The sequence below is a fragment of the Klebsiella sp. K-Nf6 genome (genome assembly GCF_002806655.1).
Taxonomy (GTDB): Bacteria; Pseudomonadota; Gammaproteobacteria; order Enterobacterales; family Enterobacteriaceae; genus Klebsiella; species Klebsiella variicola.
In genome coordinates, this window is the sequence record NZ_PIBN01000006.1 from 226,320 (window position 1) to 330,908 (window position 104,589).

The 104,589-nt window shown below is 58.9% G+C and carries 101 protein-coding genes and 2 tRNA genes (1 of these 103 cut by a window edge); 60 read left to right on the top strand and 43 right to left on the bottom strand.

All coding sequences use genetic code 11. The features are described 5' to 3' along the window. The 4 genes from relA to eno form a co-directional block, all read left to right on the top strand. A protein-coding gene (gene relA, locus CWM61_RS12825; protein WP_061153497.1) for a GTP diphosphokinase crosses the window boundary here: on the top strand, positions 1–1,335 show its 3' portion. It extends 903 nt beyond the left edge of the window; 1,335 of the gene's 2,238 nt are visible here — the last part of the coding sequence; the start codon falls outside the window, past its left edge; its stop codon occupies positions 1,333–1,335. A 111-nt stretch (positions 1,336–1,446) separates the two neighbouring features. After that, positions 1,447–2,238: a nucleoside triphosphate pyrophosphohydrolase gene (mazG, locus tag CWM61_RS12830; RefSeq protein ID WP_074387735.1), complete on the top strand. Its 792-nt coding sequence runs from the start codon at positions 1,447–1,449 to the stop codon at positions 2,236–2,238. Between the two features lie 279 nt (positions 2,239–2,517). Next, a complete protein-coding gene (pyrG, locus tag CWM61_RS12835; protein ID WP_061153499.1) occupies positions 2,518–4,155 on the top strand; it encodes a glutamine hydrolyzing CTP synthase in 1,638 nt (545 codons plus the stop codon). An 80-nt stretch (positions 4,156–4,235) separates the two neighbouring features. After that, positions 4,236–5,534 (top strand): phosphopyruvate hydratase, encoded by a 1,299-nt coding sequence (gene eno / locus CWM61_RS12840; protein WP_100631343.1) that lies wholly within the window; start codon positions 4,236–4,238, stop codon positions 5,532–5,534. A 63-nt stretch (positions 5,535–5,597) separates the two neighbouring features. Here eno and CWM61_RS12845 read toward each other — a convergent pair whose 3' ends face one another. Further along, the gene (locus tag CWM61_RS12845; protein WP_074387736.1) at positions 5,598–6,707 is read right to left on the bottom strand and encodes an SDR family oxidoreductase; all 1,110 of its coding nucleotides are present in this window, start codon (positions 6,705–6,707) and stop codon (positions 5,598–5,600) included. A 475-nt stretch (positions 6,708–7,182) separates the two neighbouring features. Here CWM61_RS12845 and queE point away from each other — a divergent pair, with 475 nt between their 5' ends. Beyond that, the gene (queE, locus tag CWM61_RS12850; RefSeq protein WP_008806241.1) at positions 7,183–7,854 is read left to right on the top strand and encodes a 7-carboxy-7-deazaguanine synthase QueE; all 672 of its coding nucleotides are present in this window, start codon (positions 7,183–7,185) and stop codon (positions 7,852–7,854) included. Positions 7,855–7,892: 38 nt separating this feature from the next. Here the strand turns inward: queE and queD are convergent, their stop codons facing one another. Then, the gene (gene queD, locus CWM61_RS12855; protein WP_004174641.1) at positions 7,893–8,258 is read right to left on the bottom strand and encodes a 6-carboxytetrahydropterin synthase QueD; all 366 of its coding nucleotides are present in this window, start codon (positions 8,256–8,258) and stop codon (positions 7,893–7,895) included. Between the two features lie 316 nt (positions 8,259–8,574). Between queD and cysJ the strand changes: the two genes are divergently transcribed. The 3 genes from cysJ (at position 8,575) to cysH (ending at position 12,918) form a co-directional block, all read left to right on the top strand. Beyond that, positions 8,575–10,374: an NADPH-dependent assimilatory sulfite reductase flavoprotein subunit gene (gene cysJ / locus CWM61_RS12860; protein ID WP_100631344.1), complete on the top strand. Its 1,800-nt coding sequence runs from the start codon at positions 8,575–8,577 to the stop codon at positions 10,372–10,374. Continuing rightward, the gene (gene cysI / locus CWM61_RS12865; protein ID WP_061153512.1) at positions 10,374–12,086 is read left to right on the top strand and encodes an assimilatory sulfite reductase (NADPH) hemoprotein subunit; all 1,713 of its coding nucleotides are present in this window, start codon (positions 10,374–10,376) and stop codon (positions 12,084–12,086) included. The genes cysJ and cysI overlap by 1 nt, the downstream gene beginning before the upstream one ends. 97 nt (positions 12,087–12,183) lie before the next feature. Further along, entirely contained in the window at positions 12,184–12,918 is a 735-nt protein-coding gene (cysH, locus tag CWM61_RS12870; RefSeq protein WP_008806238.1) for a phosphoadenosine phosphosulfate reductase, read from the top strand. A gap of 72 nt (positions 12,919–12,990) precedes the next feature. Here cysH and CWM61_RS12875 read toward each other — a convergent pair whose 3' ends face one another. Continuing rightward, positions 12,991–14,037, bottom strand: coding sequence for an aminopeptidase (locus tag CWM61_RS12875; RefSeq protein ID WP_100631345.1), 1,047 nt, complete (start codon positions 14,035–14,037; stop codon positions 12,991–12,993). Between the two features lie 246 nt (positions 14,038–14,283). On the opposite strand from CWM61_RS12875, the gene cysG reads away from it, so the two are divergent. The 13 genes from cysG to rpoS all read left to right on the top strand — a co-directional run bounded on the left by cysG (position 14,284) and on the right by rpoS (position 25,508). Then, complete coding sequence (cysG, locus tag CWM61_RS12880; RefSeq protein WP_162678252.1) at positions 14,284–15,690, top strand: siroheme synthase CysG; 1,407 nt, start codon at positions 14,284–14,286, stop codon at positions 15,688–15,690. Positions 15,691–15,699: 9 nt separating this feature from the next. Continuing rightward, positions 15,700–16,608 (top strand): sulfate adenylyltransferase subunit CysD, encoded by a 909-nt coding sequence (gene cysD, locus CWM61_RS12885; RefSeq protein ID WP_061153518.1) that lies wholly within the window; start codon positions 15,700–15,702, stop codon positions 16,606–16,608. Positions 16,609–16,617: 9 nt separating this feature from the next. Then, complete coding sequence (gene cysN / locus CWM61_RS12890; protein ID WP_074387740.1) at positions 16,618–18,045, top strand: sulfate adenylyltransferase subunit CysN; 1,428 nt, start codon at positions 16,618–16,620, stop codon at positions 18,043–18,045. Beyond that, on the top strand, positions 18,045–18,650 hold the full coding sequence (cysC, locus tag CWM61_RS12895) for an adenylyl-sulfate kinase (RefSeq protein ID WP_002915158.1): 606 nt from the start codon (positions 18,045–18,047) through the stop codon (positions 18,648–18,650). The genes cysN and cysC overlap by 1 nt, the downstream gene beginning before the upstream one ends. Positions 18,651–18,700: 50 nt before the next feature. Beyond that, positions 18,701–19,027, top strand: coding sequence for a DUF3561 family protein (locus CWM61_RS12900; protein ID WP_008806224.1), 327 nt, complete (start codon positions 18,701–18,703; stop codon positions 19,025–19,027). A 140-nt stretch (positions 19,028–19,167) separates the two neighbouring features. Beyond that, positions 19,168–19,485, top strand: coding sequence for a cell division protein FtsB (gene ftsB, locus CWM61_RS12905; protein ID WP_002915156.1), 318 nt, complete (start codon positions 19,168–19,170; stop codon positions 19,483–19,485). Positions 19,486–19,504: 19 nt separating this feature from the next. Then, on the top strand, positions 19,505–20,215 hold the full coding sequence (gene ispD, locus CWM61_RS12910; protein ID WP_074387742.1) for a 2-C-methyl-D-erythritol 4-phosphate cytidylyltransferase: 711 nt from the start codon (positions 19,505–19,507) through the stop codon (positions 20,213–20,215). After that, positions 20,215–20,694 (top strand): 2-C-methyl-D-erythritol 2,4-cyclodiphosphate synthase, encoded by a 480-nt coding sequence (gene ispF / locus CWM61_RS12915; protein WP_008806222.1) that lies wholly within the window; start codon positions 20,215–20,217, stop codon positions 20,692–20,694. Before ispD ends, ispF begins: the two co-directional genes overlap by 1 nt. Further along, positions 20,691–21,740: a tRNA pseudouridine(13) synthase TruD gene (gene truD, locus CWM61_RS12920; protein WP_008806221.1), complete on the top strand. Its 1,050-nt coding sequence runs from the start codon at positions 20,691–20,693 to the stop codon at positions 21,738–21,740. Before ispF ends, truD begins: the two co-directional genes overlap by 4 nt. Continuing rightward, positions 21,721–22,482 carry a 5'/3'-nucleotidase SurE gene (gene surE / locus CWM61_RS12925; protein ID WP_012540737.1) on the top strand — a complete coding sequence of 254 codons (762 nt, stop codon included), beginning with the start codon at positions 21,721–21,723 and terminating at the stop codon, positions 22,480–22,482. The genes truD and surE overlap by 20 nt, the downstream gene beginning before the upstream one ends. Beyond that, positions 22,476–23,102 (top strand): protein-L-isoaspartate(D-aspartate) O-methyltransferase, encoded by a 627-nt coding sequence (locus tag CWM61_RS12930; RefSeq protein ID WP_012540738.1) that lies wholly within the window; start codon positions 22,476–22,478, stop codon positions 23,100–23,102. The genes surE and CWM61_RS12930 overlap by 7 nt, the downstream gene beginning before the upstream one ends. A 125-nt stretch (positions 23,103–23,227) precedes the next feature. Then, positions 23,228–24,358: a murein hydrolase activator NlpD gene (gene nlpD / locus CWM61_RS12935; RefSeq protein ID WP_074387744.1), complete on the top strand. Its 1,131-nt coding sequence runs from the start codon at positions 23,228–23,230 to the stop codon at positions 24,356–24,358. Between the two features lie 157 nt (positions 24,359–24,515). Then, positions 24,516–25,508 carry an RNA polymerase sigma factor RpoS gene (rpoS, locus tag CWM61_RS12940; protein WP_002915106.1) on the top strand — a complete coding sequence of 331 codons (993 nt, stop codon included), beginning with the start codon at positions 24,516–24,518 and terminating at the stop codon, positions 25,506–25,508. Between the two features lie 52 nt (positions 25,509–25,560). On the opposite strand, the gene CWM61_RS12945 is transcribed toward rpoS, so the two are convergent. Both CWM61_RS12945 and CWM61_RS12950 read right to left on the bottom strand, forming a co-directional pair. Beyond that, the gene (locus tag CWM61_RS12945) at positions 25,561–25,938 is read right to left on the bottom strand and encodes a DUF4440 domain-containing protein (RefSeq protein ID WP_100631347.1); all 378 of its coding nucleotides are present in this window, start codon (positions 25,936–25,938) and stop codon (positions 25,561–25,563) included. After that, positions 25,935–27,137 (bottom strand): MFS transporter, encoded by a 1,203-nt coding sequence (locus tag CWM61_RS12950; RefSeq protein WP_100631348.1) that lies wholly within the window; start codon positions 27,135–27,137, stop codon positions 25,935–25,937. Before CWM61_RS12950 ends, CWM61_RS12945 begins: the two co-directional genes overlap by 4 nt. A 108-nt stretch (positions 27,138–27,245) precedes the next feature. Here CWM61_RS12950 and CWM61_RS12955 point away from each other — a divergent pair, with 108 nt between their 5' ends. Beyond that, on the top strand, positions 27,246–28,133 hold the full coding sequence (locus CWM61_RS12955; protein ID WP_074387747.1) for a LysR family transcriptional regulator: 888 nt from the start codon (positions 27,246–27,248) through the stop codon (positions 28,131–28,133). 8 nt (positions 28,134–28,141) lie between these two features. Here CWM61_RS12955 and CWM61_RS12960 read toward each other — a convergent pair whose 3' ends face one another. Beyond that, positions 28,142–28,549, bottom strand: a complete 408-nt coding sequence (locus CWM61_RS12960; RefSeq protein WP_061153525.1) for a MarR family winged helix-turn-helix transcriptional regulator — start codon at positions 28,547–28,549, stop codon at positions 28,142–28,144. A gap of 174 nt (positions 28,550–28,723) precedes the next feature. Between CWM61_RS12960 and CWM61_RS12965 the strand changes: the two genes are divergently transcribed. The 4 genes from CWM61_RS12965 (at position 28,724) to CWM61_RS12985 (ending at position 31,482) form a co-directional block, all read left to right on the top strand. Next, complete coding sequence (locus CWM61_RS12965) at positions 28,724–29,317, top strand: non-oxidative hydroxyarylic acid decarboxylases subunit B (RefSeq protein WP_074387748.1); 594 nt, start codon at positions 28,724–28,726, stop codon at positions 29,315–29,317. Next, complete coding sequence (locus tag CWM61_RS12970) at positions 29,317–30,744, top strand: non-oxidative hydroxyarylic acid decarboxylases subunit C (RefSeq protein ID WP_100631349.1); 1,428 nt, start codon at positions 29,317–29,319, stop codon at positions 30,742–30,744. The genes CWM61_RS12965 and CWM61_RS12970 overlap by 1 nt, the downstream gene beginning before the upstream one ends. 10 nt (positions 30,745–30,754) lie before the next feature. Then, the gene (locus CWM61_RS12975) at positions 30,755–30,991 is read left to right on the top strand and encodes a non-oxidative hydroxyarylic acid decarboxylases subunit D (protein ID WP_061153527.1); all 237 of its coding nucleotides are present in this window, start codon (positions 30,755–30,757) and stop codon (positions 30,989–30,991) included. A 338-nt stretch (positions 30,992–31,329) separates the two neighbouring features. Further along, positions 31,330–31,482 (top strand): Hok/Gef family protein, encoded by a 153-nt coding sequence (locus CWM61_RS12985; RefSeq protein WP_002915097.1) that lies wholly within the window; start codon positions 31,330–31,332, stop codon positions 31,480–31,482. A 118-nt stretch (positions 31,483–31,600) separates the two neighbouring features. On the opposite strand, the gene mutS is transcribed toward CWM61_RS12985, so the two are convergent. The 9 genes from mutS to CWM61_RS13030 form a co-directional block, all read right to left on the bottom strand. Continuing rightward, positions 31,601–34,162 carry a DNA mismatch repair protein MutS gene (gene mutS / locus CWM61_RS12990; protein WP_012967342.1) on the bottom strand — a complete coding sequence of 854 codons (2,562 nt, stop codon included), beginning with the start codon at positions 34,160–34,162 and terminating at the stop codon, positions 31,601–31,603. Positions 34,163–34,431: 269 nt separating this feature from the next. After that, entirely contained in the window at positions 34,432–34,779 is a 348-nt protein-coding gene (locus CWM61_RS12995; RefSeq protein WP_008806210.1) for a DUF1493 family protein, read from the bottom strand. Continuing rightward, positions 34,764–35,213: an STM2901 family protein gene (locus CWM61_RS13000; protein WP_004188736.1), complete on the bottom strand. Its 450-nt coding sequence runs from the start codon at positions 35,211–35,213 to the stop codon at positions 34,764–34,766. Before CWM61_RS13000 ends, CWM61_RS12995 begins: the two co-directional genes overlap by 16 nt. Before the next feature lie 11 nt (positions 35,214–35,224). Further along, on the bottom strand, positions 35,225–35,707 hold the full coding sequence (locus tag CWM61_RS13005; protein WP_100631350.1) for an Hcp family type VI secretion system effector: 483 nt from the start codon (positions 35,705–35,707) through the stop codon (positions 35,225–35,227). A gap of 278 nt (positions 35,708–35,985) precedes the next feature. Continuing rightward, the gene (locus CWM61_RS13010) at positions 35,986–36,765 is read right to left on the bottom strand and encodes a heme ABC transporter ATP-binding protein (protein WP_100631351.1); all 780 of its coding nucleotides are present in this window, start codon (positions 36,763–36,765) and stop codon (positions 35,986–35,988) included. Then, the gene (locus CWM61_RS13015; protein ID WP_100631352.1) at positions 36,762–37,751 is read right to left on the bottom strand and encodes a FecCD family ABC transporter permease; all 990 of its coding nucleotides are present in this window, start codon (positions 37,749–37,751) and stop codon (positions 36,762–36,764) included. The genes CWM61_RS13010 and CWM61_RS13015 overlap by 4 nt, the downstream gene beginning before the upstream one ends. After that, positions 37,751–38,569: a heme/hemin ABC transporter substrate-binding protein gene (locus tag CWM61_RS13020; RefSeq protein WP_100631353.1), complete on the bottom strand. Its 819-nt coding sequence runs from the start codon at positions 38,567–38,569 to the stop codon at positions 37,751–37,753. Before CWM61_RS13020 ends, CWM61_RS13015 begins: the two co-directional genes overlap by 1 nt. Then, entirely contained in the window at positions 38,566–39,597 is a 1,032-nt protein-coding gene (locus tag CWM61_RS13025; protein ID WP_100631354.1) for a hemin-degrading factor, read from the bottom strand. Before CWM61_RS13025 ends, CWM61_RS13020 begins: the two co-directional genes overlap by 4 nt. Before the next feature lie 71 nt (positions 39,598–39,668). Beyond that, complete coding sequence (locus CWM61_RS13030) at positions 39,669–42,032, bottom strand: TonB-dependent receptor domain-containing protein (RefSeq protein ID WP_100631355.1); 2,364 nt, start codon at positions 42,030–42,032, stop codon at positions 39,669–39,671. Between the two features lie 215 nt (positions 42,033–42,247). Here CWM61_RS13030 and CWM61_RS13035 point away from each other — a divergent pair, with 215 nt between their 5' ends. After that, complete coding sequence (locus CWM61_RS13035) at positions 42,248–42,541, top strand: SelT/SelW/SelH family protein (protein WP_100631356.1); 294 nt, start codon at positions 42,248–42,250, stop codon at positions 42,539–42,541. Between the two features lie 77 nt (positions 42,542–42,618). After that, positions 42,619–42,963: a nitrous oxide-stimulated promoter family protein gene (locus CWM61_RS13040; RefSeq protein ID WP_168432539.1), complete on the top strand. Its 345-nt coding sequence runs from the start codon at positions 42,619–42,621 to the stop codon at positions 42,961–42,963. 70 nt (positions 42,964–43,033) lie between these two features. Here the strand turns inward: CWM61_RS13040 and CWM61_RS13045 are convergent, their stop codons facing one another. The 9 genes from CWM61_RS13045 to CWM61_RS13085 all read right to left on the bottom strand — a co-directional run bounded on the left by CWM61_RS13045 (position 43,034) and on the right by CWM61_RS13085 (position 50,612). Next, positions 43,034–43,888 carry a metal ABC transporter permease gene (locus CWM61_RS13045; RefSeq protein ID WP_100631358.1) on the bottom strand — a complete coding sequence of 285 codons (855 nt, stop codon included), beginning with the start codon at positions 43,886–43,888 and terminating at the stop codon, positions 43,034–43,036. Further along, complete coding sequence (gene sitC / locus CWM61_RS13050; protein ID WP_023319000.1) at positions 43,882–44,730, bottom strand: iron/manganese ABC transporter permease subunit SitC; 849 nt, start codon at positions 44,728–44,730, stop codon at positions 43,882–43,884. The genes CWM61_RS13045 and sitC overlap by 7 nt, the downstream gene beginning before the upstream one ends. Then, positions 44,727–45,548: a manganese/iron ABC transporter ATP-binding protein gene (locus tag CWM61_RS13055; protein ID WP_100631359.1), complete on the bottom strand. Its 822-nt coding sequence runs from the start codon at positions 45,546–45,548 to the stop codon at positions 44,727–44,729. Before CWM61_RS13055 ends, sitC begins: the two co-directional genes overlap by 4 nt. Then, positions 45,545–46,462: a metal ABC transporter substrate-binding protein gene (locus tag CWM61_RS13060; RefSeq protein ID WP_100631360.1), complete on the bottom strand. Its 918-nt coding sequence runs from the start codon at positions 46,460–46,462 to the stop codon at positions 45,545–45,547. The genes CWM61_RS13055 and CWM61_RS13060 overlap by 4 nt, the downstream gene beginning before the upstream one ends. A 181-nt stretch (positions 46,463–46,643) precedes the next feature. Next, a complete protein-coding gene (locus CWM61_RS13065; RefSeq protein WP_002915031.1) occupies positions 46,644–47,606 on the bottom strand; it encodes a LacI family DNA-binding transcriptional regulator in 963 nt (320 codons plus the stop codon). 56 nt (positions 47,607–47,662) lie between these two features. Then, positions 47,663–48,577: an ROK family protein gene (locus CWM61_RS13070; RefSeq protein WP_012540756.1), complete on the bottom strand. Its 915-nt coding sequence runs from the start codon at positions 48,575–48,577 to the stop codon at positions 47,663–47,665. 50 nt (positions 48,578–48,627) lie between these two features. Continuing rightward, on the bottom strand, positions 48,628–48,942 hold the full coding sequence (locus CWM61_RS13075) for a PTS lactose/cellobiose transporter subunit IIA (RefSeq protein WP_100631361.1): 315 nt from the start codon (positions 48,940–48,942) through the stop codon (positions 48,628–48,630). 23 nt (positions 48,943–48,965) lie between these two features. After that, positions 48,966–50,288, bottom strand: a complete 1,323-nt coding sequence (locus CWM61_RS13080) for a PTS sugar transporter subunit IIC (protein ID WP_100631362.1) — start codon at positions 50,286–50,288, stop codon at positions 48,966–48,968. Between the two features lie 9 nt (positions 50,289–50,297). Next, complete coding sequence (locus tag CWM61_RS13085; RefSeq protein ID WP_002914979.1) at positions 50,298–50,612, bottom strand: PTS sugar transporter subunit IIB; 315 nt, start codon at positions 50,610–50,612, stop codon at positions 50,298–50,300. A 177-nt stretch (positions 50,613–50,789) separates the two neighbouring features. On the opposite strand from CWM61_RS13085, the gene CWM61_RS13090 reads away from it, so the two are divergent. From CWM61_RS13090 to CWM61_RS13110, 4 genes are all read left to right on the top strand, one after another. Further along, positions 50,790–52,061, top strand: a complete 1,272-nt coding sequence (locus CWM61_RS13090; protein ID WP_004151052.1) for a PTS sugar transporter subunit IIC — start codon at positions 50,790–50,792, stop codon at positions 52,059–52,061. Positions 52,062–52,323: 262 nt separating this feature from the next. Next, on the top strand, positions 52,324–53,661 hold the full coding sequence (locus CWM61_RS13100; RefSeq protein ID WP_008806192.1) for a maltoporin: 1,338 nt from the start codon (positions 52,324–52,326) through the stop codon (positions 53,659–53,661). A 12-nt stretch (positions 53,662–53,673) separates the two neighbouring features. Then, the gene (locus tag CWM61_RS13105; RefSeq protein ID WP_100631363.1) at positions 53,674–55,872 is read left to right on the top strand and encodes a CBM35 domain-containing protein; all 2,199 of its coding nucleotides are present in this window, start codon (positions 53,674–53,676) and stop codon (positions 55,870–55,872) included. A gap of 50 nt (positions 55,873–55,922) precedes the next feature. Beyond that, positions 55,923–57,323 (top strand): glycoside hydrolase family 1 protein, encoded by a 1,401-nt coding sequence (locus tag CWM61_RS13110; protein WP_016161704.1) that lies wholly within the window; start codon positions 55,923–55,925, stop codon positions 57,321–57,323. Between the two features lie 53 nt (positions 57,324–57,376). Here CWM61_RS13110 and flhA read toward each other — a convergent pair whose 3' ends face one another. The 6 genes from flhA to hypA all read right to left on the bottom strand — a co-directional run bounded on the left by flhA (position 57,377) and on the right by hypA (position 63,242). Next, a complete protein-coding gene (flhA, locus tag CWM61_RS13115) occupies positions 57,377–59,449 on the bottom strand; it encodes a formate hydrogenlyase transcriptional activator FlhA (protein WP_061153546.1) in 2,073 nt (690 codons plus the stop codon). Between the two features lie 181 nt (positions 59,450–59,630). After that, complete coding sequence (gene hypE / locus CWM61_RS13120; RefSeq protein WP_100631364.1) at positions 59,631–60,641, bottom strand: hydrogenase expression/formation protein HypE; 1,011 nt, start codon at positions 60,639–60,641, stop codon at positions 59,631–59,633. Beyond that, complete coding sequence (gene hypD, locus CWM61_RS13125; protein ID WP_074387762.1) at positions 60,638–61,759, bottom strand: hydrogenase formation protein HypD; 1,122 nt, start codon at positions 61,757–61,759, stop codon at positions 60,638–60,640. Before hypD ends, hypE begins: the two co-directional genes overlap by 4 nt. After that, complete coding sequence (locus tag CWM61_RS13130; RefSeq protein WP_100631365.1) at positions 61,759–62,031, bottom strand: HypC/HybG/HupF family hydrogenase formation chaperone; 273 nt, start codon at positions 62,029–62,031, stop codon at positions 61,759–61,761. Before CWM61_RS13130 ends, hypD begins: the two co-directional genes overlap by 1 nt. Then, the gene (gene hypB, locus CWM61_RS13135) at positions 62,022–62,894 is read right to left on the bottom strand and encodes a hydrogenase nickel incorporation protein HypB (RefSeq protein ID WP_100631366.1); all 873 of its coding nucleotides are present in this window, start codon (positions 62,892–62,894) and stop codon (positions 62,022–62,024) included. Before hypB ends, CWM61_RS13130 begins: the two co-directional genes overlap by 10 nt. Positions 62,895–62,897: 3 nt before the next feature. Beyond that, positions 62,898–63,242 carry a hydrogenase maturation nickel metallochaperone HypA gene (hypA, locus tag CWM61_RS13140; protein ID WP_012540763.1) on the bottom strand — a complete coding sequence of 115 codons (345 nt, stop codon included), beginning with the start codon at positions 63,240–63,242 and terminating at the stop codon, positions 62,898–62,900. Between the two features lie 209 nt (positions 63,243–63,451). On the opposite strand from hypA, the gene hycA reads away from it, so the two are divergent. The 9 genes from hycA (at position 63,452) to hycI (ending at position 71,256) form a co-directional block, all read left to right on the top strand. Next, positions 63,452–63,901, top strand: coding sequence for a formate hydrogenlyase regulator HycA (gene hycA / locus CWM61_RS13145; RefSeq protein WP_004205645.1), 450 nt, complete (start codon positions 63,452–63,454; stop codon positions 63,899–63,901). An 82-nt stretch (positions 63,902–63,983) separates the two neighbouring features. After that, positions 63,984–64,592, top strand: coding sequence for a 4Fe-4S dicluster domain-containing protein (locus tag CWM61_RS13155; protein WP_100631367.1), 609 nt, complete (start codon positions 63,984–63,986; stop codon positions 64,590–64,592). After that, positions 64,589–66,415, top strand: a complete 1,827-nt coding sequence (gene hycC, locus CWM61_RS13160; RefSeq protein ID WP_100631368.1) for a formate hydrogenlyase subunit 3 — start codon at positions 64,589–64,591, stop codon at positions 66,413–66,415. The genes CWM61_RS13155 and hycC overlap by 4 nt, the downstream gene beginning before the upstream one ends. Before the next feature lie 2 nt (positions 66,416–66,417). Next, complete coding sequence (locus CWM61_RS13165; protein WP_046882467.1) at positions 66,418–67,341, top strand: respiratory chain complex I subunit 1 family protein; 924 nt, start codon at positions 66,418–66,420, stop codon at positions 67,339–67,341. Positions 67,342–67,357: 16 nt separating this feature from the next. Further along, entirely contained in the window at positions 67,358–69,067 is a 1,710-nt protein-coding gene (gene hycE / locus CWM61_RS13170; RefSeq protein WP_004151044.1) for a formate hydrogenlyase subunit HycE, read from the top strand. Between the two features lie 9 nt (positions 69,068–69,076). Continuing rightward, complete coding sequence (locus CWM61_RS13175) at positions 69,077–69,619, top strand: formate hydrogenlyase complex iron-sulfur subunit (protein WP_023290793.1); 543 nt, start codon at positions 69,077–69,079, stop codon at positions 69,617–69,619. Then, positions 69,619–70,386: an NADH-quinone oxidoreductase subunit B family protein gene (locus CWM61_RS13180; RefSeq protein ID WP_002914891.1), complete on the top strand. Its 768-nt coding sequence runs from the start codon at positions 69,619–69,621 to the stop codon at positions 70,384–70,386. Before CWM61_RS13175 ends, CWM61_RS13180 begins: the two co-directional genes overlap by 1 nt. Next, on the top strand, positions 70,383–70,793 hold the full coding sequence (locus CWM61_RS13185) for a formate hydrogenlyase maturation HycH family protein (protein WP_100631369.1): 411 nt from the start codon (positions 70,383–70,385) through the stop codon (positions 70,791–70,793). The genes CWM61_RS13180 and CWM61_RS13185 overlap by 4 nt, the downstream gene beginning before the upstream one ends. Beyond that, positions 70,786–71,256 carry a hydrogenase maturation peptidase HycI gene (gene hycI / locus CWM61_RS13190; RefSeq protein ID WP_100631370.1) on the top strand — a complete coding sequence of 157 codons (471 nt, stop codon included), beginning with the start codon at positions 70,786–70,788 and terminating at the stop codon, positions 71,254–71,256. Before CWM61_RS13185 ends, hycI begins: the two co-directional genes overlap by 8 nt. Here hycI and CWM61_RS13195 read toward each other — a convergent pair. The 3 genes from CWM61_RS13195 to ascF form a co-directional block, all read right to left on the bottom strand. Continuing rightward, the gene (locus CWM61_RS13195; protein WP_074387766.1) at positions 71,253–71,561 is read right to left on the bottom strand and encodes a SymE family type I addiction module toxin; all 309 of its coding nucleotides are present in this window, start codon (positions 71,559–71,561) and stop codon (positions 71,253–71,255) included. The two genes, hycI and CWM61_RS13195, sit on opposite strands and share 4 nt — an antisense overlap. Before the next feature lie 180 nt (positions 71,562–71,741). After that, entirely contained in the window at positions 71,742–73,166 is a 1,425-nt protein-coding gene (locus tag CWM61_RS13200; RefSeq protein ID WP_100631371.1) for a 6-phospho-beta-glucosidase, read from the bottom strand. Positions 73,167–73,192: 26 nt separating this feature from the next. Further along, positions 73,193–74,635, bottom strand: coding sequence for a PTS cellobiose/arbutin/salicin transporter subunit IIBC (gene ascF / locus CWM61_RS13205; RefSeq protein ID WP_100631372.1), 1,443 nt, complete (start codon positions 74,633–74,635; stop codon positions 73,193–73,195). Between the two features lie 267 nt (positions 74,636–74,902). Here ascF and CWM61_RS13215 point away from each other — a divergent pair, with 267 nt between their 5' ends. From CWM61_RS13215 to CWM61_RS13235, 5 genes are all read left to right on the top strand, one after another. Further along, complete coding sequence (locus CWM61_RS13215) at positions 74,903–75,916, top strand: LacI family DNA-binding transcriptional regulator (protein ID WP_016161695.1); 1,014 nt, start codon at positions 74,903–74,905, stop codon at positions 75,914–75,916. A gap of 135 nt (positions 75,917–76,051) precedes the next feature. After that, complete coding sequence (gene hydN / locus CWM61_RS13220; protein ID WP_008806174.1) at positions 76,052–76,579, top strand: electron transport protein HydN; 528 nt, start codon at positions 76,052–76,054, stop codon at positions 76,577–76,579. 8 nt (positions 76,580–76,587) lie between these two features. After that, on the top strand, positions 76,588–78,822 hold the full coding sequence (hypF, locus tag CWM61_RS13225) for a carbamoyltransferase HypF (RefSeq protein ID WP_100631374.1): 2,235 nt from the start codon (positions 76,588–76,590) through the stop codon (positions 78,820–78,822). After that, a complete protein-coding gene (locus tag CWM61_RS13230; protein WP_008806172.1) occupies positions 78,819–79,832 on the top strand; it encodes a HoxN/HupN/NixA family nickel/cobalt transporter in 1,014 nt (337 codons plus the stop codon). The genes hypF and CWM61_RS13230 overlap by 4 nt, the downstream gene beginning before the upstream one ends. Before the next feature lie 510 nt (positions 79,833–80,342). Next, complete coding sequence (locus CWM61_RS13235) at positions 80,343–81,677, top strand: MFS transporter (protein ID WP_074387770.1); 1,335 nt, start codon at positions 80,343–80,345, stop codon at positions 81,675–81,677. Positions 81,678–81,716: 39 nt separating this feature from the next. Here CWM61_RS13235 and CWM61_RS13240 read toward each other — a convergent pair whose 3' ends face one another. Beyond that, positions 81,717–82,433, bottom strand: coding sequence for an IclR family transcriptional regulator (locus CWM61_RS13240; RefSeq protein ID WP_012540776.1), 717 nt, complete (start codon positions 82,431–82,433; stop codon positions 81,717–81,719). 166 nt (positions 82,434–82,599) lie between these two features. Here CWM61_RS13240 and CWM61_RS13245 point away from each other — a divergent pair, with 166 nt between their 5' ends. Beyond that, a complete protein-coding gene (locus CWM61_RS13245; RefSeq protein WP_074387771.1) occupies positions 82,600–83,295 on the top strand; it encodes a methyltransferase in 696 nt (231 codons plus the stop codon). Continuing rightward, the gene (locus CWM61_RS13250) at positions 83,292–84,239 is read left to right on the top strand and encodes a hydroxyacid dehydrogenase (RefSeq protein ID WP_100631375.1); all 948 of its coding nucleotides are present in this window, start codon (positions 83,292–83,294) and stop codon (positions 84,237–84,239) included. The genes CWM61_RS13245 and CWM61_RS13250 overlap by 4 nt, the downstream gene beginning before the upstream one ends. Before the next feature lie 190 nt (positions 84,240–84,429). Here the strand turns inward: CWM61_RS13250 and norW are convergent, their stop codons facing one another. Both norW and norV read right to left on the bottom strand, forming a co-directional pair. Beyond that, entirely contained in the window at positions 84,430–85,563 is a 1,134-nt protein-coding gene (gene norW, locus CWM61_RS13255; protein ID WP_100631376.1) for an NADH:flavorubredoxin reductase NorW, read from the bottom strand. After that, the gene (gene norV / locus CWM61_RS13260) at positions 85,560–86,999 is read right to left on the bottom strand and encodes an anaerobic nitric oxide reductase flavorubredoxin (protein WP_100631377.1); all 1,440 of its coding nucleotides are present in this window, start codon (positions 86,997–86,999) and stop codon (positions 85,560–85,562) included. The genes norW and norV overlap by 4 nt, the downstream gene beginning before the upstream one ends. Before the next feature lie 187 nt (positions 87,000–87,186). Between norV and norR the strand changes: the two genes are divergently transcribed. Beyond that, positions 87,187–88,737 carry a nitric oxide reductase transcriptional regulator NorR gene (norR, locus tag CWM61_RS13270; protein ID WP_100631379.1) on the top strand — a complete coding sequence of 517 codons (1,551 nt, stop codon included), beginning with the start codon at positions 87,187–87,189 and terminating at the stop codon, positions 88,735–88,737. On the opposite strand, the gene gutQ is transcribed toward norR, so the two are convergent. The 7 genes from gutQ to CWM61_RS13305 all read right to left on the bottom strand — a co-directional run bounded on the left by gutQ (position 88,700) and on the right by CWM61_RS13305 (position 93,683). After that, positions 88,700–89,665, bottom strand: coding sequence for an arabinose-5-phosphate isomerase GutQ (gene gutQ, locus CWM61_RS13275; RefSeq protein ID WP_047079014.1), 966 nt, complete (start codon positions 89,663–89,665; stop codon positions 88,700–88,702). The two genes, norR and gutQ, sit on opposite strands and share 38 nt — an antisense overlap. Continuing rightward, positions 89,658–90,431 (bottom strand): glucitol operon DNA-binding transcriptional repressor SrlR, encoded by a 774-nt coding sequence (srlR, locus tag CWM61_RS13280; RefSeq protein ID WP_008806163.1) that lies wholly within the window; start codon positions 90,429–90,431, stop codon positions 89,658–89,660. The genes gutQ and srlR overlap by 8 nt, the downstream gene beginning before the upstream one ends. 67 nt (positions 90,432–90,498) lie before the next feature. Further along, the gene (gene gutM, locus CWM61_RS13285) at positions 90,499–90,858 is read right to left on the bottom strand and encodes a transcriptional regulator GutM (RefSeq protein WP_074387776.1); all 360 of its coding nucleotides are present in this window, start codon (positions 90,856–90,858) and stop codon (positions 90,499–90,501) included. Positions 90,859–90,983: 125 nt separating this feature from the next. After that, on the bottom strand, positions 90,984–91,763 hold the full coding sequence (srlD, locus tag CWM61_RS13290; RefSeq protein ID WP_008806161.1) for a sorbitol-6-phosphate dehydrogenase: 780 nt from the start codon (positions 91,761–91,763) through the stop codon (positions 90,984–90,986). A 12-nt stretch (positions 91,764–91,775) separates the two neighbouring features. Beyond that, positions 91,776–92,138 carry a PTS glucitol/sorbitol transporter subunit IIA gene (gene srlB, locus CWM61_RS13295; protein WP_074387777.1) on the bottom strand — a complete coding sequence of 121 codons (363 nt, stop codon included), beginning with the start codon at positions 92,136–92,138 and terminating at the stop codon, positions 91,776–91,778. 13 nt (positions 92,139–92,151) lie between these two features. Further along, positions 92,152–93,123 (bottom strand): PTS glucitol/sorbitol transporter subunit IIB, encoded by a 972-nt coding sequence (locus CWM61_RS13300; RefSeq protein WP_074387778.1) that lies wholly within the window; start codon positions 93,121–93,123, stop codon positions 92,152–92,154. Next, positions 93,120–93,683 (bottom strand): PTS glucitol/sorbitol transporter subunit IIC, encoded by a 564-nt coding sequence (locus CWM61_RS13305; RefSeq protein WP_061153569.1) that lies wholly within the window; start codon positions 93,681–93,683, stop codon positions 93,120–93,122. Before CWM61_RS13305 ends, CWM61_RS13300 begins: the two co-directional genes overlap by 4 nt. A 277-nt stretch (positions 93,684–93,960) precedes the next feature. Here CWM61_RS13305 and mltB point away from each other — a divergent pair, with 277 nt between their 5' ends. The 11 genes from mltB (at position 93,961) to CWM61_RS13375 (ending at position 104,259) form a co-directional block, all read left to right on the top strand. Next, positions 93,961–95,040 (top strand): lytic murein transglycosylase B, encoded by a 1,080-nt coding sequence (gene mltB / locus CWM61_RS13310; RefSeq protein WP_074387779.1) that lies wholly within the window; start codon positions 93,961–93,963, stop codon positions 95,038–95,040. 479 nt (positions 95,041–95,519) lie between these two features. Then, complete coding sequence (locus tag CWM61_RS13325) at positions 95,520–96,230, top strand: metal ABC transporter ATP-binding protein (RefSeq protein WP_162677017.1); 711 nt, start codon at positions 95,520–95,522, stop codon at positions 96,228–96,230. Continuing rightward, entirely contained in the window at positions 96,227–97,090 is an 864-nt protein-coding gene (locus CWM61_RS13330) for a metal ABC transporter permease (RefSeq protein ID WP_100631381.1), read from the top strand. The genes CWM61_RS13325 and CWM61_RS13330 overlap by 4 nt, the downstream gene beginning before the upstream one ends. Positions 97,091–97,097: 7 nt before the next feature. Then, entirely contained in the window at positions 97,098–97,976 is an 879-nt protein-coding gene (locus tag CWM61_RS13335) for a metal ABC transporter substrate-binding protein (protein ID WP_074387781.1), read from the top strand. A 138-nt stretch (positions 97,977–98,114) separates the two neighbouring features. After that, positions 98,115–98,612: a nicotinamide-nucleotide amidase gene (pncC, locus tag CWM61_RS13340; RefSeq protein ID WP_061153572.1), complete on the top strand. Its 498-nt coding sequence runs from the start codon at positions 98,115–98,117 to the stop codon at positions 98,610–98,612. 90 nt (positions 98,613–98,702) lie between these two features. Continuing rightward, a complete protein-coding gene (gene recA, locus CWM61_RS13345) occupies positions 98,703–99,761 on the top strand; it encodes a recombinase RecA (protein ID WP_004205686.1) in 1,059 nt (352 codons plus the stop codon). A gap of 70 nt (positions 99,762–99,831) precedes the next feature. Then, complete coding sequence (recX, locus tag CWM61_RS13350; protein WP_074387782.1) at positions 99,832–100,332, top strand: recombination regulator RecX; 501 nt, start codon at positions 99,832–99,834, stop codon at positions 100,330–100,332. Positions 100,333–100,583: 251 nt separating this feature from the next. Continuing rightward, positions 100,584–103,211, top strand: a complete 2,628-nt coding sequence (gene alaS / locus CWM61_RS13355) for an alanine--tRNA ligase (RefSeq protein WP_074387783.1) — start codon at positions 100,584–100,586, stop codon at positions 103,209–103,211. 363 nt (positions 103,212–103,574) lie between these two features. Further along, positions 103,575–103,760: a carbon storage regulator CsrA gene (gene csrA, locus CWM61_RS13365; protein WP_000906486.1), complete on the top strand. Its 186-nt coding sequence runs from the start codon at positions 103,575–103,577 to the stop codon at positions 103,758–103,760. 325 nt (positions 103,761–104,085) lie between these two features. Further along, positions 104,086–104,178, top strand: a tRNA-Ser gene (locus CWM61_RS13370). 4 nt (positions 104,179–104,182) lie between these two features. Next, positions 104,183–104,259 (top strand) — tRNA-Arg (locus CWM61_RS13375). The last annotated feature ends 330 nt before the right edge of the window (positions 104,260–104,589 follow it).

Consider the following 104,589-nt stretch of genomic DNA (forward strand, 5'->3'; position numbering starts at 1 on the left):
CACCTGCCGGATGAATTCGATGACTACGTGGCCAACCCGAAACCCAACGGCTATCAGTCTATTCATACAGTGGTGCTGGGCCCGAGCGGCAAGACGGTGGAGATTCAAATTCGCACCCGGCAGATGCATGAAGATGCTGAGCTTGGCGTGGCCGCGCACTGGAAGTACAAAGAGGGCGCAGGAGCGGGCACTGGCGGTGGCCGTGGCTATGAGGATCGCATCGCCTGGCTGCGTAAGCTGATTGCCTGGCAGGAAGAGATGGCCGACTCTGGCGAAATGCTCGACGAAGTGCGCAGTCAGGTCTTCGACGATCGTGTCTATGTCTTTACACCGAAAGGCGACGTGGTGGACCTGCCGGCGGGGTCGACGCCGCTCGACTTTGCCTACCATATCCACAGCGACGTCGGCCATCGTTGCATCGGCGCCAAAATTGGCGGCCGCATCGTGCCGTTCACCTATCAGCTGCAGATGGGCGATCAGATTGAAATTATTACTCAGAAGCAGCCGAACCCGAGCCGTGACTGGCTGAATCCTAACCTCGGTTACGTGACCACCAGCCGCGGACGCTCCAAGATCCACGCCTGGTTCCGTAAGCAGGACCGCGACAAGAACATTCTCGCCGGGCGGCAGATCCTCGACGACGAACTGGAGCATCTGGGCATCGGCCTTAAGGATGCGGAAAAACACCTGCTGCCGCGCTACAACTTCAATGAGCTCGATGAACTGCTGGCCGCCATTGGCGGCGGCGATATCCGTCTCAACCAGATGGTCAATTTCCTGCAGGCGCAGTTCAATAAACCGAGCGCCGCTGAGCAGGATGCGGCCGCGCTGAAGCAGCTGCAGCAGAAAACCTACGCCCCACAGAACCGCACCAAGGACAATGGCCGAGTGGTGGTGGAAGGGGTTGGCAACCTGATGCACCATATTGCCCGCTGCTGCCAGCCGATTCCGGGCGATGAGATCGTCGGCTTTATCACCCAGGGGCGCGGGATTTCCGTGCATCGCGCCGACTGCGATCAGCTGGCTGAACTGCAGTCGCATGCCCCGGAGCGCATCGTCGATGCGGTATGGGGTGAAAGCTACTCGGCGGGCTACTCGCTGGTGGTCAGGGTGGAGGCGAACGATCGCAGCGGGTTACTGCGCGATATCACCACCATCCTCGCCAATGAGAAGGTGAACGTGCTGGGGGTCGCCAGCCGGAGCGATACCCGTCAGCAGCTGGCAACCATCGATATGACCATTGAGATTTACAACCTGCAGGTGCTGGGCCGGGTGCTCGGTAAGCTGAACCAGGTGCCCGATGTCATTGACGCGCGCCGTCTGCACGGCGGTTAAGTCGTCTCCAGGCCGGATAAGGCGAAACCGCCATCCGGCAATTTCGCAACGCCGGATAAGGTCTAAACGCCTTATCCGGTCGACTATTTTTTACATTTCCAGGATTGTCACATGACTCAAATTGACCGCTTGCTCGGCATCATGCGCCGCCTGCGCGACCCGGAAAACGGCTGCCCGTGGGATAAAGAGCAGACCTTTGCCACTATCGCCCCTTACACCCTTGAGGAGACCTACGAGGTCCTCGATGCTATCCAGCGGGAAGATTTTGACGACCTGCGCGGTGAGCTGGGCGATCTGCTGTTCCAGGTGGTGTTCTATGCACAAATGGCGCAGGAAGAGGGACGCTTTAACTTTGACGATATCTGCGCCGCCATCAGCGACAAGCTGGAGCGCCGCCATCCCCATATTTTCGCTGATGCTACTGCAGGAAACAGCAGCGAAGTCCTGGCCCGCTGGGAGCAGATCAAAAGCGCGGAGCGGGCGGAAAAAGCCCAGCATTCGGCGCTGGACGACATTCCCCATAGCCTGCCGGCGCTGATGCGCGCGCATAAAATCCAGCGCCGCTGCTCGGCAGTGGGTTTCGACTGGACCTCGCTGGGCCCGGTGCTCGACAAGGTGCATGAAGAAATTGATGAAGTGATGCATGAAGCGCAGCAGGCGGTAGTGGATGAAGCGAAACTGGAAGAGGAAGTCGGTGACCTGCTGTTCGCCACGGTGAATTTATCCCGTCATTTGGGCGTCAAAGCCGAGGTGGCTCTGCAGAAAGCGAACCTCAAATTTGAGCGTCGCTTCCGTGAAGTCGAGCGCATTGTCGCCGCCCGCGGCCTCGAAATGACCGGTGTCGACCTCGATACCATGGAAGAAGTGTGGCAGGAAGTAAAGCGCCAGGAAACTGATCTCTAACGAGTTTTCGTGATCAAGCGCGATTTGTGTGATTTTATAAATAACAAGCGCTTGATTTACGTCAAAAACATTTCGCCAAAAGCGTCTATTTTCTCTTTCCGTTATGTCGTTGAAACACCATGTAGCCTGCCTCTTCGAGTTGTTCGAGTCGCAACACAGGTGCAACTTGAAGAACGAAGGGGAGGGGAGAATGAAAGTTTGTGGCGTCACGCATGTTCGGGTATACTACTTTCCCGTCCTGGTTATTCCATCGTTTTACCCTAACTTCTCAGGTTCAGCATGACAACGAACTATATTTTTGTGACCGGCGGGGTCGTATCCTCTCTGGGTAAAGGCATTGCCGCAGCCTCCCTGGCAGCCATTCTTGAAGCCCGTGGTCTCAACGTGACCATCATGAAACTGGATCCGTACATCAACGTCGATCCGGGTACCATGAGCCCAATCCAGCATGGGGAAGTGTTCGTTACTGAAGACGGCGCAGAAACCGATCTGGACCTGGGCCACTATGAGCGTTTCATCCGCACCAAGATGACGCGTCGCAACAACTTCACCACCGGCCGTATCTACTCCGACGTACTGCGTAAAGAGCGCCGTGGTGACTATCTGGGCGCGACCGTTCAGGTTATCCCGCACATCACCAACGCTATCAAAGAGCGCGTACTGGCGGGTGGCGAAGGCCATGACGTGGTGCTGGTGGAAATCGGCGGTACTGTAGGCGATATCGAATCCCTGCCGTTCCTCGAAGCCATTCGTCAGATGGCGGTAGAAATCGGCCGCGAGCATACCCTGTTTATGCACCTGACCCTGGTGCCGTACATGGCCGCCGCGGGCGAAGTCAAAACCAAGCCGACCCAGCACTCCGTGAAAGAGCTGCTCTCCATCGGTATTCAGCCAGATATCCTGATCTGCCGCTCAGACCGCGCAGTTCCGGCCAACGAACGTGCGAAAATTGCTTTGTTCTGTAACGTTCCGGAAAAGGCTGTGATTTCTCTGAAAGACGTCGATTCCATTTATAAAATTCCGGGCCTGTTGAAATCTCAGGGGCTGGACGATTATATTTGTAAACGATTCAGCTTAACTTGTCCGGAAGCAAACCTGGCCGAATGGGAACAGGTAATCTATGAAGAAGCCAATCCGGCAGGCGAAGTCACCATCGGTATGGTCGGTAAGTACATTGAACTGCCGGATGCCTACAAGTCGGTGATTGAAGCGCTGAAACACGGTGGTCTGAAAAACCGCGTGACCGTCAACATCAAGCTGATCGATTCGCAGGATGTGGAAACGCGCGGCGTCGAAATCCTTAAGAATTTGGACGCGATCCTTATCCCGGGCGGCTTCGGCTACCGCGGTGTAGAAGGTAAGATCGCCACCGCGCGCTATGCGCGTGAGAATAATATTCCTTATCTGGGCATCTGCCTGGGTATGCAGGTTGCGCTGATTGAATTCGCGCGCAACGTAGCGGGCATGGAAAACGCCAACTCTACGGAATTTGTGCCAGACTGTAAGTACCCGGTGGTGGCGCTGATTACCGAATGGCGTGACGAAGAAGGCAACGTTGAGGTTCGTTCTGAGAAGAGCGATCTTGGCGGCACCATGCGCCTGGGTGCGCAGCAGTGCCAGCTGGATGATGATTCTCTGGTTCGTCAGCTGTATGGCGAGCCGACTATCACCGAGCGCCATCGTCACCGCTACGAAGTCAACAACATGTTGTTGAAACCGATTGAAGCTGCTGGTCTGCGCGTTGCGGGCCGTTCCGGGGATGATCAGTTGGTCGAGATCATCGAAGTGCCGAACCATCCGTGGTTTGTTGCCTGCCAGTTCCACCCGGAGTTTACTTCGACGCCGCGTGACGGCCACCCGCTGTTTGCCGGCTTTGTGAAAGCCGCGAGCGAGTACCAGAAGCGTCAGGCGAAGTAAAAGAGTTAGAACGGCAATGCACCCAACTGGGTGCATTGTTTGTCTGGAGTTTTAGTTTAACTTGTACTGAGGAAAACCTAATGTCCAAAATCGTTAAAGTCATCGGTCGTGAAATCATCGACTCCCGTGGTAACCCGACTGTTGAAGCCGAAGTACACCTGGAAGGTGGTTTCGTCGGTATGGCAGCTGCTCCGTCAGGTGCTTCTACTGGTTCCCGCGAAGCGCTGGAACTGCGCGATGGCGACAAATCCCGTTTCCTGGGTAAAGGCGTAACCAAAGCTGTTGCTGCGGTAAACGGCCCGATCGCTCAGGCAATCCTGGGCAAAGATGCTAAAGATCAGGCTGGCATCGACAAGAACATGATCGACCTGGACGGTACTGAAAACAAATCTAACTTCGGTGCGAACGCTATCCTGGCTGTTTCTCTGGCAAACGCCAAAGCAGCTGCAGCGTCCAAAGGCCTGCCGCTGTACGCGCACATCGCGGAACTGAACGGCACTCCGGGCAAATACTCCATGCCGGTTCCGATGATGAACATCATCAACGGTGGTGAGCACGCTGACAACAACGTCGACATCCAGGAATTCATGATTCAGCCGGTTGGCGCGCCGACCCTGAAAGAAGCCGTACGCATGGGTTCTGAAGTGTTCCATCACCTGGCGAAAGTGCTGAAGTCCAAAGGCATGAACACTGCCGTTGGTGACGAAGGCGGCTACGCGCCGAACCTGGGTTCTAACGCCGAAGCACTGGCTGTTATCGCTGAAGCGGTTAAAGCAGCTGGCTACGAGCTGGGCAAAGATATCACCCTGGCGATGGACTGCGCAGCATCTGAATTCTACAAAGATGGTAAATACGTTCTGGCTGGCGAAGGCAACAAAGCGTTCACCTCTGAAGAGTTCACTCACTTCCTGGAAGATCTGACCAAACAGTACCCGATCGTCTCCATCGAAGATGGCCTGGACGAATCTGACTGGGACGGTTTCGCATACCAGACCAAAGTACTGGGCGACAAAATCCAGCTGGTTGGTGACGACCTGTTCGTAACCAACACCAAGATCCTGAAAGAAGGTATCGATAAAGGCATCGCTAACTCCATCCTGATCAAATTCAACCAGATCGGTTCTCTGACCGAAACTCTGGCTGCAATCAAGATGGCGAAAGACGCTGGCTACACCGCTGTCATCTCTCACCGTTCTGGTGAAACTGAAGACGCGACCATCGCTGACCTGGCTGTCGGTACCGCTGCAGGCCAGATCAAAACCGGTTCTATGAGCCGTTCTGACCGCGTTGCTAAATACAACCAGCTGATTCGTATCGAAGAAGCGCTGGGTGAGCAAGCGCCGTTCAACGGTCGTAAAGAGATCAAAGGCCAGGCTTAATCCTGTCTTTGTGAAATAAAAATGCCAGCCTCAGGGCTGGCATTTTTTTTACGCCGTCAGCCATCATTTAAAATCGACGGCCATTTGCTGGGGGATCGACAGCCCGCGGGTGGTCTCCACGCAGCGGTCGATGTAATCCGTAAAGCGCGGTGGTTTTGGCATTCCCATGCTCAACAGCTTGTCGTTGCTAAAGCGCACGTTCAGCGTGGCGAAGGCGCCATATAAACGCATGGCTTTCAGCATCAGACGTTCATTGCATGGCCCAAAGATCCCTTTCAGTTCACGACGCATTTTGACCAGCGTTTCATAGCTGACCTGGGCGTACTTATCCCCTACCGGGGCCTGCTCCAGGGCCTGGGCCATCGCCCGGTCGATTTCAGCAAACTTCACGCTATTCTCCTCCCCGGCAGAGATGTGCACCACCTCGCCGTGGGCCAGCGGCTGGTTAAGTAGCATCAGCAAGGCATCAGCACAGTAGTCCACCGGGATGACATCGATTCGGTCTTCCATGGAACATAAAAATTTCTGCAGCATCAGCCCCATGCTGAACACCCAGAAAATACTGCTGGAAGGCCGGCAGCCGTGATGAGTATGACCCACCACGATAGAGGGGCGGGCAATGACCAGCGGCAGCGTAGGGCAATGCTGCTGCATCAACTGCTCGATGGTCGATTTCGAATGGGTGTATTCCACCAGGTGCTCAGCGCGTTCCCGAAACTCCGCGCTTTCGGCGACCAGTGAATCCGGCTCAGGTGAGCAGGACATGGCTGTGCCGACGTGCAGAAAGCGCTGTAGACCCTCAACCTGCGCCATCCGTTGCGCCAGGCGCAGCGTACCCTCAACGTTAACCTTCCAGATGAGCGGGTTGCTGCCAAACGAGGCGACAGCGGCGCAGTTGAGGACATGCGTCACCTGATCGAGGCGCGGATCGTTAAGAAAATGCTCCGGAGAGGCGAGATCGCCCAGCAGGATATGCTGCGGGTGAAGCATCGCCAGCTTCTCCTCGGCAATATTGAACTTACGCATGTTCTCTTTGACACGTTCGAGGCCAGCCTCGGGGCTATCAGCACGCACCAGCAGCAGCAGGTCTAACCGGGTTTCCTGATGGAGTATTTTCTCTAACGCGGCACCGCCCAGAAAACCCGTAACGCCGGTAATTAATAATGTGGTCATAAACGCTATCTCATTATGGTTGGTCTGCGGGATTCTAGGTGGGCAAAAGTAAACGACGATTAAATAAAAAAGGGGCCCGATCAGGGCTTTATTAAGACCAGTTTAAGGTTATTATCACCGGCGGATTGAATTAGACTCTCAGATCAGATAGATAATTCACTCTTTCATGTATCTGTTTGTACATTGCTGTATTTTAAGGTTTTTTGTTTTTATCTCTGGACCTTTTATTTTATCCGGAAGGACAGGGATAACATTTTCTGTTACATATTTTCCGCCCACGCGTCAGAATGCTATTTATTTTAATTCTTATCATGCTAATAAACTAAGCCAAAAGAAAAGATTGCTTTTTTAATCAATAATATTATTCCCGACACGGATATTGACGGAGGGGTAAAAAAGGGATCGCAGCGCAGGACAAGACCTGTGCGCTGAAATCTGCGATAATGGACGTTTATGACCCTAAACAGAGATGACTATGCAGTACCCGATTAACGAGATGTTCCAGACCCTGCAAGGCGAGGGTTACTTCACCGGCGTGCCTGCCATTTTTATTCGTCTGCAGGGATGCCCGGTAGGATGCGCGTGGTGTGACACCAAGCATACTTGGGACAAGCTGGCCGATCGGGAAGTGTCGTTGTTCAGCATTCTGGCGAAAACTAAAGAGAGTGATAAATGGGGTCCGGCAAGCAGCGAGGATCTGCTGGCGATTATTGGACGTCAGGGGTGGACTGCCCGCCACGTGGTCATTACCGGCGGTGAACCCTGCATTCATGATTTAACGCCGTTAACCTCGCTTCTGGAACAAAACGGCTTTAGCTGTCAGATTGAAACCAGCGGCACCCATGAAGTGCGCTGCAGCCACAACACCTGGGTGACGGTATCCCCTAAGGTCAATATGCGTGGCGGGTATGATGTGCTGTCTCAGGCTCTGCAGCGGGCGGATGAGATCAAGCATCCGGTAGGGCGCGTCCGCGACATCGAAGCGCTGGACGAACTGCTGGAAACGCTGAGCGATGACAAACCGCGGATCATCGCCCTGCAGCCGATCAGTCAGAAAGAAGACGCGACGCGCCTGTGTATCGACACCTGCATCGCCCGCAACTGGCGCCTGTCCATGCAGACACACAAGTATTTGAATATTGCCTGAAAAAAGCCCGGCAGCGTACTGACCGGGCTTTTTTTCGCTTACTCGCCGCGATAGACGCAGCCAGCGGTGCAGGTCTCTTTGACCATCACGGCGCTCAGCAGCGGTACCCGCGGTTTCATCTCATCCCAGATCCATTTCGCCAGCACTTCGCTGGTGGGGTTTTCCAGACCGGGGATATCGTTCAGATAATAGTGGTCCAGGCGATCGTATGTCGGCTTGAAGGCGGCCTTCAGCTCGGCAAAATCCATGATCCACCCGGTATGGGGATCGACTTCACCGGTGATCTCCAGACGCACCATAAAGGAGTGGCCATGCAGGCGACCGCATTTGTGCCCTTCCGGGACGTGCGGCAGGTGGTGGGCGGCTTCGAAGGTGAAATCTTTAAACAGCGTGGTGGACATCATTGACTCTCAACAGGACGAAAAAAACCGCCGTAGGGTACCGGAAAGCACATTTTTTCGCATTAACTAAAACGGCCCTGAACAGAAAATGGACACATTTATCTGGGTTATTTGAATTAAATGGTTATATTTCATGTGGTTATTTAATCGATTTTGTTGTTAATAACTACAACTAAAACAGGTTAGTCCATTTGGTTATTTATTATTTCCATCCCTTCTTTAATTGTTACTATCAGCACCGTTACCCTTCTATTCTCTTCTGTTTTTGTCGCGCTGACAGGGTGCGAATAACAGCTTTGCTTACTGGAACAAACGACGCATGACGACACAGGCCACACCTTCCAACTTGCTGCCGCTCAACCCGGAGCAACTGGCGCGCCTTCAGGCGGCCACCACTGACTTCACGCCTACCCAGCTTGCCTGGGTATCTGGCTATTTCTGGGGCGTGCTGAATCAGCAGTCCGGCGCGGCTGTGGCCGTTCCTGCCCAGGCCGCTGAGGTGCCCTCGATCACGCTGATTTCCGCCTCGCAAACCGGCAACGCCCGCCGCGTCGCCGAAGCGCTGCGCGACGATCTGCTGGCAGCGAAGCTGAACGTGAAGCTGGTGAATGCAGGCGATTATAAATTCAAACAAATTGCTGCGGAAAAACTGCTGGTGGTCGTGACGTCCACCCAGGGGGAAGGTGAGCCGCCGGAAGAAGCGGTCGCATTGCATAAGTTCCTGTTCTCGAAAAAAGCGCCGAAGCTGGACGGGACCGCGTTCGCTGTCTTTGGCCTCGGCGATACTTCTTATGAATTCTTCTGCCAGTCCGGCAAAGATTTCGACAGCAAGCTGGCCGAGCTCGGTGCGGAACGCCTGCTCGATCGCGTCGATGCCGACGTCGAATATCAGACCGCAGCTGCGGAATGGCGCGCACGCGTTGTTGAGGTGCTGAAGGCCCGTGCGCCAGTTGCCGCGCCCGCTCAGCTGGCCACCAGCGGCGGGGTGAACGACATCCATACCAGTCCGTACACCAAAGAGGCTCCGCTGTCGGCGACCCTGTCGGTCAACCAGAAAATCACTGGCCGCGATTCCGAAAAAGATGTGCGCCATATTGAAATTGACCTCGGTGATTCCGGTCTGCGCTATCAGCCGGGCGACGCGCTGGGCGTCTGGTATCAAAACGATCCTCAGCTGGTCAAAGAGCTGGTGGAGCTGCTGTGGCTGAAAGGTGACGAGCCGGTAACCGTTGATGGCAAAACTCTGCCGCTGGCTGAAGCGCTGGAGTGGCATTTTGAACTGACGGTTAACACCGCGACTATCGTCGAAAACTACGCCACCCTGACCCGCAGCGAATCGCTGCTGCCGCTGGTGGGAGATAAAGCTCAGCTGCAGCAGTATGCTGCTGCGACGCCGATCGTCGATATGGTCCGTTTCTCCCCGGCACAGCTGGACGCCGAGGCGTTAATCGGTCTGCTGCGTCCGCTGACGCCGCGCCTGTACTCGATTGCCTCCTCGCAGGCGGAAGCTGAAAGCGAAGTGCATGTCACCGTAGGCGTAGTGCGCTATGAAATTGAAGGTCGCGCCCGCGCTGGCGGTGCCTCCAGCTTCCTCGCCGACCGCGTGGAAGAAGATGGCGAAGTCCGCGTCTTTATTGAACACAACGACAACTTCCGTCTGCCGGCTAACCCGGAGACGCCGGTGATCATGATTGGCCCGGGCACCGGTATTGCGCCGTTCCGCGCCTTTATGCAGCAGCGCGCAGCGGACGGGGCACAAGGCAAGAACTGGTTATTCTTCGGCAACCCGCACTTCACTGAAGATTTCCTCTATCAGGTGGAGTGGCAGAGCTATGTGAAGGAAGGTCTGCTGACCCGTATCGATCTGGCCTGGTCCCGCGATCAACAACAAAAAATCTACGTGCAGGACAAACTGCGCGAGCAGGGAGCCGAGCTGTGGCGCTGGATCAATGATGGCGCCCACATTTATGTCTGCGGCGACGCCAATCGTATGGCGAAAGACGTGGAACATACTTTACTGGAAGTGATTGCCGAATACGGCGCGATGGACGCCGAAGCGGCGGACGAATTTTTAAGTGAGCTGCGCGTTGAGCGCCGTTATCAGCGAGATGTCTACTAATGAGCGAAAAACATCCGGGGCCTTTAGTGGTCGAAGGTAAACTGACCGATGCCGAGCGCATGAAGCTTGAGAGCAACTACCTGCGCGGCACCATTGCGGAAGATTTAAACGACGGTCTGACCGGCGGTTTTAAAGGTGATAACTTCCTGCTGATCCGTTTCCACGGCATGTACCAGCAGGACGATCGCGATATCCGCGCGGAACGCGCCGCCCAGAAGCTGGAGCCGCGTCATGCGATGCTGCTGCGCTGCCGTCTGCCGGGCGGGGTGATCACCACTACCCAGTGGAAGGCGATCGATAAGTTTGCCGCTGACAACACCATTTACGGCAGTATTCGCCTGACCAACCGGCAGACTTTCCAGTTCCACGGTATTCTGAAAAAGAACGTGAAGCCGGTGCATCAGATGCTGCACTCGGTGGGGCTGGACGCGCTGGCCACCGCCAACGATATGAACCGTAACGTGCTGTGCACCTCCAACCCGCATGAGTCGCAGCTGCACGCTGAGGCCTACGAGTGGGCGAAAAAGATCTCCGAGCATCTTCTGCCGCGCACTCGCGCTTATGCCGAGATCTGGCTGGATCAGAAAAAGGTCGCGACTACCGACGAAGAGCCGATCCTCGGTCAAACCTATCTGCCGCGTAAGTTTAAAACGACGGTGGTGATCCCGCCGCAGAACGATATCGATCTGCACGCTAATGACATGAACTTCGTGGCGATCGCCGAAAACGGCAAGCTGGTGGGCTTTAACCTGCTGGTGGGCGGCGGTCTCTCTATCGAACACGGCAACAAGAAAACCTACGCCCGCACGGCGAGCGAATTCGGCTATCTGCCTCTGGAGCATACTCTGGCGGTGGCGGAAGCGGTCGTGACTACCCAGCGCGACTGGGGCAACCGTACCGACCGTAAGAATGCGAAAACCAAGTACACCCTTGAGCGCGTTGGCGTCGAAACCTTCAAGGCGGAAGTGGAGCGCCGGGCCGGCATTAAGTTTGAGCCGATCCGTCCGTACGAATTCACCGGCCGCGGCGACCGCATCGGCTGGGTGAAAGGGATTGATGACAAATGGCACCTGACGCTGTTTATTGAAAACGGCCGCATTCTCGATTATCCGGGACGCCCGCTGAAGACTGGCCTGCTGGAGATTGCTAAGATCCATAAAGGCGAATTCCGCATCACTGCCAACCAGAACCTGATCATCGCCAGCGTACCGGAAGATCAGAAGGCGCGGATCGAGAAGCTGGCGCGGGATCATGGTCTGATGAATGCCGTTACTCCGCAGCGTGAAAACTCGATGGCCTGCGTCTCCTTCCCGACCTGCCCGCTGGCGATGGCGGAAGCCGAACGTTTCCTGCCGTCGTTTATCGACAAGGTGGAAGGGGTGATGAACAAGCACGGCGTGAGCGATGAGCATATCGTCACCCGCGTCACCGGCTGCCCGAACGGCTGTGGTCGCGCGATGCTGGCGGAAGTGGGGCTGGTGGGCAAAGCGCCAGGTCGCTACAACCTGCACCTTGGCGGTAACCGCAGCGGCACCCGTATCCCGCGGATGTACCGTGAGAATATCACCGAGTCGGAAATTCTCGACTCGCTAGACGAACTGGTAGGGCGCTGGGCGAAAGAGCGTGAAGCGGGTGAAGGCTTCGGCGACTTTACGGTGCGTGCGGGCATCATTCGCCCGGTGCTCGACCCAGCCCGCGATTTCTGGGAATAACATCCTGGTGCCCGGTGGCGCGTAGCGTCCGGGCTTACAAAACCCGTAGGCCGGGCAAACGCAGTGCCGCCCGGCATAACAGGCAAACGAGGTTTATATGTCCGTACTCGATCTAAACGCGCTTAATGCATTGCCGAAAGTGGAACGTATCCTGGCGCTGGCGGAGACCAATGCGAAGCTGGAGAAGCTCAGCGCCGAAGAACGCGTAGCGTGGGCGCTGGAAAATCTGCCTGGCGAGTATGCTTTGTCTTCCAGCTTTGGCATTCAGGCGGCGGTGAGTCTGCACCTGGTCAACCAGCTGCGCCCGGATATTCCGGTGATCCTCACGGATACCGGCTATCTGTTTCCGGAAACCTATCAGTTTATCGATGAGTTAACCGACAAGCTCAAGCTGAACCTGAAGGTCTATCGGGCGCAGGAGAGCGCCGCCTGGCAGGAGGCGCGCTACGGTAAGCTGTGGGAGCAGGGCGTTGAGGGCATTGAGAAATACAATGAGATCAACAAAGTGGAGCCAATGAACCGGGCGCTGAAAGAGCTTAACACCCAGACCTGGTTCGCTGGTCTGCGCCGCGAGCAGTCCGGTAGCCGGGCGACCTTACCGGTGCTGGCTATCCAGCGCGGGGTGTTCAAGGTGCTGCCGATTATCGACTGGGATAACCGGACGGTATATCAGTACCTGCAAAAGCACGGGCTGAAATACCACCCGCTGTGGGATCAGGGCTATCTGTCGGTAGGCGATACCCACACCACCCGCAAATGGGAGCCAGGCATGGCAGAAGAAGAGACCCGGTTCTTCGGGCTTAAACGCGAGTGCGGATTGCACGAGGGTTAAGCTGTTAGCGCTTTCTTCGGGTGATAATTCAAGAAGAACACGCGGGTGATACCGCGCGTTCTTTTGTGCGTATCAGCTTTTCTTCTCCACCTTCGCCAGCTCTTTCACCAGCGGCAGCATCACTTTCACTATCTCGCGGCTGCGGCGTTCTATGCGTCCCGGCAGCGCGTGGTCGAGATACTGCTGATTATCAATCTGCACGCTATGCCAGCTGGTGCCGTCCGGGAAGGCGCGGGATTTCTGGCGCTGCTGATAGCCATCCTTTTTGCCAAGTGACCAGTTGGTTGCCTCTACCGACAGCACCGGGATCCCCGCGCTGTCGAAGACGCTGGCATCGTTACAGCAGGCAGTGCCTTTCGGGAATTCTGGGTTCAGTCCTGGATTGGTCGCTGCGACAATCCCTTTACTGCGGGCGATAGCCAGCGCGCGGTCGCGGGTAAGCTTGCGCACCGAGGCCGGCGTGCGGCGGCCACTGTTGAAGTAAAGCTTATCGCCCACCACCAGATTATCGAGGTTGATCACCAGCAGGGTATTTTTCTTTTCCGCCTCACTCATGCGCTGCAGCAGATTTTGCGCCCCGAGACGACCTTCCTCTTCACCGCTGGTGGCGATAAAGCGAATGCCATAGCGGGTGGGGATATTCTTTAAATGATCCGCCAGCTCCAGCATCACGCCGAGCCCCATCGCGTTGTCGTCGATTCCCTGCAGCGTCAGGCCGCCAAGGTTGTTCTCCACGTCTTTATCGCTCTGCGGCGCGTAGGTATCGAGGTGCGCCATAATAATGATTTGCTGGCGGGACTGGCCTTCATGGGCGGCGATCACCGTACTGCCGGTGGCGTTATGCCAGTTCTTACGCTGATTGTTATCGGTATAGATGTAGCGGGTATTGAAGCTGCGCACGTCGCTCTGATAACCCATCTGGGCGAACTGCTGGCGGAGGTACTCGGCTGACAACATCTCGGCTGGCGTTCCGGTCATTCGTCCCGGGAAGACGGTGGCGATATGACGGGCCTGGCTACTGGCGGTGTCGCCCAGCGCGCTGAATGCGGGGGCGGCGGCGAAAACAAAACCGGTGCCGAGCGCCAGAGGAAGCAGACGGCGGCACAACGCGGAAAACATAAGGGGTCCTTACACGAACAAGACAATTTGACGCGTACAGTATGAAACTGTGACCGCGGTTAAACAATTTCAATTGCTCTTAAATAGCGGAAAAATAGCGCGTTAAGCACTTTTTGATATTTGTATTTCCACAGCGTTATTCCTTTGCGTCACAACTCATTCCATTTCGTAATTTCATTTGCTCTCAGGCGCACCCTATAGTCGCAGTATCGCTGATTGTAAGAGAGTTGTTGCGCCGTGGATTACTTGCCCCTTTTTGCCGAACTGAAACAAAGGCCCGTGCTGGTGATCGGCGGCGGTGAGATTGCTGAACGCAAGATTAAATTCCTGCTGCGCGCCCAGGCGCAGGTGCAGGTGGTCGCCGGGACGCTCTCTCCGGCGCTGGCCGATCTGGCGGCGCGCCAGGCGCTTAGCTGGCGGGCGACGGAATTTAGCGAGTCGCTGGTGGATGATGTCTTTCTGGTGATTGCGGCCACGGAGGACGAGGCGCTTAACCAGCGGGTGTTTGCGGCGGCTAACGCGCGCTACCGGTTGGTCAATGTGGTGGATAACCAGGCGCTGTGCTCGTTTGTCTTCCCTTCTATCGTCGACCGTTCGCCGCTGCTGGTGGCGATCTCCTCCAGCGGCAAAGCGCCAGTGCTGTCGCGCATTCTGCGCGAGAAAATTGAAGCGCTGCTGCCGACGAACCTCGGGCGGCTGGCGGAATCGGCGAGCTACTGGCGTAACCATCTGAAAACCCGTCTGACGACCACCGAAGCGCGTCGCCGCTTCTGGGAACGCGTCTTTACCGGCCGCTTTGCCAGCCTGATGGTGGCGGGCAATCATGCGGAGGCGGAAAAGGCGCTGCAGGATGAGCTGGATAAGCCCGAACGCGAGACGGGAGAAATTATTCTGGTGGGCGCCGGGCCGGGCGATGCCGGGCTGCTGACCCTTCGTGGTCTGCAGGCGATCCAGCAGGCGGACGTGGTTTTCCACGACCATCTGGTGACCCAGCCGGTTCTCGAGCTGGTGCGCCGCGATGCCGAGTTAATCTGTGTCGGCAAACGCGCCGGTGAGCACTCGGTGCCGCAGCATGAAACCAATCAGCTGCTGGTGGAGGCGGCGAAGGCGGGGAAAACCGTCGTGCGTCTGAAGGGCGGGGATCCGTTTATTTTTGGCCGCGGCGCAGAAGAGCTGCAGGCTGCCGCCGAAGCGGGGATCCCGTTCCAGGTGGTGCCTGGCGTCACTGCCGCCGCCGGGGCGACGGCCTACGCCGGTATTCCGCTGACCCATCGCGATTATGCGCAAAGCGCCGTCTTTGTCACCGGCCACTATAAGCCGGACAGCGCCCCCTTCGACTGGTCGCTGTTGGCGAAGAGCCAACAAACGCTGGCGATCTACATGGGCACCATGAAGGCGGCAGAAATCAGCGCTCAGCTGATCGCCCACGGTCGCGACAGCACTACGCCGGTCGCGGTGATTTCCCGCGGTACCCGCGACGATCAGCAGACGATAACCGGCACATTGCAACAACTCGAACACCTGGCGAAAGACGCCCCGATGCCCGCCCTGCTGGTGGTGGGCGAAGTGGTGCAGCTGCATCAGCAGCTCGCCTGGTTTCAACATACATCATCCGCCGAGGGGTTTAACTCTTCGGTGGTCAATCTGGCTTAAGGAACGGTTATGGACCAAAAACGACTCACTCACCTGCGGCAACTGGAGGCGGAAAGCATCCATATTATTCGTGAGGTGGCCGCCGAATTTTCTAACCCGGTGATGATGTACTCCATCGGGAAAGATTCCAGCGTAATGCTGCATCTGGCGCGCAAAGCGTTTTATCCGGGAACCTTGCCGTTCCCGCTGCTGCACGTCGATACCGGCTGGAAATTCCGTGAGATGTATGAGTTCCGTGACCATACCGCCAAAGCCTACGGCTGTGAGCTGCTGGTGCATAAAAACCCGGAAGGGGTGGCGATGGGCATCAACCCGTTCGTCCACGGCAGCGCTAAGCATACCGATATCATGAAAACGGAAGGTCTGAAGCAGGCGCTGAACAAATACGGCTTTGACGCCGCGTTCGGCGGCGCGCGTCGCGATGAAGAGAAATCCCGCGCGAAAGAGCGCATCTACTCCTTCCGCGACCGCTTCCACCGCTGGGACCCGAAAAATCAGCGTCCGGAGCTGTGGCACAACTACAACGGCCAGATTAACAAAGGCGAAAGCATCCGCGTCTTCCCGCTCTCCAACTGGACCGAGCTGGATATCTGGCAGTACATCTATCTGGAAAATATTGAAATCGTGCCGCTGTATCTGGCCGCTGAGCGCCCGGTGCTGGAGCGCGACGGTATGCTGATGATGATCGATGATGACCGTATCGATCTGCAGCCGGGCGAAGTGATTGAAAAACGGATGGTGCGTTTCCGTACCCTTGGCTGCTGGCCGCTGACCGGCGCAGTGGAGTCTGAAGCGCAGACGCTGCCGGAAATTATTGAAGAGATGCTGGTATCAACCACCAGTGAACGTCAGGGCCGCGTGATTGACCGCGACCAGGCCGGCTCGATGGAGCTGAAGAAACGTCAGGGGTATTTCTAAGGAGCCGCCATGAACACGACAATTGCCCAACAAATTGCTAATGAAGGCGGCGTAGAAGCTTACCTGCACGCGCAACAGCACAAGAGCCTGCTGCGTTTTCTGACCTGCGGCAGCGTAGATGACGGCAAAAGCACCTTAATTGGCCGTTTGCTGCACGATACGCGCCAGATCTATGAAGACCAGCTGTCGTCTCTGCACAACGACAGCAAGCGTCACGGTACCCAGGGCGAAAAGCTGGACCTGGCGCTGCTGGTGGACGGCCTGCAGGCTGAGCGTGAGCAGGGCATCACCATCGATGTCGCCTATCGCTACTTCTCGACCGAAAAACGCAAATTTATCATCGCCGACACCCCGGGGCACGAGCAGTACACGCGGAATATGGCCACCGGCGCGTCAACCTGCGACCTGGCGATCCTGCTGATCGATGCGCGCAAAGGCGTGCTCGACCAGACCCGCCGTCACAGCTTTATTTCTACGCTGCTGGGCATTAAACACCTGGTGGTGGCGGTCAACAAAATGGATCTCGTCGAGTTTAGCGAAGCGCGCTTCAACGAAATCCGTGAAGATTATCTGACCTTCGCCGAGCAGCTGCCGGGCAACCTGGATATCCGTTTTGTGCCGCTGTCGGCGCTGGAAGGCGATAACGTCGCCAGCCAGAGCGCGAACATACCGTGGTACAGCGGTCCGACCTTGCTGGAAGTCCTCGAAACCGTGGAGATCCAGCGGGTGGTCGAGAGCCAGCCGCTGCGCTTCCCGGTGCAGTATGTTAACCGTCCGAACCTCGATTTCCGCGGCTTCTCCGGCACGGTCGCCTCCGGTACGGTTACCGTTGGCCAGCGTCTGAAGGTGCTGCCGTCGGGCGTCGAATCGAGCGTGGCGCGTATCGTCACCTTCGACGGCGACCTGCAGGAAGCTGCCGCCGGCGAAGCCGTTACCATTGTGCTGAAAGATGAAATCGACATCAGCCGCGGCGACCTGCTGGTTGACGCGCAAGCCTCGCTGCCGGCGGTGCAAAGCGCCAGCATCGACGTGGTGTGGATGGCCGAGCAGCCGCTGACCCCGGGGCAGAGCTACGACATTAAAATCGCCGGGAAGAAGACCCGCGCTCGCGTCGACGCTATCCGCTACCAGGTCGATATTAACAACCTGACCCAACGTGAAGTCGAGTCTCTACCGCTGAACGGCATTGGGCTGGTGGAGCTGACCTTTGACGAACCTTTAGTGCTGGATCCGTATCAGCAAAACCCGGTGACCGGCGGGCTTATCTTTATCGATCGCCTGACCAACGTCACCGTGGGCGCCGGGATGGTCAACGAGCCGCACCTGCAGGCGTCGACCTCGGCATCGCAGTACAGCGCCTTTGAGCTGGAGCTGAACCAGCTGATCCGTAAACACTTCCCGCACTGGGACGCCCGCGACCTGCTGGGAGGCAAATAATGGCCCAGCATGACGAAAACGTCGTCTGGCATGCCCATCCTGTGACCCAGCAGCAGCGGGAACAGCATCACGGCCATCGCGGCGTGGTGCTGTGGTTTACCGGCCTTTCGGGGTCGGGTAAATCCACTGTCGCCGGGGCGCTGGAGGAGGCGCTGCATGAGCGCGGCGTCAGCACCTATCTGTTGGACGGCGACAATGTGCGCCATGGCCTGTGCAGCGATCTGGGATTCAGTGATGAGGATCGCAAAGAGAACATTCGCCGCGTCGGCGAAGTGGCCAGGCTGATGGTCGATGCCGGTCTGGTGGTATTGACGGCATTTATATCACCACACCGCGCGGAACGGCAGATGGTGCGCGAGCGCCTGGGGGAGGGACGCTTCATCGAAGTGTTCGTCGATACCCCGCTGGCCATCTGCGAGGCGCGGGATCCGAAAGGATTGTACAAGAAGGCGCGGGCAGGGGAATTACGCAATTTCACCGGCATAGACTCGGTCTATGAGGCACCGGAAAAGGCGGAAATTCATCTGGATGGTGAACAATTGGTAACAAATTTGGTGCACCAACTATTAGACCTGCTGCAACAGAGCGATATTATCAGATCCTGAAACGGCAGCGGCATCGAGGGGTGCCGGTTGCCCGGTCTACAGGATTCGATATGCGCAATACCCAGAACCTCAGTATTATTCGTTCAGAACCGCCTCCGGCGATCGGCGACGAGACCACCTGGTCTCTGTCGGGCGCTGCCGTGGGCTTTATTTCATGGCTGCTGGCGCTGGGTATTCCCTTCCTTCTCTATGGCAGTAATACGCTCTTCTTCCTCCTTTACACCTGGCCGTTCTTCCTGGCGTTGATGCCGGTGGCGGTAGTGGTCGGTATTGCGCTGCACTCTCTGCTCAATGGCAAGCTGCTCTATAGCGCCAGCGCGACCATCCTGACCGTCGGGCTGATGTTTGCGCTACTCTTCCTCTGGCTGTTGGGATAACCCGTTTCTGGTATGAATCAAGCATGGGTATCGGCAGCAAAAATATGGTACAGTCCCCGCGTTACGCGGCATCGTCCGCGCGCCCTGGTAGCGTACCCGGGCGAGTTTTGGGATGATGATGCCGTTTGTCAGGGGGCAGGATGGGTAAATTAACGCTGCTATTATTAGCTTTGCTGGTCTGGCTACAGTATTCGCTGTGGTTCGGTAAAAACGGCCTGCACGACTACACGCGGGTTAACGACGACGTCACCGCCCAGCAGGCGACTAACGCCAAATTAAAAGCACGCAACGATCAGCTATTTGCCGAAATTGACGACCTCAACGGCGGGCAGGAAGCGATCGAGGAGCGCGCGCGCAATGAACTCAGTATGACCCGCCCGGGCGAAACCTTCTATCGTCTGGTACCGGATGCGTCTAAACGCAACCAGGCATCGGGGCAACAGCAGAACAATCGATAACCAGGCCCAGGATAACAACATGGCAGCCACTTTTCCGGGCGTTTGCGCCGTGGTGCCGGCAGCCGGTTTTGGCCGCCGCATGCAAACGGAATGCCCGAAACAATATCTCTCAATCGGTAACAAAACGATTCTCGAACATGCGGTCGCTGCGCTGCTGGCGGATGCGCGCGTCCAGCGCGTGGTGATTGCCGTCAGCCCCGGCGATCGGCGCTTCAGCCAGCTACCGCTGGCGCAGCACCCGCAAATTACCGTCGTGGATGGCGGCGCCGAGCGCGCCGATTCCGTGCTCGCGGGCCTGAAGGCGTTGCCGGAGGCGCAGTGGGTGCTGGTGCATGACGCCGCGCGCCCCTGCCTGCATCAGGACGACCTCAGCCGCCTGCTGGCGCTCAGCGAAACCAGCCGTGTCGGGGGGATCCTCGCGGCGCCGGTGCGCGACACCATGAAGCGCGCCGAGCCGGGCAAAACCGCTATCGCCCATACCGTCGATCGCAATGACCTGTGGCATGCGCTGACCCCGCAATTTTTCCCTCGCGAGCTGCTGGTGGATTGCCTCACCCGGGCGCTGAACGAGGGGGCGACCATCACGGATGAAGCCTCGGCGCTGGAGTACTGCGGCTTCCATCCGCAGCTGGTCGCCGGTCGCGCGGATAATATTAAAGTGACGCGCCCGGAAGACCTGGCGCTGGCTGAATTTTACCTCACCCGTTCCCGACACCAGGAGAAAGCTTAATGCGAATTGGACATGGTTTTGACGTACACGCTTTTGGCGGTGAAGGCCCAATCATTATTGGCGGGGTACGCATTCCTTATGAAAAAGGGCTGCTGGCCCACTCCGACGGCGACGTCGCGCTGCATGCGCTGACCGACGCGCTGCTGGGCGCCGCGGCGCTCGGCGATATCGGCAAACTGTTCCCCGATACCGATCCGGCGTTTAAAGGCGCCGATAGCCGCGAACTGCTGCGCGAAGCGTGGCGTCGTATTCAGGCCAAAGGCTATACGCTCGGCAACGTCGACGTCACCATTATCGCCCAGGCGCCGAAGATGCTGCCGCATATTCCGCAGATGCGCGTCTTTATCGCTGAAGATCTCGGCTGCCATATGGACGACGTCAACGTGAAAGCGACCACCACCGAGAAGCTGGGCTTCACCGGCCGTGGGGAAGGGATCGCCTGCGAAGCGGTCGCGCTGCTGCGTAAGGCCGAAAAATGATCGCCTTTGACCAACTGACCTGGCTGCACGGCAAGCCGCAGAGCAGCGGACTGCTGAAAGCCAATCCGGAAGACTTTCTGGTGGTGGAAGACCTGGGCTTTGCGCCGGACGGCGAAGGCGAACATGTGCTGGTGCGGATCCTGAAAAACGGCTGCAATACGCGCTTTGTCGCCGACGCGCTGGCGAAATTCCTCAAGATCCACGCCCGTGAAGTGAGCTTCGCCGGGCAAAAGGATAAGCACGCCGTCACCGAGCAGTGGCTGTGCGCGCGGGTGCCCGGCAAAGAGATGCCGGACCTGAGCAAATTTCAGCTCGAGGGCTGCCAGGTACTGGAATATGCCCGCCATAAGCGTAAGCTGCGTTTAGGCGCGCTGAAAGGCAACCAGTTTACCGTGATCCTGCGTGAGATTAGCGATCGCCAGGACGTGGAGACGCGTCTGCAGGCCATCGCTGAACGGGGCGTACCGAACTATTTCGGCGCGCAGCGCTTTGGCATTGGCGGCAGTAATCTGCAGGGCGCGTTGCGCTGGGCGGAAAGCGACGCGCCGGTGCGCGATCGCAATAAGCGCAGTTTTTGGTTGTCGGCGGCCCGCAGTGCGTTGTTTAATCAGCAAGTCAGTATTAGATTAAAAAAAACGGAATTTAATCAGGTTGTTGATGGCGATGCGCTACAATTAGCGGGGCGTGGGAGCTGGTTTGTCGTCACACCGGAAGAACTCGAGGTTTCGCAGGCGCGGGTGCACAACCGCGAACTGATGATCACGGCTGCGCTGCCGGGCAGCGGCGACTGGGGAAGCCAGCGCGACGCTCTGGCCGCCGAGCAGGCCGCCATCGCCGAAGAAACTTCGCTGCAGGCGCTGTTGGTGCGGGAGAAAGTCGAGGCGGCGCGCCGGGCGATGCTTCTCTATCCGCAGCAGCTTAGCTGGAACTGGTGGGATGACGTAACCGTTGAACTGCGTTTCTGGCTGCCGGCGGGCAGCTTCGCCACCAGCGTGGTCAGGGAGCTTATCAATACAACGGGTGACTATGCGAATATTGCTGAGTAACGATGACGGGATCCATGCGCCGGGGATACAGACCCTGGCGAAGGCCTTAAGGGAGTTTGCCGAGGTCCAGGTTGTTGCACCCGATCGTAACCGCAGCGGAGCCTCGAATTCGCTGACGCTGGAATCATCCCTGCGTACGTTTACCTTTGAAAATGGCGACATCGCCGTCCAGATGGGCACCCCGACCGACTGTGTCTATCTCGGCGTGAACGCGCTGATGCGCCCACGTCCGGACATCGTTGTTTCCGGCATTAACGCGGGTCCCAACCTGGGCGATGACGTCATCTATTCCGGCACCGTGGCCGCAGCGATGGAAGGCCGTCATCTGGGGTTCCCCGCGCTGGCTGTGTCGCTGAACGGCTATCAACATTACGATACCGCCGCGGCGGTAACCTGCACCATTCTGCGCGCCTTAAGCCGCGAGCCGCTGCGTACCGGGCGGATCCTTAACATCAACGTGCCGGATCTCCCGCTTGATCAAATCAAGGGCATTCGCGTGACCCGCTGCGGCAACCGCCATCCTGCCGACCAGGTGATCCCGCAAAAAGATCCGCGCGGCAACACCCTGTACTGGATTGGCCCGCCGGGCGATAAGCGCGATGCCGGGCCGGGCACCGATTTTGCGGCAGTGGATGAAGGCTATGTTTCCGTGACGCCATTGCACGTCGATTTAACCGCCCATCAGGCGCATGAGGTAGTCAGCGATTGGTTGGAACGTGTCGGGGTTGACGGGCAATGGTAAGTAAACGTGTTGAAAGTTTGTTGAATCAACTGCGCACGCAGGGCATCGTCGATGAGCGTGTCCTCGAGGCGATCGCGCTGGTCCCGCGCGAAAAATTTGTTGATGAAGCCTTTGAACATAAAGCGTGGGAAAACACCGCGCTGCCGATTGGCCAGGGGCAGACCATCTCCCAGCCTTACATGGTGGCGCGGATGACCGAGCTGCTGACGCTGACGCCGGAGTCGCGCGTGCTGGAGATCGGCACTGGTTCCGGCTACCAGACGGCCATCCTGGCGCACCTGGTGCATCACGTTTGCTCGGTGGAGCGGATTAAGAGTTTACAGTGGCAGGCGCGTCGTCGCCTGAAACAACTTGATTTACATAATGTTTCAACCCGTCATGGCGATGGGTGGCAAGGTTGGCAGGCACGGGCGCCGTTTGATGCCATTATTGTGACGGCGGCGCCGCCGGAGATTCCAACCGCGCTGCTGGCGCAGCTGGATGACGAAGGCGTGCTGGTGCTGCCGGTTGGCGAAGAGCATCAGTTTCTCAAACGGATCCGTCGCCGGGGCAACGAATTTATCATTGATACCGTCGAGGCCGTTCGCTTTGTTCCCCTGGTGAAGGGGGAGCTGGCCTGAGACCCGGATTATTCCAGGTTTTTTTTGCCTGACTTTAGGCGTAGGGTGGACACATTTTTCAGTGTCCTGGCCGGGCGCCGCCCGGTAAGCAAGATATTGGCAGTTAACATATTCCTGGGGGATAAATGAGCGCGGGAAGCACCAAATTTACCGTCAGCCGTATTGCGGCTCTTTCACTGGTTTCACTCTGGCTGGCCGGGTGTACCAACACCAATAATCCGCCAGCGCCGGTTAGCTCTGCCGGCGGTGCCGCCTCTTCCAGCACCAACTCCGGCATGCTGATTACGCCGCCATCCTCCGGCGTCAAGTCTGCTCCTCAGGCGCAGCCGATCCAGCCGGTACAGACCCAAACCATTCAGCCGACGCCGATGGCGCAGGAGCCGGTGCAGACGGTGAACGGTAAGATCGTTTACAACCGCAAATATGGCGATATTCCGAAAGGTAGCTATACCGGCGGCAGTACCTATACGGTAAGACGGGGAGACACGCTGTTCTATATCGCGTGGGTCACCGGCAACGATTTCCGCGACCTGGCGCAACGCAACAATGTCCCGGCCCCTTACGCGCTGAACGTGGGTCAGGTGCTGCAGGTCGGCAACGCCTCAGGCCAGCCGATCACCGGTGAAAACGCCGTTTCTCAGGCCAGCGCAAGGGCGAGCGGCGGTGCGACAGCCACCACAACTTCTGCACAAAAATCGACCGCGGTGGTTGCTTCACAACCGACTATTACGTATTCTGAATCTTCAGGTGAACAGAGTGCTACCAAGATGTTGCCTAATAATAAACCCGCGACCACGACCACAACGGTTGTCGCGCCGGTGACGGCACCAACAACGGTGAGCACAACCCAGCCGACTGCAAGCAGTACGTCAACCAGTTCGCCGATCTCATCATGGCGCTGGCCGACTGATGGCAAGGTTATCGAGAACTTTAGCGGCGCGGAAGGCGGCAATAAAGGTATCGACATTGCAGGCAGTAAGGGACAGGCTATTGTCGCGACCGCCGATGGGCGCGTCGTCTATGCCGGTAACGCACTGCGCGGCTACGGTAATCTTATTATCATCAAACACAACGATGATTACCTGAGTGCCTACGCTCATAACGATACCATGCTGGTTCGGGAGCAACAGGAAGTCAAAGCGGGGCAGAAAATCGCTACCATGGGTAGCACCGGAACCAGCTCAACAAGATTACATTTTGAAATTCGTTACAAGGGGAAATCCGTCAACCCGCTGCAGTACTTACCGCAGCGATAATTTGGCAAAGTACGGATAAGCGAAGCATCAGCTAACAGGCGCCAGGGCGGTGTCTACGCTACTCTCGCAGAGAGGGCAGGGGAAATCGTCCAGGCGTCGTTTGTTGATGTGCCGTGGAAGGTGCTTTGCTCAGGGATCACGGGTAGGAGCCACCTTTATGAGTCAGAATACGCTGAAAGTTCATGATTTAAATGAAGACGCGGAATTTGATGAGAACGGAATTGAGGTTTTCGACGAGAAGGCCTTAGTAGAAGAGGAACCCAGTGATAGCGATCTGGCTGAGGAAGAGCTACTGTCGCAAGGCGCAACACAACGCGTACTTGACGCCACTCAGCTTTATCTTGGAGAGATTGGTTATTCCCCACTGCTGACCGCGGAAGAGGAAGTCTATTTCGCGCGTCGCGCACTGCGTGGTGATGTCGCTTCACGCCGTCGCATGATTGAAAGCAACCTGCGTCTGGTGGTGAAGATTGCCCGTCGTTACAGCAATCGTGGTCTGGCGCTGCTGGATCTGATTGAAGAAGGTAACCTCGGCCTGATCCGCGCCGTTGAGAAGTTTGACCCGGAACGTGGGTTCCGTTTTTCGACTTATGCGACCTGGTGGATCCGCCAGACCATTGAACGGGCGATCATGAACCAAACCCGTACGATCCGTTTGCCGATCCACATTGTTAAAGAGCTGAACGTCTATCTGCGTACCGCGCGCGAGTTGTCCCATAAGCTGGACCACGAGCCGAGTGCGGAAGAGATTGCCGAACAGCTGGACAAACCGGTCGATGACGTCAGCCGTATGCTGCGTCTGAACGAGCGCATCACCTCCGTGGATACTCCGCTGGGTGGCGATTCAGAAAAAGCGCTGCTGGATATTCTGGCCGATGAGAAAGAGAACGGCCCGGAAGACACCACGCAGGACGATGATATGAAGCAAAGCATCGTCAAATGGCTGTTCGAACTGAACGCCAAGCAGCGTGAAGTTCTGGCGCGTCGTTTCGGTCTGCTGGGTTATGAAGCAGCCACGCTGGAAGATGTGGGCCGTGAAATTGGCCTCACCCGCGAGCGTGTGCGGCAGATCCAGGTGGAAGGTCTGCGTCGCCTGCGGGAAATTCTGCAGGGGCAGGGGCTGAATATCGAAGCGCTCTTCCGCGAATAAGATCTTTTCTCTCAAAAAGGCCCCCTCGACAGTCGGGGCCTTTTTCTTTGCGCTAGCCGAGGCGGGTTTCCTGCAGATGACGCCAGATAATTTTCCCTTCCGCTTGCTGAAAAATCGCCGTCGACCAGCGTACGTTCTCACTGCCATCCGCCAGCGTTTGGCTTTCACGGTATAGCACTGCGGCGCCGTCGTGCCACTCGCTAATGATTTTCGCCTGGTCCACCACGATGTGTAATCCCGGACGGGTTGCGCCCGCATGGTGGAAAAAACGGCTCACCGCCGGGTAGTCCATCTTCTCGCCGCCCGGAGGGATCATGGTGAATTCGGCGGCAAAACGTGTCATCAGTGCCTCAGCGCTTCCTTCCCCCTGGCTTAACCAGCGTTCGATAAGGACATGGGCGTCGAGGACTTCCTGCAGATAAGGGTTCATGACTTCTCCAGAGTGGTGTGCAGGCGATGGATAATCGCCTGATTATTCAGCCGCAGGCAAAACAGCAGCGGCAACAGGGTGATGGCGGCGGCGCTAATAAACACGATTTGCCAGGCGTAGGCCGGCGGAAATCCCCTCAGCAGCAGGGCGAGCAGCGCGCTGCCGGCAAAGAAGCTGAGCTGGCGGTTCAGATTCCACAGCGCGCTGGCGTCAGGCATCTCTTCGGCAGGCGTATGCAGGAAGGCGCTGCTTTGCGCGGTGCTGCTGCATAAGCTGCCTCCGCCGCCCATCAGCGTAAAGGCCAGAATCAACAGCGCCAGCGGGCTGTGCGCATCGATCTTCAGCAGCAGCAGGATCCCCGCCGCCTGTAGCAAGCAGCCAACCATCACCAGCGGTCGTGGCCCGAAGCGGTTGAAATACCTGCCGGTAAACGTGATGGCGGCGAACGAGGCCAGCGACCAGGGCACCATCAGGGCACCGATGGCCCCCGGCGCCATCCCGGTGACGCGTTGCAGGTAGAACATCCCGACCACGTTGACGCCAATAAACATCCCCGGTACGCAGAGGTAGATCAGCATCGCGAAGCGCAGCAGAGGATCGGCCAGCAACGACAGCGGAAGAAAGCGAGTTGGGCGAACCGGGCCGGGGCTGTCGTTCAGCCATCGCACCGCCAGCACAAAGGTTAGCAGAGCCACAGGCAGGCTGGCGAAAAAGACCCAGCGCCAGCTGAAGGCCTGGACTAACAGGCCGCCGATTGCCGGCGAGCAGGCTGGTGCCAGCAGGCCGACCAGCATCACCGCCGCCGACAGTTTCGCCCGCTCATGCGGCTGAAACAGCGGCCACGTCAATGCCTGGCCAAGGGGGATTAACAGCCCGCCGCCCATCCCCTGCAGCGTCCGCCAGAAAATCAGCTCGCCGAGACTGCTGGCAAGCCCTGCCGCCAGCGCGCCGAGGCTGAACAGCCCCAGCGAGAGTAAAAACAGTCGTTTCGCCCCCCAGCGCTGACTAAGCCAGGCACTGAACGGTACGACGACCGTCAGACCGAGAATATAAGCATTGCTGACCCACGCCAGCTGAGAGACGGAAACCGTCAGCGCGCGGCTGATGGCCGGGAAGGCGATGCTGGCGATAAACATATTGATTAAATCGAGAAAAAAGCCGAACAGAAAAACGGTGGCAACGCGGTGGCGATAGGTCATGGTTCACTCCCTCAGACAGGCGGCTACTGTAAACCCGGTTCTGCGGGGGATAAATGGGGTGAATCGGGATATACTGTCTGAATATTTTTGACAATCATCCGGACGACAATGCTTAATCTTCAGCGTGTGACCATGTTTATCGCCGTGGTGGATGCCGGCAGCTTCACCCTGGCCGCTGCGGCGCTGGGGCAGACCAAGGCGGTGGTCAGTTTTAACGTACGGCAGCTGGAAAATGAACTGGGGGTGACCCTGCTGCTGCGCTCAACGCGTCGTCTGCGCCTCACCGACGCCGGGGCGCTGTTCTATCAGCGCGGGGTGGCGCTGCTGAAAGCGGCGGAAAATCTGCAGGATGAGGTGCGGGCCAGCCATACCGGCTTAAGTGGAGAGCTGCGGATCACCACCACGCCGGAGTATGGCGCGCAGGTCATCATTCCGGCGCTGGCCGCGTTTGCCCGTCGTCACCCGGCGCTGCGGGTGCGCCACGTTTCGTCCTCCCATCATGCGGACCTCATTTCAGAACGATTTGATGTGGCGATACGCCTCGGTACGCTGGCCGATTCCCGCTACCGGGCGACGCGGATAGCCAGTTTCGCGATCCTGCCCGTCGCCTCTCCGGCCTGGCTGGCAAGCCATCCGGTGCAGACGCTGTCCGATCTGGCGCAAGCCGACTGGATTATTCATGAGCGTCTGTCGGCGCCGCTGCGCTGGCAGCTGCGAACGGATCAACAGACAGAGGTGGATTTCGCCATTGCCAGCGCGCCGCGCTTTTCAGCCGACAGCGCTACGGCGCTGATGAGCTTTGCTCTGGCCGGGTGCGGCATCGCCTTGCTGCCGGCATGGCTGGTAGCCAAAAAAGTGGCGCAGCGGGAGCTGGTGCCGCTCCTGCCGGAATACCATTTCCCACAGCAAGGCGTGTATGCCCTTTATCCCGATGCGCAGCATATGCCGACCCGGGTGCGGGCGTTTATCGATTTCCTGCGTGAGAAGGTCGTTTAATTGACCGCTCAGGGCGCCATCATTTTGCGCACCAGCCGGGAGAACTGTTCGCGTTCGTCATCGCTCAGGCGGCCGAGAAACTCGTCATCGATCTCATTGCCCTGCGGAATCGAACGATTAAGCAACGCCTCGCCTTGTTCGGTCAGATAGACAAAACGGCGGCGTTTATCGGCGGGATCGTGCTCACGGCGCACCAGGCCGCGCGCCTCCATCCGGCTGAGCATCTCCGCCAGCGTGGCCTTGGTACTGACCGCCGCTTCAATCAGCACGACCTGCTCGATACCCGGCTGCTCCGCTACCGAGCGCATCACCGCGTACTGAGGTTTAGTCAGATCCGGTAACGCTTGCTGCCAGCGGGCGGTATGTTGTTGAAAAAGCTGGCGCAGCAGGTGAAATGCTTCGTTTCGTAACTCCATGAATACTCCGTAACAAAACTGTCACCTCTATGATAGCCGTTCGTACGCCATTTTATACCCTTTCTGCGTTTTTGATTAAAAATGCGCACGTATACGAACGATCTTGTCATCGCCGTCCGGAGAGGGTAATTTAAATATAAAGTTCGTGTACGAACAAAATGAATGAGGTCTGGAATGAAACTGATTATTGGGATGACGGGGGCCACCGGGGCTCCGCTTGGGGTGGCATTGCTGCAGGCGCTACGTGATATGCCGGAGGTGGAAACCCACCTGGTGATGTCGAAGTGGGCCAAAACCACCATCGAGCTGGAAACGCCCTGGACAGCGCGCGAAGTGGCCGCGCTGGCGGACTTTTCCCACAGCCCGGCTGACCAGGCCGCCACCATTTCATCCGGTTCATTTCGTACCGACGGCATGATCGTTATTCCCTGCAGTATGAAAACGCTGGCAGGCATTCGCGCGGGCTATGCCGAAGGGCTGGTGGGCCGCGCGGCGGACGTGGTGCTCAAAGAGGGGCGCAAGCTGGTGCTGGTCCCGCGGGAAATGCCGCTCAGCACGATCCATCTGGAGAACATGCTGGCGCTGTCGCGCATGGGCGTGGCGATGGTGCCGCCGATGCCAGCTTACTACAACCACCCGGAGACGGTTGACGATATCACCAATCATATTGTGACTCGGGTGCTGGATCAGTTTGGCCTCGACTATCACAAAGCGCGCCGCTGGAGCGGCTTACGCACGGCAGAACAATTTGCACAGGAGATCGAATAATGGCTTTTGATGATTTGCGCAGCTTTTTGCAGGCGCTGGATGACCAGGGACAACTGCTAAAAATCAGTGAAGAGGTAAACGCCGAGCCCGATCTGGCGGCGGCCGCCAATGCTACCGGACGCATCGGCGACGGCGCCCCGGCACTGTGGTTCGATAATATTCGTGGCTTTACTGACGCCCGCGTGACGATGAACACCATCGGTTCGTGGCAGAACCATGCCATCTCGCTGGGCCTGCCGCCTAACACGCCGGTGAAAAAGCAGATTGATGAATTCATTCGCCGCTGGGATAAATTCCCGGTGACGCCAGAGCGCCGCGCCAACCCGGCGTGGGCGGAAAACACCGTTGATGGCGACGATATCAACCTGTTCGATATTCTGCCGCTGTTCCGCCTCAACGATGGTGACGGCGGTTTCTACCTCGACAAAGCCTGTGTCGTATCACGCGACCCGCTTGATCCTGACAACTTCGGTAAGCAAAACGTCGGTATCTACCGCATGGAAGTGAAAGGTAAGCGCAAGCTCGGCCTGCAGCCGGTGCCGATGCATGATATCGCGCTGCATCTGCATAAAGCGGAAGAGCGTGGGGAAGATCTGCCGATTGCCATCACCCTCGGTAACGACCCGATTATTACCCTGATGGGCGCCACGCCGCTGAAATACGATCAGTCGGAATATGAAATGGCTGGCGCGCTGCGCGAGAGCCCGTATCCCATCGCCACCGCGCCGCTGACCGGCTTTGATGTACCCTGGGGGTCGGAAGTGATCCTCGAAGGGGTCATTGAAGGGCGTAAGCGTGAGATCGAGGGGCCGTTCGGTGAGTTTACCGGTCACTACTCCGGTGGTCGTAACATGACGGTAGTGCGTATCGACAAAGTCTCGTATCGCAGCAAACCGATTTTTGAATCGCTCTATCTCGGTATGCCGTGGACCGAAATTGACTATCTGATGGGGCCGGCGACCTGTGTGCCGCTGTATCAGCAGCTGAAGGCCGAGTTTCCGGAAGTGCAGGCGGTCAACGCCATGTACACCCATGGTCTGCTGGCGATCATCTCCACCAAAAAACGCTATGGCGGTTTTGCCCGCGCGGTGGGCCTGCGGGCGATGACCACTCCGCACGGCCTCGGCTATGTGAAGATGGTGATCATGGTTGATGAAGACGTTGACCCGTTCAACCTGCCGCAGGTGATGTGGGCGCTCTCCTCGAAGGTTAACCCGGCGGGTGACCTGGTGCAGTTGCCGAACATGTCGGTCCTTGAACTTGACCCAGGCTCCAGCCCGGCGGGCATCACCGACAAACTGATTATCGACGCCACCACCCCGGTTGCGCCGGACCTTCGCGGCCACTACAGCCAGCCGGTGCAGGATCTGCCGGAAACCAAAGCCTGGGCTGAAAAACTGACCGCTATGCTGGCCAACCGTAAATAAGGAGAAAAAGATGATTTGTCCACGTTGCGCCGATGAAAAGATTGAAGTGATGGCGACGTCGCCGGTGAAAGGGGTCTGGACCGTGTATCAGTGCCAGCACTGTCTTTACACCTGGCGAAATACCGAGCCGCTGCGCCGCACCAGCCGCGAACACTATCCGGAAGCGTTCCGGATGACGCAGAAAGATATTGATGAGGCGCCGCAGGTACCACACGTACCGCCGTTATTGCCGGAAGATAAGCGTTAATAAAACGGGCCCGCTAAGTCGGGCCTTTTTTATATTTAGTACAATTATGAAAGCTATTTTTTCATTAAATTAAAAAATTACGTGAAGGGTTAATATGCTGGGATGACTTTGCGAGCCTGCTTCCAGATTATTATAAAATCCGTCTGATTAATGCCTTGCAGATAAATTTCACGCCCTGACGAGTATAGAATAGCGGCGGGTGCTTGAGGCTGTCTGGCCTTGAGCATGACCAGGACCCCAGACAGACGAAAGCCCCAGGAGATATTTCTATCAACTGAGGCTAGCGAATGAACACAGACAATTCAGATGTTAGTCTCTTCTTTGCAGGGAGGCAAGATATGCTGACAAAATATGCCCTTGTGGCAATCATCGTACTCTGTATTACGGTACTGGGATTTACGCTGTTGGTGCACAGCTCACTATGCGAGCTGAGTATTAAAGAGCGTAATATTGAGTTTAAAGCTGTTCTCGCTTACGAATCGAAGAAGTAGCATCCGCGCGGGGGTAACCCCGCGTATGGGTTGTCAGGACGCATCCTCTTGCACCCATTTTTTGTTTGCTAAAACGGCAGCGCTGAGCGGCGCTGCCGTTTTTCACCTTAATGGGTGGCTAAACCAGGCTTTTCAGACGGTAGATCCACTCCAGCGCCTGACGCGGGGTCAGGGAGTCCGGATCAAGATTCTCCAGCGCCTCAACCGCAGGCGAGGTCTCTTCCGGGGCGGCGAGCAGCGACATCTGCGTGCCGTCGACCTGGGTCGCCGCCGCGTTGGGCGAGATGCTCTCCAGCTCGCGCAGTTTCTGCCGCGCGCGCTTGATCACCTCTTTCGGCACCCCGGCCAGCGCGGCGACCGCCAGGCCATAGCTCTTGCTGGCCGCGCCATCCTGCACGCTGTGCATAAAGGCGATGGTATCGCCGTGCTCCAGCGCGTCGAGGTGGACGTTGGCGACGCCTTCCATTTTCTCCGGCAGCTGAGTGAGCTCGAAGTAGTGGGTGGCGAACAGCGTCAGCGCCTTGATTTTGTTGGCCAGATTTTCCGCACAGGCCCACGCCAGCGATAGCCCGTCGTAGGTGGACGTGCCGCGGCCAATCTCATCCATCAGCACCAGGCTGTGTTCGGTGGCGTTGTGCAGAATATTGGCGGTTTCCGTCATCTCCACCATAAAGGTCGAGCGGCCGCTGGCCAGGTCATCCGCCGCGCCGACGCGGGTAAAGATGCGATCGATGGGTCCGATCTCCACCTTCTGCGCCGGGACGTAGCTGCCGATATAGGCCAGCAGCGCAATCAGCGCGGTCTGGCGCATATAGGTACTTTTACCGCCCATGTTTGGCCCGGTGATGATCAGCATCCGCCGCTGCGGCGCTAGCTGCAGCGGGTTGGCGATAAACGGCTCTTTCAGCACCTGCTCGACCACCGGATGGCGGCCTTCGCTGATGCGAATACCTGGCTTATCGCTAAAGGTCGGGCAGCAGTAGTTCAGGGTTTCCGCGCGCTCCGCCAGGTTGACCAGCACGTCCAGCTCGGCCAGCGCGCTGGCGCTGGTTTGCAGGTCGGCGAGATGCGGCAGCAGCAGGTCGAACAGTTCGTCATAAAGCTGTTTTTCCAGTGCCAGCGCTTTGCCCTTGGAGGTCAGCACCTTATCTTCGTATTCCTTCAGCTCAGGAATAATGTAGCGTTCGGCGTTCTTCAGCGTCTGGCGGCGCACGTAGTGGATCGGCGCGAGGTGGCTCTGGCCGCGGCTGATCTGGATGTAGTAGCCGTGGACGGCGTTGTAGCCGACTTTCAGGGTATCGAGGCCCAGCCGCTCGCGCTCGCGGATCTCCAGTTTATCGAGATAATCGGTGGCGCCATCGGCCAGCGCACGCCACTCGTCCAGCTCTTCGCTATAGCCCGGGGCGATGACTCCGCCGTCACGGACCAGCACCGGCGGCGCGTCAATCACCGCGCGCTCCAGCAGTTCGCGCAGTTCGGTGAACTCGCCCATTTTCTCGCGCAATTTTTGCACCGGCTGACGGTCAACGTCGGCCAGCAGCTCACGCAGCAGCGGCAACTGCTGCAGGGCATGACGCATGCGGGCTAAATCGCGTGGACGGGCGGTACGCAGCGCCAGACGCGCCAGAATACGTTCCAGATCGCCGACCTGGCGCAGCACCGGCTGCAGCTCGGTATAGCGCTCCTGCAGTGCGCCGATGGTCTGCTGGCGCTCCACCAGCACGGCGGTATCGCGGACCGGCATATGCAGCCAGCGCTTGAGCATCCGGCTGCCCATCGGCGTCACCGTACAGTCGAGTACCGAGGCCAGGGTGTTGTCGGTGCCGCCGGCCAGATTCTGGGTGATCTCGAGGTTACGGCGGGTGGCGGCATCCATAATGATGCTGTCCTGCTGGCGTTCCATGGTGATGGAACGGATGTGCGGCAGCGAGGTGCGCTGAGTGTCTTTGACATACTGCAGCAGGCAGCCGGCGGCGCACAGGCCGCGTGGGGCGTTTTCCACGCCGAAGCCGACCAGATCGCGGGTGCCGAACTGCAGGTTAAGCTGCTGGCGCGCGGTGTCGATTTCAAATTCCCACAGCGGGCGACGGCGCAGACCGCGGCGGCCCTCGATCAGCGACGATTCGGCAAAATCTTCCGCATACAGCAGTTCCGCCGGATTAGTACGCTGCAGCTCTGCCGCCATGGTTTCACGGTCGGCCGGTTCACTCAGGCGAAAGCGCCCGGAGCTGATATCCAGCGTCGCGTAGCCAAAGCCTTTGCTGTCCTGCCAGATAGCGGCCAGCAGGTTGTCCTGGCGCTCCTGCAGCAGCGCTTCATCGCTGATGGTGCCCGGCGTAACGATACGCACCACTTTACGCTCGACCGGTCCCTTGGTGGTGGCCGGGTCGCCAATCTGCTCGCAAATGGCCACCGACTCGCCCTGATTGACCAGTTTGGCGAGGTAGTTCTCCACGGCGTGGTGGGGGATGCCGGCCATCGGAATAGGTTCGCCCGCGGAGGCACCGCGCTTGGTCAGCGAGATATCGAGCAGCTGTGACGCGCGTTTCGCATCGTCATAAAATAGCTCGTAAAAATCCCCCATCCGGTAAAACAGTAGAATGTCAGGATGTTGCGCCTTCAGCTTGAGATACTGCTGCATCATGGGCGTGTGGGCGTCGAGATTGTCAATTGTGCTCATGGGGTGTTATCCAGATCCCTGATTTGAAATGGCTGCGATTTTGTAGTTGTCGTCGTTATCACATGGATGAGACATAATAACGGAGATGGGCAGGTGAGGGAAACCGACGAAAGCGCGCGGCGCGATCCGGATTCCAGTTGCAGAGGGGGCGGGGTACCGTCACAGTAATTGAACCGCCGCCACGCGATCGTCTTCATACATTACGTTCGCCGTCGATGTTGTTCTGCCTTCTGGCCGCAGACCTCGTTACGACCAACGGCTTGTGGTTGCTAGTCGTAAAGCCATTTACCTGCTTTTGCTGATTCGGCAAACATTTTGATAGTTAAAGGTTTACGCGTTTTTTCTACATCTTCTCGTTTTACTTTAAACCACCGAGTTAGCATTGGAGTATTCTCCCAAGGGAAATAACACGACCATTTAACACTGGAAAGATCAACATTAAATTTTTGTTCAAATTTATTTAAAGCGTCATGCAGATCGTCGCCGGGAGCATCAAATAAGTCATAATCAAGTTCCAATGGGATTTCTTTCCAATTTTTATCTAAACGGGTTGAGATCTCATCTTTAAACAAGTCTAAAACCTGATCTTGAATGCTTTTCATTAAAAGGATGTCCATTGTATACGGTCTTTGGGGCGAGCTATTAGGTTGTATTTTTCCTGAGTTTTTCTTGAAACTTGATAAATTGAGTTTACAAGTCCTATCCAACCTAACCACGGAACATAACGGGCGATAACAGCAGCAAGACTATTCGTTTTTCTCATTCTTACACCAACGGGTGTAGGAACCCTAATACCAAATGGAGTTTTTGCATTTCTCAGAAGCATCCTTCCATATTTAGAAACAACACTTGTTCCTTTTATTGCCTCTCCTGGCTTTGTTCTGGTTTTTAGCCAAGGTTGCCCGGCGAGGATAGCGGCACCAGATTCAATACCAATGCCAAGTTCGTCACAAAATTGTTCAAGAAAAATGACATCAAAAAGTTCACCAGCCGAAAGATTGGATTGTCCGTGATAGAAATAGGTTCCATTTAGTTCTTCTGTCGTATCCATTTGCTCATCTATTATGCTGTTTGTCTTTCATTCCAGGCATCGGTGAAAATTATATTTCCGTCACAATGTTTCCAGGTGATCTTCTCATATCTAAGTTCGACAGATTCAAGATGGTTGTTGTTCTTGTCTTCTGGGGAAGCCATTGTAGGAGATATTGATACGATTCGGACGCCTTCAAGTAGCATATTGAAGTATTCCACTTCTTGACCTGCATCGCTGATTTTATACCATTTGATTTCAGCAGATTTCAGGTTCTGACCAGTAGCTACTGCTTTGTAGAGGTATGGACTGGAATAGTCGAATTCTTTAACGATGATCATTGGTGAGTGCTGACGAGTGCCGGTAGGCTTGCCAGTGGCATTATCAGTGGGAATGGAGAGATTGTGATGAAACCCTTTAAATTCGATGCTGAACTCCCTGTCTGCAACATCACAACCACCTTTGATTAGTGCCCCACCGTCGTCGTATATCCGCATATTACCTGGAATAGCCATGCTTCTTCTTCCCTCTATTATCATTAGTAAGAAAACAGTGTATCGAGTTGATTAAGCGCAGTAAATAATCAATGTGTCGTTTTTGGATTAATACGGGAAATATCTTCTCTGTAATGATGGTTTATATTTAAAAATAGCTGTCGTAAATATTTCATTGGGTTATTACGCCATTGGTATAGATTTTAAATATAAATGACCCTCAATAATATAATGCAGGCAATTATTGCCAGAAAGCGTAAGCGCGGCGCGATCCGGATTCCAGTTGCGCCGCGCGGGGATTACGGCGCCAGATAAACCTGGGGGGCCGCGTTGTCCGGATGATGGCCGAGGCGGACATCCGCCCCGTACCAGCGATGGATAACCGGCTGCTGGATCACCTCCTGCGGCGTGCCTTGGGCGACGAGATTTCCCTGGTGGAGCAGCAGAATGCGGTCGGCCCACAGGGCGGCGAGGTTAAGGTCATGCAGCACCACGCAGACGTGCAGTTGCCCGCCGGCGGTGAGCCGTTTGAGCAAACGCAGCAGGTGCTGCTGATAGTAAAGATCCAGCGCCGAGGTAGGCTCATCGAGAAACAGCCAGCCCTGCGGCGCGCCGTCGCGCCACAGCTGCGCCAGACAGCGGGCCAGCTGCACCCGCTGCTGCTCGCCACCGGAGAGGCCGGGATAGCGGCGACCGGCAAGGCCATCGCAGCCGGTGACGGCCATCACCGCCGCCAGCACCGCCGGATCCGCCGTCGCGCCCCACGGTGAGCGTCCCATGGCAATGACCGTTTCCACCGTCCAGTCGGCCTGCAGGGCCGTTCGCTGCAGCATGACCGCCCGCCGGCGCGACAGCGCCTCGGGGGACCAGGCCTCCAGCGGCTTGCCTGCAAGGCGGCGGGTGCCGCTGTCCGGGGTCAGATAGCCGGTCAACAGCCGCAGCAGAGTGGATTTCCCGGCGCCGTTCGGCCCGATAAGCGCCATCATCTCGCCGCCGCGCAGTGTGACGGAGACGTTGTCGATGATCTGCCGCTGGCCGAGGCGAAGCGCCAGCCCCTGCGCGCAGTATTCGTTATTCATGCCTGGTTCTCCCGACAAAAGACCAGCCACAGAAACCAGGGGGCGCCCAGCAGGCTGGTGAGCAGACCGACCGGTATCTCCGCCGGCGCCGCCACGGTGCGGGCCAGGGTGTCGGCCAGCAGAAGCAGGATCGCGCCGGCCAGCAGCGAGCCGGGGATCAGTCCGCGATGGTCCGGTCCCAGCCACAGGCGCATCAGGTGCGGCACCACCAGGCCGATAAAGCCGATGACTCCGCTGATGGCCACCGCGGCGGCCACCAGCACCGCGCTGCACAGCAGCAGCCAGCGCTGTAGCGCCTGCACGTTGACCCCGAGATAGTGTGCCTCTTCATCGCCAAGCTGCAGCAGATTGAGGCGGGACGCCATCCACCACACCGCCAGCGCCGCCGGGATAATCAAGGTTGCGACCACCAGCAGCGTCGGCCATTCGGCCTGCCCCAGACTGCCCATTCCCCACAGCGACAGCTGGCGCAGCTGGGCGTCATTGCTCAGCCAGGACAGGACGCCGACCAGCGCGCCGCACAGCGCGTTGATGGCGATCCCCACCAGCAGCAGGCGCGACAGCGAACCCTCCTCCGCCCGGCTGAGGATGAAAATCACCACCATCACCGCCAGGCTGCCAATAAACGCCGCCAGCATCGGCATGTACAGGGCGATCAGCCCCGTAGCGGAGAACGGAAGCACCAGCCAGCTGGCCACCGCCAGCGCGGCGCCGCTGCTGATGCCCAGCAGGCCCGGGTCGGCAAGCGGGTTGCGAAACAGCCCCTGCATCACGCAACCGGAGAGGGCCAGCGCCGCGCCCACCAGCAGGGCCAGCAGCACCCGCGGCAGACGGATACTCAGCCAGATGTGGCGCAGCATCTCATCCCCGGAAGGCAGCAGGTTGACCAGCGGCAAGCGCATAGCGCCGAGGGTGGTGGCAAACAGCGTCAGGGAGACCAGCAGCAGCGTCATCAACAGCAAACGGCGGGCGAGGGCAGGGCGCATCAGGGCAACTGCTCCGCTTTGTTTCGCAGCGCGATTATCGCCTGCGGTGTGCGCGGCCCGAAGCCGAGCAGGGCCATATCGTCGATCGTCAGCAGCTGTTTATGACGCCCCGCCGGGGTCTGTGCCAGGCCGGGCAGTTTCCACAGCCCGGCTTCACCGCCCATCCCTTTGAGACCATCGGCGGAGATCACCACCAGATCCGCCTGGCTGGCGGCGACGCCTTCCTGCGACATGGCGCGATAGTGGTCGAAGCCCTGCATCGCGTTCTGCAGCCCGGCGGCGCGAATGGCGCCATCGGCCGCGGTGTGCTGTCCGGCCACCAGGGTATTCATTCCGCCATGGCTGAGAATAAACAGCACCCGCTTAGCAACCGGCTGCGTTGGAATGGCGGCGATCTGCTGCTGAAGCTGCTGGCGCAGCGCGTCGCCCGCCGTCGTTTTGCCTAACGCTTCGGCAATGACGGCCACTTTGTTATCGATCGCGGACAGACTTTCGCCGCCCGGTACGTTAACCACCTTTACCCCGCTCTCCTGTACTTTGTGTAAGACCAGCGAGGGCTGCGCCTGGGCGCTCGCTAACACCAGCTGCGGGCGTAACGCGAGGATCCCCTCGGCGTTCAGCTGCCGCAGGTAGCCGACGTCCGGCAGCTTTTGCGCCGCCGGGGGCCAGCTGCTGGTGCTGTCCCGCGCCACCAGGCTCTGTTCCGCGTCAAGGGCATAGACGATCTCAGTGACATCTCCGCCGAGGGTGACGAGCCGCTCAACGGCAGCGTGGCTCAGCAGCGGGAAAGCGATGAAGAGCAGTAACCAGCGCATCATGCGGGCAGTCCTTCATGGGTCAGACGATCTACCTGCTGGCGCCATTGCGCCTGCTCGGGGTGGCCCTCGCTGCGCTGGCCATAGAGCTGGGCAATCTGGGTGCCGTCTTTGGCGAACAGTTCGACGCTGGTGACGTGTCCGTCCGAGGTCGGCTTGCGGGTCACCCACACTTCATCGAGGCTCTCTTCGCGCAGATGCAGGGTAAAAGTGGTATTGAAGATATTTAGCCAGCCGCGCATGGGGGCCAGCTTTTCCAGGGCGCCGGTGAAGATCTGCACGCAGCCGCGATTGCCGACGAAGATCATGATTTCATTGCCCTCCTGGCGCACCGTCTCCAGCAGCGACGGTAGCGCATGGCGATCCACGCGGCAGGCGAGGTCGTCGCTCACCAGATGGAAGGCCTGCTGGCGGGAAAGCTGATATTTACGCAGCAGACCAAAGAACTGGTGAACGTCGGTCATCGCGCGCCAGTCGTTCTCCAGCGCGGCACCGTCGGCGGTGTCGGCATATTTCACCGGCTCCAGCGGGCGCAGGGCCAGCGGTGCCGGCGCCGCCACCCGATGTTCCTCGATCAGGGTGTCCCAGGCCGCCATGTCGGTCTGCGTGGTCGCATAGACTTTCAGCAGGGCGTCGCCATGGTGGTCGAAAAACTGGATGCTCTGACGACCATTATCGTTCAGATGGAAGGCGCTGGCCCACTGGCTGAGGAACAGGCGCAGATCGAGCGCGCGCGGGTTCAGCACCAGCCCGGCGTGGCCGCTGAGGTGCTGGTGCGTGAACTGGCCCACCTGCTCATGCACGGCATACTCGTTGCGGCAGATGCATTTGGTTTCGCCGACGCGCTCCAGGGCGGCAATCAGCGCCCGGGCGTCATCGCTCAGGCGCACGGCATCGTGGCCGAGGCGGGCGGCGGTCAGCTCGGCTTCGCTGATCCCCATTTCCGCGGCGATATCGCGGGCATATTTAGCGGTACTGCCCGCTTTGGTGGCCTGGTAGCGCTGCCACAGGTCGGGGTGTGCATTTGGCATAATCATATCCTTCTCGACGATGAATATCCCCGGCCGGTGGGCCGGGGGCAGGTGCGTTATTATTCGGGCAATCAGAAGTCGACGTTGACGCCCAGCTGCCAGGTGCGGCCCGGCATCACCGCCAGCGCTTTATCGTTGGCGTCCTGGTTGGTGCCGGTCTCGATATTGCGGCTGCTCAGGTAATCCCAGTATTTACGATCGGTGAGGTTGTAGACCCCGCCATTGAGGCGCACGTTTTTTGCCACCTGCCAGTACGCGGTCCAGTCCAGCATGCCGTAGCCCGGCACGCGCATATAGTCGCTGCTGGCATCGGTGATGGCGGACCCGCTGTTGCTGTAGCTTTCGCGGTTGGTGGTGGTCGCCTGTTTCCCTTTGACAAAGGTCGCCGTCAGGGCGGTGCCGTAGCGTTTCGCCGGATCGTCCCATGCCACGCCGACGATGGCTTTCATCGGCGCCACGCTGTCGAGGTCGACGTATTTATCACCGCTGTAGCTGGATTTCGATTTCCCTTCGCTATAGCCGAGGGCGAGGGTGGTGCTCAGGCCGTTCACCTGCTCAAACCAGGTGCCAAAGTTAAATTTGGTGCTGATCTCACCGCCGTAGATATAGGCTTTATCGCGGTTTTCCGCCTGATAAATGGTGTAGATGTTCGACGGCACATTCGTGAACTGGCCCGGATTATTGGCGCGGGTATAGCGGGTATAGGCGATAAAGTTCTTATAGCTGTTGTAGAACAGCGCCGTGCGCACGGTGATGCCTTCGGTGACTTCGCCCTTCAGCCCCCACTCGAGATTATCGCTGGTTTCCGTCTTCAGATCGGTATTGCCGATCAGGGCATACTGTTGGCTACCGGCGTAGCTGGAGCCGAGGTTCCAGGAGCCATACAGCTGGCTGGCGTTGGGGAACTGCGCGCCGCGCTGGTACTGCAGGTAGGTCATCAGGCGTGGGGTGAGGTCGTACTGGAAGGTCAATGATGGCAGGACCTGGGTATCGCTGTTTTTGCCGTACAGATTCGCCACCGACGATTCGCTCAGCACGCTGCTGTTGGCGGCAAGGTCGGACAGATTTTCCGGCTTAGTCGATTGATGCACCACGCGCACGCCGGGAATAATGGCGAAGTTGTGGCTATCAAGGTCGAAGTTGATCTTATCCTGGACAAAGCCGCCGAGAGTGTAGCTGCGGCTGTCTGCCTCCGGCTGCATGATCTCGCTGTAAACGCTGGGGATCGGCGACTGGCTAAACGGCCGCTGAGTTTTGGTCGTGCTGGCGTTGAAGCCGGCGCTCAGATCGTGGCGGCCCAGGGTTTTCGCCAGCGCGGTCTGCAGGCCCCAGGTGTCGGTGTCATAGTTGGAGTTCACCGTCTGCATTCTGCGGGTGACGCTGTCCGGCATATAAGTCCAGTCATGGGCTTCGGTATGCTGGTAGTAGATTTTCGTGGAGACGCTGTCGAGGTAGTCGTTCATCGGCGTCCAGTCATCCTTCAGGCTCAGGCCCCAGCGCCGGGTCTGGCTGGTCTGGTTGGCGGTGCCGATGGTGCTGTTGCCGCTGGAGTCCCAGGTATCGTAGTGGGTGTGGTTGGTTTTATGGTAATAGTCGAAGGTGCTGGTCAGTTTGTGTTCATCGTTAGGCTGCCAGATCCCGGAGGCCAGAAAAGCATCGGAGTGCCAGTTCGCCGGGTAGGCGTCGACGGTGCCGCTGTTGTTTTCGGTTTCCTGACCGTCACGGCGGCTGTAGACCAAAATGCCGCGCAGGAACTCATCGCCGCCGGCGACGGTCACCCCGTTGTGCCAGCTGCGATCCGCAGAGTCGTAACCGCTGCGGTAGCCGAAGGCGCTGGTCTTGCCCGGGCGCAGGTAATCATCCGCCGATTTCGGGCGGAAGGAGACATTCCCCCCGATAGCGCTGTTGGCCGTTTCCGTCGAGGTGGCGCCGGACTGGATATCCACGCTGCCGTACATATACGGGTCGATATAATCGCGGCCGATGCCGAAGGTGTTGAGCCCGGCGCGGCCGACGTAGCCGCGGCCGGTGGCGTTGGGTTGGGCTATACCGTCCACGTCGATGCCGACGCGGTTGCTCTCCATGCCGCGGATGTTGTAGCCGGTGTAGCCTCCGCGGTCGAAGCCGCTTTTGCCGTTGCCGGAGCCGCCGCTGGCCCCGGTGGCGCTGATGAGCGGCTCATAGCGCATGATAGAGCCAAAATCGTTAGCGCCTTTATCCTCCAGCTCCTGGGCGCTGATGCTGTGTTCGCTACCGGCTTTCTGCACCGGTGCGGGGGCGGTGACGGTCATTTGTTCCGAGGTGTCATCCACCGCCTCGCCGCTAACGGCGGAAGTGTCTGCTGCGATGGCAGAAGTCTGATAAATTGCTGCAAGCAAAGAGGTCACCAGCAGGCGTTTTTTACACCATGCTGCTGACGGAGTCGATTTGTACATAGTCGCCACGCCTTGATCGTTATTAGTATCGGCTCACGCGTTACTTCCAGAGTTGCAGGTTGCTCCGTCTTTTCCGTTGCGGATGGGGTCTTACTCCATTTGTTGATTGCGAATGGTAATGATAGGTATTATCGTTTGCAACAAAATAATCATGTGTTTTTCATTTAAACTGCACTTTGTTTACAATTTGCCCTTTCAGACTTAGCGAGACGACGATGAACTCAAAAGCGGCCATCACCATCATCTACTGTTCCCAGTGCAACTGGATGCTGCGCGCCAGCTGGATGGCGCAGGAGCTGTTACATACCTTCAGCACCGATATCGCCTCGGTGACGCTGGTGCCGGGGACCGGCGGGATCTTCACGATCGATATCGACGGCCAGCAGATCTGGGAGCGCAAGCAGGATGGCGGTTTTCCGGATGCGGCCGAGCTGAAACGCCGGGTGCGCGATGTCTGCTTCCCGGATAAAGCGTTGGGGCATGTGGATAAACCAGCTAACCCGACATAATCGCCAGGGGAAATGAGCTGCGAGGTCTTATTTAAAGGTGTATTATTTATGCATCTTTTTTTGTGGGAAGGAATTTGATAGTGGGTAAACGCATCGAACGGGAAAAACTGACGATTCAGCGGATGATTGCCCTCTACCAGCGGCGCTGTCCCGAGGCGCTGGCCAATAATGATCACTATCAGGCGCTGAACGTCTACGCCGACAAGCGCCTTGATAAGTGTGTGTTTGGCGAGAATAAACCGGCCTGCAAGCAGTGTCCGGTGCACTGCTACCAGCCGGCGAAGCGCGAAGAGATGAAGCAGATTATGCGCTGGGCCGGGCCGCGGATGCTCTGGCGCCACCCGATCCTCACTATTCGCCATCTGCTGGACGACAGGCGGCCGGTGCCGGCGCTACCGGAAAAATATCGACCGAAAAAATAGCGGCCTTTCCCTGGTCAGCGCGGCGCGCAGCCGGGCGACAAGTCGTGCTTTTGTAGCCCCGGTAAGGCGGTTAGCCGCCACCGGGGATGGTTGCGGAAGCCCTCTGTTTCCGACTATCCCGGATCGTGCTTGCCACAAAGGCGACCACAAACAGCGCGGAAAACAGCACCACGATAGTCGGCGCCGGCGCGCTATCGAGATAAAACGCCAGCCACACCCCTCCCGCCGAGCAGCCGATGGCCACCGCTACCGCCAGCAGCAGGGCGTGGATAAAGCGCCGCACCAGCAGGAGCGCGATCGCCCCTGGAGCAATCAGCAGCGAAATCGACAGAATAATCCCCACCGACTGCAGCGTCGCGACGATGGTCAGGGCGATCATACACAGCAGGCCGTAGTGCAACAGTCCGCCGCGCAGGCCGCTGGCTTTGGCCTGCGTCGGGTCAAAGGCGTGCAGCAAAAAATCCCGCCATTTGAGACCGATAATCAGCGCAATCACCAGCGCAATAGCCGCCGTCTGACCAATATCGCGAAGGGATATTCCCAGCATATCGCCGAACAGGATATGGTCGAGATGAACATCGGACTGGATCGCCACGTACAGCACCAGTCCGGCGCCAAACATGCCGGAGAAGACAATCCCCATGATGGTATCGCGCTTGAGTCGGCTGTTATCGTCGAGAAAACCGGTCGTCACGGCGCACAGCAGCCCGGCGATAAACGCGCCGATGGCGAAGGGGATGCCGATAATGTAGGCCAGCACCACGCCCGGAAAGACCGCGTGGCTCATGGCGTCGCCCATCAGCGCCCAGCCTTTGAGCACCAGAAACACCGACAGTAGCGCGCAGGGCACGGCCACGATGATCGATACCGCTATCGCATTGACCATAAAAGGAAACTGGAACGGGGCCAGGAACAGGTTCAGCATGCGGCCTCCCTGGCGCGGCGGCGGTTAGCCAGCAGGCCGTGCTTCGGCGCGAAGATAAAGGTGATAAGGAACAACAGCGTTTGCGCGACCACGATAATGCCGCCGGTGGCACCGTCGAGATAGTAGCTGAGCCAGGCGCCGAAGAAACTGGTCAGGCTGCCGATAGCCACGGCGATGGCCAGCAGGCGCGGAAAGCGGTCGGTTAACAGCCACGCAGTGGCCCCGGGAGTCACCACCAGGCAGATGACCAGAAAGGCGCCGACGGTCTGCAGCGCCGCCACGGTGCAGGCGGCCAGCAGGGTAAAGAACAGCAGCTTCAGGCCGCGGGTGTTCAGGCCAATCGAGCGGGCGTGGTTTTCATCGAAGAAGGTCACCATCAGATCTTTCCACTTCAGCAGCAGGATCGCCATTGAGATAAAGCCGATCGCCGCCAGCTGGATAATATCCTCCGGGGCGATGGCCAGAATATTGCCGAGAATAATAGTCTGAATATTCACCGACGTCGGATTCAGCGACACCATAAACAGCCCGATCCCGAAGAAGGAGGAGAAGATCAGGCCGATAATGGCATCCTCTTTCAGCCGCGAGCGCTGCTGCAAAAACAGCATGCTGCCCGCCGCCAGGCCGCCGGAGAGAAACGCGCCGAGCGCGAAAGGCAGGCCGAGCATATAGGCCCCGGCGACGCCGGGCACAATCGAGTGGGAGAGGGCGTCGCCAATCAACGACCAGCCCTTCAGCATCAGGTAGCAGGAGAGAAACGCGCAGACGCCGCCCACCAGCGCCGACACCCACATCGCATTGAGCATATAGTGATAGCCAAACGGCTCCAGCAGCCAGCTCATCGTGGGCCTCCCGCCGCGCGCCGGCTGATAAACGGCCGCTCGTCATCGGTGATAATCTGCGCTTCCCCGCCGGTCAGCGCGACGTGGCGCAGCACGCCGCTGAAAGCCCGCTCCAGATTCTCGGCGGTGAAGGTGGTTTCTGTCGGGCCGCTGGCCAGCACGGTGCCTTTCACCATCACCGTGTAATCACAAAATTCGCTCACTGACCCGAGGTTGTGGGTGGAGACCAGCATGGTACAGCCCTCATCGCGGAGTTCGCGCAGCAGGCTGATGATCCGCGCTTCGGTCTGCACATCGACGCCGGTGAAAGGCTCATCCAGCAGGATCACCTGGCCCTGCTGAGCGATAGCGCGGGCAAGGAAGACGCGCTTTTTCTGCCCGCCGGAGAGCTCGCCAATCTGCCGATGGCGGAACTCGCTCATGCCCACGCGGGCCAGCGCGGCATCGACAATGTCGCGATCGCGCGGCTTTGCCCGCCGCAGCCAGCCCATATGGCCGTAACGGCCCATCATCACCACATCCTCTACCAGCACCGGGAAGGACCAGTCCACCTCTTCCGACTGCGGGACATAAGCGACCAGGTTCTGGCGCAGCGCGCGGTTGACCGGCTGGCCGAGTATGGCGATCTCGCCGTGGCCGACGCGCACAAAGCCCATCAGCGCTTTAAACAGTGTGGATTTACCCGAGCCGTTAACGCCCACCAGTGCGGCAATGGAGCCGCGTGGTACGCTGAACGAGGCGTCGCGCAGGGCGGTGTGGCCGTTGCGCCAGGTGACGGTGAGCTGGTCGACATACAGTCCCGCTTGCGCTGCATTCATGGCTGCTTCCTCATCCCGTCCTGGATACCGTTGACGATGGTTTCGGTGGTGACGCGCAGCAGGTCGAGCCAGGTCGGCACCGGGCCGTCGGCGGCGCTCAGCGAATCGACATAGAGTACGCCGCCGTAGTGGGCCCCGGCTTCGCGCGCCACCTGACGCGCCGGTTTATCGGAGATGGTGCTTTCGCTGAAGATAGTCGGGATGCGTTCTTTCTTCATGGTGTCGATAACTTTGCGCACTTGTTGCGGAGTGCCCTGCTGGTCAGCATTGATCGGCCACAGATACAGTTCGCGAAGTCCATAGTCGCGGGCCAGATAGGAGAAGGCCCCCTCGCTGGTGACCAGCCAGCGCTTATCCGCCGGTAGTTGCGCCAGTCTGGCCTGCAGCGGCGCCATCGTCTGGCGGATCTTCTCCTTATAGGCCTCGGCGTTACGGCGATAGGTGTCGGCGTGAGGCGGATCATACTTCACCAGCGCATCGCGAATGTTATCGACATAGATCAGGGCGTTATCTGCCGACATCCAGGCATGGGGATTGGGCTTCCCACTATAGGGGCCCGCGCTGATGCCCATCGGCTGGATCCCTTCGCTGACCACTACCTCCGGAACGCCCTGTAAGTGCTGATAAAAACGGGCAAACCACCGTTCGAGATTAAGCCCATTGCTGAGGATCAGCTGTGCTCCCTGCGCGCGTTTGATATCGCCCGGCGTGGGCTGGTAATCGTGGATCTCCGCGCCCGGTTTGGTGATGGAGCTGACAACGGCGGCGTCGCCGGCCACGTTCTGCGCCATATCGGCGATAATCGTGAAAGTAGTGATAACCCTGAATTTCTCCTGCGCGGTGGCCGGCGTCGCGGCCAGCAGAGCCAGCGCGCTGGCCAGCAGCAATGATTTCAGCGGTGTCAGGTGTTGCATAGGATCCCTCGCAATGGTGTGGTTAATTTCCCAGCGTTTATAGCCATTGCTATGTTATATAGCACAAGCTATTTACAAATGAAAATAATTCTTATTTGCATGCGTGGGTAATAATGAGCCGGGAAACGAAAGCGACAAGAAAGGGGGAGGCAAGGCTGGCCCGGCGCGAACCGGGCGAAGATCAAGAGATATCGGCGACCGACTGGCGCGGGATCAGGCGGCCAGCCAGCGAGCGGCCCTCGGCGGTGAAGGTTGGCCGGTCGTCAATCAGGCTGCGAATACGCTGAATACAGTTATCCAGCAGCGCCTCCAGTGGCCAGGAGATGCAGGTCAGCGGCGGGTAGAGCAGCGAGGCGAGCGGGGAGTCCTCAAGGCTCAGCAGGGAGACCTCCTGCGGGACGGCGATGGTGAATTCGCGTAACAGACGCATCGCCTCAGCCGCGTAGCGGTCGCGTTTAACGATAATGACTGAGTATTTACTGAAGCTGTTAATTAAGGTCAGCAGCGCCTGCTCGACGTCATCGTTGGCCGTCAGCACCAGCTGGCGGTTAAAAGGAATGGAGTAGTTTTGCAGGACGTTGCGGTAGCCTTCCAGCATCTGACGGCTGGCATCGTCGCTATCGCTGTCCACCAGCAGGGCGATGTTGCGGTGTCCCTTGCCAATCACATAGCGACAGGCGCTTTCGGTAGCGAAGGCGAAGTCATAGCCCTGGCTGTTGCTCCCGGCGACGCCGAAGCGGTCAAAGGCGATAACGTTGCGCGGCGCGTCGGCGGCAACGGCGCCCAGCACCACCACCGCCACGCACTGGCGCTGCAGATCGTCGATCACCGCCGCCTGCTCTACCGGATCGCTGACATACTGGACCAGCAGGCTTTTATTCAGCCCTTTCAGCGCCTGAGAGAGCAGCGGCAGCAGACGCGCGCCGTGGCTTTCGTCCTGCGCGGAAATCACCAGACCAACGTGGCTGGATGTCTGACTGGCGAGGTTTTGCGCGGCAAAGCTCGGGCGATAGTTGAGTTCTTCAACGGCTCGCAGCACAGCTTCCCGGCTCTCTTCGCGCACGCCCCGGGTGCCGGTCAGCACGCGGGAAACCGTCGCTCTTGAGACATTCGCTAATCTTGAAACATCATCAATCGTTGGCATGGCTTTTTCTGTCTGAACATTTTCGCCTAGCTTAACATACCTGCTGAAAAAAGTGTCTACCGCTGCCCGTCCGCGGCGCCGGGCAGACGGGGCAGCCAGGCCGCGCCGCGCACGCCGCTGGCGTCGCCGAAGCGGGCCGGTTTGATCTGCGTGCGGCAGGTGTCGGAGAAGATCCACGGCACGATGGCGGCAGGCAGATCGCGATAGATCTGGCTGACGTTGGACAGACCGCCGCCCAGCACAATCACCTGCGGGTCGAGAATATTGATCACCGACGCCAGGCTACGGGCAAAGGCATCGATAAAGTGTCGCCAGTGGGCCAGCGCGCGCGGATCGCCGTTTTGCGCCGCGGCGACAATGGCTTCCGCACGGGCTTGTTCCCCATAGCGGCGGGCGAAGCCGGTGCCGGAGAGAAAGCTTTCGATGCAGTTCGTTTTGCCGCAGTAGCAGGGCTGCGGCGGACCATCGCGCTCAGGAGTATAGCCCGGCAGCGGATTATGCCCCCACTCCCCGGCGATAGCGTTGGGGCCGCTGAGCAGCTGTTGATGAACGGCGATCCCGCCGCCGCAGCCGGTACCGATAATCACCCCGAAGACGGTGGAGGCCCCGGCGCCGGCGCCATCCACCGCCTCCGAAAGGGTGAAGCAGTCGGCATCGTTTGCCATCCACACCGGCTGGCCAAGCTGCTGCATGATATCCCGGCGCAGATCGTGGCCGTTGAGCACCAGGCAGTTGCAGTTTTTAATGCGCCCGCTTTGCGGATCGATAGCCCCGGGCAGGCCGATCCCCAGGGTGAATGGCTGCGGGCTGACCGCGCGAATGTCGGCAATCAGGGTCAGCAGCTGACGCATAAAGGCGTCATAGCTCTCTTTGTGGGTCGGCCGACGCAGGCGCTGGACGCATTCGCCCGCCGGATCCAGCAGAACGGCTTCCATTTTGGTGCCGCCAATATCTATTCCAAGATGTAACATAGTGACCTCGGGGAATCAGGCCCGGCCAGCGCGCCTGGCCGGGGAACGCGCTAGGCGTGAAGCGGTTGCGCGCGGTAAATCGCTATCAGTTCGGCAATCAGCTCTTTCGCCAGAATGGAGGTCATCAGGTGATCCTGAGCATGGACCATTACCAGCGTCATTTTGGTTTTTCCCTCGCCTTCGTCAGCTTCGATAAGCTGGGTCTGCACAAGGTGCGCCTCGCGGGAATAGTGAGCCGCTTCCTGCATTTTGGCGTCGGCGGTGGCGAAATCACCCGCTTTGGCGGCCTGCAGCGCTTCGTAGCACAGGCTGCGTGACTGACCGGCGTTGATGATGATCCCCATCACCTGTTCTTCTAATTCCATGATTATCCTCTGAATCGTTAGCGTTAAGCGGTTTGCGCCGCGTTGTCAGCCTGGCCGACGGCGTTTTCACGCTCCTGGGCCAGCAGCTGTTTTTCGTAAGCTTTGAGAAATGGCAGGTACATCACCATGGCGGTGGCCATACAGATGAGGCACAGGATCACCGGGCTAAAGCTCCAGTTCGCCGCCCATGAGGCGCCGATGGGGGCCGGCGTTGTCCACGGCGTCATCGATACTACGCGGCTGACGAGATCCAGCTTCAGCGCAAAGTACGCCAGGGTCGCGTTGACCATCGGCACCAGCACGAACGGCAGGAAAAACAGTGGGTTCATGATGATCGGCGCGCCGAAGAGGATCGGTTCGTTAATATTGAATACCCCCGGCACGACCCCCATCCGGCCAATCGTCCGCAGATGCACGGCCTTGCTGCGCAACAGCATCAGCGCCAGCGGCAGGGTGGAGCCGACGCCGCCGATCAGCAGATAGTGATCCCAGAAGCCCTGGACATAGATGTGCGGGATAGCGGTACCTGCCGCCATGGCCGCCTGATTGACCGACAGGTTGGCCATCCAGAACGGGTTCATGATCCCGGTGACGATCAGCGCGCCGTGGATCCCGGCGAACCACAGCACCTGACAGACCAGCACTGACAGCAGGATCGCCGGCAGCGTATCGGAGGCGGCGACCAGCGGTTTGACCAGCGACATGATCGCTTCCGGAATGATCATCCCCAGCTGAGCCTCGATAAACAGGTTCAGCGGATGCAGCGTCAGAATGATCGCCAGCACCGGGATCAGGATCTCGAACGAGCGCGCCACCCCGGCAGGCACTTCCGGTGGCAGGCGAATGGTGATGTTATGCCGCTTGAGGAAGGCGTACAGCTCGGTGGAATAGATGGCCACCAGAATGGCGGTGAAGATCCCCTGACCGGAGAAGTAGGCCGTAGAGATCTGGCCATCTTTCAGCGGCGCGGCTACCAGCAGAAACGACATCAGCGACAGCATCCCGGCGGTCAATGAGTCCAGGTGATGGTGCTTGGCGAGGCTGGCGGCGATCCCGACGGCGATAAACAGGGTCATCACCCCCATGCTGAAGTTGAACGGCAGCATCAGCGCTTCGCGATGATCGAGCGAAAATTTCAGCCATGCGCGGGCAAAGCCCCACGTCGTATCCGGAGAAAACGGCGGGAAGATAAATACCAGCAAAAATGAGCCGACGATCATAAAGGGCAGGGCGGTAATAAAGCCGTCGCGGATCGAGGTCACGTATTTTTGCTGGCCGATCGCGCCGGCCAGCGGCGTGATCTGCCGTTCGATCACATCGATCAATTTAGCGTACAGAGAGCTCATGATCTTTCCTTAGTTCTTGTTTTCGATGAGGGAAAGGGCGAAATCGAGGACCGCGGCGCCTTTTTGCATGCCGTAGTCCATCATATTGATGGGTTCGACGCGGATACCGTATTTATCCGCCTGTTTTTGCAGATCCTGCTGCATGTATTTCACCTGCGGCCCCAGCAGCACCACCTGATAATGGCCAACCTGTTCGGCGAACTCCGCTACGCCATAGGCATTGATCTCTACCGGCAGACCCCGCTGTTCGGCTTCGGCAATCATTTTTTTCATCAGCAGGCTGGTGGACATGCCTGCCGAACAACACAACATTATTTTTTTCATAAGTACCGCTCCTGATGAGGTTGGATGTGCGGACTATAGTCAAAATGGATGCATTACGGAAAGCGCTTTCCGTTTGTGGATTTATTAATTGTGACCATGATCACCTATGGCAGGCTTTCACTTTCCGGTGTTGTGGGCGATCATCCCGGCGAGACAACCATTCGCAAAGGTAGGAGTATGAACATTCAGTTAATGAATGTGGCCGTGGACATCATCGAGCAGCGGCTGGCGCCGCTGGCGAATGTTCTGACGCGCAACAACCACATTACGGCGATGCGCGATAGCTTTGCGCTGGCGATGCCCTTTGTGATTGTTGGCAGCCTGTTGGTGCCCATTTTGTTTCCGCCCGTTTCCATCGACGGCGCCTCGCGTTTCGGCCAGGTCTATTTGCTACTGCGGCCTATCCTGCTGCCGACCTTTCAGCTAACCATTGGCCTGGTGGCGCTGATTGTGGCCTTCGGCGCCAGCGCCAGTCTCGCCAAGCAGTACCGTCTGCCGGAACGGCTCTGCGGTTTAACCGGGTGCCTGGCTTTTCTGCTGTTTATCGGCTTTCGCGAGACTGCGGTGAGCAATGTTTATCTCGGCGGCATGGGGATATTTACCGCCCTGATATCCAGCACCTATTCCATTGAGATAATTCGCTTTTTCTACAAAAAAGGCTGGTGTATTCGCTTGCCTGATGAAGTGCCGCTGATGACCCGCAATGGCTTTCAACTGCTGATCCCGCTGCTGGTGGTGATGCTGTCGATAAGCGTGATGAATGCCATACTGCTACAGACCACCGGACGCATCGTACCGGAGTTAATTAGCGAAGCAGTGCGGCCGCTGGTGCTGGCGTCCGACACGCTGATGGCGGTGCTGATCTCTTTATTTATCTGTAACTTACTCTGGTTTATCGGTATCCACGGCGCGCTGATCATCACCGGGATCATGAACCCCTTCTGGATGACCTATCTGTTTGAAAATCAGCAGGCGCTGGCGGCGGGTTCGCCAACGCTGCCGCATATTTATCTGCAGGGATTCTGGGATTTTTACCTGCTGATCGGCGGTATTGGCTCCACTTTGCCGCTGGTGCTGATGGCGATGCGCAGCCGCTCGCGGCAGCTGAAAAGCGTGGCAAAAATTGGCCTGCTGCCGTCGCTGTTTAATATCAACGAGCCAATACTGTTTGGTTTTCCGGTGATCATGAACCCGGTTTTTTTACTGCCGTTTCTCTTTGTTCCGCTGATAAATGCCTGTATCGCATGGTATTTAACTCAGCTTGGTATCCTCGACCGCGCGGTGGCGATGCTGCCATGGTCGATGCCTTCCCCGCTGGGGGCAGCATGGTCGGCGAACGGTAGCTGGAAAAATTTGTGCATGAGCCTGTTCGCGATGTTTAACGCCTGGATGCTCTATCGCCCCTTCTTCAAAGTGTACGAACGCCAGCTCGCGGAAACCGAACGCTGACCCCCTCGCCGTCGGCGGCTTATCCCCCGGCGGCACTCATTCACCTGCTCCTCCTTCCGCTCTGCTGCCGGCTCCCGGCGGCATTCTTGTTATTTTATGTGATCAGTCTCACGAATATATTCGTCGCGGAGCGAATTTTGTGAACCAGATAGGCAATTATGGAAAGCGCTTTCCATTAACGGATGTACATTTCCATTTTTGATCCGTAAATTTCCCCTCCGTTATCGGTTCGTGTTAACAAACATAACGTGGGAAAAAAATAATGATAAAGCTGAAACATTCAATACCTCTGGCTCTCCTCTCGCTGGCAGGGGCCAGCAGCCTGGCCTGCGCCGATCCGAAGTATGATTTTGCGCTGCATGGCTATATCCGCTCCGGGATCCTGGCGAACTCCGATGGCAACCGCGCGGACTCCGTCGGCCTGATGCCGGACGGTAAGTGGCGACTGGGCAACGAAGAAGACACCAAGATCGAACTGATCCCCACCGTGACGCTGACGGCGGACAGCGGCGTGGTGGCGAAAGTGCAGGCCAACCTCACTCATCAGTCGAAATGCACCTCCGACTGGAACTGTCAGGATGACGATGGCCATGACGTACAGTTTCGCGAAGGGTTCGCCGAGCTGAGCAATCTGGATTTTGCGCCGGAGATGACCTTCTGGGCCGGTAAGCGCTACAGCAGCTCCAACACCTCCAGCCATCAGTTCGACTGGGAGTACATTCAGTACAACGGCACCGGCGGCGGCTTCGACAACATGGATCTCGGCTTCGCCCGCTTCGACGCCGGGGTGTACGCCTTTTCACCCACCGATGAAACCAAAGCCTACCCGGTGGATAAGGGAGATCAGGGCTACCCGGATGACTATTCCCTCAACCTGTGGCTGAAAAAGATCGCGGGGACAGGCTTCGATCTGGAGCTGATCGGCCACCATATGAACCGTAACGAAAACCACCCGACTTCCGCCGAGAAGGGCTATGGCGTGACCGGTATTTATAACTTTGACGGTTTCTATGGCCTGACCGGAGGCTACTCCCGCCTTGCATTGCAGTACGGGAAAGGGCTGGCGGCGGGTGACTCGCTGGGTAAAAACGGCTGGGGCTGGGCCAACCTGGAAAACACCCAGTCCTGGCGAGTGGTGCTGGATAGCGTGGCCTCGATGGGCGATCTGGAGATCTCGACCTTCGCTTTCTGGCAGAAAGATAAAAACTACCGCTGGTGGACGGAAGATGACCATGGCTGGGGACGCTCGATGTGGGTCGCCGGTATCCGCCCTTATCATCAGATCACCCGCAACTTTGCCATGCAGTACGAGCTGGGCTACGAATACCTGGATGACAAAAACTACAAAGGGGTAAACGGCAAAGGTAAAGGCGGCCTGACCAAAGTCACCGTTGCGCCAACCCTGACCTTTGACTCCGGTTTCTGGGCACGCCCGCAGCTGCGCTTCTTCGTCACCTACGCGAAGTGGGATAAAGGTGTCTCCGATGCGTTAGACGGCAACTACAACTGGGATACCAATACCATCACCGCCGGCGGGTATTCCCGCAGTGGCTCTACCGACACCGTTAACTTCGGCGTACAGGCCGAGGTCTGGTTCTAAGGAGAGACAACGATGAAGCCGATGAAAAACCTGCTGCTCATGGGGCTGCTGTCCGCGCTGGGGGCCGGCGGGGCGCTGGCCGCCGAGCGCTCGCACTTTACGCACTTTATCACTCGCGACGGCGCCACCCTCAAGGACGGCGACAAGGTGTTTCGTTTCGCCGGGATCCACGCGCCGGAGCTGCACCGCATTGAAGACGACGCCCGCGGCCCCTGCAGAGCAGACCCGCGCGGCTGGGGACAATATTTTAAATGGCCAACGGCGCAGGAGCAGCAAAACTGGATCCAGGCGATGGTGCAAACCGGGGCGAAAGCCCAGCGCGTCTACGTGCTGTCGGTGCAGCAGGAATTTGATAAAGCCTGCGGGCGCGAGACCCATATTCTGGCGCCGGAAACGGCGGACGGCATGCCGCGGCTGAATGAGAAAGCCATGCGGGTGTATGACAACATGATTGCCGAAGCGGATAAACAGGGATTGCGTCTGATCCTGCCGTTTATCGACCACTGGTGGTGGTGGGGCGGGCGCGAGCAGCTGGCGGCGTTCTACCATGAAAAAGCGGAAGACTTTTATCGGACCGATAGCAAGACCTTCAAAGCCTATCTGGATGTGATCCGCCAGGTTATCACCCGGACAAATACTGTCACCGGCCGCGCCTATTATGATGAAAAGGCGATCATGGCCTGGGAAACCGGTAACGAGCTGGAGGATACCAACGCCGATTTCCTGCATCAGACCGCGGCGTGGATTAAAAAATGGGCCCCTCATCAGCTGGTGGTAGATGGTACCTATAAGAAAATCAATTCCTTTGCGCTGACCGACCCCAATGTAGATATCGTCAGCAATCACTATTACACCAATGCCGATAATAACCATCCCGGGCAGGTGACGCAGGATCTGCGCGCCGTCGGCGGGCAAAAAGTCTATCTCGTCGGCGAGTTTGGCCTGCTGCCGGCGGATCAACTGAACGCCATTATGCAGTCGATCGTTCACAGCGACGTCAACGGGGCGCAAGCCGCCGGCGGGCTTATCTGGGGCTTCCGCGGCCATCGTCACGACGGCGGCTTCTACTGGCATAAGGAGTCGACCGGGCACTACAGTTACCACCTGCCGGGGTTTGCCAAAGAAGGCGAAGCGAACCAGGAGCAGGCGGTGGTCGATCTGGTGCGCACGGCCGCGGCGCAGATGGCCGGGCAGCAGACGATGGCGCCGCTGCCGAAGCCGGACGCGCCTTTGCTGCGCGAGACCACCTCGCCCTTCGCGATCAACTGGATGGGAGCCGCGGTGGGACGCAGCTACGATGTCGAACGCGCCGCCTCGCCGACCGGGCCGTGGACGGTGGTGGGCCGGGATATCTCCGATGGCGTTAACGAATGGAATCCGGAAACCATGGTTCTGTTCCGCGACGATTATCGTCAGCTTCAGCTCGGGCATACGTATTACTACCGGGTGACGGCGAAAAACGAGAGCGGTCATTCGGCTCCTTCCAATGTGATTAGCGTGCAGCATAGCGAGGAGAATCAGCCGCCGGTTGTCACGCTGGAACCGGCCCTAACCACCACGCAGGACCGGGGCGTCGAGCTTACGGCCAGCTGGCAGGACGATGGCCTGCCGTCGCGAGAGGTTAAGGTGGGCTGGCAGCACGCCGGTGAGGGACAGGTGCATTTTTGCCATGCCGATCGGGCTCAAACCCGGGCCTGGTTTACGGCGCCAGGTACCTATGCGCTGACGTTCACGGCGGACGATGGGCTGCTGAAAAGCAGCAAAACCGTGACCGTGACCGTGACGGTGGGCGAGGCGGCGGGGAAAGCGCCGGCGGATTTCTGTCGTTATCACGGCGAAGTCTATGGCGTGGCTGAGGGGCGCCTGACGGTAATGAAGAGTGAAAAAGACGCGCTGACAGTTGGCGAGGACGGCTTCCTCGGCCCATTCGCCAGCGAGGGGGATAAGATCAGCTGGCAGGTGCAGGCGCCGTGGAGCGGTCAGTTCCTGCTTAATGTGACCTTCAACGGTAAATGGGGCGGTAAGCAGAACTCGTTTGTCGTCAACGGGGGCGCCCCGCAGGCCGTGGCCTTCCCGCAGACGGATGAGCAGGGCCAGCAGCTACGGATACCGGTGACGCTTAACGCGGGGACCAATCAGGTTGACTTCGGCCGCTTCGCCGGCGACTGGGGCTATATGTTCATTAAATCGATCGAAGTGGTCGCTGAGTAGTACGTTCAGGCTGCGCCAGACGGGCGCAGCCTTTTTTCGAAGGAGAGGTTATGCAGCAGTATCAGTTTCCGCAAGGGTTTCTGTGGGGAGCGGCGGCGTCCGGCCCGCAAACGGAAGGGGTCACCAATAAGCGCCATCGTTCCATCTGGGATAGCTGGTTTGCCGAACAACCGGAGCGATTTTATCAGCAGGTAGGGCCGCAAACCGTATGTGATACTTATCATCAGTATCCGCAGGACGTGGCGCTAATGAAACAGACCGGCTTCAACTCGTTTCGCACCTCAATTCAGTGGTCACGACTGATCGCTGATTTGGAAACCGGTGCGCCGGACCCGGACGCGGTGCGTTTTTATCACGCCTATCTCGATGAGATGATCGCCAACGGCATTGAGCCGATGATCAATCTCTACCACTTTGATATGCCGGAAGCGCTGCAGAAACAGTACGGCGGCTTTGAATCGGCGCACGTGGCCGAGCTGTTTGCCCGCTTTGCCCGCACCGCCTTTAGCCTGTTTGGCCATAAGGTTAAATACTGGATAACCTTCAACGAGCCGATTGTGCCGGTTGAGGGAGGCTACCTGTACGACTTCCACTATCCATGTAAGAAAGATGGCCGGCTGGCGGCGCAGGTGGCGTTTAACATTATGCTGGCGCACGCCAAAGCGGTAACGGCTTATCGTGAACTGGCGCTGGCGGGCGAGATCGGCGTGGTGCTCAACCTGACCCCGAGCTATACCCTCACTGACAGCGACGCGGATAAAAAAGCCGCCGGGTATGCCGACCTGTTTTTTAACCGCAGCTTCCTTGACCCGCTGGTAAAACATGAATTCCCCAAAGCGCTGTGCGAGATCCTCGCCGCCCACGACTGCCTGCCGACGACCAGCAAAGACGACGTGGCGTTGATCCTCAGCGCGGATATCGATTTTCTTGGGGTGAACTATTACGTGCCGCGGCGGGTAAAAGCGCGTGAGGGCGAATATGATCTCGATTATTTCACCCCGGAATACTATTTCGAAAACGCGGTGAACCCGCAGGGCCGCTTTAATCCCTATCGTGATAACAACGAGATCCTGCCGCAGGCGATCTATGACATTGCCGCCAATATTCGCGATAACTACGGCAACATTAAGTGGTATCTCGCGGAAATCGGCATCGCGATGGATCGACAATCAGAGGGAGAGCCCGGGGCGGACGGGGTGATAGACGATAATTTCCGCATCCAGCTGATGGAGGAGCATCTGGTGCAGCTGCACCGCGCCATTGCCGACGGCGCGAACTGCTTTGGCGTACACCAGTGGACGTTTATCGACAACTGGTCGTGGATCAATGCCTTCAAACGACGCTACGGCTTCTGGCGACTGGATCTGGAGACCGGCGAGCGACAGATAAAACGCAATGCGCTGTGGTTTGCCGAACTGGCGACCAGCAACGGTTTTACCAGCGATAAATAGCGCGCTGCGCCAGCGCTCCCTCTCACCGGCGCGGAAAGGGGGAGCGCGCGAGGCTACACCAGTTCGTCTTTATTAATACCCAGCCGCTTCATGCGCGACAGGAGCGTGGTGCGCTTCAGCCCCAGCCGCTGGGCGGCGCCTTTCGGCCCGGCCACCACGCCGTTGCTTTCCTTCAGCACCCGGACGATCAGCTGATATTCATCCTCACCTTCCTCAGGCAGGACCGCCGGCGTCCGCGGGGCTTCCACGATATCCAGCTCCGGCAGGGAGAGCTGCAGCACGTTGCCGCGGGTGAGTAACACCGCCCGTTCAATGACGTTTTCCAGCTCGCGCACGTTGCCCGGCCACTCCATCCGCGTCAGGGTGCGCAGGGTTTCCGCCGGAATGCTGTCGATGTTGCGCCCCATGCGGCGGGCGATTTTAAAGGTAAAGGCCTTCACCAGCAGCGGGATATCGTCGGGACGTTCGCGCAGCGGCGGCAGGTGGATGGGGAATACGTTGAGCCGATAGTAGAGATCGCTGCGGAATTCCCTGTCGATAACCATCTGCTTGAGATCGCGGTTGGTAGCAGCGATCAGCCGGACGTCGGTCTGGATCAGCTTGTTGCTCCCCAGACGTTCGAACTCCTGCTCCTGGAGGACGCGCAGCAGTTTAGGCTGCAGCTCCAGCGGCATATCGCCCACTTCATCAAGGAACAGGGAGCTTTTGTCCGCCAGCTCGAAGCGGCCGATACGCTGGGCGCTGGCCCCGGTGAACGCCCCGCGTTCGTGGCCGAACAGATCGCTCTCCAGCAGCCCGGCGGGCATCGCGGCGCAGTTCATCTTCACCATCCGTCGACCGTTACGCCCGCTGAGGTTGTGGATGGCGCGGGCGATAAGCTCTTTACCGGTGCCGGTTTCACCGAGGATCAGCACGGTGCTGTCGCTGTGCGCCACCATCTCGACCTGCTTGAGCACATTGTTCATCGCCTCGCTGCGGCCGATGATCTCGCCGAATTCGCTTTCGACATTATTGAGCTGCTCGGTGAGGGCGAGGTTCTCATCCACCAGCCGCTCTTTCAGGCGCTGAATTTCGCGGTAGGCGAGGGCGTTATCGATAGCGATCGACACCCGCTCGGCGATCTGCCGCAGTAGCTTGAGATTGGTGGTGGTGAAGACCTGTTCGTCGCACTGCGCCAGCTTTAGCACCCCGAGCAGGGTATTGCCGGACATCAGCGGCAGCAGGCACAGGGTCTGGATCTTATTGCCCCACATCTCGAAGAGCATTTTCTCATACGGCGCGAGGGTGTCATGCTCGTGCAGGTTGAGCAGCAGCATCTCTTTGCTTTTGAATACGCGCTCGGTGAGGGTACCGGCTTCATCCACCTCGCTCTGGTCGTGGACCGGATGGCTGGCGTCAAGATAATGCGTGGAATAGATGTTGAGCTTCCCTTTGCGGTCGCTGCGCAGCACCACGCTGATGGCGTCGATCCGGAAGTAGCGATGGATCTCTTTCGCCACCTCGCTGACCAGCTCGTCGATATCCAGGCGTGAGAGCACCGCGTTGGTGATCGCCACCAGGATGCGAAAGTTGTCGCGCTCGTGGCACAGCAGATCGTAATCGACGTTATTGCTGACCCGGTTCTGAATTTGCTCGGTGACGACGGCGACGATCTGCGTGAAGGTATGCAGCCGCTGGAACTCTTTCTCGCTCCACGGCCGGTTGTCACGGCGCAGAAATTCACAGCCGCCGAAGATCCGCCCATCAGCCGCCAGCGGCAACAGCGAGTAGTACCCGAACGGGCGATAGAGCCCGCTGCGGATAAGCTGCGGCCAGGTGTCGGCAAAGGTCTCGTGGTCGCAATGCAGGGCATCCGGCCGGGAGAGTAAGCGGCGCACCGGACCGTGGGCGAGCACGGTTTCGTCCTCGTAGCTCACCGGGTGGCCGGCTTCATCGCAGGCGTACCTGGCCGCGCGGTGGTTACCCGCGTTCCACAGGATGATGGCCGCCTCGTCGGCGAGCGCAGACTGTTGCACCAGGCGGGTGAGAGTTTCGCTCAGCGCGGCCAGATCGGGCTGCTGTAATAAAAGCCGGGTGATATCGAACAGCCCTTGCTGGCCGAGATCGCTCATCGGTGTATACGACATTGCTTACGTCCAAAACGCGCCGACAACGTGGCGCATAAGAAAATGATGGTACAAATAATAGTATGTTAATAAAGCGGTTATTGCCGCTTTAACCCCGGCTGGCGCTTAGCCGGACTACATGTGCGCGCAGTTTTGTAGCCCGGATAAGGCGCCAGCCGCTACCCGGGACCCGACGCCGTCGTTAACAAATTCTCGGCAGCGGCTCGGCGTGGGGAAGATCGAGCGTACGCTTCACGCCGTACAGCCCAACGGAACGCACGCCCGGGCGGTCGACCACTTCGCCGATTATCGCCGCATCGCGTCCCAGTGGGTGAGACCGCAAATGCGCTAGCACGTTTTCCGCGGCCTCGCGGGCGACGGCGAGCACCAGTTTGCCTTCATTGGCGAAGTTCAGGGCGTCCAGCCCAAGCAGTTCGCAGACGCCGCGCACCGTATCGTTGACCGGCAGCGTTGCCTCCTGCAGTTCGATGCCGCAGCCGCTGGCGGCGGCGAACTCATGGGCGACGGCATTGACCCCGCCGCGGGTGGCGTCGCGCAGAGCTTTCACTCCACTCAGTGGCCGCAGGGTCTGGATAAGCGGCGTCAGCACCGCGCAATCGCTGGACAGCGCGCCGTCCAGCCCCATCTGCTCGCGCAGGTTAAGGATGGTGGCGCCATGATCCCCCAGCGTGCCGCTGACCAGCAGCACATCACCGGCGCTAATCTGCTGCGTCCCCCAGCGAACGTCCGCCGGGATGGCGCCGATGCCGGCGGTGTTAATAAACAGCTTATCCGCCGCGGCGCGCGGCACCACTTTAGTATCGCCGGTGACGATGGCGATCCCTGCCGCCCGGGCGGTGTCGGCCATGCTGGCGACCACCGCTTCCAGGGTGGCCATCTCCAGCCCCTCTTCGAGAATAAAGCCGCAGGAAAGATAGCGGGGGATGGCGCCGCTGACCGCCACATCGTTGGCGGTACCGCAGACGGCCAGCTTGCCGATATTGCCGCCGGGAAAGAACAGCGGGTCAATCACGTAGCTGTCGGTGGAGAAGGCGAGGCGGTCCCCCTGGGCGGCGAGCGCCGCCAGATCGAGGCGCGCCTGATCCTCCTGCTCCGCCAGCCAGGGGTTGGCGAAGGCCTGCATAAACAGGTCGCCGATCAGCTGCTGCATTGCCTGACCGCCGCTACCGTGGGCTAACTGGACGCTTTTCATGCTTCATTTTCCTGACTGCGATATTGATACCAGGCGGCGCAGGCCCCTTCTGAGGAGACCATCAGCGCGCCAAAGGCGCTTTGCGGATTGCAGGTGCTGGCGAAGAGCGGGCACTGGTGCGGTTTACAGCGGCCGGTCAGCACCTCGCCGCAGCGGGCGCGGGGGTCGTCGCACACGCGCTGCGGCGCCGGGCGGAAATGCGCCTCGGCATCGAAGCGCTGATAGGCTGGCGTAAGCTGCACGCCGGAGTCGCTGATGACCCCCAGGCCGCGCCATTCGCTGTCGCCATCCAGGCGAAAGACGTCGGCCATCGCCGCCTGCGCCAGCGGGTTGCCGGCATCCGGCACCACGCGACGGTACTGATTTTCCACGTCGCTGCGCTGCGCTATTGTCTGCTCAACCAGCATCACCGCGCCTTGCAGTAGATCAAGCGGTTCGAAACCAGCGACCACTAAAGGACGATGATAGTCGCTGGCAATAAAGCCGTAGGCCTCGGTGCCGATCACCATACTGACGTGGCCCGGGGCGAGAAAGGCGTCGATACTGTTGTCCGGCTGATCCAGCAGGCTGCGCAGGGTCGGCAGCAGGGTGATGTGCTGGCAGAAAAAGTAGAAGTTATCGACGTTGCGCTCCCGCGCCTGACGCAGGGTGAGGGCTGTGGCGGGCATGGTGGTTTCGAAACCGAGGCCGAAAAAGACCACCTCACGCTGCGGGTTTTGCTGCGCCAGCCGCAGGGCGTCCATCGGCGAGTAAACGATGCGGACATCGGCGCCGCGGGATTTCGCCTGCAGCAGCGAGCCGTTTTTACCCGGCACGCGCATGGCGTCGCCGAAGGTACAGAAGATCACCCCCGGGCGGCTGGCGATCTCAATGCAGGCGTCGATACGCCCCATCGGCAGGACGCATACCGGGCAGCCGGGCCCATGAATAAATTCAATATTCTCCGGCAACAGCTGGTCGAGACCGAACTTAAAAATGGCATGGGTATGGCCGCCGCAGACCTCCATAATGCGCAGCGGTCGCGCGGCGGTGTGCGGCAGCAGACGCGCACGCTGCTGAAGATGTGCCACCAGCTGCATCACCTGTTCGGGGGCGCGGTATTCGTCAACGTAACGCATTATCGCTCCTCGCCGTACAGCAGCGCGCCGACGTCCGGCTCCACGTCGAACATATTTTGCAGCGCGTTGAGGGTGTCGCGCGCTTCGGCTTCATTGATCACGCTCATGGCGAACCCAACGTGCACCAGCACCCACTGGCCGAGCCGCGGCTGACCCTGCTCGTCAACGGCGCCGACCAGCGTCAGGTCGACATCGCGCTGAATGCCGCAGACTTCCACTTTCGCCAGCACGCCGTCGATGGCGCAAATTTGTCCCGGAATGCCTATGCACATCGTTGCGTCTCCAGCCAGGTGAGCCACTGCTCCATGCCTTCGCCGCTGGTGGCCGAGAGGAGAATAATCTCAATATGCGGATTGACCTCACGGGCGCAGGCCAGGCACTTCTCAACGTCGAAATTGAGATACGGCAGCAGGTCGACTTTGTTGAGCAGCATCAGGCTGGCGGCGGCAAACATATGTGGATATTTCAGCGGCTTGTCTTCGCCTTCGGTGACCGACAGCACTGCCACCTTATGGCGTTCGCCAAGATCAAAGCTGGCCGGGCAGACCAGGTTGCCGACGTTTTCGATAAACAGAATGCCGTGGTCAGCCAGCGGCAGGCGCGGGGCGGCGTCGGCGATCATCTGGGCATCGAGATGGCAGCCTTTCCCGGTATTGACCTGAATCGCCGGGGTGCCGGTGGCGCGAATGCGGGCGGCGTCATTGACCGTTTGCTGATCGCCTTCAATCACCGCGCAGTCGGCGCGTCCTTTCAGCCGGGTGAGGGTTTCGGTCAGCAGGGTGGTTTTACCGGAGCCGGGGCTGGAAACCAGATTCAGCACCAGCTGCTGTTTCGCCGCAAAGCGTGCGCGGTTGCGCGCCGCCAGACGGTTGTTTTTATCCAGCACGTCGATCTCCACTTCCAGCATCCGCCGCTGGCTCTGCCCCGGGGCGTGAGTCCCAGCTTCGCCATGGCCGTAATGCAGGTCGCCCTCTGGCGTGCGGGTGGGGGCGAAGTGGTCGGTTTTCATACCGGTGATGGTCATCGTCTGGCGTGGGGCGGGCGCGAAGGGGGCGCTGCGGAACGCGGAATGCGGGTTTCGTTCGTCTCCTTCAATATAGAGGTTGCCTTCGCCACAGCCGCATGTTGTACACATAGTTTACTCCAGTTCTAAACGCTGAATCTGTAAGCCGTCATCCGCCACGATCTGTAGCTGGTCGTTATTGCAGAGCGGGCAGCGGCGGACGTGCTGCGAGACAAGATGGACGTACTGCTGGCAGCGTTCGCACCAGCATTCAGCCTGTTGTTCGGCGATATGCAGTTCGCACCCCTCCGCCAGCGTGCCCCGGCAGACCAGCTCAAAGCAGAAGGTCAGGGCGCTGGCTTCCACGCAGGAAAATGCGCCGACCTTGAGCCACACGCCGGTCACCCGTCGCGCGCCGGCCTGCTGCGCCTGTTGTTCAATAATTTCCAGCGCCCGCTGGCTGAGGGTGATTTCGTGCATAGTCGCCTCCGTATCGCAATGCGCCTTGTATGCAATAACGATGCCAGAATGAAATCGTCGTGGCCGTCGATGTCGATGTCGACGCCCCGGGGCTGTCATCGACATGTCGCGTCGGCAGGGATGAATACAAAAACATAGTTAAATCAATTAAATAAAACCTGGCATGAAAAATGCTTAGAGGGTGCATCTCATGCAACGGAGAAACCGATATGACTATTTGGGAAATAAGTGAAAAGGCGGATTACATCGCCGACCGTCACCGGCAGCAGCAGGAGCAGTGGCACATCTACTGTAACTCGCTGGTTCAGGGGATCACCTTGTCGAAGGCCCGCCTGCATCACGCGATGAGCTGCGCGCCGGATAAAGAGCTGTGCTTCGTGCTGTTCGGCCATTTTCAGGTGTTTGTCGCGCTGGCGGAAGGCTTTAACAGCCACACCATCGAATACTACGTCGAAAACAAAGGCGGCGGTGATAAGTACCTGATTGCTCAGGCCACGCTGGCGGCAGATGGCACGGTGGACGGGCGGATCAGCAACCGCTCCCGCGACCAGGTGCTGGAGCACTATCTGGCGATTATCGCCACCGTCTATGACCGTCTGTATGACGCCATGGAGCAAGACCAACCGGTGGATTTAAGCCATCTGGCCCTGACCCACTGATCGCGAGGTGTCGACACGTGTCGAAAATGACACCTGCGCAACCTGATTTCGTCAAAAATGACTTTCACCCGAGGATGACCCGGTGAACCGTTTTGTAATTGCTGACTCCACTGTCTGTATCGGCTGCCGCACCTGCGAAGCCGCCTGCTCTGAGACGCATCGCCAGCACGGCCTGCAGGCTATGCCGCGGCTGCAGGTGATGCGTAATGAAAAAGAATCGGCACCGCAGATGTGCCACCACTGCGAAGATGCCCCCTGCGCCGCCGTCTGCCCGGTTAACGCCATCCAGCGCGTCGATGGCGCCGTCCAGCTCAACGAGAGCCTGTGCGTAAGCTGCAAACTGTGCGGCATTGCCTGCCCGTTCGGCGCCATTGAATTTTCCGGCAGCCGCCCGCTGGATATCCCGGCGAATGCCAATACCCGGCTGGCCCCCCCCGCGCCGCCGGCGCCGGCCCGCGTCAGCTCGCTGCTCGACTGGGTGCCCGGCGTGCGCGCCATTGCTGTGAAATGCGACCTCTGCCACTTCGATGACCAGGGCCCGGCCTGCGTGCGGACCTGCCCGACCAACGCGCTGCTGTTGGTGGATAGCCGGGATATCGCCCAGGCCAGCAAGCGTAAACGCCAGCTGACCTTTAATACCGACCTTGGCGACTTGTCGATGTTCCAGGCGCAACAGGGGGAGAGGGAATGAGTGTAATGGGATTAGTCAATCAGGCGGTGATGTGGTACGCCGCCAGCGCCGTGCTGGCCTTTGTGTTTGCCATGCGTAAACCGCTCAGCGGCGCTATTGCCGGGATCGGCGGCGCGGTGGCCAGCGCCATGCTGGTGGTTGCCGGCGGCGCAGCGCTCTTGATGCCGGAACGGATCCACGGCGGCATGCTGCAGTTTCTGCATCTGACGATGCGGGTGGGCGGTGTCAACGCGCTGTGGCTGCTGGCCATCGGCCTGTCGGCGCTGCCGGTGTCGCTGTTCAATATTAGCTGGCATCGCCATCCGCAGGTGAAGGCCAACGGCCTGCTGGTCAACCTGCTGTTGGCCGCCGCCACCTGCGCGGTGGTGGTGACCAATATCGGTTCGTTGGTGGTGATGGCGGAGATCATGGCGCTCTGCGCGGCGTTTCTCACCGGCTGCGCCGCCTCCGGTAAGCTGTGGTTTGCCCTGGGCCGTCTCGGCACGTTGCTGATGGCCTGGACCTGCTGGCTGGTATGGTCGACCTACGGCACCCTCGAGCTGGCGCAGATCAACCTCCAGGCGGTGGATATGATGCAGAACCCGCTGCTCTGGCTGCCGGGGCTGGTGGGGTTCGCCCTGCTGGCCGGGGCGATCCCGCTGCACGGCTGGGCGCCGCAGGCTCACGCCGGGGCCAGTGCGCCGGCCGCCGCGCTGTTTTCCACCGTGGTAATGAAGGTCGGTCTGTACGGCATGCTGACCGTCTCGCTGGCCGGCGGCGTGCCGCCGCTGTGGTGGGGCGTCATGCTGCTGGCGCTGGGGATGATCACCGCCTTCATCGGCGGGCTGTATGCCCTGATGGAGCATAACATTCAGCGTCTGCTGGCCTATCACACTCTGGAGAACATCGGCATTATCCTGCTGGGTCTGGGCGCCTTCGTCACCGGCGTGGCGACCCGCAACAGCACGCTGATGGTGCTGGGCTTTATCGGCGGTATGTATCACCTGATTAACCACAGCCTGTTCAAAACCACGCTATTTCTTGGCGCCGGGGCGGTGTGGTTCCGTACCGGCCATCGCGATATCGAGAAGCTGGGCGGCATCGGTAAAAAAATGCCGCTGATCTCCCTCGCCATGCTGGTGGGGCTGATGGCGATGGCGGCCCTGCCGCCGCTGAACGGCTTCGCCGGCGAGTGGGTTATCTACCAGTCCTTCTTCAAAATGAGCACCGGCGACCTGTTTATTGGCCGTCTGTTGGGGCCGCTGCTGGCCGTCGGCCTGGCGATCACCGGCGCACTGGCGGTGATGTGTATGGCGAAAGTCTATGGCGTGACCTTCCTCGGCGCGCCGCGGACGAAAGAGGCGGAAAACGCCACCTGCGCTCCCTGGCTGATGACCCTGAGCGTGGTGCTGGCGGCGGTCTTCTGCCTCGTTGGCGGCATCGCCGCACCGTGGCTGCTGCCGCTGGTGAGCGGCGCCTTCCCGGTGCAGGCCCAGGTGTCGAGCGTGGTATCGCAGCCGATGATCGCGCTGCTGCTTATCGCCTGCCCGCTGCTGCCGTTCCTGCTGATGATCTTCTTTAAAGGCGATCGCCTGGCGGCGCGCTCGCGCGGCGCGGCGTGGGTCTGCGGTTACGACCACGAGCAGTCGATGGTGGTAACGGCCCACGGCTTTGCCATGCCGGTGAAAGAGGCCTTTGCGCCGTTGCTGAAGCTGCGTCACTGGCTGAACCCGGTGCGTCTGGTGCCGGGCTGGCAATCGGCCTCGGCGCCGGCGCTGCTGCGCGGGATCGCGCTGGTTGAGCTGGCGGTGCTGGTGGTGATTGTCATTTCGCGAGGAGCCTGAGAATGAGTCTGTTAATTGCATTGCTACAGGCGCTGGTGCTGTTTGCCGTCGCGCCGCTGTTGTCCGGGATCGTTCGCGTCGCCCGCGCGCGGCTGCATAACCGCCGTGGACCGGGGGTACTGCAGGAGTATCGCGATATCCTGAAACTGCTGGGCCGTCAGAGCGTCGGTCCTGACGCCTCGGGCTGGGTGTTCCGCCTGACGCCGTACGTCATGGTGGGCGTGATGCTGACCATCGCCACCGCGCTGCCGGTGGTGACGGTGGACTCTCCGCTGCCGGTGCTCGGGGATCTCATCACCCTGATCTACCTGTTCGCCATCGCCCGTTTCTTCTTTGCCATTTCTGGTCTGGACACCGGCAGCCCGTTTACCGCGCTGGGCAGCAGTCGCGAAGCGATGCTCGGCGTGCTGGTGGAGCCGATCCTGCTGCTGGGTCTGTGGGTGGCGGCGCAGGTCGCCGGCTCGACCCATATCAGCACCATCACCGATACCCTTTACCACTGGCCGGCAGCGCGCAGCATTCCACTGATTCTGGCGCTGTGCGCCTGCGCCTTCGCCACCTTTATTGAGATGGGCAAACTGCCGTTCGATCTGGCGGAAGCGGAGCAGGAGCTGCAGGAGGGCCCGCTATCGGAATACAGCGGCAGCGGCTTTGGCATCCTGAAGTGGGGCATCAGCCTCAAACAGCTGGTGGTGCTGCAGATGTTTGTCGGGGTCTTTTTCCCGTGGGGCCAGATGACCAGCTTCAGCGTCGGCGGACTGCTGTTAGCGCTGGTGGTCGCCGTCGTCAAGCTGGTGGTCGGGGTGCTGATTATCGCGTTGTTTGAAAACAGCATGGCGCGTCTGCGTTTTTGTGCCACCTCCCGCGTCACCTGGGCCGGGTTTGGTTTTGCCTTTTTAGCTTTCGTCTCCTTGCTGGTGGCGTGATTAAGAGAGTTTGAGCATGTCTGAAGAAAAAATCGGTCAACACTATCTTGCGGCGCTGCACCAGGCCTTTCCTGGCGTGGTGCTGGACGAAGCCTGGCAGACCAAAGACCAGTTAACTATCACGGTGAAGGTCAACTACCTGCCGGAAGTGGTGGAGTTTCTCTACTACCAGCAGGGCGGCTGGCTGTCGGTGCTGTTCGGCAACGATGAACGTAAGCTGAACGGCCACTACGCGGTCTATTACGTGCTGTCGATGGAGCAGGGCACCAAATGCTGGATCACCGTGCGCGTGGAAGTGGACGCCAACAAACCGGAATACCCGTCGGTGACGCCGCGTGTCCCGGCGGCGGTGTGGGGCGAGCGCGAAGTGCGCGATATGTACGGCCTGGTGCCGGTCGGCCTGCCGGACGAACGTCGTCTGGTGCTACCGGACGACTGGCCGGACGAACTCTATCCGCTGCGCAAAGACAGCATGGACTATCGCCAGCGTCCGGCGCCGACCACCGACGCGGAAACCTACGAGTTCATTAATGAGCTTGGCAGCAAGAAAAACAACGTGGTGCCGATCGGCCCGCTGCATGTCACCTCAGATGAACCTGGCCATTTCCGCCTGTTCGTTGACGGCGAGAACATTATCGACGCCGACTACCGCCTGTTCTACGTCCATCGCGGGATGGAAAAGCTGGCGGAAACCCGCATGGGTTATAACGAAGTGACCTTCCTGTCGGACCGGGTGTGCGGCATCTGCGGCTTCGCCCACAGTACCGCTTACACCACCTCGGTAGAGAACGCGATGGGCATCGTGGTGCCGGAGCGGGCGCAGATGATCCGCGCCATTCTGCTGGAGGTGGAACGCCTGCACTCGCACCTGCTGAACCTCGGTCTGGCCTGCCACTTTACCGGCTTTGACTCCGGCTTTATGCAGTTCTTCCGCGTGCGCGAAACCTCAATGAAGATGGCGGAAATTCTCACCGGCGCGCGTAAAACCTACGGCCTGAACCTGATCGGCGGGATCCGCCGCGACCTGCTGAAAGAGGACATGATCCAGACCCGTCAGCTGGCGCAGCAGATGCGCCGCGACGTGCAGGAGCTGGTGGATATGCTGCTCAGCACGCCGAATATGGAACAGCGTACCGTCGGTATTGGCCGTCTGGATCCGGAAATCGCCCGCGACTTTAGTAACGTCGGCCCGATGGTGCGCGCCAGCGGCCACGCCCGCGACACCCGCGCCGACCACCCGTTTGTCGGCTACGGCCTGCTGCCGATGGAAGTCCACAGCGAGCAGGGCTGCGACGTGATATCTCGCCTCAAGGTGCGGATCAACGAGGTTTATACCGCGCTGAATATGATTGATTTCGGTCTCGATAACCTGCCGGGCGGCCCGCTGATGGTGGAAGGGTTCACCTATATTCCGCACCGCTTCGCACTGGGCTTCTCCGAGGCGCCGCGCGGCGACGATATCCACTGGAGCATGACCGGCGACAACCAGAAACTGTACCGCTGGCGCTGCCGGGCGGCGACCTACGCCAACTGGCCGACCCTGCGCTATATGCTGCGCGGCAACACCGTTTCCGATGCGCCGTTGATCATCGGCAGCCTCGACCCGTGCTACTCCTGTACCGACCGCATGACCGTTGTCGATGTACGTAAGAAGAAGAGCAAAGTGGTGCCGTACAAAGAGCTGGAGCGCTACAGCATCGAGCGTAAAAACTCGCCGCTGAAATAAGGAATCGCCATGTTTACCTTTATTAAAAAAGTTATTAAGACCGGCACCGCGACGCACGCCTACCCGTTGGAGCCGATGCCGGTGGACAAAAACTTCCGCGGCAAACCGGAGCACAATCCACAGCAGTGTATCGGCTGCGCGGCCTGCGTGAACGCCTGCCCGTCGAACGCCCTGACGGTCGAGACCGATCTGGCCACTAACCAGCTGGCGTGGCAGTTCAACCTCGGGCGCTGCATCTTCTGCGGCCGCTGTGAAGAGGTGTGCCCGACGGCGGCGATTAAGCTGTCGCCGGAGTATGAGCTGGCGGTGTGGAAGAAAGAGGATTTCCTCCAGCAGTCGCGCTTTGCTATCTGCCACTGCCGGGAGTGCCAGCGTCCGTTCGCGGTGCAGAAGGAGATCGACTACGCCATCGCGCTGCTCAAGCATAACGGCGATACCCGCGCCGAGCTGCACCGTGAAAGCTTCGAAACCTGCCCGGAATGCAAGCGCCAGAAATGCCTGGTGCCGTCCGATCGTATTGAACTAACCCGCCATATGAGGGAGGCCAGCTGATGAGTACTTTACTTGGCCCGCGCGATGAAAACGGCATTCCCGTGCCGATGACGGTGGATGAATCCATCGCCAGCATGAAGGCCTCGCTGCTGAAGAAGATTAAACGTTCGGCCTACGTCTACCGTGTCGACTGCGGCGGCTGCAACGGCTGTGAAATCGAGATCTTCGCCACCCTTTCGCCGCTGTTCGACGCTGAACGCTTCGGCATTAAGGTGGTGCCTTCGCCGCGCCATGCCGATATTCTGCTGTTTACCGGGGCGGTGACCCGCGCCATGCGCTCCCCGGCGCTGCGCGCCTGGCAGTCGGCGCCGGATCCGAAGATCTGTATCTCCTACGGCGCCTGCGGCAACAGCGGCGGCATCTTCCACGACCTGTACTGCGTCTGGGGCGGCACTGATAAAATCGTACCGGTCGATGTCTATATTCCGGGCTGCCCGCCGACGCCCGCCGCCACCCTGTACGGCTTCGCCATGGCGCTCGGCCTGCTGGAGCAGAAAATCCATGCTCGTCTGCCAGGCGAACTCGACGAACAGCCGACCGAGCTGCTGCATGCCGATATGGTGCAGCCCCTGCGGGTGCGCATCGATCGCGAAGCGCGGCGTCTGGCGGGCTATCGCTATGGCCGGCAGATTGCTGACGACTATATGCGTCTGCTCGGCCAGGGCGACAGCCAGGTGCTGCGCTGGCTGGAGGCGGAGAAAGATCCGCGTCTGACCGAGATCGTCACCCATCTCAACCAGGTGGTCGAGGGGGCGCGTATCCGATGAGCGAGACGGTGGTGTTCAGTCAGCTGAGCCGTAAATTTATTGATGAGAACGACGCCACGCCGGATCAGGTGCAGCAGGTGGTCTATTACAGCCTGGCGATTGGCCACCACCTCGGCGTCATCGACTGTCTGGAGGCGGCGCTGAGCTGCCCGTGGGACGCGTATCTGGCATGGATCGCCACCCTTGAGGCCGGGAGCGCCGCGCGGCGCAAAATGGAGGGCGTGCCGAAGTATGGCGAAATCGTCATCGACAGCAGCCATGTGGCGATGCTGGCCAACGCCTTTGATAAAGCGCAGTCCGCGCAGACCCCGCAGCAGCAGGCGTGGAGCAAAACCCTGCTCAGCATGCTGCATGATATTCACCAGGAGAGCGCCATCTACCTGATGGTGAGGAGATTACGTGACTGACGTTTTACTCTGTGTCGGCAACAGCATGATGGGCGACGACGGCGCCGGCCCGCTGCTGGCGGAGATGTGCGCGGCGAACCCGGCCGGCCAGTGGGTGGTCATCGACGGCGGCAGCGCGCCGGAAAACGACATCGTGGCGATCCGTGAATTACGCCCCGAACGCCTGCTGATTGTCGATGCCACCGATATGGGCCTCAACCCCGGTGACGTTCGCGTCATCGATCCCGACGATATCGCCGAGATGTTTATGATGACCACCCATAACATGCCGCTCAACTATCTGGTCGATCAGCTGAAAGAGGACGTCGGCGAGGTGATCTTCCTCGGCATTCAGCCGGATATCGTCGGTTTTTATTATCCGATGACCCAGCCGGTAAAAGAGGCCGTTGCCCGGGTGTACCAGCAGCTGGCAGGCTGGCAGGGCCAGGGCGGCTTTGCGCGGCTGGAGGCTGAAGACGATTAACCCAGTGGCGAACCGGGCTCTCCGCCGGCGCACGACTGACCGGCCGGGAGCCCCGTTCCCGGCGGCGCCAGCTCAAGATTCTCTATCACTAATTTCCCGGGCGACACCGAGACTCTGACCTGCGTGCCGACCGGAAACCCCGCCTGCTCCAGCCAGTCGCCGTTCAGGCTCAGGGCTGCGTGGCGGGTGTAGCGCCGTGTCTCCCGTGTTTTGCGGTCCTCATGGCGTTTTCTGACATATCCCACGGTTAACTGGCGAATGGCCCTGGCTATCCCTCTGGCTGCGGTAGGGTGCTGTGCGCTCATGATGTGCTCCTTGCTGAAAATACCCCTGTAAAAGTACTGTATAAAATACCAGTTATTGTGAACAGGAGGCAAACCAGAAACTGGAATCAGGCTCGAGAAAAAAGCATGTAATGGATGCAACAGAAAGCAGACGCCCATCCCCGTTTATCGCGGGAAATGGGCGCGTGTGGGCGAGGGGGCTTAGTCGAGATCGGCGCCGTTGCTGGCTATCACCTTCTGGTACCAGAAGAATGACTTTTTACGCTTACGCGCCAGCGTGCCGTTGCCGGCATCGTCGCGATCGACATAGACAAAGCCGTAGCGCTTGCTCATCTCGCCGGTTGACGCTGAGACCAGATCGATGCAGCCCCAGCTGGTGTAGCCCAGCACCGGAATGCCGTCGCCGATAGCGTCGCGCATGGCCCTGATGTGCTCGCGCAGGTAGCTGATGCGATAGTCGTCATTGATGTCGCCATTGGCGTCGATCTCATCGCGAGCGCCAAGCCCGTTTTCCACCAGGAACAGTGGTTTCTGATAGCGGTCATACATCATGTTCATGGTGATGCGCAGGCCCAGCGGGTCGATGCCCCAGCCCCACTCGCTGGCCGGGATGTGCGGGTTCTTCAGCGACTTGACGATGTTGGCGGCATTGGTGTTGCTGGCGTTCATCTCCGCCGAGGCGCAGCGCGACGCGTAGTAGCTAAAGGAGACGAAATCGACGGTGTTTTTTAGGATCTCGTCATCGCCCGGCTGTTTCGCAATCGTGACCCCTTTTTCCCGGAACACCCGCGGGGCCCACACCGGATAGGCGCCGCGCGCCTGGACGTCGATAAAGAACAGATTTTCGCGGTCCTTCTCCAGCGCCATCCACACATCTTCCGGCTTGCAGGAGTAAGGATAGAAATTGCCGCCCGCCAGCATGCAGCCGACCTGGTTCTGCGGGTTAATCTCATGGGCGATTTTTGTCGCCAGCGCGCTGGCCACCAGCTCGTGATGCGCGGCCTGGTACTTCACCTGCTCCTGATTTTCTCCCTCTTCAAACACCAGCCCGGCGCCGGAGTAGGGGCTGTGCAGCATGATATTGATTTCATTGAAGGTCAGCCAGTACTTCACCAGCCCGTCAAAGGCCTCAAAACAGGTGCGGGCGTAGTGGCTGAAAAAATCCACCATTTTGCGGTTACGCCAGGAGCCGTACTCCATCACCAGGTGCATCGGCACGTCGAAATGACACAGCGTGACCAGCGGCTCAATACCGTGCTTTTTGCATTCCTCAAACAGTGAGCGGTAGAAGGCGATGCCCTGCGGATTCGGCTGTTGCTCGTCGCCGCGCGGGAACAGGCGGCTCCAGGCGATGGAGGTGCGGAAGACGCTGAACCCCATCTCGGCCATCAGGGCAATATCTTCTTTATAGCGATGGTAAAAATCGATCGCCTCATGGCTGGGGTAAAACTCGTCTTCACGCAGCGTAAAGCGCTTCTCCAGGCCTAATTTTACCGGCAGGCGGTGGGCGCCATGGGGAAGGGTATCCACGGTGGTCAGCCCCTTGCCGCCTTCAAAATAAGCGCCTTCAGACTGGTTGGCGGCCAGTGCGCCGCCCCATAAAAATCCCTGTGGGAAACTCGCCATGCATTACCTCATTATTAATTGTGTGTTCAGGCGTGGGATGCCTGGGCCCGGGCCTGGCGCGCTCTGGCGTCGGCAGCGGCCTGTTCAACGGGAATATCTTCAAAGCCGAGGATCAGCGTCAGGGCAAACGACAGCACCACCGACAGCGCCATCACGCCAAATACCCAGACGATAGTCATCGGATTGGCTGGATCGAAAAACTGCACGCTGGTAAACAGCCCAGGCGCCGCCATCGAATGGCTGGCCAGACCGGCGATTCCCGCCACCGCGCCGCAGATAAAGCCGCTGATTAAGCTGGCGATCAGCGGGCGCTTCAGGCGCACCGCCACGCCATACAGCGCCGGTTCGGAAATCCCGGCCAGAATCGCCGATGCCGCGGCGGCCAGCGCCGTCTGGCGCAGCTCCGGGTTTTTGGTTTTCCACGCCACCGCCAGCGACGATCCGCCCAGCGACAGGTTGGCGCCGATCTCCGATGGCATCACCATGCCCTCTTTGCCGGTTTCGGCGATGGTCTGAATGATGGTTGGCGTAAAGACGCGGTGCATCCCGGTCATCACCAGCAGTGGCCACAGCCCGCCCATGATCGCCACCGACAGCCAGCCGAGATAGCTGTGGATCGTATACACCAGCGCGGAAATGGCGCTGCCGATCCAGATGCCCAGCGGGCCAATCAGCAGGATCGCCAGCGGGGCGGCGATCAACACGATCAGCATCGGCTTAAGGAAGTTTTTCGTCACCGCCGGGGTAATGCGATCCACCCAGTGCTCGATATACGACAGGCACCAGGTCATCACCAGCGCCGGGATCACTGTGTAGGTGTATTTCACCGCGGTAACCGGAATAAAGGCGAATTCAACGTGTTCGCCCTGGGCGGCTTTGGCCATCAATTCGATAAACCCGGGATGCACCAGCACCCCGGCGATGGCGATAGCCAGCGACATATTGGTTTTGAATTTCACCGCCGCGGAGGCGGCCACCATCAGCGGCAGGAAGAAAAACGCGCCGTCGCCGATAAGCGTCAGGAGGGTCAGCGTCGGTGAGCCTTTCGGCAACGCGCCGCTCATCTCGAGGATCATCGCCAGCAGCTTGACCATCGATCCGCCGATAATCGCCGGGATCAGCGGCGACATGGTGCCGATCAGCGCGTCCAGGATCCCGGCGCCGATGCGTTTCAGGGTCAGCGGCGCTTTGCCCTGCGGCTCAGCCGGGCGCAGGTCGCCAGGCAGCAGATTCACGACCTCGCGGTAGGCCTGGGAAACGGTATTGCCGATGATCACCTGGCACTGGTTATCGCTGCGCACAACGCCGAGTACCCCGGTCAGGCCTTTCAGGGTGGGGCTATCGACCTTTTCGTCGTCTTTGACCACGAAGCGCAGACGGGTCATGCAGTGGGTCACGGCGGCGACGTTATCGACTCCGCCGATTGCCGCGACTATCTGTTGCGCCAGGGCTGCATAATTTTTCGACATCGGATTTTATCCTGTTTATCAATAGGGTACTGATCTGCTACCGCGCCGCATCGCCGGGCGATACCATGTTTATATAGGAAACCGGTTTCACAAAATCATGGTGAGTTTCATTTGATTGCACAAGAAATAAAAAAAGATGATCTCAATTTTGTGATTTTGATCGCGAAGCGTCGCCGTGAGCCGGATCGCGGTTGTGAACAGGGGAATGCTGTAAAAGCGGGAAACGTGCAGTACACTGCCTGCAACTTTTGCAACAGGAAGAATCACATGGCAACGATGCTGGAGGTCGCAAAGCGCGCGGGGGTATCTAAGGCAACCGTTTCGCGGGTACTGTCGGGCAACGGCTATGTCAGTCAGGAGACCAAAGACCGGGTGTTTAAGGCAGTGGCGGAGAGCGGCTATCGGCCTAATCTGCTGGCGCGCAACCTGGCGACCAAAACGACGCAAACCCTGGGCCTGGTGGTGACCAACACCCTGTACCACGGCGTCTATTTCAGCGAGCTGCTGTATCACGTGGCGCGGATGACGGAAGACAAGGGACGACAGCTGATCCTGGCCGACGGCAAGCACAGCGCGCAAGAGGAGCGGGAGGCGATCCAGTACCTGCTGGACCTGCGCTGCGATGCGATCATCATCTACCCGCGCTTTCTCACCGTTGACGAGATGGACGAGATCGTTGAGAACCACTCGCAGCCGATCATGGTGCTTAATCGCCGCCTGCGCCGCCACGCCAGCCACTGCGTCTGGTCCGATCAAAAAGCCTCGGCGATGCGGGTGGTGGAGCGGCTGATTGCGCTTGGCCATCGCGATATCGCCTTTATTACCGGCTCCCTTGACTCACCCACCGGCGTCGAACGCCTTGCCGGCTACAAAGACGCGTTGGCTGGCCACGGCATCGCCCTGAACGAGGCGCTCATCGCGGAGGGGCGCTGGACGCCGGAAACCGGCGCGGCGGCGGTGGAGAGCCTGCGTCAGCGCGGGGTGACCTACAGCGCGCTGGTGGCGAGCAATGACGATATGGCTATCGGGGCGATGAAGCAGCTTCACCAGCTGGGCGTAAAGGTTCCGGATCAGGTCTCGGTGGTGGGGTTTGACGATATTGTGCTGGCGCCGTATATGGTGCCGTCGCTCGCCAGCGTTCGGGTACCGGTGACGGAGATGATTAAAGAGAGCATCAATCGGCTGATATTTATGCTGGATGGTGGGGAATTCAACTTTCAGCAGAGCTTCCCCGGGGCGCTAATTGAGCGTGATTCACTGGTGGCGGGTCCCTGTGCCTGACGTCGTCAGCTGTCATCGTCACTACTGACGATGACAGCAAATATTCGATTTAATTCTCTTAACTATCAATAATATAAAAACTGGAACGTATTATGCATACTCCGGCGCCTAACCTTCTTACTGCTGGAGAAATGGATGAACCGTTTCATTATCGCCGATGCGAGCAAATGTATCGGCTGTCGCACTTGCGAAGTGGCCTGCGTGGTGTCCCATCAGGAACATCAGGATTGCGCCGCCCTGACGCCTCACACCTTTCAACCGCGTATTCACGTGATCAAAGGGGTCAATGTCTCCACGGCGACCGCCTGCCGTCAGTGTGAAGACGCCCCCTGCGCCAACGTCTGCCCGAACGGCGCCATCAGCCGCGATAAAGGCTTTGTCCATGTGATGCAGGAGCGCTGCATCGGCTGCAAAACCTGCGTTGTTGCCTGCCCGTACGGGGCGATGGAGGTGGTGGTGCGCCCGGTGATCCGCCATAGCGGTGCCGGACTGAACGTCGTGGCGGAAAAAGCCGAAGCCAACAAGTGCGACCTCTGCTTCCACCGCGAGAGCGGCCCGGCCTGCATGGAAGTCTGCCCGACGCACGCCCTGGTGTGCGTTGACCGCAACAAGCTGGAGCAGATGAATATCGAGAAACGTCGCCGTACGGCGCTGGCCTGGTAAGTCGTGGCATGAACGGGGTGCAAATCCGCATTCGCGGTAAAGTGCAGGGGGTGGGGTTCCGCCCCTTTGTCTGGCAGCTGGCCCGGAGGCAGGCCCGCTGCGGCGATGTCTGTAATGACGGTGACGGCGTCCTCGTGCGGCTGGCCGGGGGCGACGATGGTTTTACTGCCGCCCTGGCTGACCACTGCCCGCCGCTGGCGCGTATCGACAGCACCGACTGCACCCCTTATTGCTGGACGGCCACGCCGCAGGATTTCACCATCCGCGAGAGCGGGGCGGGACGCATGCGCACCCAGATCGTGCCCGATGCGGCGACCTGTCCGGCGTGCCTTGCGGAGATGAATGATCCCCGGGCGCGCCGCTACCGCTACCCCTTTATCAACTGCACCCACTGCGGGCCGCGGTTGACCATTATCCGCGCCATGCCCTACGACCGGCCTTTCACCGCAATGGCGCCGTTCCCGCTCTGTTCCCCTTGTGAGGCGGAATTCCGCGATCCTGCGGATCGCCGTTTTCACGCCCAGCCGGTGGCCTGCCCCGACTGCGGGCCGCGCCTGGAATGGCGGGCAGAGGGGGAAACGCTGAACAGCGAGGCGGCGCTGCAGGCGGCCATCACGCGGCTGGCGGCAGGCGACATCGTGGCGATAAAAGGTATCGGCGGCTTTCATTTGGCCTGCGATGCCGGTAATCCCGCTGCTATTGCCACGCTGCGGGCGAGGAAACACCGTCCGGCGAAACCGCTGGCGGTGATGCTGCCCTCTGCGGCGGGGTTACCTGCCAACGCCGTGGCGCTGATGGACTCCCCGGCGGCGCCCATCGTACTGATTAGCAAAGCGCAGGTCTCCGGCCTGTGCGACGAGATTGCGCCAGGGCTTGCGGAAGTTGGGGTGATGCTGCCGTCTAATCCGCTGCAGCATTTGCTTCTGCAGGCGCTGGCGCGCCCTATCGTGATGACCTCCGGCAACCTTAGCGGCCGCCCGCCGGCGTTAAGTAATACTGAAGCACTCAACGACTTAGCCGACATCGCCGACGGCTTTTTGCTCCATAACCGCGACATCGTGCAGCGGCTGGATGATTCTCTGGTGCGCTCGAGCGGAGAAATGCTGCGCCGCGCCCGGGGCTATGTCCCGGATGCGCTGCCGCTGCCGCCGGGTCTGGACAAGGTGCCGCCGCTGCTGGCGCTGGGCGCGGACATGAAAAACACCTTCTGCCTGGCGCGCGGCAGCGAAGCGGTGCTGAGCCAGCACTTTGGCGATCTTGGCGAGGAAGGCGTTGAACAGCAGTGGCGCAGCACCCTGCAACTGATGCAAAGCATTTACGCGTTTGTGCCGCAGCGGGTGGTGGTTGATGCCCATCCCGGCTATCGCTCAACGCAGTGGGCGGCGTCCCTGTCGCTGCCGGTGGAGACAGTGCTGCATCACCATGCTCATGCCGCGGCGTGCCTGGCCGAGCACCGCTGGCCGCTTGACGGCGGCGACGTTATCGCCCTGACCCTCGACGGCATCGGCATGGGGGAGAACGGCGCGCTGTGGGGCGGGGAGTGCCTGCGGGTTAACTATCGCCAGTGCGAACATCTTGGCGGGTTGCCGGCCGTCGCGCTGCCGGGCGGTGACCTGGCGGCGCGCCAGCCGTGGCGAAATCTGCTGGCCCACTGTCTGGCCTTTGTCCCTGACTGGCAGGATTATCCGCAGACCTCCCCCCTGCGCCAGCGCAACTGGCCGCTGCTGGCGCAGGCCATCGATCGCGGCATTAACGCGCCGCGCGCCTCGTCCTGCGGACGGCTGTTTGACGCCGTCGCCTGCGCGCTGGATTGCGCGCCGGAGAGTCTGAGCTATGAAGGCGAAGCGGCCTGTCGGCTGGAGGCGCTGGCCGCCAGCTGCCCCGGCGTCAGCCATCCGGTCACGCTGCCGTGGCGCGGCAATGCGCTGGACCTGGCCACCTTCTGGCGGCAGTGGCTGCGCTGGCAGGCGAGCCCGGCGCAAAAAGCCTGGGCATTTCATGACGCCCTGGCCTGCGGACTGGCGGCGATGGCCCGCGACTGTGCGACTGCCCGCGGCATCGACACGATGGTCTGCAGCGGTGGGGTGCTGCATAACCGCCTGCTGGCGGCGCGATTGACCTTTTATCTGGCGGATTTTACTCTGCTGTTTGCGCAGCAGTTGCCGGCCGGCGACGGCGCAATCGCATATGGTCAGGCGGTGATCGCCGCCGCCCGCGGGCAGGCTCAAGGAACACAACAATGATAATGACAGTTTTACGCCAGCAGCCGCGCGCTGCGGGACTGGTGTTGGGGTTGATCGCGGCAAACTTACTGGCCTGGTGCTGGGCGCTGCAGGCCTTTGGCGACAGCGGCGCGCTGATGGCCGCCAGCCTGCTGGCCTGGGGCTACGGCCTGCGCCACGCGGTCGATGCCGACCATATCGCGGCGATTGATAACGTGACCCGTAAGATGATGCAGCAGGGGCGGCGGCCTTTCGCCGTCGGGGCCTGGTTCTCGCTGGGCCACTCATCGATTGTGGTATTGGCCTCGGCGGCGATTGCCGCGACCGCCACGGCCTTCAGCGCGCAGATGAGCTGGCTGCACGACACCGGTAGCGTCATCGGCACCGCCGTGTCGGCCCTGTTTTTACTGGCGATGGCCTTTATCAACCTGGTGATTTTACGCAGCGTGTGGCGCAGCTTTCGGGCGTGGAAGCGCGGTGAGAAAGTGAGCGACGAAATCGTCAGCGGCGGCGGGGTGATGAGCTGGCTGTTTGGCAAAACCTTCCGTCTGGTCAGCCGCAGCTGGCAGATGTACCTGGTCGGCTTCCTGTTCGGCCTCGGTTTTGACACCGCTACCGAAATCGGTGTGCTGGGTATCTCCGCCGCCGGCGCGTCGAGCGGGATTTCCGTCTGGTCGATTATGGTCTTCCCGGCGCTGTTCGCCAGCGGTATGGCGCTGGTGGATACCCTCGATAACGTGCTGATGGTCGGCGCCTACGGCTGGGCATTCAGCAAACCGCAGCGCAAGCTTTATTACAATATGACCATCACCGGCACCTCGGTGGTAGTGGCGCTGTTTATTGGCGGCCTGGAGGCGCTGGGTCTGCTGATGGATAAGTTTGCGCTCAGTGGCGGGATATGGCGCTGGGTGGGGATGTTAAACGATAACCTTGGCGATGCCGGATTTGTGGTGGTCGGGTTGTTTGTCGCCTGTTGGGCGCTGTCGGTGCTTAACTACCGCTGGCGCGGCTACGACAATCTGGCGCGTTAGCCTGGATATTTTCCCGGCTTGCGCTGCGCTTAGCCGGGCTACCCGACCTTCCCGGCGGCGCTGCTCTGCGCAGGCTGACCCAGGTCCTGGCGATGCATCGCTCTGCGTCAATAATCTCAATTACTTAACTCATTGAAAATTATTATTTTTTACCAAATCTTCATTTTCCCCCGTTTTAACGACCCGAAGCATCTGTGATTCACCTCTTATTTACATCATTTAAACCACTCGTTAACTGGATAAAAACACGACAGCCTCGTTATAGTAGTTTTGTAAAATAAAACTTGGTTGTACAGAGTGCAACAATAGCGAGGTGTTCATGGAAATCGTTACCGCGCCGCACCTTGCGGCCAGAAACGTGTGGCTTGCGTTACATGGTAAGCGCCATGACATCCTGAGCCGCCCATCCTCATCTCCGGACGCGGTAAAACGGACGCATCAGGCTGAAGTCACTTATTTCGTCACTACATCGTTTTCCTGATAAACATAATGAAACCCTGCGAGGAAACCATGACCGATCAATTACCGAACCGCGCGACCGATAACGACGCGCTGGAAAAAGAGACCATGCGGCGGGTTATCTGGCGCATCCTGCCTTTCCTGGTTGTCAGCTACCTGGTGTCGATTATTGACCGGGGCAATATTGGTATGGCTGCGCTGCAGATGAATGAGGATCTGGGCCTGAGTAAGGCGGCTTTTGGCTTCGCCAGCAGTTTGTATTTTGTGGCCTATTTTATCTTTGAGGTGCCCAGTAACCTGGCGATGCAGAAGGTGGGGGCCCGCTTGTGGATCCCGCGCATTATGATCAGTTGGGGAGTGGTATCGATGTGTATGGCGCTGGTGCAAAACACCACCTCCCTTTACATCGTACGTTTTTTGCTGGGTGCTGCCGAAGCGGGCTTTTTTCCTGGCGTGGTGCTCTATCTTACCTGGTGGATCCCGTCACGCTACCGTGCGCGCATCATTGCCTCTTTTATGGTGGCCATTCCGCTGGCTAACTTTATCGGCTCACCGCTTTCTGGGCTGATCCTGATGTTGGATGGCTGGTTAGGGCTGCGCGGCTGGCATCTGTTATTCATTATTGAAGGGTTGCCGGCGGTACTGCTGGGGATTGCCGCTTTCTTTATTTTGCGCGACCGCCCGCATCAGGCTGCCTGGTTAAACGACCGGCAGAAAGCGTGGCTGGAAAACACGCTTCAGGCGGAGCGCCAACAGCAGACACAGATCGGCCACACCACCACATGGCAACTGTTGAAGCATCGCCAAATCTGGATCATGGCGCTGATTTACGCCGGCGCGTCATCTGCCGGCACCACGCTTAGCGTCTGGTCTCCACAGCTGCTGAAGTCGTTCCATCTTGATAACCTGACCACCGGGCTGCTGAATGCCATCCCCTATGGACTGGCGTCGGTGCTGATGATTGTCTGGGGACGCAGTTCGGACCGGAAAAATGAACGCCGCTGGCACACGGCGCTTACCCTCTTTATGATTGCGGCTGGCGTGTTCGCGGCGTTTATCAATCTGTCGCTTCCGGCCACCATTATGATCCTCAGTACCATACTGATTGGCGCTTATGCGGCGAAGGGCCCATTCTGGGCGCTGGCATCGGGCTGGATGAGCAGCACGTCCGCTGCCGCCGGGCTGGCGGCCATCGGCGCGATCGCCAACCTGATTGGCGGCGCGGTGATGGTGAATGCCTATGGCATTATTAGCGAACGGACAGGAAGCCATACGCTGGCGATGCTGCCGCTGGCCGCCTTGTGTCTGGCAGGCGGCATTGCGGTGCTGGCCATGGGACGGCGTTACTCGCAGACTGCCAGGCAGGAAAAACAGGTGACCCATTAATAAGCAAAGGCGGGATTTTTCCCGCCTTCTTAGCCAATCTTACTCTTTCAGACCGTAAAACCTTTCGCAGAATGGCTTGCTGGCGCCTAGCTTGAGCGACAGGCGGTTGGCTGTCTCCTGCATGAGCTGGCTGATGCCGCTCTCTTTACGATCTTCCGTCAGGCGCGATGCCGGCCCGGTCAGGGCCAGCGCCGCGATCAGTTTATCGTGGACGCCAAACACTGGCATTGCGAAGGCCGCGGTGTGCGGGTCGCGCGCGCCGGAGGTATAAAACGGCAGCGTCGGTTCGTCTTCCTGCAACGATTCACCCAATCCCCAGTGGCGTAAAACTTTGCTGATAGCGGAACCATCCAGCGGGAACTGGCTGCCGGGCAGGTTGCTGTGGCGTAATCCCTGGGAGGCTTCGGCGCGGAACAGACACAGGCGTTGCCCCCCCTCAATCACGTACCAGCTCGCGCTTTCGCTGGAGGCCTGTGACAGCGCCTGCAATTCCGGCTGTACGACTCTGGCAAGTTCAAATGATTGTTCATAGAGCTTGCCGAGATAGAGCAGACGGTGGCCGAGCGTATAGGTGCCATCGTCGTGCCGGATGATGTAGTTCATTCGCTCAAGCGAATTCATCAGGCGATAAACGGTTGTTTTGTGATATCCCGAAAGCTGGGCCAGCTCCGTTAACGTCAGACTGTCATTACCGGGACGGAAGCAATCAAGTAAAGCCAGCGCCTTTTCAACGGCAATTACACCTTCATTCCCCATCATGTTCTCCTTTTTGCCGAACAAAATTGTACCTGAATTTTGTGAGTAACTTCGTGTTTACATCACAAACAACTTCGCAACACTGGCGAAAAGCGAAGCAATGCTCGTATAGTTGTTTTATATAGTACACGTGAGTTGTATCTAGTAAAACAAATGGAGAGTAACCATGCCTGCTTCACAACAGAAACTCATCAACTTTGATATTGCGCGTGTTGACGCGGAAGAGGTCCGCCAGGCCGCCGAATTTCAGGCCGCCATTCTGGCTGACGTGGCCGGACGCCGTGGCACATTACATGGCCGCATCAAGCCGCTGGCACCGCATATGGCGGTTGCCGGGCCGGCGATTACCGTAGAGGTCCGTCCGGGGGATAACCTGGCTATTCACGCCGCAATGGCCGTCGCCAAACCTGGCGACGTGCTGGTCATCGACGGGAAGGGCGATCTCTCCTGCGCGCTGCTGGGAGAGATCATGGCGACGCAGGCGCAGGCCAGCGGTATCGCAGGGATCATCATCGACGGCGCCGTTCGCGATGCGGAAACCTTAAGTAAACAACGCTTTCCGGTTTTCGCCGCCGGCCTGAATCCGTGCGGCCCCACCAAGTTCATTCCAGGCAGGGTCAATCATGCTATTTCAGTCGGTGGCGCCGCCGTGCAGGCAGGTGACTTAGTGGTAGGGGATATTGACGGCGTGGTCGTTATCCCGCGCGATGAAGTCCGCACCATCATCGAACTGGCGAAAGGCAAACTGGCGATGGAATCAAAACGTCTGGTTGCTATCCGCGACGGCGACCTTCGTCCGCACTGGCTGGAGAGCGCTCTGCGTCAGGCAGGGATGCTGAGCGAAGGGGAGACACTGCCATGAGCGCTAAAAACGTCATCCTGATTACCGGCAACGATTTGGCTGCAGCAGCGCTGGAGATGCTGGAAGATTACGAGCTTGTCTTTGCCGGCCGCCAGCCAACAGAATCTCAGCTGATAGCCCTGTGCCAGCAGCACAATCCGCAGGCGATACTGGTGCGCTATGGCAAAATCACGGCCGCCGTCATGGATGCCGCCCCGGCATTGAAGGTGATTGCCAAACATGGCAGCGGTATTGATGTCATTGACGTTGAGGCGGCCACCGCGCGCGGCATTATGGTTCGCGCGGCGACGGGGGCCAATGCCGCCGCGGTTTCCGAACACACCTGGGCGTTAATTCTGGCCTGTGCCAAGTCGGTCATTCCCCTTGACCGCCGCCTGCGTGAAGGGCACTGGGATAAATCAACGCATAAATCGCTCGAACTTGAGGGCAGAACGCTGGGACTGGTCGGCCTCGGCGCCATTGGTAGCCGTGTGGCGAAAATTGCCGTCGCCTTTGGTATGAAGGTTCTGGCTTACGATCCCTACGCGAAAACGGTCCCGCCGGAATGTGAACGTGTTGACGAACTCAAAGACCTGCTGATGCAGGCCGATGTTCTGTCCCTTCATTGTCCCTTGACGCAACACAATAGGGGAATGATCAATGCTGCCACGCTGGCGCAGTGTAAGCCGGGCGCTATCCTGGTGAATACTGCGCGCGGCGGGTTGATTGACGATGCGGCGCTGGCCGCAGCATTAAAAGCGGGGACGTTGCGCTGGGCGGCGCTCGACAGCTTTCACAGTGAACCATTAACTACGCCGCACATCTGGCAGGCGGTTGATAATGTCATTCTGTCTCCGCATGTGGGTGGCGTTAGCGATGCCTCTTACGTGAAAATGGGGACCGCCGCCGCAGCTAACATTCTGCAGGTGCTGCAGGAGTCGGCTCAGACAGAAACAACGTATTAAGTGTTAACTGAACCTGCGCTCCCGGTTGATTTTTCTGCACTCTGTTTTCCGTGGCGCAGGGTGCGCACAGGGGGCGGCCAGTCGCCGCCCCTGCCCCGGCGGGGGCCTACAGGATATGAGCTTACGGGCGGCCTCCGTAGGCCGGGTAAGCGTAGCGCCACCCGGCAAAACAGGGCTGCCTGGACGGCAATCAACTTACCAGCTGCCTGAGCAGCGCAAAGGCTTCTTTCATCTTGTCTTCGCTGACCACAAAGGCACGCAGTTGATTCTCTGCATCCAGGCCTTTCGCCACCAGCCCCTCTTTGGCGGCCACGATATTCCACGTCAGATCGTCGCGGAGGGTGTCGCCGGCCAGATGCAGCGGCAGGTCCGGGGTCTTCACTTTCACCAGCATCGGCGGCAAGGTGAGCTCGCCCGTCTGCGCCAGCAGGTTTTTACTCAGGCACAGCGCGCTGAGCAAAATCGGCTGCAGGAACGGCAGCACCATGCCGTTGATTTCCGCGCAGTCGCCGAGGGCGTAAATCGCCGGATCGCTGGTTTGCAGCTGGCTATTGACCACCACGCCGCGGTTGATCTGTAGGCCGGCGTGGCGCGCCAGCGAGGTTTCCGGGCGCAGACCGGCTGCGGCCACCACCGCATCCACGACGATCGCCCGCTGGCGGTCAAGGCTGACGCGAATGCCATCGGCGGTTTGCTCCAGCCCTTCCAGCTGCGATTTCAGCATCAGATGTACGCCCATCTCGGTAAGCCGATGCTGCAGGCGGCTGCTGGCCTCCGGCGGCATCAGCGCCGCCAGCACGCTGGCGGAGTTATCGACCACCGTTACCGCTTTACCGGCGCGACAGAAATCCATCGCCAGTTCACAGCCAATCAGGCCGCCGCCGACGATCAGCACTCGTCTGGCGTCGCGAAGCTGGCTCTGCGCCGCGCCGTATTCGCGCTGGCTGTTCAGCGTCAGCATCAGCTCGCGTCCCGGTACCGGGGGGATAAACGGCGTCGCGCCGGTGGCCAGCACCAGTTTGTCGTAGCGCCACTGGTTATCCTGGCTCTTCACTAACCGGTTTTCGGCGTCGATATCGCTCACCCAGGTGTGGGGAAACAGGCGCAGAGTGTACTGCTCGGCGAACTCGCCCGCGCTTTGCAGGGTGAGATCGTCGGCGTTCTGCCCGCGGCTGATGACATGGCTGAGGTCCGGTTTGTTGTACTCATCCATGCTATCGGCGGCGATGAGGGTCAGCGGGATTTGCGTATCCTGCTTACGGATATTTTTCACCAGCTGGCGGGCCGCGAAGCCCGAGCCGATGATGACGATGCCATCACTCATTTTGCCTCCGTCGCCAGAACGTCAAAGACATCTTTGCCAAGAGAACACTCAGGGCAGAGGAAATTGTCCGGCACTTCACTCCACGGCGTACCCGGCTGGACATCCTGGTTGGGTTCGCCTTTCGCCGGATCATAGACCCACTGGCACACGCTGCACTGCATCATGGGACCGAGATCGGCGGCGGCGCAGGCGCAATCCTGTGGTTCCGGCGTTGTCGCTGCTTCAGCAACCGGCAGCGGCGAGAGGGCCCACTGGCGGGCGATGTCGCGTCCGTGTTGGCGGCACAATTCCAGCGCGTCAATATCCGGGCGCCATTTGGCTTTCAGGCTCAGCGACATCTCAAACCCAGCATCCTGCAGGCGGGTGGACAGGCGGTCTACCGCGCCGCCGCTCCAGCCGTGCGAGCCAAAGGCGCTGGCGCGTTTATTGCGAAAACGCAGCCCGGTCATCTCTTCCACCAGCCCGGCGATTTTCGGCATCATCACGTTGTTCATGGTGGAGGTGCCCACCAGTACGCCTTTCGAGCGGAAAACATTGGTGAGAATGTCGTTTTTGTCGCTGCGGGCGACGTTGAAGATTTTTACCGCCACCCGCGGGTCAACTTCGGTGATCCCCTGGGCAATGGCGTCCGCCATCATACGGGTGTTGTTGGACATGGTGTCGTAGAAAATCGTGATGCGATCTTCCTGGTAATCCGCCGCCCACTCGAGGTATTTCTCGACGATTTGCGTCGGGTTATCGCGCCAGACCACGCCGTGGGAGGTGGCAATCATCTCCACCGGCAGGTTGAAGCCGAGGATCTCGGTAATTTTTGGCGTCACCAGACGGCTAAACGGCGTCAGGATGTTGGCGTAGTAGCGCTGGCACTGTTCGTACAGTTCAATCTGGTCCACTTCATCGTTGAACAGGTGTTCGTCGCAGTAGTGCTGGCCGAAGGCGTCATTGCTGAACAGCACCGCATCGCCGGTCAGGTAGGTCATCATGCTGTCAGGCCAGTGCAGCATCGGCGTTTCCACGAAGATCAGCTGTTTACCATTACCGATATCGAGAGTATCGCCGGTTTTCACCACGTGGAAGTTCCACTCCGGATGATGATGGTGGCCGTTGATCGAGTCGATGGCGTTGGCGGTGCAGTAGATCGGCGTATCCGGGATCTGCATCATCAGCTCAGTCAGCGCGCCGGCATGGTCCTCTTCGGCGTGGTTAATGACGATATAGTCGAGGTCGGCGAGATCGATTTCGCTGCGCAGGTTCTGCACGAACTCGCGGCTGAATTTATGATCGACGGTATCGATCAGCACGTTTTTCTCTTCGCGGATGAGATAGCTGTTGTAGCTGCTGCCGCGCAGCGTTTTATATTCGGTACCGTGGAAATTACGCACTTCCCAGTCACGTTGGCCAACCCAAAGAATGTTATTTTTAACCGCAATAGACATAGCAACCTCAATCAATACAGTGTGTTTAAATTCAGTTGACTGGCTTATATCAAGTTACATGCCAACTTTTTAATTCATTGATAATTATATATTTTTAATTTTTTCTGATTTTGGTTGCTGTCAAAATGACAATAGCTAAAATAGTCGATATGACAATGCGTGTTGTCAAAATGACAATGGAGCGGCAATGAGTTTTTCCGTCGACGAGCTGGCGAGAATCGCCATTGATTTACAAAGCGATATTGGTCACAGCGACCGTTTTTCGCGCCTGATTACCACCCTGCGGCAAATCCTCGGCTGCGATGCCTCGGCGTTGTTGCGCTATGAGGCGCATCAGTTTGTGCCGCTGGCGATCGATGGCCTGGCGCAGGATGTACTTGGCCGGCGCTTTGCGCTGGAAGGGCACCCGCGGCTGGAGGCGATTGCGCGCGCTGGGGATGTGGTGCGCTTCCCGGCGGATAGCGACCTGCCCGACCCCTATGACGGCCTGATCCCCGGCCAGGAGAGCCTGAAGGTTCACGCCTGCGTTGGCCTGCCGCTGTTTGCCGGGCAGACGCTGATTGGCGCGCTGACCCTTGATGGGATGGATGCCGACCGGTTTGACAGCTTCAGCGATGAAGAGCTGCGGCTGATTGCCGCGCTGGTGGCTGGCGCCTTGAATAACGCGCTGCTCATCGCCCGCCTTGAGGCGCAAAACGTGTTGCCGGTGCAACCGGTGAATGACGCGCAGCCTGAGCGTCAGGAGATTATCGGCCTCTCGGCGCTTATGCTGCAGCTGAAAAAAGAGATCGATATCGTCGCCGCCTCGGATTTAAACGTGCTGATTAGCGGCGAAACCGGCACCGGTAAAGAGCTGGTGGCGAAGGCGGTGCATCAGGGCTCTCCGCGGGCGGCCAACCCGCTGGTCTATCTCAACTGCGCGGCGCTGCCGGAAAGCGTGGCGGAGAGCGAGCTGTTCGGCCATGTGAAAGGGGCATTTACCGGGGCTATCAGCAACCGTAGCGGTAAATTTGAGATGGCGGATAACGGCACCTTGTTCCTTGATGAAATTGGCGAACTGTCGCTGGCGTTGCAGGCGAAGCTGCTGCGCGTGCTGCAGTATGGCGATATTCAGCGCGTCGGCGATGACCGCAGTCTGCGAGTCGATGTGCGGGTGCTGGCGGCGACGAACCGCGATCTGCGCCAGGAGGTGGTGGAAGGGCGCTTTCGCGCCGACCTGTACCATCGGCTGAGCGTCTTTCCGCTGTCGGTACCGGCGCTACGCGAGCGGGACAGCGATGTGGTGCTGCTGGCGGGCTATTTCTGCGAGCAGTGCCGCCTGCGAATGGGGCTGGCGCGGGTGATACTCAGCGAAGCGGCGCGCGGCAGGCTGCAGCAGTGGTCCTGGCCGGGCAACGTGCGCGAACTGGAGCATGCTATTCATCGGGCGGTGGTGCTGGCGCGGGCCACCCAGGCCGGCGATGAAGTGGTGCTGGAGCCGCAGCATTTCCAGTTTGCGGTGACGGCGCCGATGTTGCCGACTGAGACGGCGGTAGCGGCGCCGGCGACGGAAAACGTCAATCTGCGCGAGGCGACCGACTCTTTTCAGCGGGAAGCGATTAGCCGCGCGCTGGAGGCGAACCAGCGCAACTGGGCGGCGACCGCCCGTGCGCTGGAACTGGACGTCGCCAACCTGCATCGGCTGGCGAAACGTCTGGGACTTAAAGGATCCCTGCCTGGTAAAAATTCTGCAGGTTGATGGCGCCGACCAGTTGGCCGTTTTCATCCACGACCGGCGCGGCGCTGATTTTGTGTTTCATCAGCCGCTCTTTGGCTTCCACCGCGCGGCTTTCCGCCTGCAGCGTCACGCCGTTGCGGGTCATCGCTTGAGTGACGCCATCGTTGAGCGTACCACCAGCAACCAGCCAGCGGCGCAGGTCGCCGTCGGTGAAGACGCCCTGTACGCGATTAGCTTCATCGCAGACCGCCACCAGGCCGAGCCCGGTTCGGCTGAGTTCGAGCATGGCGTCCATGACGTTGGCCTCGGCATTGACCCGCGGCACTTCTTCGTCGCGGCGCATCAGGTGATGCACCTTGTTCAGCAGACGCGCGCCGAGGGCGCCCGCCGGGTGGGAACGGGCGAAATCTTCTTCATTGAAACCGCGCGCCTGCATCACCGCCATCGCCAGCGCGTCGCCCAGCATCAGCGTGTTGACGGTGCTGGAGGTCGGCGCCAGGTGCATCGGACAGGCTTCGCGCTCCACGGCGATATCCAGCACCGCTTTCGCCGCCAGCGCCAGCGGCGAGGTGGATTTGCCGGTCATCGCCAGCAGCGGAATGGATTTCTCTTCCAGCCGCGGCACGATGAGATCCAGCTCTTTCGCGCTACCGGAGTAGGAGATAAACAGCATCACGTCGCGGCTGTCGAGCATGCCGAGATCGCCGTGCAGGGCTTCCGCCGGATGGACGAAAAAGGCCGGGGTGCCGGTGCTGGCGAAGGTTGCCGCCAGCTTTTTACCGATGTGGCCGGATTTACCGATACCGGAGACAATCAGTTTGCCCTCGCAGTGGATGATGGTTTCCGCTGCGCGGATGAAGTCGTCGCCCAGGCGTTCCGGCAGGCGGCTCGCCTCCTGCAGCTCAAGCATCAGGGTCTGGCGTCCGGCCTCTAACAAAAAGTTACTCATGATGTTCTCCAGTAATAATGACTTCAATACCTTTGGCTTCCAGCGCCCGCTGGAATTCAGGGTCAATATCGGCATCGGTAATCAATTTATCCACGCGCTCAAGGCCGCAGACGATATTGGGACTTTTACGGCCAAACTTGGATGAGTCGGCCATCAGGATCACTTCGCGGGCGGCGTTGCACATCGCCTTACTGACGGTATACACCTCGTTAAAGGTGGTAACGCCTGCCACCAGATCAATGCCATCGGTGCCCATAAACAGTTTGTCGAAGCTGAATTGTTCGAAAGCGTTTTCCGCCAGCTGGCCGTGGAATGAAGCCGATTTTTTACGGAAGGTGCCGCCCGGCATCAGGATGGTCTGCTCGTTATCGAACTCGGAAAGCGCGTTGACGATATGCAGGCTGTTGGTCATCACCGTGATGTTATTGAAGCGGCTCAGCAGCGGCACCATCTGCAGCACGGTGCTGCCGGCGTCGAGGATAATTGAATCGCCATCGTGGATGTAGCGTACGGCGGCCTCGGCAATCTGCGCTTTCTTATGGGTGTTGATCAGCGTCTTGTGGTCGATAGGCGGGTCGGCCTCGTCTTTATTCAACACTACGCCGCCGTAGGTGCGGATGACGGTCCCGGCATTCTCCAGTATCACCAGATCCTTGCGGATAGTGGTGCCGGTGGTGTCGAAGTGTTGCGCCAGCTCTTCGACCGAGCATTTGCCCTGTGATTGCAGGTGCTCGAGAATGGCTGCCTGGCGCTGACGTGGTTTCATAGGCGTTGTATCCTGCGTTTAAGTTTCGAAGTGATAATTTCGCAAGATATTAACTTTCACAACGAAATTATGCATGTTTCGGATTAAGCGCTAATGATAGTGCATTCTGACAGAGCGGATCATTGGGAAAGATCACATCAGGCTGCAATTCCTTGAGATGTTTACCGGTAAGCGTGGGGATTTTTTGCGGGCTGGCGAAGACGGTGAGTCCCTTCATCAATAGCGTGTCGCAAATACGATCGTTTTCATCGACGGCGATAGCGACAATCGCACGTGGTTTAAAGCGCCCGGAGGAACGGCCGACGCCAACGCGGCCCTGCTGGCAAAGGCTATCAAAGGCGCGATTGAAGCGGCGAATTTGCCAGCCGCCGAAAGCCAGCTGAGTCAGCCAGGCGATAGCGGCGACGGTGATTAATGCGGTAACCATAATGTCTCCTGAAGGTGGGGTACCGGGAACAACCCGGGTACCGTTTTTTTGTCGGGTGGCGGCTAACGCCTTACCCGACCTTCCGTTTTGTAGCCCGGATAAGCGCAGCGCCATCCGGGAACCTTTTAAAACATCACCTGGCCGCCGGTGACGTTAATTGACTGACCCGTGCAGTACGACGCCTGTGGGCTGGCGTAAAACATCAACACGTTCAGCACATCCTGGTAATCGCAGCCGCGTTTCAACGGCACCTTATCGATGTAGTACTGCTCGACTTCGCTCTCATCGATACCGAGCTTGGTGGCATACTGCGGCAGCAGCGACTGGAACATCGGCGATTTCAACAGATTGCCGAGCATCAGCGAATGGACGGTAATACCGTACTCCGCCAGATCCAGCGCCAGCGACTGGGTCAGCCCGACGCCGCCGAACTTCGCCGCGCTGTAGCCGGAGTTGTGCTTACTACCGACTTTGCCGGACTTCGAGTTGATCTGAATGATGCGTCCCTTAATGCCGTCGCGGATCATCAGCCGCGAGAACTCGCGGGCGCAGAGGAAATAGCCCACCAGGTTCACCTGCAGCGAGCGGTCGAAATCCCCCAACGCGAAGTCGCTAATAAACGCCGCTTTGGCAATCCCGGCGCTGTACACCAGCAGGTCGACGCGCGTGAAAATCTCATCCACCCCGTGAGCCAGGGCAGTGACGCTGGCTTCGCTGGTGGCGTCGGCGCCGAAGCCGTATGCCGTGCCTTCGCCATATTCAGCGTTGATCTCCTGGGCGACGCGGCTGGCTTTTTCACTTTGAATATCGACCACCGCCACGCGGTAGCCCTCGGCGGCCAGACCGCGGCACAGAAACTCTCCTAAGGTTTGTCCGCCACCAATGACAACAGCAACCTGATTCATCTTTCTCTCCTTCTAAGCAACAAATTTCAGTACGCAGCCGGTCGCGATAGCATCCGGCACCGGGCCGGCGACGTGAACGGTTCCGGGAAACTCCGCTTCACGATGGCCGTCGAAGCGCAGGGTGATATGGCCAAGCTCACGCAGGTTTTTTTCGGCGACCTCGCCGACGGCGGTCACCGGATAACGCCTGTCACCGAGCTGCAGCTCTGCGCCCGGTACCAGGGGGCCGGCAAGCTCGCCGTGGTTGTGAATAAAGCAATACTCTTCGATATCCGCCGGGGCGCCCTCGCGGAAGGTGATCAGCATCTGCTCTTCCAGCGCCATCGTCGCGCAGGCGCCGATGCGGGTAATGGTGGTGTGGTAAATGACGGTCATCTTCAGGAACCTCTTACTGGTAAATAAATCCGGAAACGAACCACGCGATCAGCACCGTTGGCGCGCCGGTGAGGAAGCGGCTGACCAGCACCGACGGCACGCCAACGCGCACGGTATCCTGACGGGCTTCGGCCAGCGACAGGCCTACCGGGATAAAATCACAGGCGGCCTGGGCGTTAATGGCAAACAGCGCGGGCAGGGCGAGGTGCGGTGGAATGTTGCCAAGGCCGATCTGGACGCCGATCAGCACGCCGATGACCTGGGCGATAACGGCGCCGGGGCCGAGAAACGGCGACAGCAGCGGGAAGGAGCAGATCAGCGCCAGGGTCACCAGCCCCAGCGGATGGCTGGCAAGCGGCGCCAGGCCGTGGGCAATCCAGTCGCCGATGCCGGAGGCCATGATGATGCCGATCAGCGCCGAGACGAAGGCCATAAACGGCAGAATGGTTTTCAGCACCGTGTCGATGGTGTCGCGCCCGGCCTGGAACAGCACCGCCACCACCGATCCCATCCCCATGCCGACCTTAGCCAGCAGGCCGTCGCTCTGTTCGGTAATCTTCTTGCTGGCGTCATAATCGCGGCCTGCGGCAGGGAGTGGTTGCGCTGTCGTCTCGCCGCTATCTTCCAACAGTTTGATGTTCTCTTCTTTCACCCCGGAGACGTAAATATCCTCGACGATATACTGCGCCAGCGGCCCCGATTTGCCGGTGGCATGGATATTCACCGTAGGGATACGGCGCTTGGGATAGAGCCCGCAGCGCAGGGTACCGCCGCAGTCAATAATGGCGATGCCGATGTCGCTCTCCGCCGGTTCCCCCTCTTTAAAACCGTCCACCGCCTGCCAGCCAGTCAAGCTGGCGATGCGGTCAACGATCGCCGGGCGGGTGCCGGCGGTGATATAGACGATCTTTTTGCCTTCGACGACGTCGAGCTCAAGCGGGCCGCCCCAGCCGCCGGTGCCTTTCTCAATACGAATGCGGGTCATGATGTCGCTCCTGACAGATGCACTTTCCGGGCAAGCTGAATTGCCATTTTTCTCTCGAAAATAGAGGTGGTCAGGTCGGTGACCCAGCCGCGGAAGAAGTTGGTCACCAGCCCAACCAGCAGATAGCTCACCGCCAGGGGACCAAGCGGCAGGCCAAGCGTGGTGAGGCCGTTGGCGATGCCGAGATAAACAAACAGCTCGCCGGGGTTGATATGTGGAAAGAGACCGTTCATCGAGTGGCAGCTATAGGACGCCGCCGCGTAATAGCTGGGCTTGTACTTCTCTGGCATAAAGCGGCCGAGACTTAAGGTCATTGGGTTACAAAAAACGAAGGTGCCGATGCAGGGCAACAGCAGATAGCGGGAGATCGGATTTCCGGCGCAGCGCTGCGCCAGTTTTTCGATCCGCTGCTGGCCGATAAAGTTGATCAGCGCGTTCATGATCACCAGCAGGCTGATCAGTAAGGGGAGGATCCCGGTCACCATGCCGGTAAATACCTCGCCGCCTTTCTGAAACAGGCCGATAAACCACTCCGCGCCGTGGGTAACGACGTCAATCATTGTTCTCTCCTTCAGCGTGTTATTTTTCTTGCTAACTGCAGGCTGATTTTAATCACTTTGAAAGGTTTTAAAGTGTTAAATAGATCGCAAAATGAAAGATAAATATTTTATTTTGAAAGTTTGGCGGTAAAAGGATGAAACGATCAGGCGCATGACAGCATGCCGGGAAGGGGGCGGTGAAGGACTATTTTGTCTACAAACGGATTGCCGCTTTCTTGTTGGTCGTCGCATGCTTTACCATAATTATCCCTTGCTGAATTTGTTAAACGGAATTCCCATGTTGAAGCGTCGCTATCTGGCTTTACTTCCCCTTTGTGTGCTCCTCGCTGCCTGCAGCAGCAAACCCAAGACCCCCGCGGAAACGGAGATGGCGAGTGGAACCGGCGGCTTTTTGCTGGAACCGCAGCATAACGTGATGCAGATGGGCGGCGACTTCGCCAACAACCCGGCGGCGGCGCAGTTCATTGATAAGATGGTGGCGAAGCACGGCTTCGACAGGCAGCAGCTGCAGGAGATCCTGTCGCAGGCTAAGCGCCTGGATTACGTCCTGCGGCTGATGGATCGTCAGGCGCCGACCGGCCTGCCGCCGACCGGGCCGACCGGCGCCTGGCTGCGTTACAAGAAACAGTTTATTACCCCGGATAATGTGCAGAACGGCGTGGTGTTCTGGAACCAGTATCAGGATGCGCTGAACCGCGCTTATCAGGTTTATGGCGTGCCGCCGGAAATCATCGTCGGCATTATCGGCGTGGAGACTCGCTGGGGCCGGGTGATGGGCAAAACCCGTATCCTTGATGCACTGGCGACCCTGTCGTTTAGCTACCCACGCCGCGCCGAATACTTCTCATCGGAGCTGGAAACCTTCCTGTTAATGGCGCGCAGCGAAAGCGACGACCCGCTGGATCTGAAAGGCTCTTTCGCCGGGGCGATGGGCTACGGCCAGTTTATGCCGTCGTCCTATAAGCAGTATGCGGTCGATTTTAACGGTGACGGCCATATCAACCTGTGGGACCCGGTGGATGCCATCGGCAGCGTGGCCAACTACTTCAAACAGCATGGCTGGGTGAGCGGCGATCTGGTGGCGGTGCAGGCGCTGGGCCAGGCGCCGGGGCTGGAGAATGGTTTCAAAACCAAATACAGCATTTCGCAGCTGGCGGCGGCGGGGCTGACCCCGACCCAGCCGCTGGGTAACCATCAGCAGGCCAGTCTGCTGCGGCTGGATGTCGGCACCGGCTATGAGTACTGGTACGGGCTGCCGAACTTCTACACCATCACCCGCTACAACCACAGCACCCACTACGCGATGGCCGTCTGGCAGCTGGGCCTGGCGGTTTCGCAGGCCCGTGGCGGGTACTGATCCTTTCATCCGACTGACTGATTCCGCGCCTCCCCGGATAGCGGCGCGTAGCGCCTTATCCGGGCTACGATGTGGTATCCGGTTGGTAGCTCCGGTAGGCGCAGCGCGACCGGGGGAGAGTTCAATGACAGCTTGTCGCCCTTCGGCAACACTGCGGCTACGTTACTGACAGATTTCGAGCCTCCCCGGATAGCGGCGCGTAGCGCCTTATCCGGGCTACGGTCTGGTATCCGGTTGGTAGCCCCGGTAAGCGTAGCGCGACCGGGGGAGGAGGCCGCGCTTAACCTCCCGTTTTTTCCCGCCCGCATGCCTCTTGTTGACCTTTGTTACATTTCTGCCCACTGACACTGATTTACATTCTTTTTTCGCCTCTGTATTGTTATGTTATAACATTAAAAGAGGTGAAATATGTTCACATCAGTTTTTATGGCCTCCGGCGTGACGCGCGCGACCATCGCAGGCGTGCTGCTGGTGGCGCTATGGTTAGCGACCTGGTGGGCGGTGGCGCTGCCATGATTGAGCTGGAACAGCTGGTCGCTGGCTATGACGGGGTGGCGATCACCCCTCCGCTGAGCGGGATGATATGCCCCGGCAGCCTGACGGCAATCGTTGGCCTCAATGGCTGCGGAAAATCAACCTTGCTAAAAACGCTCGCCGGGTTTCTTCCGCCAGTCAGTGGCCGCCTGCGCTGGCAGGGGAAACGGCCGGTGATTGGCTGGCTGGCGCAGCGCCATGCCCTCGAGTCGCAGTTTCCTCTCAATGTGCAGGATGTGGTGAGTCAGGGCGCATGGCCCGGCGTGTCGCTGCTACGCGGTCTGGGCGGCGATACCCGGCGACGTATCAGCGCGGTGCTGGAGCGGGTCGGGCTGGCGGGTCTGGCGAAATCGCCGATTGAGGCGCTCTCCGGCGGCCAGTTTCAGCGCATGCTGTTTGCCCGGGTGATGGTGCAGCAAGCGCCGCTGGTGATGCTCGACGAGCCTTTCACCGGCATCGACGAAGCGACCTGCCGCGAACTGATGGAATTGATCCTCGAGATGCATCAGCAGGGGCAGACCATCCTGGCGGTGCTGCATGATAACCAGCGGGTGGCCGACTTTTTCCCCGAGACGCTGCTGCTGACCGCCCAACGCGCCTGCTGGGGCGTCACCCGGGCGGTACTTCCGGCTTTCAGTCATGCGAGGTCGGCATGATCTGGCACACCTTCTTTCAGCCCTTTATTGAATTTGGTTTTATGCGCCGGGCTCTCGTGGTGTGTCTGGCGCTGTCGCTGAGCACCACCATGCTGGGCGTCTTCCTGCTGCTGCGGCGCATGAGCCTGATGGGCGATGCGCTGTCGCACGCCATTCTCCCCGGGGTGGCGGTGGGGTATCTGCTGAGCGGCATGTCGCTGCTGGCCATGACCCTGGGCGGCTTCATCGCCGGCATCGTGGTGGCGCTGGTGGCCGGGTGGGTGAGCCGGCGGACACCGTTAAAAGAGGACGCCAGCTTTGCCGGATTTTATCTGGGATCGCTGGCCCTGGGCGTCACCCTGGTGTCGCTACGCGGCTCCAGCGTCGACCTCCTGCATCTGTTGTTTGGCTCTATTCTGGCGGTCGATCGTGATGCGGCGCTGTTTGTCAGCGGCGTCGCCAGTCTGACGCTGCTGTGCATTGCGCTGTGCTACCGCGGTCTGGTCAGCGAGGCGTTCGACAGCGCCTGGCTGCAGGTGAATAACCCCCGACTTCCCGCGCTGCTGCATGGACTGTTTCTGGCGCTGCTGGTGCTTAACCTGGTGGCGGGGTTTCAGGTGCTCGGCACGCTGATGGCGGTAGGGGTGATGATGCTTCCGGCGGTTGCCGCGCGCTGCTGGGCGCGAACGCTGCCGGGCATTCTGCTGCTGGCGGCGCTCTCCGGCGCACTCTGCGCCTGGCTGGGATTAAGTCTCTCCTGGGCGGTCGGTCTTCCCGCCGGGCCCGCCATCGTGCTGACCGCCAGCGCGCTGTTTTTTATTTCACTGTTTTTTGGCACGCATAGCCGGCTGCTGGTCGGCTGGCGCAAATTGATGGGGTAAGGAAATGATGAAACGTAGTGCAATGGTTGTGGCGCTGGCATTGGGGCTGATGGCGCAGGGGGCGATGGCAAAAACGCTGAACGTGGTAAGCAGTTTTTCGGTGCTGGGTGATATGGTGCAGCAGGTCGGCGGCGAGCATGTCCATGTGGATACGCTGGTCGGCCCGGACGGCGATCCACATACCTTCGAACCTTCGCCGAAGGATAGTGCGCTGCTCAGCAAGGCCGACGTGGTGGTGGTCAACGGCCTGGGGCTGGAAGGGTGGCTGGATCGCCTGATTAAGGCCTCTGGTTTCAAGGGCGAGCTGGTGGTGGCGTCGAAAGGCGTCAAGACCCATACCCTTGATGAGGATGGTAAAACGGTGACCGATCCCCACGCCTGGAACAGCGCGGCGAACGGCGCGTTGTATGCGCAGAATATCCTCGATGGTCTGGTGAAAGCCGACCCGGAAGATAAAGCGGCGTTGACCAGCAGCGGCAAGCGCTATATCGACCAGTTGACGAACATCGACGGCTGGGCGAAAGCGCAGTTCAGCGCCATTCCGTTGGCAAAGCGCAAGGTCCTGACCAGTCATGACGCCTTCGGCTATTTTGGCCGGGCTTATCAGGTGACCTTCCTCGCGCCGCAGGGACTCTCTTCAGAGAGTGAGGCCAGCGCGGCGCAGGTGGCGGCGCTGATTAAGCAAATCAAAGCGGATGGCGTGCATACCTGGTTTATGGAGAACCAGCTTGACCCGCGGCTGGTGAAGCAAATCGCCAACGCGACGGGCGCTCAGCCGGGGGGCGAACTCTATCCGGAGGCGCTCTCCGCACCGGGTGGCGTCGCGGATAGCTATGTGAAAATGATGCGTCATAACGTGGCGCTGATCGCCGCCAGCATGAAGTAATCGTGCGATTTATCATCCCGGCGTCGCCGGGATGACTCATTTTGGATGTCCCCTCGTAAATTCCACACCTCGTCCCCATATCTCTGTGGAAAGTGCTATCTTTGATGGCCTCTTTATCCAGACCAAAGCGGGGCGATAATGACCGATTCAGAATTAATGCAGCTTAGCGAGAAGGTGGGCCGGGCGCTGAAGGCGCGCGGTGCGACGGTGACCACGGCGGAATCCTGCACCGGCGGCTGGATAGCGAAAGCGCTCACCGATATTGCCGGTAGCTCAGCGTGGTTTGAACGCGGCTTTGTGACCTACAGCAACGAAGCCAAATCGCAAATGATCGGCGTCAGCGAAGCGACGCTGCGGGACAACGGCGCAGTGAGCGAGCCGGTGGTGGTCGAGATGGCGATTGGTGCGCTGCGCGCGGCGCGCGCGGATTATGCCATCTCAGTTAGCGGCGTCGCCGGGCCGGATGGCGGCAGTGACGAAAAGCCGGTCGGCACGGTGTGGTTTGGTGTCGCCAGCGTGAGCGGGCAAGGGGTGACGCGGCGGGAATGCTTTGCCGGAGACCGCGAAGCGGTGCGTCGTCAGGCGACGGCCTATGCGCTAAATCTGCTCTGGCAACAATTTCTACAAAACACTTGATACTGTATGACCATACAGTATAATTGCTTCAACTGAACAAATATTAACGGCGAAGCGAACACGCTTCACCCTGCATGATTAGGAGTAACAATGGCGATCGACGAAAACAAACAGAAAGCGTTGGCGGCTGCACTGGGCCAGATCGAAAAGCAATTCGGTAAAGGCTCCATCATGCGCCTGGGTGAAGACCGTTCTATGGACGTAGAAACCATCTCCACCGGCTCGCTTTCTCTGGATATTGCGCTTGGCGCCGGCGGTCTGCCAATGGGCCGTATCGTCGAGATCTACGGGCCGGAATCCTCCGGTAAAACCACCCTGACGCTGCAGGTTATCGCCGCAGCGCAGCGTGAAGGTAAAACCTGTGCGTTCATCGATGCCGAACACGCACTGGACCCGGTCTATGCGCGCAAACTGGGCGTGGATATCGACAACCTGCTGTGTTCTCAGCCGGACACCGGTGAACAGGCGCTGGAAATCTGTGACGCGCTGGCGCGCTCTGGCGCGGTTGACGTTATCGTCGTCGACTCCGTGGCGGCGCTGACGCCGAAAGCGGAAATCGAAGGCGAAATCGGCGATTCTCACATGGGGCTCGCGGCGCGTATGATGAGCCAGGCGATGCGTAAGCTGGCGGGTAACCTGAAGCAGTCCAACACGCTGCTGATCTTTATCAACCAGATCCGTATGAAAATCGGCGTAATGTTCGGTAACCCGGAAACCACCACCGGCGGTAACGCGCTGAAGTTCTACGCCTCCGTGCGTCTGGACATCCGCCGCATCGGCGCGGTGAAAGAGGGCGACAACGTCGTCGGCAGCGAAACCCGCGTCAAAGTGGTGAAAAACAAAATCGCCGCGCCGTTCAAACAGGCTGAATTCCAGATCCTCTACGGTGAAGGCATCAACTTCTTCGGCGAGCTGGTTGACCTTGGCGTGAAAGAGAAGCTGATTGAGAAAGCGGGCGCCTGGTACAGCTACAACGGCGACAAAATTGGTCAGGGTAAAGCGAACGCGATCACCTGGCTGAAAGAGAACCCGGCGGCGGCGAAAGAAATTGAGAAGAAAGTTCGCGAACTGCTGCTCAACAACCAGGACTCTACGCCGGACTTCGCCGTTGACGGCAACGACGCAGAAGAAACGGAACAAGATTTCTGATATCGTCTAACAGAGTGATAAAGGGCTGCTTATGCGGCCCTTTTGCATTTCTTAGATTATTGAGGTGCCTGTGACTGAACCTTCATCACGCCGCTCCGGCTACGCCCGCCTGCTGGACCGCGCTATTCGCATTCTGGCCATGCGCGACCACAGCGAACAGGAGCTGAGGCGCAAACTGGCTGCTCCGGTAATGAGCAAAAATGGCCCCGAGGCGCTGGACGTCACCCCCGAAGAGCTGGAGCAGGTGGTTGCCTGGTGTATTGAAAACCGCTATCTCGACGATAATCGTTTTGTCGGCCAGTTCATCGCCAGCCGGAGCCGCAAAGGCTATGGCCCGGCGCGTATTCGCCAGGAGCTCAGCCAGAAAGGGATTGCCCGCCAGGACGTTGAACAGGCGATGCGCGAATGCGATATCGACTGGGTGAGTCTTGCCAGGGAGCAGGCGCAGCGTAAATACGGCGAACCGTTACCTTCCGCCTTTACTGAAAAAGTGAAAGTTCAGCGATTCCTGCTCTACCGCGGCTACCTGATGGAAGATATCCAGGAAATCTGGCGAAATTTTGCAGATTGACCCATCGGGGATTTTACTTCGCCGTAAAGAAAACTTATCTTATTCCCACTTTATTCCGTCGGGCCGCTGGTTGTGACAGTACAGACAGCGTCCAGGGCGATTATTCCTTATACACAAAATCATTCAAGCTGCATCAGGGCGGCAAGAGAGAACATCTTCTGGAACGCACGTCAGTTCGGTGCCGGGAGAGCAAGCGCAGCCAGGACAGAGGCGACTTGAAGGATGACGTGTAGCTTGATTTCAGGATAATTATGAGCAAGAGCACCGCTGAGATCCGTCAGGCGTTTCTCGACTTTTTCCATAGTAAGGGACATCAGGTAGTTGCCAGCAGCTCCCTGGTGCCGCACAACGATCCAACCCTGCTGTTTACCAACGCCGGGATGAACCAGTTCAAGGATGTCTTCCTTGGCCTCGACAAACGTAATTATTCGCGCGCGACCACCGCGCAGCGTTGCGTGCGTGCGGGTGGTAAACACAACGATCTGGAAAACGTCGGTTACACCGCGCGTCACCACACCTTCTTTGAAATGCTGGGCAACTTCAGCTTCGGCGATTATTTCAAGCAGGATGCCATCAAATACGCATGGGAACTGCTGACCGGTGAAAACTGGTTCGCCCTGCCGAAAGAGAAGCTGTGGGTTACCGTTTACGAGACCGATGACGAAGCGTTCGACATCTGGGCTAACGAAGTGGGCGTTCCGCGCGAGCGGATTATCCGCATCGGCGACAACAAAGGCGCGGCGTTTGCTTCTGATAACTTCTGGCAGATGGGCGACACGGGTCCGTGCGGTCCGTGCACCGAAATCTTCTTTGACCATGGCGATCACATCTGGGGTGGCCCTCCGGGAAGCCCGGAAGAAGACGGCGACCGTTACATCGAGATCTGGAACATCGTCTTCATGCAGTTCAACCGTCAGGCTGACGGTACCATGGAGCCGCTGCCGAAGCCGTCCGTTGATACCGGTATGGGGCTGGAGCGTATTGCCGCCGTGCTGCAGCACGTTAACTCCAACTATGATATCGACCTGTTCCGCGATCTGATCGCCAGCGTGGCGAAAGTCACCGGCGCGACCGACCTGACGAACAAGTCGCTGCGCGTGATTGCCGACCACATTCGCTCCTGTGCGTTCCTGATCGCTGACGGCGTGATCCCATCGAATGAAAACCGCGGCTACGTGCTGCGTCGCATCATTCGCCGTGCGATCCGTCACGGCAACATGCTGGGCGCGAAGGACACCTTCTTCTGGAAACTGGTTGCCCCGCTGATCGCCGTGATGGGTTCCGCAGGTGAAGAACTGAAACAGCAGCAGGCTCAGGTTGAGCAGGTGCTGAAAACCGAAGAAGAGCAGTTTGCCCGCACTCTGGAGCGCGGACTGGCGCTGCTGGATGAGGAGCTGTCGAAGCTGAAAGGCGACACGCTGGATGGCGAAACGGCCTTCCGTCTGTACGACACCTACGGCTTCCCGGTCGACCTGACGGCGGACGTGTGCCGCGAACGCAACATTAAAGTTGACGAAGCCGGCTTTGAAGCCGCCATGGAAGAGCAGCGCCGCCGCGCGCGCGAGTCCAGCGGTTTCGGCGCTGACTATAACGCGATGATCCGCGTTGATGGCGCCTCTGAATTTAAAGGTTACGACCATCTGGAGCTGAACGGCAAAGTCACCGCGCTGTTTATCGACGGTAAAGCGGTGGATAGCGTCAGCGCCGGCCAGGAAGCGGTGGTGATCCTCGATCAGACCCCGTTCTATGCAGAATCCGGCGGCCAGGTGGGCGATAAAGGCGAACTGAAAGGCGCGGGTTTCTCCTTCGCCGTCAGCGACACGCAGAAGTACGGCCAGGCCATTGGTCATATCGGTAAAGTCGCCAGCGGCTCCCTGAAAGTGGGTGACGCGGTGCAGGCCGATGTGGATGAGGCTCGCCGTCAGCGTATTCGTCTGAACCACTCCGCGACGCATCTGATGCACGCGGCGCTGCGTCAGGTGCTCGGCACCCATGTGGCGCAGAAAGGATCGCTGGTTAACGATAAAGCGCTGCGCTTTGACTTCTCGCATTTCGAAGCGATGAAGCCGGAAGAAATTCGTGCAGTCGAAGATCTGGTGAACGCGCAGATCCGTCGTAACCTGGCTATCGAAACCAATATCATGGATATCGATGCCGCGCGCGCATCCGGCGCCATGGCGCTGTTCGGCGAGAAATACGATGATCGCGTCCGCGTGCTGCAGATGGGCGACTTCTCCACCGAACTGTGCGGCGGGACTCACGCGGCGCGTACCGGTGATATCGGCCTGTTCCGCATCACCTCTGAGTCCGGTACCGCCGCTGGCGTGCGCCGTATCGAAGCGGTAACCGGCGAAGGCGCGATAGCCATGCTGCACGCGCAGAGCGATCAGCTCAGCGATATCGCACAGCTGTTGAAGGGTGACAGCCACAATCTCGGCGAGAAAGTTCGCGCCGCGCTGGAGCGTACCCGTCAACTGGAAAAAGAGCTGCAGCAGCTGAAAGAGCAGGCTGCGGCGCAGGAGAGCGCAAACCTCTCCAGCAAAGCGGAAGAGATTAACGGCGTTAAGCTGCTGGTCAGCGAGCTGGCCGGCGTGGAGCCGAAGATGCTGCGTACCATGGTTGACGATCTGAAGAACCAGCTGGGTTCGACGGTTGTGGTGTTGGCTACGGTTGCAGACGGTAAAGTTTCCCTGATTGCCGGTGTGTCTAAGGATGTGACAGATCGCGTGAAAGCAGGGGAGCTGGTTGGTATGGTCGCTCAGCAGGTGGGCGGTAAAGGGGGCGGTCGTCCGGATATGGCGCAGGCCGGTGGTACCGATGCGTCTGCTCTCCCTGCAGCGTTAGCCAGTGTGAAAGGCTGGGTCAGCGCAAAACTGTAATAACTATAAACGCCTATACCCTAAATAATTCGGGTTGCAGGAAGGCGGCGACGTAGCGAATCCCCAGGAGCTTACTCAAGTAAGTGACTGGGGTGAGTGAGGAAAGCCAACACACATGCAACGTGAAGTATGACGGGTATAGGTGCCGTAACCTCGGGGGAACGGCACCTTGCGTCATAAGTACTGATAACGATAAAGTCGGGTTGAAATTGTGTATATCGGCTAAACTTAGGTTTAACAGAATGTGATGCCATGACTGCTTATACCGCAAGGTATTTGTCATCGCTTACTTTTTGGCGTTATATGATGGATAATGCCGGGATACGAGAGACCCGACTCTTTTAATCTTTCAAGGAGCAAAGAATGCTGATTCTGACTCGTCGAGTTGGTGAGACCCTCATGATTGGAGATGAGGTCACTGTGACAGTTTTAGGGGTGAAGGGTAACCAGGTTCGTATTGGCGTAAACGCCCCTAAAGAAGTATCTGTTCACCGTGAAGAGATCTACCAGCGTATTCAGGCTGAAAAATCCCAGCAGTCCAGTTACTAAGGTTTCCGCGCCTCGCTGTTCAGTGAGGCGCATCCCTTCCCGCCGTTATTTTTGCCTTTTTCACTTTTTCCCCCTGCGCAATATCGGTTTTCATTACCCTTTGCCGCTTTGGCTGTTTGGCGTTATGTCAGCGCCAGGTCTGATTTCCTGTTGATAAATTGCCCTTTTTGCCGTTTTTGCACGCGAATTGCGTGCGAAGTGTGCAAACGAAAAAAGGTCTCGAAAAAGTGTTTGACTTATAAGTACCAGAAAGTAATATGTGCGCCATCGCAGCGACGAAGAGCAGAAACAAGTTCTTCAAAGCACTCGAAAGAGGCGTGTGTGTGGTGAGGTGGCCGAGAGGCTGAAGGCGCTCCCCTGCTAAGGGAGTATGCGGTCAAAAGCTGCATCCGGGGTTCGAATCCCCGCCTCACCGCCATTTTGCATCCGTAGCTCAGCTGGATAGAGTACTCGGCTACGAACCGAGCGGTCGGAGGTTCGAATCCTCCCGGATGCACCATATTCTCCTTAGTAGCAGCGATATCGTTGTTGCAGGGGCTGCGAAATTATCGCCAGCACCAGGGAGGATAACGTTGAGTAAACAACGGCCCGTAGGGCGAGGCGCAGCCGAGTAATCCTCCCGGATGCACCATCTTCTTTCTGAATTAAGAGAGAAGAACGCTGTGAAAGCAGCGGCCCGCAGTGCGAGGCATAATCGAGTCACTCTACCGATTAGGCCATCATACTCAGTGTGGCATGTGTTAGTTGTGACACTGACGCGTAGTAAAGCAAGTTTCCCGATGCATCCGTAGCTCAGCTGGATAGAGTACTCGGCTACGAACCGAGCGGT

Excerpts from the sequence above, each read along its gene's own strand:
- mazG (WP_074387735.1), top strand. The coding sequence starts at position 1,447 with ATGACTCAAATTGACCGCTTGCTCGGCATCATGCGCCGCCTGCGCGAC.
- pyrG (WP_061153499.1), top strand. The coding sequence starts at position 2,518 with ATGACAACGAACTATATTTTTGTGACCGGCGGGGTCGTATCCTCTCTG.
- eno (WP_100631343.1), top strand. The coding sequence starts at position 4,236 with ATGTCCAAAATCGTTAAAGTCATCGGTCGTGAAATCATCGACTCCCGT.
- CWM61_RS12845 (WP_074387736.1), bottom strand. The coding sequence starts at position 6,707 with ATGACCACATTATTAATTACCGGCGTTACGGGTTTTCTGGGCGGTGCC.
- queE (WP_008806241.1), top strand. The coding sequence starts at position 7,183 with ATGCAGTACCCGATTAACGAGATGTTCCAGACCCTGCAAGGCGAGGGT.
- queD (WP_004174641.1), bottom strand. The coding sequence starts at position 8,258 with ATGATGTCCACCACGCTGTTTAAAGATTTCACCTTCGAAGCCGCCCAC.
- cysJ (WP_100631344.1), top strand. The coding sequence starts at position 8,575 with ATGACGACACAGGCCACACCTTCCAACTTGCTGCCGCTCAACCCGGAG.
- cysI (WP_061153512.1), top strand. The coding sequence starts at position 10,374 with ATGAGCGAAAAACATCCGGGGCCTTTAGTGGTCGAAGGTAAACTGACC.
- cysH (WP_008806238.1), top strand. The coding sequence starts at position 12,184 with ATGTCCGTACTCGATCTAAACGCGCTTAATGCATTGCCGAAAGTGGAA.
- CWM61_RS12875 (WP_100631345.1), bottom strand. The coding sequence starts at position 14,037 with ATGTTTTCCGCGTTGTGCCGCCGTCTGCTTCCTCTGGCGCTCGGCACC.
- cysD (WP_061153518.1), top strand. The coding sequence starts at position 15,700 with ATGGACCAAAAACGACTCACTCACCTGCGGCAACTGGAGGCGGAAAGC.
- cysN (WP_074387740.1), top strand. The coding sequence starts at position 16,618 with ATGAACACGACAATTGCCCAACAAATTGCTAATGAAGGCGGCGTAGAA.
- cysC (WP_002915158.1), top strand. The coding sequence starts at position 18,045 with ATGGCCCAGCATGACGAAAACGTCGTCTGGCATGCCCATCCTGTGACC.
- CWM61_RS12900 (WP_008806224.1), top strand. The coding sequence starts at position 18,701 with ATGCGCAATACCCAGAACCTCAGTATTATTCGTTCAGAACCGCCTCCG.
- ftsB (WP_002915156.1), top strand. The coding sequence starts at position 19,168 with ATGGGTAAATTAACGCTGCTATTATTAGCTTTGCTGGTCTGGCTACAG.
- ispD (WP_074387742.1), top strand. The coding sequence starts at position 19,505 with ATGGCAGCCACTTTTCCGGGCGTTTGCGCCGTGGTGCCGGCAGCCGGT.
- ispF (WP_008806222.1), top strand. The coding sequence starts at position 20,215 with ATGCGAATTGGACATGGTTTTGACGTACACGCTTTTGGCGGTGAAGGC.
- truD (WP_008806221.1), top strand. The coding sequence starts at position 20,691 with ATGATCGCCTTTGACCAACTGACCTGGCTGCACGGCAAGCCGCAGAGC.
- surE (WP_012540737.1), top strand. The coding sequence starts at position 21,721 with ATGCGAATATTGCTGAGTAACGATGACGGGATCCATGCGCCGGGGATA.
- CWM61_RS12930 (WP_012540738.1), top strand. The coding sequence starts at position 22,476 with ATGGTAAGTAAACGTGTTGAAAGTTTGTTGAATCAACTGCGCACGCAG.
- nlpD (WP_074387744.1), top strand. The coding sequence starts at position 23,228 with ATGAGCGCGGGAAGCACCAAATTTACCGTCAGCCGTATTGCGGCTCTT.
- rpoS (WP_002915106.1), top strand. The coding sequence starts at position 24,516 with ATGAGTCAGAATACGCTGAAAGTTCATGATTTAAATGAAGACGCGGAA.
- CWM61_RS12945 (WP_100631347.1), bottom strand. The coding sequence starts at position 25,938 with ATGAACCCTTATCTGCAGGAAGTCCTCGACGCCCATGTCCTTATCGAA.
- CWM61_RS12950 (WP_100631348.1), bottom strand. The coding sequence starts at position 27,137 with ATGACCTATCGCCACCGCGTTGCCACCGTTTTTCTGTTCGGCTTTTTT.
- CWM61_RS12955 (WP_074387747.1), top strand. The coding sequence starts at position 27,246 with ATGCTTAATCTTCAGCGTGTGACCATGTTTATCGCCGTGGTGGATGCC.
- CWM61_RS12960 (WP_061153525.1), bottom strand. The coding sequence starts at position 28,549 with ATGGAGTTACGAAACGAAGCATTTCACCTGCTGCGCCAGCTTTTTCAA.
- CWM61_RS12965 (WP_074387748.1), top strand. The coding sequence starts at position 28,724 with ATGAAACTGATTATTGGGATGACGGGGGCCACCGGGGCTCCGCTTGGG.
- CWM61_RS12970 (WP_100631349.1), top strand. The coding sequence starts at position 29,317 with ATGGCTTTTGATGATTTGCGCAGCTTTTTGCAGGCGCTGGATGACCAG.
- CWM61_RS12975 (WP_061153527.1), top strand. The coding sequence starts at position 30,755 with ATGATTTGTCCACGTTGCGCCGATGAAAAGATTGAAGTGATGGCGACG.
- CWM61_RS12985 (WP_002915097.1), top strand. The coding sequence starts at position 31,330 with ATGCTGACAAAATATGCCCTTGTGGCAATCATCGTACTCTGTATTACG.
- mutS (WP_012967342.1), bottom strand. The coding sequence starts at position 34,162 with ATGAGCACAATTGACAATCTCGACGCCCACACGCCCATGATGCAGCAG.
- CWM61_RS12995 (WP_008806210.1), bottom strand. The coding sequence starts at position 34,779 with ATGGACATCCTTTTAATGAAAAGCATTCAAGATCAGGTTTTAGACTTG.
- CWM61_RS13000 (WP_004188736.1), bottom strand. The coding sequence starts at position 35,213 with ATGGATACGACAGAAGAACTAAATGGAACCTATTTCTATCACGGACAA.
- CWM61_RS13005 (WP_100631350.1), bottom strand. The coding sequence starts at position 35,707 with ATGGCTATTCCAGGTAATATGCGGATATACGACGACGGTGGGGCACTA.
- CWM61_RS13010 (WP_100631351.1), bottom strand. The coding sequence starts at position 36,765 with ATGAATAACGAATACTGCGCGCAGGGGCTGGCGCTTCGCCTCGGCCAG.
- CWM61_RS13015 (WP_100631352.1), bottom strand. The coding sequence starts at position 37,751 with ATGCGCCCTGCCCTCGCCCGCCGTTTGCTGTTGATGACGCTGCTGCTG.
- CWM61_RS13020 (WP_100631353.1), bottom strand. The coding sequence starts at position 38,569 with ATGATGCGCTGGTTACTGCTCTTCATCGCTTTCCCGCTGCTGAGCCAC.
- CWM61_RS13025 (WP_100631354.1), bottom strand. The coding sequence starts at position 39,597 with ATGCCAAATGCACACCCCGACCTGTGGCAGCGCTACCAGGCCACCAAA.
- CWM61_RS13030 (WP_100631355.1), bottom strand. The coding sequence starts at position 42,032 with ATGTACAAATCGACTCCGTCAGCAGCATGGTGTAAAAAACGCCTGCTG.
- CWM61_RS13035 (WP_100631356.1), top strand. The coding sequence starts at position 42,248 with ATGAACTCAAAAGCGGCCATCACCATCATCTACTGTTCCCAGTGCAAC.
- CWM61_RS13045 (WP_100631358.1), bottom strand. The coding sequence starts at position 43,888 with ATGCTGAACCTGTTCCTGGCCCCGTTCCAGTTTCCTTTTATGGTCAAT.
- sitC (WP_023319000.1), bottom strand. The coding sequence starts at position 44,730 with ATGAGCTGGCTGCTGGAGCCGTTTGGCTATCACTATATGCTCAATGCG.
- CWM61_RS13055 (WP_100631359.1), bottom strand. The coding sequence starts at position 45,548 with ATGAATGCAGCGCAAGCGGGACTGTATGTCGACCAGCTCACCGTCACC.
- CWM61_RS13060 (WP_100631360.1), bottom strand. The coding sequence starts at position 46,462 with ATGCAACACCTGACACCGCTGAAATCATTGCTGCTGGCCAGCGCGCTG.
- CWM61_RS13065 (WP_002915031.1), bottom strand. The coding sequence starts at position 47,606 with ATGCCAACGATTGATGATGTTTCAAGATTAGCGAATGTCTCAAGAGCG.
- CWM61_RS13070 (WP_012540756.1), bottom strand. The coding sequence starts at position 48,577 with ATGTTACATCTTGGAATAGATATTGGCGGCACCAAAATGGAAGCCGTT.
- CWM61_RS13075 (WP_100631361.1), bottom strand. The coding sequence starts at position 48,942 with ATGGAATTAGAAGAACAGGTGATGGGGATCATCATCAACGCCGGTCAG.
- CWM61_RS13080 (WP_100631362.1), bottom strand. The coding sequence starts at position 50,288 with ATGAGCTCTCTGTACGCTAAATTGATCGATGTGATCGAACGGCAGATC.
- CWM61_RS13085 (WP_002914979.1), bottom strand. The coding sequence starts at position 50,612 with ATGAAAAAAATAATGTTGTGTTGTTCGGCAGGCATGTCCACCAGCCTG.
- CWM61_RS13090 (WP_004151052.1), top strand. The coding sequence starts at position 50,790 with ATGAACATTCAGTTAATGAATGTGGCCGTGGACATCATCGAGCAGCGG.
- CWM61_RS13100 (WP_008806192.1), top strand. The coding sequence starts at position 52,324 with ATGATAAAGCTGAAACATTCAATACCTCTGGCTCTCCTCTCGCTGGCA.
- CWM61_RS13105 (WP_100631363.1), top strand. The coding sequence starts at position 53,674 with ATGAAGCCGATGAAAAACCTGCTGCTCATGGGGCTGCTGTCCGCGCTG.
- CWM61_RS13110 (WP_016161704.1), top strand. The coding sequence starts at position 55,923 with ATGCAGCAGTATCAGTTTCCGCAAGGGTTTCTGTGGGGAGCGGCGGCG.
- flhA (WP_061153546.1), bottom strand. The coding sequence starts at position 59,449 with ATGTCGTATACACCGATGAGCGATCTCGGCCAGCAAGGGCTGTTCGAT.
- hypE (WP_100631364.1), bottom strand. The coding sequence starts at position 60,641 with ATGAAAAGCGTCCAGTTAGCCCACGGTAGCGGCGGTCAGGCAATGCAG.
- hypD (WP_074387762.1), bottom strand. The coding sequence starts at position 61,759 with ATGCGTTACGTTGACGAATACCGCGCCCCCGAACAGGTGATGCAGCTG.
- CWM61_RS13130 (WP_100631365.1), bottom strand. The coding sequence starts at position 62,031 with ATGTGCATAGGCATTCCGGGACAAATTTGCGCCATCGACGGCGTGCTG.
- hypB (WP_100631366.1), bottom strand. The coding sequence starts at position 62,894 with ATGTGTACAACATGCGGCTGTGGCGAAGGCAACCTCTATATTGAAGGA.
- hypA (WP_012540763.1), bottom strand. The coding sequence starts at position 63,242 with ATGCACGAAATCACCCTCAGCCAGCGGGCGCTGGAAATTATTGAACAA.
- hycA (WP_004205645.1), top strand. The coding sequence starts at position 63,452 with ATGACTATTTGGGAAATAAGTGAAAAGGCGGATTACATCGCCGACCGT.
- hycC (WP_100631368.1), top strand. The coding sequence starts at position 64,589 with ATGAGTGTAATGGGATTAGTCAATCAGGCGGTGATGTGGTACGCCGCC.
- CWM61_RS13165 (WP_046882467.1), top strand. The coding sequence starts at position 66,418 with ATGAGTCTGTTAATTGCATTGCTACAGGCGCTGGTGCTGTTTGCCGTC.
- hycE (WP_004151044.1), top strand. The coding sequence starts at position 67,358 with ATGTCTGAAGAAAAAATCGGTCAACACTATCTTGCGGCGCTGCACCAG.
- CWM61_RS13175 (WP_023290793.1), top strand. The coding sequence starts at position 69,077 with ATGTTTACCTTTATTAAAAAAGTTATTAAGACCGGCACCGCGACGCAC.
- CWM61_RS13180 (WP_002914891.1), top strand. The coding sequence starts at position 69,619 with ATGAGTACTTTACTTGGCCCGCGCGATGAAAACGGCATTCCCGTGCCG.
- CWM61_RS13185 (WP_100631369.1), top strand. The coding sequence starts at position 70,383 with ATGAGCGAGACGGTGGTGTTCAGTCAGCTGAGCCGTAAATTTATTGAT.
- CWM61_RS13195 (WP_074387766.1), bottom strand. The coding sequence starts at position 71,561 with ATGAGCGCACAGCACCCTACCGCAGCCAGAGGGATAGCCAGGGCCATT.
- CWM61_RS13200 (WP_100631371.1), bottom strand. The coding sequence starts at position 73,166 with ATGGCGAGTTTCCCACAGGGATTTTTATGGGGCGGCGCACTGGCCGCC.
- ascF (WP_100631372.1), bottom strand. The coding sequence starts at position 74,635 with ATGTCGAAAAATTATGCAGCCCTGGCGCAACAGATAGTCGCGGCAATC.
- CWM61_RS13215 (WP_016161695.1), top strand. The coding sequence starts at position 74,903 with ATGGCAACGATGCTGGAGGTCGCAAAGCGCGCGGGGGTATCTAAGGCA.
- hydN (WP_008806174.1), top strand. The coding sequence starts at position 76,052 with ATGAACCGTTTCATTATCGCCGATGCGAGCAAATGTATCGGCTGTCGC.
- hypF (WP_100631374.1), top strand. The coding sequence starts at position 76,588 with ATGAACGGGGTGCAAATCCGCATTCGCGGTAAAGTGCAGGGGGTGGGG.
- CWM61_RS13230 (WP_008806172.1), top strand. The coding sequence starts at position 78,819 with ATGATAATGACAGTTTTACGCCAGCAGCCGCGCGCTGCGGGACTGGTG.
- CWM61_RS13235 (WP_074387770.1), top strand. The coding sequence starts at position 80,343 with ATGACCGATCAATTACCGAACCGCGCGACCGATAACGACGCGCTGGAA.
- CWM61_RS13240 (WP_012540776.1), bottom strand. The coding sequence starts at position 82,433 with ATGGGGAATGAAGGTGTAATTGCCGTTGAAAAGGCGCTGGCTTTACTT.
- CWM61_RS13245 (WP_074387771.1), top strand. The coding sequence starts at position 82,600 with ATGCCTGCTTCACAACAGAAACTCATCAACTTTGATATTGCGCGTGTT.
- CWM61_RS13250 (WP_100631375.1), top strand. The coding sequence starts at position 83,292 with ATGAGCGCTAAAAACGTCATCCTGATTACCGGCAACGATTTGGCTGCA.
- norW (WP_100631376.1), bottom strand. The coding sequence starts at position 85,563 with ATGAGTGATGGCATCGTCATCATCGGCTCGGGCTTCGCGGCCCGCCAG.
- norV (WP_100631377.1), bottom strand. The coding sequence starts at position 86,999 with ATGTCTATTGCGGTTAAAAATAACATTCTTTGGGTTGGCCAACGTGAC.
- norR (WP_100631379.1), top strand. The coding sequence starts at position 87,187 with ATGAGTTTTTCCGTCGACGAGCTGGCGAGAATCGCCATTGATTTACAA.
- gutQ (WP_047079014.1), bottom strand. The coding sequence starts at position 89,665 with ATGAGTAACTTTTTGTTAGAGGCCGGACGCCAGACCCTGATGCTTGAG.
- srlR (WP_008806163.1), bottom strand. The coding sequence starts at position 90,431 with ATGAAACCACGTCAGCGCCAGGCAGCCATTCTCGAGCACCTGCAATCA.
- gutM (WP_074387776.1), bottom strand. The coding sequence starts at position 90,858 with ATGGTTACCGCATTAATCACCGTCGCCGCTATCGCCTGGCTGACTCAG.
- srlD (WP_008806161.1), bottom strand. The coding sequence starts at position 91,763 with ATGAATCAGGTTGCTGTTGTCATTGGTGGCGGACAAACCTTAGGAGAG.
- srlB (WP_074387777.1), bottom strand. The coding sequence starts at position 92,138 with ATGACCGTCATTTACCACACCACCATTACCCGCATCGGCGCCTGCGCG.
- CWM61_RS13300 (WP_074387778.1), bottom strand. The coding sequence starts at position 93,123 with ATGACCCGCATTCGTATTGAGAAAGGCACCGGCGGCTGGGGCGGCCCG.
- CWM61_RS13305 (WP_061153569.1), bottom strand. The coding sequence starts at position 93,683 with ATGATTGACGTCGTTACCCACGGCGCGGAGTGGTTTATCGGCCTGTTT.
- mltB (WP_074387779.1), top strand. The coding sequence starts at position 93,961 with ATGTTGAAGCGTCGCTATCTGGCTTTACTTCCCCTTTGTGTGCTCCTC.
- CWM61_RS13325 (WP_162677017.1), top strand. The coding sequence starts at position 95,520 with ATGGTTAGCGACCTGGTGGGCGGTGGCGCTGCCATGATTGAGCTGGAA.
- CWM61_RS13330 (WP_100631381.1), top strand. The coding sequence starts at position 96,227 with ATGATCTGGCACACCTTCTTTCAGCCCTTTATTGAATTTGGTTTTATG.
- CWM61_RS13335 (WP_074387781.1), top strand. The coding sequence starts at position 97,098 with ATGAAACGTAGTGCAATGGTTGTGGCGCTGGCATTGGGGCTGATGGCG.
- pncC (WP_061153572.1), top strand. The coding sequence starts at position 98,115 with ATGACCGATTCAGAATTAATGCAGCTTAGCGAGAAGGTGGGCCGGGCG.
- recA (WP_004205686.1), top strand. The coding sequence starts at position 98,703 with ATGGCGATCGACGAAAACAAACAGAAAGCGTTGGCGGCTGCACTGGGC.
- alaS (WP_074387783.1), top strand. The coding sequence starts at position 100,584 with ATGAGCAAGAGCACCGCTGAGATCCGTCAGGCGTTTCTCGACTTTTTC.
- csrA (WP_000906486.1), top strand. The coding sequence starts at position 103,575 with ATGCTGATTCTGACTCGTCGAGTTGGTGAGACCCTCATGATTGGAGAT.